The 82,214-nt window shown below is 28.1% G+C and carries 71 protein-coding genes and 1 riboswitch; of the genes, 61 read left to right on the top strand and 10 right to left on the bottom strand.

Annotation, left to right across the window (positions count from 1 at the left end):
- Nucleotides 1-85 precede the first annotated feature (85 nt).
- The 4 genes from ABUA17_RS07970 to ABUA17_RS07985 form a co-directional block, all read right to left on the bottom strand.
- A complete protein-coding gene (locus ABUA17_RS07970; RefSeq protein ID WP_042395254.1) occupies nt 86-400 on the bottom strand; it encodes a hypothetical protein in 315 nt (104 codons plus the stop codon).
- 185 nt (nt 401-585) lie between these two features.
- Nucleotides 586-1,098, bottom strand: a complete 513-nt coding sequence (locus ABUA17_RS07975; protein WP_052330595.1) for a L,D-transpeptidase — start codon at nt 1,096-1,098, stop codon at nt 586-588.
- 96 nt (nt 1,099-1,194) lie between these two features.
- Nucleotides 1,195-2,004 (bottom strand): EcsC family protein, encoded by an 810-nt coding sequence (locus ABUA17_RS07980; RefSeq protein WP_156327407.1) that lies wholly within the window; start codon nt 2,002-2,004, stop codon nt 1,195-1,197.
- 236 nt (nt 2,005-2,240) lie between these two features.
- On the bottom strand, nt 2,241-3,701 hold the full coding sequence (locus ABUA17_RS07985; RefSeq protein ID WP_042395607.1) for a DUF4317 domain-containing protein: 1,461 nt from the start codon (nt 3,699-3,701) through the stop codon (nt 2,241-2,243).
- A 308-nt stretch (nt 3,702-4,009) separates the two neighbouring features.
- On the opposite strand from ABUA17_RS07985, the gene ABUA17_RS07990 reads away from it, so the two are divergent.
- The 6 genes from ABUA17_RS07990 (at nt 4,010) to ABUA17_RS08015 (ending at nt 10,234) form a co-directional block, all read left to right on the top strand.
- The gene (locus tag ABUA17_RS07990; protein ID WP_195951298.1) at nt 4,010-4,258 is read left to right on the top strand and encodes a hypothetical protein; all 249 of its coding nucleotides are present in this window, start codon (nt 4,010-4,012) and stop codon (nt 4,256-4,258) included.
- 16 nt (nt 4,259-4,274) lie between these two features.
- Nucleotides 4,275-5,435 carry an iron-containing alcohol dehydrogenase gene (locus ABUA17_RS07995; RefSeq protein WP_042395261.1) on the top strand — a complete coding sequence of 387 codons (1,161 nt, stop codon included), beginning with the start codon at nt 4,275-4,277 and terminating at the stop codon, nt 5,433-5,435.
- 197 nt (nt 5,436-5,632) lie between these two features.
- Complete coding sequence (locus ABUA17_RS08000; RefSeq protein ID WP_195951299.1) at nt 5,633-6,766, top strand: DUF116 domain-containing protein; 1,134 nt, start codon at nt 5,633-5,635, stop codon at nt 6,764-6,766.
- A gap of 110 nt (nt 6,767-6,876) precedes the next feature.
- Entirely contained in the window at nt 6,877-7,890 is a 1,014-nt protein-coding gene (locus ABUA17_RS08005) for a metallophosphoesterase (protein ID WP_172676158.1), read from the top strand.
- Nucleotides 7,891-7,893: 3 nt separating this feature from the next.
- Complete coding sequence (locus ABUA17_RS08010; protein WP_195951301.1) at nt 7,894-9,234, top strand: hypothetical protein; 1,341 nt, start codon at nt 7,894-7,896, stop codon at nt 9,232-9,234.
- Between the two features lie 19 nt (nt 9,235-9,253).
- Nucleotides 9,254-10,234, top strand: coding sequence for a U32 family peptidase (locus tag ABUA17_RS08015; protein WP_055291447.1), 981 nt, complete (start codon nt 9,254-9,256; stop codon nt 10,232-10,234).
- A gap of 218 nt (nt 10,235-10,452) precedes the next feature.
- On the opposite strand, the gene ABUA17_RS08020 is transcribed toward ABUA17_RS08015, so the two are convergent.
- Nucleotides 10,453-11,406 (bottom strand): alpha/beta hydrolase, encoded by a 954-nt coding sequence (locus ABUA17_RS08020; RefSeq protein WP_195951302.1) that lies wholly within the window; start codon nt 11,404-11,406, stop codon nt 10,453-10,455.
- 197 nt (nt 11,407-11,603) lie between these two features.
- Here ABUA17_RS08020 and ABUA17_RS08025 point away from each other — a divergent pair, with 197 nt between their 5' ends.
- The 21 genes from ABUA17_RS08025 (at nt 11,604) to mnmA (ending at nt 35,324) form a co-directional block, all read left to right on the top strand.
- Nucleotides 11,604-12,569 carry a tRNA dihydrouridine synthase gene (locus tag ABUA17_RS08025; RefSeq protein WP_042395270.1) on the top strand — a complete coding sequence of 322 codons (966 nt, stop codon included), beginning with the start codon at nt 11,604-11,606 and terminating at the stop codon, nt 12,567-12,569.
- A gap of 169 nt (nt 12,570-12,738) precedes the next feature.
- Nucleotides 12,739-14,325, top strand: a complete 1,587-nt coding sequence (locus ABUA17_RS08030) for an amidohydrolase (protein WP_154820597.1) — start codon at nt 12,739-12,741, stop codon at nt 14,323-14,325.
- Nucleotides 14,326-14,555: 230 nt separating this feature from the next.
- Nucleotides 14,556-15,680, top strand: a complete 1,125-nt coding sequence (locus ABUA17_RS08035) for a Rho termination factor N-terminal domain-containing protein (protein ID WP_042395276.1) — start codon at nt 14,556-14,558, stop codon at nt 15,678-15,680.
- A 165-nt stretch (nt 15,681-15,845) separates the two neighbouring features.
- Nucleotides 15,846-16,304, top strand: coding sequence for a MarR family winged helix-turn-helix transcriptional regulator (locus ABUA17_RS08040; RefSeq protein ID WP_042395280.1), 459 nt, complete (start codon nt 15,846-15,848; stop codon nt 16,302-16,304).
- A 157-nt stretch (nt 16,305-16,461) separates the two neighbouring features.
- Entirely contained in the window at nt 16,462-16,896 is a 435-nt protein-coding gene (locus ABUA17_RS08045) for a HutP family protein (protein WP_242833226.1), read from the top strand.
- A gap of 305 nt (nt 16,897-17,201) precedes the next feature.
- Entirely contained in the window at nt 17,202-18,242 is a 1,041-nt protein-coding gene (locus ABUA17_RS08050) for an ABC transporter substrate-binding protein (protein WP_154820596.1), read from the top strand.
- The gene (locus tag ABUA17_RS08055) at nt 18,242-19,162 is read left to right on the top strand and encodes an ABC transporter permease (protein WP_042395287.1); all 921 of its coding nucleotides are present in this window, start codon (nt 18,242-18,244) and stop codon (nt 19,160-19,162) included. Before ABUA17_RS08050 ends, ABUA17_RS08055 begins: the two co-directional genes overlap by 1 nt.
- Nucleotides 19,128-19,931, top strand: a complete 804-nt coding sequence (locus tag ABUA17_RS08060) for an ABC transporter ATP-binding protein (RefSeq protein ID WP_154820595.1) — start codon at nt 19,128-19,130, stop codon at nt 19,929-19,931. The genes ABUA17_RS08055 and ABUA17_RS08060 overlap by 35 nt, the downstream gene beginning before the upstream one ends.
- A gap of 482 nt (nt 19,932-20,413) precedes the next feature.
- Entirely contained in the window at nt 20,414-23,062 is a 2,649-nt protein-coding gene (gene adhE, locus ABUA17_RS08065; RefSeq protein WP_042395293.1) for a bifunctional acetaldehyde-CoA/alcohol dehydrogenase, read from the top strand.
- Between the two features lie 353 nt (nt 23,063-23,415).
- The gene (locus ABUA17_RS08070; protein WP_207743350.1) at nt 23,416-24,102 is read left to right on the top strand and encodes a Crp/Fnr family transcriptional regulator; all 687 of its coding nucleotides are present in this window, start codon (nt 23,416-23,418) and stop codon (nt 24,100-24,102) included.
- A gap of 120 nt (nt 24,103-24,222) precedes the next feature.
- Nucleotides 24,223-25,239, top strand: a complete 1,017-nt coding sequence (gene asrA, locus ABUA17_RS08075) for an anaerobic sulfite reductase subunit AsrA (RefSeq protein WP_042395299.1) — start codon at nt 24,223-24,225, stop codon at nt 25,237-25,239.
- Nucleotides 25,232-26,026 carry an anaerobic sulfite reductase subunit AsrB gene (gene asrB / locus ABUA17_RS08080; RefSeq protein WP_042395302.1) on the top strand — a complete coding sequence of 265 codons (795 nt, stop codon included), beginning with the start codon at nt 25,232-25,234 and terminating at the stop codon, nt 26,024-26,026. The genes asrA and asrB overlap by 8 nt, the downstream gene beginning before the upstream one ends.
- A gap of 13 nt (nt 26,027-26,039) precedes the next feature.
- Nucleotides 26,040-27,011, top strand: coding sequence for a sulfite reductase subunit C (asrC, locus tag ABUA17_RS08085; protein WP_042395305.1), 972 nt, complete (start codon nt 26,040-26,042; stop codon nt 27,009-27,011).
- Between the two features lie 451 nt (nt 27,012-27,462).
- Nucleotides 27,463-27,954 (top strand): hypothetical protein, encoded by a 492-nt coding sequence (locus ABUA17_RS08090; RefSeq protein ID WP_195951305.1) that lies wholly within the window; start codon nt 27,463-27,465, stop codon nt 27,952-27,954.
- Nucleotides 27,955-28,227: 273 nt separating this feature from the next.
- Nucleotides 28,228-29,193, top strand: a complete 966-nt coding sequence (locus tag ABUA17_RS08095) for a CAP domain-containing protein (RefSeq protein WP_195951306.1) — start codon at nt 28,228-28,230, stop codon at nt 29,191-29,193.
- Between the two features lie 170 nt (nt 29,194-29,363).
- Nucleotides 29,364-30,629: a replication-associated recombination protein A gene (locus ABUA17_RS08100; protein WP_042395310.1), complete on the top strand. Its 1,266-nt coding sequence runs from the start codon at nt 29,364-29,366 to the stop codon at nt 30,627-30,629.
- Nucleotides 30,630-30,658: 29 nt separating this feature from the next.
- Nucleotides 30,659-31,936 carry an L-cysteine desulfidase family protein gene (locus tag ABUA17_RS08105; protein WP_042395312.1) on the top strand — a complete coding sequence of 426 codons (1,278 nt, stop codon included), beginning with the start codon at nt 30,659-30,661 and terminating at the stop codon, nt 31,934-31,936.
- A 199-nt stretch (nt 31,937-32,135) separates the two neighbouring features.
- The gene (locus ABUA17_RS08110; protein WP_042395317.1) at nt 32,136-32,588 is read left to right on the top strand and encodes an RrF2 family transcriptional regulator; all 453 of its coding nucleotides are present in this window, start codon (nt 32,136-32,138) and stop codon (nt 32,586-32,588) included.
- Nucleotides 32,588-33,772 carry a cysteine desulfurase NifS gene (gene nifS / locus ABUA17_RS08115; protein WP_042395320.1) on the top strand — a complete coding sequence of 395 codons (1,185 nt, stop codon included), beginning with the start codon at nt 32,588-32,590 and terminating at the stop codon, nt 33,770-33,772. Before ABUA17_RS08110 ends, nifS begins: the two co-directional genes overlap by 1 nt.
- Nucleotides 33,773-33,774: 2 nt before the next feature.
- Nucleotides 33,775-34,218, top strand: a complete 444-nt coding sequence (gene nifU, locus ABUA17_RS08120) for a Fe-S cluster assembly scaffold protein NifU (RefSeq protein WP_042395324.1) — start codon at nt 33,775-33,777, stop codon at nt 34,216-34,218.
- 20 nt (nt 34,219-34,238) lie between these two features.
- Nucleotides 34,239-35,324 (top strand): tRNA 2-thiouridine(34) synthase MnmA, encoded by a 1,086-nt coding sequence (mnmA, locus tag ABUA17_RS08125; protein WP_042395326.1) that lies wholly within the window; start codon nt 34,239-34,241, stop codon nt 35,322-35,324.
- A 223-nt stretch (nt 35,325-35,547) separates the two neighbouring features.
- Here mnmA and asnA read toward each other — a convergent pair whose 3' ends face one another.
- Complete coding sequence (asnA, locus tag ABUA17_RS08130) at nt 35,548-36,573, bottom strand: aspartate--ammonia ligase (protein ID WP_055291444.1); 1,026 nt, start codon at nt 36,571-36,573, stop codon at nt 35,548-35,550.
- Between the two features lie 587 nt (nt 36,574-37,160).
- Between asnA and ABUA17_RS08135 the strand changes: the two genes are divergently transcribed.
- The 3 genes from ABUA17_RS08135 to ABUA17_RS08145 all read left to right on the top strand — a co-directional run bounded on the left by ABUA17_RS08135 (nt 37,161) and on the right by ABUA17_RS08145 (nt 40,017).
- Nucleotides 37,161-37,871 carry a DUF2238 domain-containing protein gene (locus ABUA17_RS08135; protein WP_055291443.1) on the top strand — a complete coding sequence of 237 codons (711 nt, stop codon included), beginning with the start codon at nt 37,161-37,163 and terminating at the stop codon, nt 37,869-37,871.
- A gap of 195 nt (nt 37,872-38,066) precedes the next feature.
- The gene (locus tag ABUA17_RS08140) at nt 38,067-39,845 is read left to right on the top strand and encodes a M3 family oligoendopeptidase (RefSeq protein WP_195949021.1); all 1,779 of its coding nucleotides are present in this window, start codon (nt 38,067-38,069) and stop codon (nt 39,843-39,845) included.
- Nucleotides 39,846-39,864: 19 nt separating this feature from the next.
- Nucleotides 39,865-40,017, top strand: a complete 153-nt coding sequence (locus ABUA17_RS08145) for a hypothetical protein (protein WP_156327405.1) — start codon at nt 39,865-39,867, stop codon at nt 40,015-40,017.
- 89 nt (nt 40,018-40,106) lie between these two features.
- Here ABUA17_RS08145 and ABUA17_RS08150 read toward each other — a convergent pair whose 3' ends face one another.
- Together ABUA17_RS08150 and ABUA17_RS08155 are read right to left on the bottom strand one after the other, a co-directional pair.
- The gene (locus ABUA17_RS08150; RefSeq protein ID WP_042395337.1) at nt 40,107-41,030 is read right to left on the bottom strand and encodes an NERD domain-containing protein; all 924 of its coding nucleotides are present in this window, start codon (nt 41,028-41,030) and stop codon (nt 40,107-40,109) included.
- A gap of 45 nt (nt 41,031-41,075) precedes the next feature.
- Entirely contained in the window at nt 41,076-41,825 is a 750-nt protein-coding gene (locus ABUA17_RS08155) for a 3'-5' exonuclease (RefSeq protein ID WP_042395339.1), read from the bottom strand.
- 306 nt (nt 41,826-42,131) lie between these two features.
- On the opposite strand from ABUA17_RS08155, the gene ABUA17_RS08160 reads away from it, so the two are divergent.
- From ABUA17_RS08160 to ABUA17_RS08185, 6 genes are all read left to right on the top strand, one after another.
- Nucleotides 42,132-43,094 carry a DUF2232 domain-containing protein gene (locus ABUA17_RS08160; RefSeq protein ID WP_055291441.1) on the top strand — a complete coding sequence of 321 codons (963 nt, stop codon included), beginning with the start codon at nt 42,132-42,134 and terminating at the stop codon, nt 43,092-43,094.
- 210 nt (nt 43,095-43,304) lie between these two features.
- The gene (locus tag ABUA17_RS08165) at nt 43,305-44,321 is read left to right on the top strand and encodes a LacI family DNA-binding transcriptional regulator (RefSeq protein WP_042395346.1); all 1,017 of its coding nucleotides are present in this window, start codon (nt 43,305-43,307) and stop codon (nt 44,319-44,321) included.
- A 160-nt stretch (nt 44,322-44,481) separates the two neighbouring features.
- Nucleotides 44,482-45,450, top strand: a complete 969-nt coding sequence (locus ABUA17_RS08170) for an alpha/beta fold hydrolase (protein ID WP_195951581.1) — start codon at nt 44,482-44,484, stop codon at nt 45,448-45,450.
- A 98-nt stretch (nt 45,451-45,548) separates the two neighbouring features.
- Nucleotides 45,549-47,621, top strand: a complete 2,073-nt coding sequence (locus ABUA17_RS08175) for an alpha-galactosidase (RefSeq protein WP_195952343.1) — start codon at nt 45,549-45,551, stop codon at nt 47,619-47,621.
- A gap of 188 nt (nt 47,622-47,809) precedes the next feature.
- Nucleotides 47,810-49,198, top strand: coding sequence for a melibiose:sodium transporter MelB (gene melB / locus ABUA17_RS08180; RefSeq protein WP_207743351.1), 1,389 nt, complete (start codon nt 47,810-47,812; stop codon nt 49,196-49,198).
- 280 nt (nt 49,199-49,478) lie between these two features.
- The gene (locus ABUA17_RS08185; RefSeq protein ID WP_195952344.1) at nt 49,479-51,434 is read left to right on the top strand and encodes a beta-galactosidase; all 1,956 of its coding nucleotides are present in this window, start codon (nt 49,479-49,481) and stop codon (nt 51,432-51,434) included.
- Between the two features lie 52 nt (nt 51,435-51,486).
- Here the strand turns inward: ABUA17_RS08185 and ABUA17_RS08190 are convergent, their stop codons facing one another.
- The gene (locus ABUA17_RS08190) at nt 51,487-52,215 is read right to left on the bottom strand and encodes an HAD family hydrolase (RefSeq protein ID WP_195952345.1); all 729 of its coding nucleotides are present in this window, start codon (nt 52,213-52,215) and stop codon (nt 51,487-51,489) included.
- 514 nt (nt 52,216-52,729) lie between these two features.
- Nucleotides 52,730-52,831, top strand: a riboswitch (TPP riboswitch).
- Nucleotides 52,832-52,991: 160 nt separating this feature from the next.
- Here ABUA17_RS08190 and thiD point away from each other — a divergent pair.
- From thiD to ABUA17_RS08280, 18 genes are all read left to right on the top strand, one after another.
- The gene (thiD, locus tag ABUA17_RS08195; protein ID WP_195952346.1) at nt 52,992-53,789 is read left to right on the top strand and encodes a bifunctional hydroxymethylpyrimidine kinase/phosphomethylpyrimidine kinase; all 798 of its coding nucleotides are present in this window, start codon (nt 52,992-52,994) and stop codon (nt 53,787-53,789) included.
- 23 nt (nt 53,790-53,812) lie between these two features.
- A complete protein-coding gene (thiM, locus tag ABUA17_RS08200; RefSeq protein ID WP_195952347.1) occupies nt 53,813-54,619 on the top strand; it encodes a hydroxyethylthiazole kinase in 807 nt (268 codons plus the stop codon).
- Between the two features lies 1 nt (nt 54,620).
- Entirely contained in the window at nt 54,621-55,274 is a 654-nt protein-coding gene (gene tenA, locus ABUA17_RS08205; protein ID WP_042395366.1) for a thiaminase II, read from the top strand.
- Nucleotides 55,275-55,352: 78 nt separating this feature from the next.
- Nucleotides 55,353-55,958 carry an energy-coupled thiamine transporter ThiT gene (gene thiT / locus ABUA17_RS08210; protein ID WP_042395368.1) on the top strand — a complete coding sequence of 202 codons (606 nt, stop codon included), beginning with the start codon at nt 55,353-55,355 and terminating at the stop codon, nt 55,956-55,958.
- 23 nt (nt 55,959-55,981) lie between these two features.
- Complete coding sequence (thiE, locus tag ABUA17_RS08215) at nt 55,982-56,599, top strand: thiamine phosphate synthase (protein WP_078061286.1); 618 nt, start codon at nt 55,982-55,984, stop codon at nt 56,597-56,599.
- A 35-nt stretch (nt 56,600-56,634) separates the two neighbouring features.
- Nucleotides 56,635-57,138: an energy coupling factor transporter S component ThiW gene (gene thiW / locus ABUA17_RS08220; RefSeq protein ID WP_042395370.1), complete on the top strand. Its 504-nt coding sequence runs from the start codon at nt 56,635-56,637 to the stop codon at nt 57,136-57,138.
- A 150-nt stretch (nt 57,139-57,288) separates the two neighbouring features.
- The gene (locus tag ABUA17_RS08225; RefSeq protein ID WP_055276222.1) at nt 57,289-57,480 is read left to right on the top strand and encodes a hypothetical protein; all 192 of its coding nucleotides are present in this window, start codon (nt 57,289-57,291) and stop codon (nt 57,478-57,480) included.
- Between the two features lie 102 nt (nt 57,481-57,582).
- Entirely contained in the window at nt 57,583-58,803 is a 1,221-nt protein-coding gene (locus ABUA17_RS08230; protein ID WP_042395374.1) for an exonuclease SbcCD subunit D, read from the top strand.
- Entirely contained in the window at nt 58,790-62,281 is a 3,492-nt protein-coding gene (locus ABUA17_RS08235) for an SbcC/MukB-like Walker B domain-containing protein (RefSeq protein ID WP_154820887.1), read from the top strand. Before ABUA17_RS08230 ends, ABUA17_RS08235 begins: the two co-directional genes overlap by 14 nt.
- Nucleotides 62,282-62,508: 227 nt before the next feature.
- On the top strand, nt 62,509-64,011 hold the full coding sequence (gene xylB, locus ABUA17_RS08240; RefSeq protein WP_349817944.1) for a xylulokinase: 1,503 nt from the start codon (nt 62,509-62,511) through the stop codon (nt 64,009-64,011).
- A gap of 35 nt (nt 64,012-64,046) precedes the next feature.
- Nucleotides 64,047-65,189 (top strand): ROK family transcriptional regulator, encoded by a 1,143-nt coding sequence (locus ABUA17_RS08245; RefSeq protein WP_042395382.1) that lies wholly within the window; start codon nt 64,047-64,049, stop codon nt 65,187-65,189.
- A 155-nt stretch (nt 65,190-65,344) separates the two neighbouring features.
- Nucleotides 65,345-65,992, top strand: coding sequence for a fructose-6-phosphate aldolase (gene fsa, locus ABUA17_RS08250; RefSeq protein WP_042395386.1), 648 nt, complete (start codon nt 65,345-65,347; stop codon nt 65,990-65,992).
- Nucleotides 65,993-66,107: 115 nt separating this feature from the next.
- Nucleotides 66,108-68,090 carry a transketolase gene (gene tkt, locus ABUA17_RS08255; protein ID WP_042395391.1) on the top strand — a complete coding sequence of 661 codons (1,983 nt, stop codon included), beginning with the start codon at nt 66,108-66,110 and terminating at the stop codon, nt 68,088-68,090.
- A 236-nt stretch (nt 68,091-68,326) separates the two neighbouring features.
- On the top strand, nt 68,327-68,950 hold the full coding sequence (locus ABUA17_RS08260) for a DUF4867 family protein (protein ID WP_195952350.1): 624 nt from the start codon (nt 68,327-68,329) through the stop codon (nt 68,948-68,950).
- Nucleotides 68,951-69,017: 67 nt separating this feature from the next.
- Nucleotides 69,018-70,505, top strand: a complete 1,488-nt coding sequence (locus ABUA17_RS08265; protein WP_042395398.1) for an L-fucose/L-arabinose isomerase family protein — start codon at nt 69,018-69,020, stop codon at nt 70,503-70,505.
- Between the two features lie 134 nt (nt 70,506-70,639).
- Complete coding sequence (locus tag ABUA17_RS08270) at nt 70,640-71,362, top strand: lysophospholipid acyltransferase family protein (RefSeq protein WP_154820902.1); 723 nt, start codon at nt 70,640-70,642, stop codon at nt 71,360-71,362.
- Nucleotides 71,363-71,380: 18 nt separating this feature from the next.
- Nucleotides 71,381-73,678, top strand: a complete 2,298-nt coding sequence (gene gshAB, locus ABUA17_RS08275; RefSeq protein ID WP_042395403.1) for a bifunctional glutamate--cysteine ligase GshA/glutathione synthetase GshB — start codon at nt 71,381-71,383, stop codon at nt 73,676-73,678.
- Between the two features lie 592 nt (nt 73,679-74,270).
- Nucleotides 74,271-75,935, top strand: coding sequence for a ribonuclease J (locus ABUA17_RS08280; RefSeq protein WP_042395407.1), 1,665 nt, complete (start codon nt 74,271-74,273; stop codon nt 75,933-75,935).
- A 71-nt stretch (nt 75,936-76,006) separates the two neighbouring features.
- On the opposite strand, the gene ABUA17_RS08285 is transcribed toward ABUA17_RS08280, so the two are convergent.
- Nucleotides 76,007-76,468 (bottom strand): YopX family protein, encoded by a 462-nt coding sequence (locus ABUA17_RS08285; protein ID WP_042395410.1) that lies wholly within the window; start codon nt 76,466-76,468, stop codon nt 76,007-76,009.
- A gap of 170 nt (nt 76,469-76,638) precedes the next feature.
- On the opposite strand from ABUA17_RS08285, the gene ABUA17_RS08290 reads away from it, so the two are divergent.
- The 7 genes from ABUA17_RS08290 to ABUA17_RS08320 all read left to right on the top strand — a co-directional run.
- Complete coding sequence (locus tag ABUA17_RS08290) at nt 76,639-77,676, top strand: J domain-containing protein (RefSeq protein ID WP_042395413.1); 1,038 nt, start codon at nt 76,639-76,641, stop codon at nt 77,674-77,676.
- Between the two features lie 135 nt (nt 77,677-77,811).
- Entirely contained in the window at nt 77,812-78,234 is a 423-nt protein-coding gene (locus ABUA17_RS08295; protein WP_042395416.1) for a DUF3783 domain-containing protein, read from the top strand.
- A gap of 161 nt (nt 78,235-78,395) precedes the next feature.
- Entirely contained in the window at nt 78,396-80,405 is a 2,010-nt protein-coding gene (locus tag ABUA17_RS08300) for an amylo-alpha-1,6-glucosidase (protein WP_195951573.1), read from the top strand.
- A 109-nt stretch (nt 80,406-80,514) separates the two neighbouring features.
- The gene (locus ABUA17_RS08305; protein ID WP_055291429.1) at nt 80,515-80,763 is read left to right on the top strand and encodes a hypothetical protein; all 249 of its coding nucleotides are present in this window, start codon (nt 80,515-80,517) and stop codon (nt 80,761-80,763) included.
- A gap of 201 nt (nt 80,764-80,964) precedes the next feature.
- Nucleotides 80,965-81,345 (top strand): NAD(P)H-dependent oxidoreductase, encoded by a 381-nt coding sequence (locus ABUA17_RS08310; RefSeq protein WP_195949475.1) that lies wholly within the window; start codon nt 80,965-80,967, stop codon nt 81,343-81,345.
- A 28-nt stretch (nt 81,346-81,373) separates the two neighbouring features.
- Nucleotides 81,374-81,709 (top strand): hypothetical protein, encoded by a 336-nt coding sequence (locus tag ABUA17_RS08315; protein ID WP_195951572.1) that lies wholly within the window; start codon nt 81,374-81,376, stop codon nt 81,707-81,709.
- An 80-nt stretch (nt 81,710-81,789) separates the two neighbouring features.
- A partial coding sequence (locus ABUA17_RS08320; RefSeq protein WP_347372438.1) for a hypothetical protein occupies nt 81,790-82,214 on the top strand: 425 nt, incomplete at its 3' end.

An 82,214-nucleotide genomic window follows, 5' to 3' on the forward strand; every position in this document is an offset into this window, starting at 1 on the left:
TGTACAATTATTTTTTTGAAAATATAGAAAAAGAGCTATCGCTAGCGGATTTTTTTACCCGCTATTGCGACAGCTCCTTATTTATTTATCCTTCAACATTAGTAATCCATTCTTTAACTTGTGGAGTTAAAGAAGCCATATTTTTAGATTCAACTTTAGAAACAAATAATAAATCTTTGCTACCAACCTTAGGTGAAAGTCTTTCTAAAATTTCATCTGCATTTAGAGAAGTATGTACAAGGTAGCTAGTAGGCATAAAGTGAGCCCATCTACCTAAAGTTTCAATTTCACAAACTAAATCGTAATCAGGATCGCCTCCACAATTACAGTTTTCTCCATGTTCATGGTCATGGTGATGAGAGTTGCTTTGCATATGGTAAGTTATAAAATAAACTGACATATAAAAATCTCCTTAAATATTATTAGTATTATTAACAGTATAGAGTTATTGAAATGTAAAGTCAATTGAAATAAAAAATCAATTAATTACTACAAATCAAAATCTCTCTTTAATTTTATTATTAATCAAAAATACAATAGATATGAATTAAATTTTAAATTATTTTAATAGATAAAAAAGAAGATTTAAGTTATATAAACTGTGGTACCATACGGAATATTATCATAAATCCATTTAGCATTTACTTTAGCAAGCCTAATACAGCCATTACTAATTTTAAAGCCAAGGCGCCCGTCTCTAACAGTATTATCTAAGTTATATATAATTGAGTGGAAGAGATAATTACCTTTAAATTGCGTGTAATAATAACAAACATATCCATGATTTTCCCCAAAAGAATAGCCTTTAGCACCAACTTTAAATGTACCTAAAGGTGTAGGAGTAGAAGGTTTTCCAATAGAACAAATATAATTTTTTACTAGGATCCAGTTATTTTTAGCTCCAGAAAATATATTAACCTGAAAATTTTTAGTATCAACCCAAATAAGATATTTAGTACTGCTAGATAAGTTACTATTATTTACAAATTGAGTAGAAGTATCATTATAATTTGATGGAAGTCTATAATTGTGAGTTAATATATATTTTGAAAAAATTATTTTATTATATAAGTTTTTAAGAGTATTATAAAATGCCATAAAATCTCTCTCTTTTAATTACTAAACATTTTAGTTTATGAATGTTTAACTTATAATGTTCGAATAAAGAGGAGAGTTTTTTATTTGCTATTATTTTTAGAAAGATAATTTTCTTAAATATCTTTTTTTATACTTTAGTTTAGCTATTGTAGTAATATCTTGTAATGTTAGAAAGTTAGTAACTCCACCTACTACTCCTACAATAGGAAGCCCTTGAATAAATTTTGAAGTTAACATATATACGGAAATTTTATTAGAGGTTTCAATTAGCATATCTTCTATATTATAAGTAGGATTTTTATTGTTATCTATTTCATCTGATATTAAATCAATTTTATCGAAGTAATGACTTCTTTCTTTACCAGAAGTAACAGTAGCACAAATTATATTTAAAATAAATGCTTTTTCACTTTCTGTTGAATAATCAAATCCATAACTTAAACTAATTTCATATATTGATTTTAATATTACTCCAATATAAATAGGTATATCAGGTAAGCCTATTCCAAGCAAACCAAGTGCAGAGCCTTCTACAATAGTTAAAGATTTATTGAAAATTGTTTTCTTGTTTGTGGATTTATCTATTTTTCTTAAGTTCTTTCTCGTTGGATATTTATTAACAGCATAAGTATTAATATCATATTCCATATTAATATTTTCTTTATTATAAGTTTTTTCTATAACAGCAGTACCTTTATCAAATACTACCTTGAATCCTTTTTGAAAAGCTAATTCTAAAGTTGATTGTAATTTATCAGGAACCATACCTTCTATTTTATCTTTAATTGGAGATATTTTATTTTTTATATAATTATCATTAGGTTCTTTTAGTAACTTTTCTTCTTTTTTAGTTATTATTTTTAATTGTTTTTGAATTAAATTATTTCTATTTGAATCCTTTTTCATAATAACATCCTTAAAATATATTTATTCATTAAAGTATAGCATAAGTTAATAAAAATTATTAATATTTTGATTTATATTAGTGAAGAAAATTAATTTATATCAATTAAAAGCAAAAAAATCCACAATAAATTTTGTGGATTTTTTATATTAACAGTTATTTACTATCTAGTCGTTGTAACACTTTTACATATTTAGGTTTAAGGTAACAATGACACGTCCCTAGCTTAGAATCTAGTTTATAAAGTTTTTTCAATTCCATTAACATTAGCTTGCTCATTATCATCAATAGGAATAACGATATATTTTTTACCATCAATTATTTTTGTTTCTATTTGTTCAACTTTTTCAGGATTTACTTTAACCACTATATCAGCATTTAAAGAAGAATCAATATCATTTTCAGAAATAGTATCACTATTTATTGATTTTACTTCTTCTTTAATTTCGGAAGTATCATTAAAATCCTCATTAGATTCAAAATTTGTTATTTCTTCTAAATTATTTTCAGTAGATATATTATCATTAGGGTTTTCTTCATTACCTTCATAATTAATTGATTCAATGGCCGCTTCAGATTCAAGCTCTGATGGAATTACATTGTTTTCAAAGTTACTTGAAGCAGTTTGAGTAACCCTTTCAAGTTTATTTTCAAGAATTTTCACTTGTTTTTCTAGCATTTCTTCTTTTTTCTTTTGGGCTTTAGCTGCAAGAGCTTTATTATCTATTAGTATATCCGCTATAGGAGGTGTATCCCCAAAATTTTCTGAATATGACTTTTCAATTTTAGTTGTAATTTCATCAGGTACACCACTTAATGCCAAGATTTCTTGAACTACATCGTTAGTTAATACTATAGGTTCATCAGTATCTTCATAAATACTATTATGTTCTTCAATCTTATTATTTAAGCTTTCTTGGATTTCCATAAAGAAATGATCGGCTTTTTTTTCATCAGGACCAAGAGCATCTCTAACAATATCATTAAAGGCTTCTTTTTGTTCTGTATTAGTTTGTTTTGAAGGACAACCTAAAACATTTTCCATTAACTCAGGATGAGTATCTTTTGCATTTTTAGTATAATACATTACAGAATTAACATCTGTACTACGATTTATAAAAGCAGGGAATACGAAACCATTACTTGGTGCTTCTACAACCCAATCTCTTGTACGTGATTTTATTGAATTTTCTTCTTCAAAGTATCTTAGCCCAGCTTTTGATAGTTCAACGGGACATATTGCACATAAAATATATTCATATACTTCTTCAGATTCATCTAGTTTTGCATTATCTTTAGTTTTTGTAATTACATCATAAGCATCATGGAATAAAAGAATTAAGAAGTTACCAGTATAATCATAATTTTCTATAATTGAATTATAAAATTCATCAAGTAAAGCATCATCTTTTAATCCACTGTTTTTTAGTTTCATAAAAGAAAGTTGTTTTTCATTTATATGTTCTTCATTAAGTTCAAAGTTAAGCTCTAAAATATTATTTCCAATAGTTCCAGATAGAACTTTTTTAGCAATTTCTAAAAATTTAAAATAATCATCTTCTTCTAAATTCAAAAATGTTTCTCTAAATTTTAAAAGTACATTTTTTTCACCATTAACATAGCAACCACACATTTTTGTAAAAGTACAATGGTCTTTTTTAAAACGCTTTTTTAATTCTAATATATCTTTTTTTCTCATAGATATTCCTTTCATCACATTAATTCTTATTAAAACATAGTAAAGAATATGTTACCAATATAAGTATAATATTCATTGAAAGTCTCTGCAAGTAATTAAAATTTGGATTAAGCAATATTTATCTTATGGTTAGCCGGTGTAATATTCTCACCTTTTTAGGTATGAGATAATAACCGCCACACACCATAAGGCAATGAATTCTTAGCTTAATGTGGAGTTAAGACTCCATAGCAAGATTATAATTCAGTTTATAATAATAGAAAAAGTTGGTATAATATTAATAAATAACAAATGATTAAGGGGGAAGTATGAGGGAAAATATAAAGTTAGTAGAGGAATTAATAAAATTATTATTTTCGTTAATAATTTTATTAGTAATGATTATTTATTTAGTTGGATCTATAAAGGAAATTTTTACTGGAAATAATGCTTTAAGTTTTATTCCAAATGAATTAATGATGATAATAAATATTTTAGGAAATATTGCAGTTATAATTAATATAACTAGACTATTAATAGGAATGGTAAAAAAAGAGTTTAATAAAATTTTAAGTTAAATGAGAGGAGTCAGTTATGGAAAATTTTAAATTTAATGCTTATACTGAAATGCTATTTGGAAAAGGTCAAATCGAAAAATTACCAGAAGTAATAAATAGATTTGGTAAAAATGTTTTACTTGCTTATGGTGGAGGAAGTATAAAGAAAAATGGAATATATGATAAAGTAAAAGAGTTACTTAAAGATTGTAATATAGTTGAACTTGATAAGATTGAACCAAATCCTAGAATTGAAACTGTTAGAAGAGGGGTTGACCTGTGTAGAGAAAATAACATTGATGTTATCTTAGCTGTTGGAGGAGGAAGTACTATAGATTGTTCAAAGGTTGTAGCTGCAGGTGCTTTTTATGAAGGAGATGCTTGGGATTTAGTAACGAATTCTGAAAAGATAAATAAAGTTTTACCTATAGTAACTATTTTAACGTTAGCAGCTACAGGATCAGAAATGAATGGAAATGCGGTTATTACTAAAATGGATACAAATGAAAAGCTTGGTACAGGAAGTGATAAATTAAAGCCACAGGTTTCTATTTTAGATCCAGAATATTTATATACATTACCAGCAATTCAAACAGCTGCAGGAACAGCAGATATTATGTCACATATTTTTGAAAGTTATTTTAAAAAGACAAAAGGAGCTTTCGTTCAAGATAAATTTTCAGAGGGGTTATTAGAAACTTGTATTAAGTATTGTCCAATTGCTTTAAAAGATCCTAAAAATTATGAGGCAAGAGCAAATTTAATGTGGGCTAGTTCAATGGCTTTAAATGGCCTTTGTGGATCAGGAAAACCAGGAGCATGGACTTGTCATCCAATAGAGCATGAGTTAAGTGCATTTTATGATATTACGCATGGTGTAGGACTTGCAATTGTAACTCCTAGATGGATGAGATATATATTAAGCGATGAAACTGTAGATAAATTTGTTGATTATGCAGTAAATGTATGGCATTTAGATTCTAATAAGAATAAGTTTGAATTAGCTAACGAAGGAATTGATTTAACAGAAAAATTCTTTAAGGATTGCGGAATTCCAATGACTTTAAAGGAAGTTAATATTGATGAAACTCATTTTGATGAAATGGCAAAAGGTGCCGTTAAGCATGGAGCTTTAGAATATGCATATGTTCCATTAAATGAAGAGGATGTTAAGAAAATTTTAGAAATGTGTTTATAGTAATTTGGGTTATGCCAGGTAGTGAGAGAAAACTACCTGGCATTATTTTATTAATAAAATTATAAATTTCCATAAATTGCTTTATTGTTCTTTTAAATAAGATTAAAATTAATATAATTAAAAAAATATATTATCTTGTGAAAGAAAATGATTATTTTTTTCTTATAAGGTAAAAATCGAGTAATGGGGGAAGTAATATGGATATTTTGACTTATAATTTAAAAGGAAAAAGTGTAAACTCCAATGCATATTATGAAAAACTCAAAGCAGTAAGCAATAGAATAAAAAATTTATTATTTGATTATGGAAAAATACAAATAGAAGAATTTATGATATATGTTGTAAAAAATAATATTGAGGATTTAAGAACAAAAGATGAATATGCTATAGAGTTTTTAATGATAGGGGCTATGTTAAAGGACTATAGAAAATATATTAAAAAAATAAATAAGGGAACTTTACGTTTATTTAAAATATTTAATAAATTAAGAGAAGGCAAAAGTTTAAATAGAAATATAGATAAAATAAGAGGATATTTAATAAGTAATATTTTAATGAAAGAAGTCAGCGAAAATGATAATTATGATATTAATATCCTTATAAATTGGATGGGAGCTAGTGGAGATTTTAAGGAAGAAGTTTACCGAATGAAAGTATGGGGAGATTTTCTTAAAGTTAAGGATGAAGAATATAAGAGAAAGTTTTTTAAGCAGTCTTTAAGCATTGCTGAAAGTATGTGTAATATTTGTGATGGAACAATTGGATTATATATAAAGCAACTTGATATTTTTTTGAAAAAAGCAAAAAATAAATATAAAAATAGAGAAGATTTAATTTATTGCACTAAGGGGAAGGTACAGTATTATTTTAATATGGTATCTTCACAAATAATGAATGAAGTATATAGCGAGCAGTTTTTACAATGTAAAGATAAGAAAATATTTGCTCCAGGATGTATGAGACAGGTAAAAAGTAAATGTAAAGCAGTTGAAGGCGAATATGGATTAAGATGCAAAAGATGTAGTGCAAATTGTAATATTAATAAATTAAATAATTTGATGGAAAATAGATATATAGATGTATGTATAATACCTCATGAAACAATAATAAATAAAATAGATGTAAAAGATAAAAATAAAATAGGAATTATAGGAATAGCATGTATACCTAACTTGATGTCTGGAGGTTGGAAGGCATTACGATTAGGTTTTATTCCACAATGTGTTTTATTAGATTATTCGGGGTGTAGTAAGCATTGGCTTGATAAAGAAAAGATGACAGAAATTAATGAACTTTATCTAGAAAAAGAAATATTAGGTAAGAAGCATTAGATAGAAAGAGGGAGTAAAAGGTGTTTTTCTATATTGTACTACCATTAATATTTATGATTCCTTTAGGAATATATATGTATTTTTTTATTAGAAGAATTTTAGGTTTGCTTATGAAGAGCAAAAAAGTTAAGCAACAAAAAATTATAAGTTTAGTTTTAACCTTAATTATAATGATACCAGCATTAAAAGTTTGGGGAACATGGGCAGTTGTAGTATTTCATATTGTTATAATTGCATGGGCAGTTGAATTAGTTTATTTTATTGTAAAGGAATTTACTAATAATAGTTTCATTAAAGTAATTTATAGAAGTGGAATTATACCATTATCATTAACAGCAATTTTAATTGTTTATGGATATATAAATGTTAATAATATAATTGAAAAAGATTATACTGTGTATACAAATAAAAATATTAGGAGTGAAGGCTATAGAGTGGATTTTATATCAGACCTTCATTTTGGTACTACTATGGATAATGAGACATTGCAAAAATACTGTGATAAAATATCAAAAACTAATGCAGATGTAGTAATATTAGGTGGAGATATTGTAGATGAAAGTACGACTTTAAAACAAATGCAAGATGCATTTAAAATATTATCAACTATTAAAAGTAATTATGGTGTATATTACGTATATGGAAATCATGATAAATCTACATATACAGTAGATCCTAATTATACTGAAGAAGAGTTAGAGGAAGCAATAATAAATTCAGGAATAAAAATACTTGCAGATGATATATATGAAATAAATGATGAACTATGTATAATAGGAAGAAAAGATAGATCTTATGTAGATGAAACTAGAAAATCATCACAAGAGCTATCAAAAGAAGTTAGTGATGATTATTATAAAATAATAGTTGATCATGAGCCTTGTGAATTAAAAGAAAATAGTGAAAATGGATATGATTTAATGCTTTCTGGACATACACATTATGGTCAAATATGGCCACTAGGACGATTAATGGAGTTGTTTAACATTAATGAAATGGAATATGGATATGAAAAAAAAGATGATATGGATATAATAGTATCTTGTGGAATAGCAGGTTGGGGATATCCATTAAGAACAGAAAAACATTGTGAATATGTAGTAATTGATATTGTGAGGAAATAAATTTTGGAAAGAGAAGAAGTAGAATTATTACCATCAGGGTTAATAACCTGTTTATTGAATAGTAAAGAAGTAAGAATAATGAAAATATCTCCTGAAAGGTTAACTATAAGATTAGCACAAGAGGTAAAGGAAATAAATGAATTAAAGGTTATATTTTATGTATTTGATGAAAATAGATATAAAGAAATAACTATAGAAAAATATAATTTGATAAATAAGGGAAAGCATGAGTTTTATGTAACTTATGTTTTTTCTATTAAAGATGAAATTTATTTACAAAATGTGAGAAATGCTTTTAACAATTATACTCGATATATTAGATTGAAGGCATATAGTGATGATAATGATTTTTCTAATGAGATGGTAGGATATCCATCAGAAAAAGATTATGATTTCTATGAAGATTATATAAGTCAAAAGCAAGAGTGGATGGCAAATTTAAATTATGATAGCTTTAATTATAGAATTTTAAATTCAGTAGAATTAGTCATTAATGTAGATAATTATGAGCTATATAATAAATATTTAAATGAAGACATAGAAACATTTATGAGCAATTATTTAAAAGATAATTTTATAGAAAAGCATAAGCTTATGTATAAAAATATATCAAGAATTTATGTTGGAAATGAGTTTTGTCATAATTTATTTCCAAGTAAAAGAATGCTTATAGATATAATAAAAAAGGCAAATAATGAGGGCTTAGAAGTAACAATTTGCTTTACATATGTTAGAGAGTGTTATATTGATAAAATAAAATCTATAATAAATGAAATATATAATTGGTGTAATGAAAATAATAAAAAAATAGAAATAGTAATAAATGATTGGGGAATGTTAAAGGTAGTAGAAAATAAACAAGATTATTTGACTTTATGTTTAGGTGTTTTGTTAAATAAAAGAAAAAAGGATCCTAGATATATTTATAAAAATGGATATAATGAAAACAAGGCATTAATAGGTGATAATAGTCTTAATAGTAAGATATTTAGTGAATTTTTAAAAGATAATAATATAAATAGATTTGAGTATGAAAGCTGTGGGTACAAACTTAATATAGCAAAAGGAAATCATACTTTACATATGCCTTTTTATGTTACTAATACATCACAATATTGTACATTATATGCAAAATGTACAAGGATGAATAGAGGAAGGCAAAAGCTTGTAATGGGATGTCCAATGTATTGTAAGGATTATATATTTTCATATCCAAAGCACTTAAAAATGGTTGGAAAATATAATTCACTATTTTCATTTGACGATACTTTATTACACGATTCAAAAAAATTAGAACAATATATAAATGAAGGAATAGATAGAATTTTATTAAACTTTATTTAAAGTAAAAGAGGAAAATAACATGAAGATAGTAGCTGGAATGGGAAGTATTGATGATTATATTAGATTAGTTAAAGCAGGAGCAGATGAAGTATTTTGTGGATATGTGCCTTATGAGTGGAATAAAAAATATGGTAGCTTATTTCCTTTAAATAGAAGAGAAGTGCTTTATTATAACATTCAAATAAATTCATTAGAAGATATGAAGATATTAAAAAGAATGGTAGATGTTTATAAGGTTCCAGTAAGTATTACATTTAATTATTTATATTATTTAGAAGAACAATATGAAATAATATCTTATATAATGCAAGATTTAATAGAAATTGGATTTGATGAATTTATAATTGCAGATATTGCACTTATATTATATTTAAAAGAAAAAAATATAAAATGTAAAATACATTTAAGTGGTGAAACTGCTGAAATAAATAGTCTTTCTATAGAGTTCTTTAATAAACTTAATATATCTAGGTATGTTTTTCATAGAAAGAATACAATAGAAGATATGAAAGCATGTATAAAAAATAATACAGTAAAAAATTTACAATATGAAGCATTTATATTAAATGAAATGTGTCATTATAGTGGAGCTTTTTGCAGTTCTTTGCATTGTGATGAACTAGCTCATTTATGCAAAATGCCATATGATTTAGTAAAAATAAATAGATTGGTTAATAATTTTCCAGAGGTTGATAAAAAGCTTGAACTTTATTATGACGAATTAGAGAAGGAAATTCTTTATTTTGAAGATGAGAATGAAGAAAGATATACTTTAGGGAGTACAGGGTGTGGAATTTGTAAATTAAAAAAATTAAAAGAAGCAGGGGTTACTCATCTTAAGGTTGTTGGAAGAGGTAAGTATATTGATGATATGGAGAAAGATATTATTGGCTTAAAAAAGGCTATTAGTATGCTTGAAAATATCGATTATGAAGAATTTGAGAAAGATATAAAAGATAAGCTATTTAAGAATGGTTGTAGCGGAGAATGTTATTATTAAAATTATGAAGGAAAAGTATTTATTTTGGAGTATATGAAGAAGTGCTTTTTTTTACTGAAAATAGTAGTATTATAGTTCTAGATGCAATTTAGTTCTCTATGTGTATATAGAAAAAAAGAAATATTATTATTGAAGGAAATATTGAAATTCAAGGTGAGATTTCATAAATTCCAGAAAAGATAATATTTCTTTTTTCGTTATTACACTTTAAAGATAAATTATTGTGTTATATATTTGCTAGTGAAGTTAGAGACTGTTGTCCAATATGTTTCGGGATCAACCTCTGAAGCTTTAGCATGTCCAGCATTTTTTATTGTTAACATTTCCTTTTCAGAGCTTGTAGCATTATATAATTCTTCCATCATATAATAAGGAACAAAATCATCTTCATCACCATGAATAAATAAAATTGGAGTCTTAGATTTTGCAACTTGCTTTAAAGTGGAAGCTTCACCTAAGAAATAACCAGCCCTCACTTTAGCAACTAAAGATGATACATTAAGTATTGGAAATTCAGGTAGAGAAAATAAATCATCTAGTTGATAAGCAAATTCATCCCAAACAGAAGTATATCCACAGTCAGCAACAATTGCTTTTACATTAGAAGGTAAATCTTCACCAGATACCATAGATACAGTAGCTGCACCCATAGAAACACCATGTAATACAATTTCAGCATTAGGATTATATTCTAATATTGTATTTATCCAATCGATAATATCTAATCTATCATCCCATCCCATACCGATATAATCACCTTCACTTAAGCCATGTGATCTTAAATCAGGTATTAAAACATTATAACCCATGTCATAATAATTTTTGGCATAAGAACTCATATTAATACCTTCACTTGTATAACCATGAACAGTAATAACCCATTTGTTTGAGTCATTTTGATTTAAAACCTTATAAGCATGTAAATTTAGGTTATCAAAAGAAGTTAGAGTTTCATCGGTATAATTAGATTCAGTAAGTAGCCATTGAATATCACTATCTAACACTTGTCCACTTGTTGCTTCTGCCTCTTCTGGTGTTCCAAAAACAATATCTTTAGGGGTATCAGGATTTAAAGCCAAATTATAAAAATAATTTCCTACAAAGCTTAATCCTAGAATAAGAATAACTAAAATAGAACTTATAGCTATTCCAATAATTTTCTTTTTCTTCATTGTTAATTCTCCTTTGTATAATAAAATAATTTGATAATCAAATATTAAGTGAATTTATTCTATCATGGTTTAAAAGAATGTACAATACAATAAATTTAATATAGTAATTTAAATTAGCTTTTATTTTCTACTATGGATTATAAAAGCTTTGGCTGATATAATGTGTTTTAGAATATTTACAAACGAGGAGTAATTACATGAAATATTATTTAGCACCAATGGAAGGAATAACAGGGCATATATATAGAAATGCTTACGAAAAATACTTTCACAATATAGATAAATACTTTACACCATTCATTGTACCTAATGAAAGCTTGAGTCTTAAAACTAAAGAGTTAAGAGATATGCTACCAGAAAATAATGAGGGTTTAAATATAGTTCCACAAATATTAACCAATAATGCAGAAGGATTTGTATTAACTGCTAATAAGCTTAAACAATTAGGATACGAAGAAATTAATTTAAACTTAGGTTGCCCTGCAGGGACTGTTGTTTCTAAAAAAAGAGGGTCAGGATTTTTAGCTTATCCAGAAGAATTAGATAGATTTTTAGATGAGATATATAAAATTAATGATATGAAAATATCAATAAAAACTAGATTAGGAAAAGAAAGAGCAGATGAATTTTATAAGTTAATAGAAATTTATAATAAGTATCCTCTTGAAGAATTAATAATTCATCCTAGAACAAGAGAAGATTTTTATGGTAATACACCAAACCTAGAAATTTTCAAAGAATCATTAAAGTTAAGTAAACATTCAATTTGTTATAATGGAGATATTTTTACAGTTGATAATTATAATAAAATAGTAAAAGAATTTCCGCAGGTAGATAAAATAATGATTGGAAGAGGAATATTAGCTAATCCTGGTTTAATCGATGAAATTAAGGAAAATAAATTTATTACTAAAGAAATTTTAAAGCAATTCCATGATGAGATTTTTGAAAATTATACAATTCTTTTAAAAGAAGATAAAAATGCAATGTATAGAATGAAAGAACTATGGGGTTATATGTCTCATATATTTACTAATAATAAAAAATATTATAAGAAAATAAAAAAAGCACAAAAGGCAATAGATTATAAAGTAGCTGTTAATAGCCTATTTGCAGAGCAGGAGATTATAAAAGGTGCTGGATTATTTAGTAATGAAGAATAAAAATATTAATATAATATTATGAGTATAAATTTATGTTTATAAAATAAAAAGTTTAAATATTGTAAAAGTTGATATAAAAGGTTATAATTGTTTTATTGATATGAGCAAGGGTGCTAAAAGAGTTTTCTTTTAGTGCCCTTGCTTATTATTTAATAGGAGGTATAAGTGTATGAAAAAGGTATTTTATAATGGGAGGATAATCACACTTGAAGGAAATGAAAGTGTAGAATCAGTTTTTATAGAAAATGGAAAAATAAATGAAATAGGAAATTATGAAGATATAATAAAAAAGTATTCTGAAGTTGAAAAGATAAATTTGGAGGGTAAAACATTAATACCAGCATTTTTAGATCCGCATAGTCACTTTTCAGGTGCAGCAAGTGCTCTTTTACAAGTACCATTAGAAGAAGCAGTTTCAATAGACGAGGTATTAGAAAAGTTAAGTGATTTTGTTAAAAGTGATAATTTGCAAGAAAATAAATGGGTTATAGGTAAAGGATATGACCATAATAATTTTGTAGAAAAAGCTCATCCAACTTGTGAAGATTTAGATAAAGTAAGTACTAAAGTTCCAATTGTTATTCAACATAAATCAGGCCATGCAGGAGTGTTTAATTCTAAGGCGTTAGAGTTACTAGGTGTAACTGTAGATACTGTATCTCCTGAAGGTGGATTAATAGGTAAAAAGGATAATAAGTTGACTGGATATATGGAAGAAACAGCATTTATGAAATATATGAAAGAAGCTGCAATGCCAGATGCAAATGAATTATTTAATGCATATATTCAAGTACAAGAAAAATATTTATCTCATGGAATAGCAACAGTTCAAGAGGGAATGATGGTTTCTCAAATGATTTCATTATATGAGGCTTTAATAAATAATAATATGTTGAAAGTAGATTTAGTTGGTTATTCAGAAGTTTCTTCAGCGGAAAAATTATTTTCTAAATTTAAAGATTCAATAATGAAATATAACAAAAATTTTAAGTTGGGCGGATATAAGATATTTTTAGATGGATCACCACAAGCACGTACTGCATGGATGCTTACACCTTATTTAGGAGAAGATACATATTATGGTTATGGCACAATGAAATATGAAGATGTTTATAATGCTATAAAAGAAGCAACAAAAAATAATGTACAAATACTAGCGCATTGTAATGGAGATGCAGCTGCTCAACAATTTATAGATGCTATTAAAAAGGTACAAGAAGATGGATATGATGTAAAAAGTTTAAGACCAGTTATGATTCATTCACAATTGCTTAGAATAGAGCAATTAGAAGATGTTAAAAAGTTAGGTATCATACCATCATTCTTTGTGGCACATGTATATCACTGGGGAGATGTTCACATTAATAATTTTGGATTTGAAAGAGCATCAAAAATCAGTCCAACTGCTTCTGCCTTAGAAAATGGTATTACTTTTACATTCCATCAAGATTCACCAGTTATTGAACCAAATATGATGGAAACTATACATTGTGCAGTTAATAGAAAAACAAAAAGTGGAGTTTTATTAGGAGAAAATGAAAGAATAAGTGTAATAGAAGCATTAAAAGCAGTTACTATAAATGCAGCATACCAATATTTTGAAGAAGATAAAAAAGGAAGTATTAAAGTTGGCAAAAATGCTGATTTTGTAATTTTAGATAAAAATCCATTAGAAGTTCCTATTGAGCATTTAAAAGATATAAAAATATTAGAAACCATAAAAGATGGAGTTACAATATATAAGAGAAATAAATAATGTGTTTAGCATAATTAAATTTGGAAATATCTTTATTTATATTTAGTAGCAAATTAACTTTAAAATTACGTGGTAGTTTTAAATATTAATTTGCTACTTTTTATATTTAAAATAAAATATAGTACATAAGTTTGGTATTGGTAAAAAATAATTTTGACTAAAACAAAAAAAAATATATAATAGAATAAGTGATTTTTTTGCAAAAATAGAATACGGGGTGACTTAATTTAATGGAAGATAAAAATAAACTTCAAGAGGAAATAACGAAGGCAGACTTTAAGAATGCCGAAAAAATGTGGAAAAGCCTAGATGAAGATTGCACATTAAATTCATTTTTAGAAAAGATGACTAAAGATGAATTAGTTAAAATAGCTAAAAAATATTCAGTAAGAGGTATTACAACATTAAAAAAAGCAGAAGCTGTTGAAAGAATTAAAGAGGTTGTTTTAAATAAGGTTAGTATTGCATTAGAATTAATGGAAGAAAGCACTTTAAAATTCGTAGAAGAATTACTTAATGTAAGCGGATTAAAAAAATATGAATGTAATGAGTTAATTTATATAAATTACTTAAGAAATAGAGGATTAGCTTTTTCAGGTATTAAGGAAGAAGAAGCCTTTGTAGTAATGCCAGAAGAATTAAAAGAAGTTATTTCTAAGCAAATTAATAAAGAGCTTAAGGAAAAAGTTAGATTAAATGAAGAAGTAACTAAGGCTATTGCAGGAATGGTTTACTATTATGGAGTATGTAGCTTTGATTTAATAAAATCTAATTTAGAGAATATCTTTGGGAAAACTTTTGAAGTTTCATATTTAAACGGATTAATAGCAAATGGTGAAGAATTAGGATATGATTATGTTATAGATGGAGATATGATTTGTCATATAGACGTTGAAGATGTAGATAATATAATGAAGCTTCAAAAAGATGCTAAAAATGATTATTATAAATTTGATAAAAAGTCATTAATTAAAGCTGGTAAAATTGACTTTGTTGAAGAAAATAAGCAAGGAAATAAATTAGAAAAAGTTCTTGGTGAGTTATTTGTAATAGATAAGAATATCTTAAGAGAGGAAATGGATGGATTTATAGTTGCTATAAAGAATGAAGTTGCAAAAGAAGAAGCTATAGATATTTTCCTTCAAGCATATGAAATTCAATCTGATGAGGAAAGAAAGATATTTATATATGAATTAGAGTTATTTGCTAAGAGCATAAGAAGATGGTCATTAAAGGGATACACTGAAGATGAAATAGCAAAACTTCAATCAAGAGTTGTCAATGTTGTTAAGATTGGAAGAAATGACCCTTGTATTTGTGGTAGTGGGAAAAAATATAAAAAGTGTTGTGGATAAACAATATATAATGGATTTTGGGGGAATGCTGTTAAAAAGCATTCTCTTTTTCTATATAATTATATATATTAGTTGATAAATAATTTCAAATAATACTGGCTTAATTTGCATAATCTATTTTATAATAATAGTATATTTTTAATTTTTTTTGGGAGAGTGAAACAAATGATACGAAATGAAGCTGAAGATGTATTAAATAGCCTGTTAGTAGACTTATTTAATGACATATTAAAGATTGAAGGATCTGTTCTTAAGGCTGGAGAGTTTAGTGATTTATCGGTTACAGAAATGCACATAATTGAAGCAATTGGATGTGATAGGGAAATGACAATGACTGAAGTTGCTAGAGATTTAGAGATTACTGTTGGAACATTAACAACAGCAATAAATAGATTAATAAAAAAAGAGTATGTAGAAAGAAGAAGAATAGAAGAAGATAGAAGAGTTGTTTTAATAAAATTAACAGGTAAAGGAGAAGAAGCTTTTAAAAGTCATAAACAATTCCATGATGATATGATAAAGAGCATAATGGAAGAGCTTCCACAAGAAGAAGAAGTAGTACTTATTTCATCACTAAAAAGAATGGTTAATTTCTTTGAAACAAAGTATAATTTACATAAGTAAGCCTCCAAATTTTAATTTGGTCAGGCGAACTTACTCAGCCGACCAAAGAAGGCAGAGTTTCATTAATTAGACATAATTTTAATTTGGTTAGGTAATTTTACGCCTACTAATGATATCAAGTAGTGTATTATATTTATTTATTTGAAGAGTATGGAGTATGGGAGAAGGTATTGGTATGAATTTTAGTTCAAGTATGGAAGTTGCAAAGATTGCTACACAGATGGCAATTTCGACTAGGGAAGAAGAAGAGAAGTTAAAAGAAAAATATAAAAGATTAGGAACTTTAGTAACTGCTGTAAACATTGGTGGGAATATAAATGAATCAACTACAAAGATTTTAGAAAGAACTATAGTTGCAGCCAAAAGAAGTGGAGTAATAAGAGAAGAGCATTTACATGAAGGTGGAGTAATTGGAGCAACTAGAGATGCGTTAATGCAAGTAAAAGAAAGAGCTAGCGGTCAAAATGTTGGAGGTAAGGTTGGTATAGCTAGAAGAGGACAACATTTAAGTGTTTGTATATTTTTAAGTGTTGGTCTGTTGCACTTAGATGAAGTGGTGATTGGAATTGGTCATAGAGCTATACCTGAATAAAAAATAAAGAACTGTATTAAAGCTAATAAATTAGTTTTAATACAGTTTTTTTTTATTGAAGCAATAAGGGATAGAAATAAAAACAACAAATGGAATTAAATAATATTATTTACATTATATTCAAAACATGATAATATAAAAATATCAAATTAATAAAATAACTTAACTTTTAGTAACAAAAGTATAAAAAATTACTATAATGATTGAATAAGAATAAATACATATGGGATTTCATCATTATATGAGGTGGGAAAGTAGGTAAGTAGGACAAGTTAGGTTATTTTAAGTTTTAGGAGGATGGAAAGATGGTAGGAAAGAAAAAGTTAGCTCTAATTTTAAGTGGCCTTTTAGTGATGACAGGATTAATGTCTTGTTCAAACGCTAATACGGAAGAAAAGGAAGGAAGTACAACTGAATCAAGTGAAAATGTTGAAAGTGATGGAAAGACATATACTATTGGAGTTAATCAGTTAGTACAACATGATGCATTAGATGCATCAAGACAAGGGTTCATAGAGGGCTTAAAAGAGAAAGGGTTTGAAGAAGGAAAGAATTTAAAGATTGATTACCAAAATGCGCAAGGGGATATGGCTATTGCAAAAACTATTTCAGATCAATTTGTTACATCTAAAGTAGATATGATATTTGCTATAGCAACATCAAGTTTGCAAGCATCATATAATGCAACAAAGGATATACCTATAGTATTTACAGCAGTTACTGATCCAATTGATGCTGGAGTAGCAAATTCTTGGGAAAGTTCAGGAACTAATGTCACAGGTACATCAGATATGGTTTCAATGGAAGAGCAATTAGATTTATTAACAGAATTAGTTCCAGACATAAAAACATTAGGTGTTATTTATAATTCATCAGAAGCTAATTCTTTAGCACAAGTACAAGAGTTAAAAAAAGAGGCTGAGAAAAGAAATATAGATATTAAAGAAATATCTGTTACTACAGTAAATGAAATAAATCAAAATTTAAGTGCAGCATTAGGTTCAATAGATGCATTATATGCACCAACTGATAATACAGTTGCTTCTGCATATGATTTAGTAGGAAATCTTTGTATAAATAAGAATATACCTATTTTATGTGGAGAAGAAGCGGGAGTATCTAAAGGTGGACTTTGCTCAATTGGTATAGACTATTTTAAATTAGGAAAAGAAGCAGGATATAAAGCAGCCGAAATTTTAAATGGTAAGGCTCCTATTGATATAGAAATATCTACTTTAAGTGATATGAGTATAACAATTAATACTGATGTGGTTGAAAAATTAAATATTACAGTTCCAGATGATATTAATTCTAAGGCTACAAAGGTAACTGGAGGGGTTAACTAGTGGATGTAGTAATTAATGCATTAGAGCAAGGTTTATTATTTGCCTTAGTTGCAATGGGAGTTTATATTACTTATAAGATATTAGATTTCCCAGACCTTTCAGTAGATGGTACATTTCCTTTAGGAGCTTCAATATCGGCAGCTCTTTTGATTAATGGAGTAAATCCATGGATTTCGATATTGATAGCTACAATAGGTGGTGCAATTGCAGGTTCTATAACAGGATTTTTACATGTTAAGCTTAAAATAAGCAATTTAATGTCTGGAATACTTGTTATGATGGGACTTTATTCAGTAAATTTAAGAATAATGGGAAAATCAAATATACCTTTATTTAATACAAATTATATTTTTAAAAGCACAGCCGTAAATTCAATTTTTATTATATTGGCTATAGTTGTTGTAGTTAAAATTATTTTAGATTTATTCTTGAAGACAAAAGCTGGATTTTTATTGACAGCAGTAGGAGATAATGAACAAGTAGTATCTTCATTAGGGGTTAATAAAAACTTAGTTAAGGTTTTAGGACTTGCTATTAGCAATGGATTAGTAGCTTTAGCAGGAGCATTAACAGCTCAACATCAAGGATTTGCAGATGTAACTATGGGAACAGGAATTGTTGTAATGGGATTAGCAGCCGTAATAATAGGTGTATCCATTTTTGGAAAGATATCATTTATAAAAGCTACAACCTTATCTATATTTGGAGCAATCATATATAAATTAGTAATTGCAATTGCTTTATGGATGAAACTAAATCCAAATGATTTAAAAATATTAACAGCAGTGTTAGTTGCTGTAGCATTAGCGGCAAATAATAATGTATTCAAATTTAAGCGTAAAAATAGAGATGTAAAATCAATGAGTAATAAAGGTGGTGATGGTGATGCTAAAGATTCAAGGGTTATGCAAAGTATTTAATCCTAACACCGTAAATGAGAATAAAATTTTTGATAATTTTAGTATTGATATAAATAAGGGTGACTTTATTACTATTATTGGTTCAAATGGAGCAGGAAAATCAACATTGTTAAATTTAATAAGTGGTAATATTAATATTGATTCTGGATTAATAGTATTAGATGGTAAAGATGTTTCTTATAAGGAAGAATTTAAAAGAGCAAAATATATAGGTAGGGTTTATCAAAATCCTTCCTTTGGAGTATCACCAAATATGACTATACTAGAAAATTTAGCTTTAGCTGATAATAAAGGAAAAAAATATGGACTTTCTTTTGGGATAAATAAAAAGAGAATAGAGTATTATAAGGAGTTATTAACTAAGCTTGATTTAGGATTAGAGAATAAGCTTTATAACAAAGTTACACTATTATCAGGAGGTCAAAGACAGGCTTTAACATTAATGATGGCAGTTATGTCTGAACCTAAATTACTATTATTAGATGAGCATACAGCTGCATTAGATCCAAAGACATCAGCAAAAATAATGGAGATTACTAAAAATGTAGTTAAAGAAAAGGAAATTACTACATTGATGGTTACTCATAATATGAAGCATGCTTTAGAGTGTGGTAACAGATTACTAATGATGCATGCTGGTAAAGTGATTGTAGATGTTAGTGGAAAAGAAAAGAAAAACTTAACAACTGAAAAGCTTATGGAGATGTTCGGTAAAGCTAATGCTATAGAAGAATTAAGTGATAGAAGTTTATTAACTTCTTTAGCATAAAAATATATTTGAAGGGACTATATACTTATTTAAGGTATATAGTCCCTTTTTTTGTATATGTATAAATAGAATAAAACAATTAGCAAATACAAATATTAAAAAAGTAAATCAATTAAATAAAGACTTTGTTATTAATATAACGAAACTTAAGGATTATGTTGGAAGTACAAAAAAATATTGCTAAAGTAATATTAAAAAAATATTTATAAAAACAGAGTGAAAAATGTCAAAAAAATTACTGGATAGTTGAAAATGTTATCATTGTTGAAAAATAAGGGGTTTATAGTAGTGCTAATTATACAGTGAAAATAAAATAAAAAAAATATATAAAAAAAGTTTGACAAAAAATAAACAAACGAGTACAATAAGGGTGTGGACAAGTTAAAGAATTAACAATCAAAACAAAAACTTAACAAAGCCCAAAAGATAAGATATCAATTTAAAATTATTATAAATATTGATTATTTAGGAGGATGTAATACATGAAAGTTACAAACGCTCAAGAATTAACAGCAAGAATTAAACAATTAAGAGAAGCACAAAAGAAATTCGCTACTTACACTCAAGAACAAGTAGACGAAATCTTCAGACAAGCAGCTTTAGCAGCTAACCACAACAGAATTAAGTTAGCTAAATTAGCTGTAGAAGAAACTGGAATGGGAATAGTTGAAGATAAAGTTGTAAAGAACAACTTTGCTGCTGAATATATATATAACCAATATAAGGATATGAAAACTTGTGGAGTTTTAGAAGAAGATAAGACAAGTGGAATTACTAAAGTAGCAGAACCAATTGGTGTTATAGCTGCTATCGTTCCTACAACAAATCCAACATCAACAGCAATATTCAAGTGTTTAATAGCTTTAAAGACTAGAAATGCTATAATAATCTCTCCACACCCAAGAGCTAAGAATGCAACAATTGAAGCTGCTAGAATAGTTTTAGAAGCTGCAGTTAAAGCAGGAGCTCCAGAAGGAATAATCGGATGGATAGATCAACCATCAGTTGAATTATCACAAAATGTTATGAGAGAATCAGATATAATCCTAGCTACAGGTGGTCCAGCAATGGTTAAGGCTGCTTACTCATCAGGAAGACCAGCTTTAGGGGTTGGAGCAGGTAATACTCCAGCAATCATTGATGAAACAGCTCACATTAAAATGGCTGTAAACTCAATATTACTTTCTAAGACATTTGATAACGGTGTTATCTGTGCATCAGAACAATCAATCGTTGTTTTAGAACAAGTTTATGATGAAGTTAAGAGAGAATTAGCTGAAAGAGGAGCTTATATCCTTAAAGGTGAAGAAATAGATAAAGTTAGAAATATCATCTTAAATGAAAAAGGTGGATTAAATGCTGACATGGTTGGTCAATCTGCTTATAAGATAGCTAAGATGGCAGGAGTTAACGTTCCAGAAACAGCTAAAGTTTTAGTTGGTGAAGTTACTTCAGTTGAATTAGAAGAACCATTCTCACACGAAAAATTATCTCCAGTATTAGCTATGTACAAAGCTAAATCATTTGAAGAAGCTTTAGATAAAGCTGATAGATTAATAGAATTAGGTGGTATGGGTCATACTTCAGTTTTATATACTGATCAAGTTAAGAATAGAGATAGAGTATTAACATTCGGTGAAAGAATGAAAACTGCAAGAACATTAATAAACATGCCAGCAGCTCAAGGGGCTATCGGAGACTTATTTAACTTCAAATTAGCACCATCATTAACATTAGGTTGTGGATCATGGGGAGGAAACTCAGTTTCAGAAAACGTTGGTCCTAAGCACTTAATTAACGTTAAGAGCATTGCTGAAAGGAGAGAAAATATGCTTTGGTTTAGAGTTCCAGAAAAAACTTACTTCAAATACGGTTGTTTACCAGTAGCTTTAGCTGAATTAGGTGACATGGGTAAAAAGAAAGCATTCATCGTAACAGATAAAGTATTATTCGAAATGGGATACACTAACAAAGTTACAGAAGTTTTAGAATCACAAGGAATCCAATACAAAATATTCTCAGATGTTGAACCAGATCCAACATTAAGATGTGCTAGAGCTGGTGCTGCTGAAATGACTAGCTTCCAACCAGACGTTATAATTTCACTTGGTGGTGGATCAGCTATGGATGCTGCTAAGATTATGTGGGTTATGTACGAACATCCAGAAGTTAACTTCCACGATTTAGCTATGACATTCATGGATATAAGAAAGAGAATATACAGATTCCCAACTATGGGTCAAAAAGCTATGATGGTTTCAATAGCAACTTCAGCTGGTACTGGATCAGAAGTTACTCCATTCGCAGTTATCACTGACGAAGAAACTGGAATTAAGTATCCATTAGCTGACTACGAACTAACTCCAGATATGGCTATCGTTGACGCTGAGTTAATGATGACTTCTCCTAAGGGATTAACAGCTTGTGCTGGTATCGACGTATTAGTTCACTCAATTGAAGCTTATGTTTCAATAATGGCTTCTGAATACACTAACGGATTAGCTTTAGAAGCAATCAGATTAGTATTCAAGTATTTACCAGATGCTTATAATGAAGGTACAACTAACATTAAAGCAAGAGAAAAAATGGCTCATGCATCTTGTATGGCAGGTATGGCATTCAGTAATGCATTCTTAGGAATTAACCACTCAATGGCTCATAAGCTAGGTGCATTCCACCACTTACCACACGGTATGGCTAACTCTTTAGTTATGAAAGAAGTTATTAAGTTCAATGCTACTGATGCTCCAACTAAGCAAGCAGCATTTGCTCAATACAAATATCCAAATGCAGCATGGAGATATGCTAAGATAGCAGATCACTTAGGATTAGGTGGAAACACTGAAGCTGAAAAAGTTGAATTATTATTAAAGGCTATAGACGAGTTACAAAACAAAGTAAATATGCCTAAGACAATTAAAGATGCTGGTGTAAGTGAAGTTAAATTCTTCGAAACATTAGATGAAATGGTTGAGCAAGCATTTGATGACCAATGTACAGGAGCTAACCCAAGATATCCATTAATGTCTGAATTAAAAGAAATGTATATCACTAGCTACTATGGAGAAAATGCTAAAGATGAAGCTAAAGCTGAAGCAGCTCCAACTAAAAAAGAAAAGAAAGCTAAATAATCAATAATAATATATAAGGTCCTAGCGGAAGCTAGGGCTTTTTTTTAGATAATCAGAAAAAGATATCTTAAAATAATTTATGAAATAAGTGTAAAAAATAATATTATCCTAAAAAGAATTTACATATTTGATTTAACTTAGAAATTTGAGCGATAAAATTTATAATACTATATATGGTAATTTTAAAGTTAAAAGATTCATATAATTACATAATTTATATGATAATAGGAGTGTTTATATTAAAATTAATATAAATATATATTTATATATAGAAATATTCTATTGAATTTAAAAATGCTTTTTATAAAAGTTGTGATATAATATTCACAATAATAATACGAGGAGATAAAAGTTTGAGTAAGAATAGTTTAAAATTAAATGAAATTTCATTATTCTCTCATATAAATAATAATACAATACATAAGTTAAATGAAATTTGTTTTGTAAGGCAATTAAAAAAAGGGGAGCATCTTTTTAGAGATAAGGAAATAATAAAGAGTATTTATATAGTTAAAAGTGGCAAGGTTGCATTATATAAACAAAGTGAATCAGCACAAAAAAAAGTTATTTTTATTTTAGGTAAAGATACAGTAATTAATGAAGTAATAATTGATGATTTACCAGCTTCTATTAATTGTGAAGCTTTTGAAAAAGCAGAAATCTTATGTTTTGATAGAATAAAATTTTTAGATATTATGAAAGAGGATTTTGAACTTTCTAAAATAATAATTAATTCATTAGCAATGAAAGTAAGAAGATTATATAGACAAGGAAAAAATTCAATTCCTATAAAGGTTGAAAAGAGAGTTGCAGCAAAGTTATGGAAATTATCGAGAGATTATGGAATAGAAATAGAAGAGGGTACATTGATTGATTTAAACATAACGATTACATATTTAGCTGATATGTTTGGGGCCCCAAGGGAAACAATTTCAAGAGCTTTAAAAATTTTAAATAATGAAGGTTTAATCATAAATAAAAATAAAAGAATTATAGTTCCTGATAGAGAAAAATTAGTTAGATTCTTCAAAGATAATTAAGAAAATTTAAATGATGTGATAAATGTCACATCTTTTTTTTTGTAAAAAAAATATAATTTAAACATCGACTTGTTAATGTATTAACAAGAAAAAGAAAAAATAAGCTAAGAGGTGTTTTACATGGGATATAAACTTAACTTAGAAAATATGAATTTAGCTTTAAAAGAGTTAAAGAAAACATATAGAATCTATGCTCCAAAAGTTTTTGAAGGTGCAGGAACTTTTTCTGATACTGATAGAGTAAGATATGGAGAAGTTTCTACAATAGAAGAAATTGAATTTGATAAAAAATCAAGTTATTCATATAAAGAAACAATTTTACCTACAAGACAAACCTTATTCTTCTTTAATGATGATGAATGTAAAGAAGCAGAAGTAGATGAGAGACCAGCGTTAGTATTCTTAAGAAGTTGTGAAATTCATTCTGTAAAGAGAATAGATGATATATACTTAAGAAATGGCTTTGAAGATATCTACTATAAAAAGATGAGAGAAAATGCAAAGTTTATCTTAATTGGTTGTGAAAACAGTTTTGAAAATTGTTTCTGTGTAAGCATGGGATCTAATAAAACTGATGAATACAATGCTTATATCAAGGTTGATGGACAAGATGTGTACTTAGATGTTAAGGATGAGGAAATTGCAGCTATTTTAGATTATGTAGAAAAAGAAGAAAAGGAAGTTACTCCTGATTTCGTTACAGAAAATCCAGTTAAAGTTAATATTCCAGAAAATTTAGGTTTAGAAGTTATGAAATCTACAATGTGGAATGAATATAATGAAAGATGTATAACTTGTGGTAGATGTAACTTTGTCTGTCCAACATGTACATGCTTCACTATGCAAGATATAACTTATAAAGATAATAAAAATGCTGGTGAAAGAAGAAGAGTATGGGCATCATGTCATGTGGATGGATATACAGATATGGCTGGTGGACATAGCTTTAGAAAAGAAAAAGGTCAAAAGATGAGATTTAAAACTCTTCATAAAGTATATGACTACAAGAAAAAGTGGGGATATCATATGTGTGTTGGATGTGGTAGATGTGATGATATATGTCCAGAATACATCAGTTTCTCTACAATCATTAATAAGTTAGAAGATGCTATGAACGAGGTGAAGAATAATGACTAAGAATGAATACATACCATTTAGATCAGAAATTTTAGAAGTAATTGAACATACTCCAATAGAATATACTTTTAGAATGGCTTTTAACGGAGATGTTAAACCAGGTCAATTCTTTGAAGTATCTCTTCCAAAGTATGGTGAAGCACCAATATCTGTAAGTGGAATTGGTGAAGGATATGTTGACTTAACAATAAGAAGAGTTGGTAAAGTTACTAATGAAATATTTAAAAACTATGTAGGAGATAAGTTATTCTTAAGAGGACCTTATGGAAATGGTTTTGATATAGAAAACTATAAAAACAAAGAAGTAATAGTAGTTGCTGGAGGAACAGGTCTTTCACCAGTAAGAGGAATAGTAGAATACTTCTCTAAAAATACAAATGATTGTACAAGCATGACATTAATTACAGGATTTAAGTCACCAGAAGATGTTTTATTTAAAGAAGACATGAAAGAATGGGAAAAGACTATGAATCTTATTTTAACAGTTGATACTGCTAAAGAAGGTTATGAAGGTAAAGTAGGATTAGTTACTAAATATATTCCTGAATTAGAAATAAAAGATATGGATAATGTACAAGTAGTTGTTGTTGGACCTCCAATGATGATGAAGTTTACTGTTTTAGAATTCTTAAAGCTTGGAATAAAGGAAGAAAATATCTGGATTTCTCAAGAAAGAAAAATGTGCTGTGGAATAGGTAAATGTGGACACTGTAAAATAGATGATACTTATATTTGTTTAGATGGACCAGTATTTAACTATACAGTAGGAAAATCTTTAATTGATTAGGAGGAAGTAATTAATGGATATCAATACTAAAAAGCTAAAAAAGAATGCCTTTAGAGTTACAAAACATAGAGGTCTTACAGCATCAAGAATAAGAGTTCCAGGTGGACACTTAAATGCTAAATATTTAGGTTTAATTCAAGAAATTGCTGAAACATATGGTAATGGAACAGTTCATTTAACTACTAGACAAGGATTTGAAGTTCCAGGAATCGATATGAAAAACATGGATAAGGTTAATGAATTACTTCAACCAATCATTGAAGGATTAGAAATTAATCAATTAGTACCAGGTAAAGGGTATACATCTGCTGGTACAAGAAATGTAAGTGCATGTATAGGAAATAATGTATGTCCATTTGCTAATTACAATACAACTAACTTTGCTAAGAAAATAGAAAAAGCAATATTCCCAAATGACTTACACTTTAAGGTTGCTTTAACAGGATGTCCTAACGATTGTATGAAGGTTAGAATGCATGACTTCGGTATTATTGGGATGACTGAACCACAATTAGATGAAAGTAAATGTATATCTTGTGGTGCATGTGTTAGAGCTTGTACTAAGAAATCAACAGCAGCATTACATGCTGAAAACTATACGCCAGTTAGAGATCATAGCAAATGTATCGGATGTGGTGAATGTGTAATTAACTGTCCAACAGGAGCATGGACTAGAAGTAAAGAAAAATACTATAGACTTGCCATTATGGGTAGAACAGGTAAGAAGAATCCAAGACTTGCTGAAGACTTCTTAATTTGGGCTGATGAAGAAAGTATAATTAAAATAATAGTTAATACTTATAAATATGTTGAACAATATATTGATAAAAATGCACCAGGTGGTAAAGAGCATATTGGATATATTGTAGATAGAACTGGATTTGAAGAGTTTAAGAAATGGGCTTTAGATGGAGTTACATTATCAGATAAAGCTATAATGATAAATAATGTATATTGGAGTGGTATCAAATACCCTAATATATAATGACTAAAAAGAGCACTGATGTGCTCTTTTTTTATGCGATAATTTACTTATATGGAGTAATAACGGAAAATTAAATATTATATTTTGAGGAATAAGTTGAATTTCATCTTTAATTTATATAATTAATTTCGGATAATTTGATAAAGTTTATAAAGTGGTTATCACTTGGGTAAATTACTTTTAAAAAAAGTATGACAAATAGTATTTAAGAATTTTATTTTTAATGGAAACTCGCTCTTCATTATCATTCAGAGGAGTAAGTTCAGCTAACTAAATTAAAATTTAGAGCTTTTAAGGGAGACTCGCTCCTCATTATCATTCAGAGGAGTAAGTTCAGCTAACTAAATTAAAATTTAGAGCTTCACTTAATTTTCACAATGTAAAATTCATATCTTTGGGGAAGGTTACATAAGAATGTATAAATAAAGTTTGTAAAGGTGGTAAGGAAGAGATGAAAAAAATAGTGGTATTTATATTAATGTTATTTTCTATAAGTGTAGTTGGGTGTAGTAGTAATATATCATCTAAAGATATTAATGAAATGAAAGAAATTGTAGATAAAGTGCTGTCATATGAAAATTCATATGATGATGAAGTAAGTAATTATATTGATGAAGACACATTTAATGAATGCAATTACGAAGTTTTTTACAGTTACCTTATTGGAAAAGTTGAATTTACTAAATATGAAAGTGAAGTTAAGGGGGTAACAAAGGAAGATGGAGAATATAAGCTTTGTATGGTTTTAAATATGGAGGCACAAGGGACAACTTTAGAAAGTGATGGGGTAGAGGAAGGATATGATTCAGTAGAGGGAAATAATGTTCCAGTAGAGGTTGTTCTTAAAAAGGAAAAAGGAAATTATGTAATTAAGAGTGTTAAGGAGTATGAAAGTTTAGAAATAGCTGAAAATGAAAATGTAAATTTCCGAAAAAATGAATAATATACGTGGTAATTTATTGTAAGTATAAAATTACCAAATTGTTATAAAGTCAGAAAATATGCAGAAATTTTATTGGTATTTTTATGGTTATTAAGGAATGTGAAATTTAGATTAGTCATTATTGGTATGTAAAGAAGGAATCTACTGTTAGTTCTGTGATAAAAATATGATATAACTGTATCTGGCGGCTTTAGTGAAAGTAAAAAGTACTTTGAACTAATAAGATATTGGACAATATTAAGTTGTTCGAAAAAATAAAAAGGAGTGGTACAGATGAAGAAAAAACTAATTGCCAGTATAGTTACATTAACAGTGCTAGGGGGTGCGGTTACACCAACTTTTGCAGCTGTAAAAGAATGTTCTCAAGGAAAAACAAATTTAATAACAATTAATAAAGTAAGTTCTTCAGAAACAAATTCAAGTGAAAATAATAAATGTAGTATTTCAGGTGGCTTATTACAAGGAGTAATATTCAAAAAAATATGGTGGTCGAATAGTTCATGTGGAAGTATAATTATTGGAGGAACAGTAGACAAGCCTAATAATGGAGGAAACAATAACAATAATAATAACGATAGTATAGTTCCACCAAGTAACAATACTGAAACACCAGAGGATACAATAGTTCCACCAACTGTTGATGAAACACCAAGTACACCAGATACACCAACAGTGGATGAAACGCCAAGTGTTCCAGATACACCGGTAGTGGATGAAACACCAAGTGTTCCGGATACACCAACAGTAGATGAAACACCAAGTGTTCCAAATACACCAGTAGTTGACGAAACACCGGATAACTCTACAGAAAATAATGTAACTAATGCGGATGAAAACTTTATGGCAGCTGTAGAAACAGCTATATATAATAAAGTAAATGAAGAAAGAACAAAAGCAGGAGTTCCAACATTAACATATAATACAGTAATGCAAAAATACGCTAGAATTAAATCGCAAGATATGGGAGATAATAATTACTTTAGTCATGAAGATTTAAATGGAAATCTTATAACAACTCAAATGAAAAAAGACGGCGTATCATATAAGGCATGGGGAGAAAATATAGCCTATATTGGCGGTAATATAAGCGCAGATGCTTTAGCAGAAAGATTTATGACAAACTGGATGAACTCATCAGGTCATAGAGAAAATATATTATCAACTAACTTCTCAAGTATAGGAGTTGGAGTATATAAAATAGGTAATAAAGTATATGCTACTCAAGAATTTTATAGATAATTAAATAGTTAAATAAATATTGAAATGAGAGATTGTAAATAAAAATTGCAATCTCTCATTTTTTTTATATTTAAACGAATTTTATGCTATACTTTAATAATGATTGAAAGAGTTGTAAAAAAGGCTGTAGATTTTATATAATATGATGAAGAAATATTTGAGGTGAAAAAATGAAACCATTAGCAGATTTAATTAGGCCTACACAATTAAGTGAAGTTTGTGGTCAACAACATATATTAGGAGAAAATAAAATTTTAGATAGAATAGTAAAGAGTGGTAGAATTTCAAATATGATATTTTATGGGCCACCAGGAGTAGGAAAGACCACAGTAGCGAATATTATTGCAGAAAAGGCAGGAAAAAGATTTTATAAGCTTAATGCTACAAATGCTTCATTAAAAGATATTCAGGAAATAACAAAAGAGTTAGATACTTTTTTAGGCGTTAATGGTGTGGTTCTTTATTTAGACGAGATTCAAAACTTTAATAAAAAGCAGCAACAATCACTTTTAGAATATATTGAAGATGGAAGAATAACTTTAATTGCATCAACTACAGAAAATCCATATTTTTATATTTTTAAGGCTTTACTTTCAAGATCAACTATATTTGAGTTCAAACCAGTAGAAGAGGATGATATAAAGAAAGCGCTTAATAGAGCTATAGATATTAAAAGTAAAGGATATAATGAAATAAAATTAGATGTTAAAGATGAAGCTATAAATTATTTAGCATCTTATTGTAATGGCGATGTAAGAAAGGCTATTAATGGATTAGAAATTGCATTAAATTCAACTAGGCCTAATAGTGATAAAATTGTAGTAATTGATTTAAATGTTGTTAAGGATTCAACTCAAAGTAAGGTAATTGCTTATGATAATGATGGTGATGCACATTATGATATACTAAGTGCCTTTCAAAAATCAATTCGTGGTAGTGATGCTGACGCTGCTATTCATTATTTAGCTAGACTTATTAAGGCTGGTGATTTGATTTCTATTTGTAGAAGATTACAAGTAATTGCAGCGGAGGATATAGGTCTTGCTTATCCACAGGCAAGTTTAATTGTAAAGTCACTAGTTGATTCTGCTAGGGAATTAGGATTTCCAGAAGCAAGAATTCCACTTGCAGAGGCAACTATCCTTTTAGCAACAAGTCCAAAATCTAATTCAGCATATTTAGCAATAGATGCAGCATTAAATGATTTAGAAAATATGTCTATAGGGGATATACCTACTCATTTAAAGGATGCTCATTATAGTGGAGCGTGTAAAATGGGAAGAGGAATTGAATATAAATATCCACATAGCTATCCTAATCATTATGTAACACAACAATATTTACCTAATAACTTGAAAAATAGAACTTATTATGAGTATGGAGATAATAAGTTTGAAAGAGCTACAAAAGATTATTGGGATAAAATTAAAAAGTAAAATAATAATATAATAAAATGGGGAAACAGATGATGAAACAAGAGAAGTATAATGATTATTTACAAATTTTAAAAGAAGAACTAGTACCAGCAATGGGATGTACTGAACCTATTGCCATAGCATATGCAGCTGCAAAGGCTAGAGAAGTATTAGGGAAAATGCCAGATAAGGTTGTGGCAAAATGTAGCGGTAATATAATAAAAAATGCAATGTGTGTAACTGTTCCTAATACAGGAGATTTAGTAGGAATTAAGGCTAGTTCAATAATTGGAGTTTTAGCTGGTGATTCAAGTAAAGAATTGCAAGTTATTAGTGAAGTAGGAGAAGAGCATATAAATGAAGCTAATAAACTTATGAATGAAGATTATTGCTTTGTTGAAAGATTAGATACAGATATTCAGTTACATATAGTAATGGAAGTATATAGTGAAAATGATAGCGCCATAGTTGAAATAAAATATGCACATAATAATATATCTAAGGTAATAAAAAATGGGGAGATATTATTCGAAGGTAATGAGGATCCAAGTAAATATTTAGGTGTATTTATTGATAGAAGTATTTTAAATGTTAATGATATATATGAATTTGCAAATACTGTTGATATTAAAGATATAAAAGAATTGTTAGATAAACAAATAGAGTATAACATATCAATAGCAGAAGAAGGATTAAAAGGAGAATATGGAGTAGGTATAGGTAAAATGCTTATGAAATGCTATCCAAACTCAATTGTTACTAAGCTAAAAGTTTATGCTGCAGCTGCTTCAGAAGCAAGAATGAGTGGTAGTTCATTACCTGTTATGACTAACTCAGGAAGTGGAAATCAAGGTATGGCAACTTCAATTCCAGTAATAATATATGCAAAAGAAAAGGGATTGTCTGAAGAGTTATTATATAGAGGGTTAGTATTCTCTAATCTAATGACTATACATCAAAAAACAGGTATAGGAAGACTTTCTGCCTTTTGTGGGGCTGTAAGTGCAGGATGTGCTAGTGGAGCTGCAATTACATATTTAGAAGGTGGTACATTAGATCAAATAAATAAGACGGTTACAAATACATTAGCGAATATTTCAGGAATAGTTTGTGATGGAGCAAAGGCATCTTGTGCAGCTAAAATAGCTACCAGTGTTGATGCTAGTATGATGGGGCATTATCTTGCTATGGAAGATCAATGTTATAGTGCTAATACGGGTATATTGAAGGAAAATATTGAAAAAACAATAACTGCAGTAGGTAGATTAGGTAAAGAGGGAATGAAAGAAACTGATAAAGAAATACTAGAAATAATGCTTGAAGTATAATGAATTTTAATAATATAAAAAGTTAAAAATATTTAAATAAAATAAATGATGTAATGAATAAAACTCATTAAAAAAGTTTACATAAAAAATTTGAAGTTAATTCTGAAAGTATGTGTATTTCAGGGTTGACAAAAACAGAGTAAGTTAGTATGATATAAACATAAAGCAGAGCAAAAAAGTCTGAATAAGGGGTGAGAAAATGAAACTATCAACTAAAGGAAGATATGGAGTAAAAGCCATGGTTGAATTAGCAATCCATTATGGAAGTTCTCCCCTATCAATAAAAACTATTTCGCAAAGGCAAGGAATATCTGAGTATTATTTAGAGCAATTATTTTCACCGCTAAGAAGAGCAAAACTTATTAATAGTATAAGGGGGGCTCAAGGTGGATATGTTTTAGGTAGAGAACCTAAAGATATAAAAGTATCTGATATAATGTACGTCCTTGAGGGCCCAATAGAAATTGCTGATTGTATTGAAGGGGTATCATGTGATAATATAGATTGCTGCGCAACTAGACTTTTATGGACAAAAATTAAAAATAGTATAGATGAAGTTATGGAAGGCATAACGTTACAAGATATAGTAGATGACTACAATAAAATTAAAGAAAAGAATGAAGCATTAACATTAAAGAGGAGTGAGCAATAATGAAAACAGTATATATGGACTATGCGGCTACTACTTATGTAAAGCCAGAAGTTTTAGAAGAAATGATGCCGTATTTTACAGAAAAGTTTGGTAATCCATCATCTTTTTATGGAATATCAAGAGAAACTAAGATGGCAATTGATAAAGCTAGAGGTCAAGTTGCTAAAGCTTTAAATTGTGATATGAATGAGGTTTACTTCACAGGGGGTGGATCTGAGTCAGATAACTGGGCAATTAAAGGTATTGCATCAGCACATAGAAAAAAAGGAAATCATATAATAACTACTAAGATAGAACATCATGCAGTTCTTCATACTTGTGAATATCTAGAAAAGAATGGTTTTGAAGTAACTTATTTAGATGTTAATGAAGAAGGATTTATTGATTTAGAAGAATTAAAAAATGCAATAACTGATAAAACTATTTTAGTATCAATTATGTTTGCAAATAATGAAATTGGAACTATTCAACCAATAAAAGAAATTGGTGCAATTTGTAGAGAAAGAAAAGTTCTATTCCATACAGATGCAGTTCAAGCAGTTGGAAATGTTCCAGTTGATGTAAAAGAAATGAATATAGACCTTTTATCTTTAGCAGGACATAAGATTTATGGACCTAAAGGAATAGGTGCTTTATACATAAGAAAAGGTGTAAGAATAGACAACTTAATCCATGGTGGAGGTCAAGAAAGAGCTAGAAGAGCAGGTACAGAAAATATAGCTTCAGTTGTTGGATTAGGTAAAGCTATAGAGTTAGCTACAAATGATATTGAAGCTCATATGGAAAGACTTACAGTGCTTAGAGATAAACTTATAGATGGAATATTAGAAAGAGTTCCATATTCATATTTAAATGGACCAAGAGGTGATAAGAGATTACCTGGTAATGTAAATGTAAGATTTACGTATATAGAAGGTGAATCAATTTTATTATCTTTAGATTTTGAAGGAATATGTGCATCAAGTGGTAGTGCTTGTACATCAGGATCATTAGACCCATCACATGTACTTTTAGCAATAGGATTACCACATGAATTAGCTCATGGATCATTAAGATTAACATTAGGTGATGGATCAACAGAAGAAGATGTTGATTATGTTTTAGAGGTATTACCTGGAATTATTCAAAGAATTAGAAATATGTCACCATTATGGAGTGATTTTGTTAAGAAGGGAGAAAAATAATTATGATATATACAGATAAAGTTATGGACCATTTTAGAAATCCAAGAAATGTAGGAGAAATTGAAGACGCAAATGGTATTGGAGAAGTTGGAAATGCTAAATGCGGAGATATAATGAGAGTTTACTTAAAGGTAGAAGATAACATTATTAAAGATGTTAAATTCCAAACTTTTGGATGTGGATCAGCTATAGCTTCATCTTCAATGGCTACAGAAATGATTAAAGGAAAGACTTTAGAAGAAGCTTGGGAATTATCAAATAAAGCAGTTGCTGAAGCTTTAGATGGACTTCCACCAGTAAAAATGCACTGTTCAGTATTAGCTGAAGAAGCTATACACAAAGCAATTAATGACTACAGAAAAAATGCTGGTTTAAGCACTGAAGGATGGGAATTCGAAGAAACAGATCATGATGAATTACATGATGCAGTACACGGACACGAATAAAAAACTTAAGGTGTGATTTGATGGAAAAGAAGAAAAAAGTAGTTATAGGTATGAGTGGCGGAGTTGATAGCTCCGTTGCTGCTTACCTTTTAAAAGAACAAGGCTATGATGTAATTGGTGTTACAATGCAAATATGGCAAGAAGATAAAGATTATACAGAAAGAGAAGGTGGGTGTTGTTCACTTTCAGCTGTAGATGATGCAAGAAGAGTTGCAAATAAGATTGGTATTCCTTTTTATGTAATGAACTTTAGAGATAGCTTTAAAGAAAAAGTTATTGATTATTTTGTTCAAGAATACATAGATGGAAAAACACCAAATCCATGTATAGCATGTAATAAACATTTAAAATTTGATGAGCTATTAAGAAAAGCTCAAGGTATAGGTGCGGATTATGTTGCAACAGGTCACTATGCTAAAATTGAGCAAGATGAAAATGGAAGATATCTTTTAATTCGTTCAGATGATGATAGAAAAGACCAAACATATGCATTATATAACTTTACTCAAGAACAATTAGCACATACTCTTATGCCTTGTGGTGAATATACTAAGGATAGAATAAGAGAAATTGCTAAAGAAATTGGATTATCAGTATATAATAAGAAAGATAGTGAAGAAATTTGCTTTATACCAGATAATAATCATGGTAGATACATAAGTGAAGCTAGACCGCTAGAAGTTGTACCAGGAAACTTTGTTGATAAAAACGGAAATATATTAGGGCAACATAAAGGGATAGTTTACTATACTATAGGTCAAAGAAAAGGACTTGGAATAGCTCTTGGAAGACCTGTATTTGTAACAGATATTAATCCTAGAACTAATGAAGTAGTATTAGGTCCAGAAGAGGATATATTTAAGACTGACTTAGTTGCTAAGGATGTTAACTTTATTCCATTTGATAAGCTTGAAGAACCAATAACAGTTGAAGCAAAGGTTAGATATTCAGGAAAACCAGCTGAAGCAGTTATTTCACCTTTAAGAGATGGTAAAGTTAAAGTAAGTTTTAAAGAAAAACAAAGAGCAATAACAAAAGGTCAATCAGTTGTTTTCTATCAAGGAAACAAAGTTGTTGGTGGAGGAATTATTGCCGGAATAATATAAAATAAAAGGTCGTAGCATTTGAACTTATAATTATATGATAATGGTTCATTTGCTATGACTTTTATTTAATTAAAAGCTAAGAGTAAAGTTAGTTAAGAGTTAATAGTTAAAATTTAAGGAATGAATTCAGCTTATGCTAAATTTCTAAAAATATATAATATAGAAACTCCAAAAGGAGTTTCTATATTAATTATTAACTAGTAACTAATAACTATCAACTAAACTAAAGTAGCTCTATGCCAGCTTCTTCACATTTTTCGTGAGTATAGTTATCCCAAATAGAAGCTTGAACTTCTCCTATATGTGCTTTTCTTAAGAAGAACATACAAATTCTTGATTGTCCAATTCCTCCGCCCATAGTAAGTGGTAGTTTATCTTCAAATAATGCTTTGTGGAATGGAAGTTCACGTCTATCTTCACAGTTAGCTTTCTTTAATTGATAATCTAAGGCTTCTTTATCAACTCTTATGCCCATAGAAGATAATTCAATTGCTGAATCAAATAATGGATCATAGAATAAAATATCTCCATTTAAGCTCCAGTCATCATAGTCAGGACTTCTTCCATCATGCTTTTCACCAGATTTTAATGTATCACCAATTCCTTGAATAAATACTGCCTTATGTTTTTTGCAAATTGCATTTTCTCTTTCTTTAGCTGTAAGTTCAGGATACATATCTTCTAATTCTTGTGCCGTTACAAAAGTGATATCTTGTGGTAGAATTTTTTCGATTGAAGGATATTGTGTAGATACAAAATCTTCAGTAGCTTTAAAAACAGAAAATATCTTTCTTACTGTGCTTTTTAAAGTATCAGTAGTTCTTTCTTCTTTTGTAATTACCTTTTCCCAATCCCATTGATCTACATAAATAGAGTGTAGATTATCTAATTCTTCATCTCGTCTAATTGCATTCATATCAGTATATAAACCAGATCCAGGTTGAAATTTATATCTGTGAAGCGCAAATCTTTTCCATTTGGCAAGTGAATGAACTATTTCTAAGTTACTATCTTTAATAGCAAGCATATCAAAGCTTACAGGTCTTTCTATTCCATTTAAGTTATCATTTAAACCTGAACCATTTTCAAGGAATAGTGGAGCAGAAACTCTTGTTAGGTTTAAAGTTGCGGCAAGTTTGCTTTCAAAAAAATCCTTGACTTTCTTTATTGCTATTTCAGTTTCAATTAATGATAAGTTTGATTTGTAGTTTTGTGGTATAAATACCTTTGATTTTAATTCTTTTGTCATGTTAATAACCTCCTAAAAATAATATAAAAAAACCTTCCATCCTAAATAAATAGGACGAAAGGTTACTTCCGCGGTACCACCTAATTTGCATCAAGCCTCTTAATCAGTGCTAAATTAATAATAATTTAAGACTGTCCTTTTTTAACGGTAAGGCCCCGTCTAAGTCTACTTAAGTGAGATAAGTGAGATTCCAAATTTTAATTTGGCAAATCGAACTTACATCTTTGACGTAAGGAAAAGGTGTTTCCTTTTCAATCTCAATTGTTCGGTTAGAAGCTCAGGAATGTTTTTCATTAAAACTAATCTTATAAGGCTTACACCATCCCTTACTCGCTTAAAGATATCATTAAAATTACTCTTTCCTTCAATGCTGATTATGTGTTTCAAATTTAAATTAATATTATAATATACTAAAGTTAATAAGATGTAAAGAGTAAAAATGAATAAAATGTAAAATATGTGTAAGCTATTAATTACTATTATTGAAAATAGGGACATATTATTTTACTTTTTACATAATATAATATAGAATAAATAGTTGAAATAATAAATTATTTTAAATATAAATTTTTATGGGGAGATGAAAAATGAAGAAAAAAATTAATTGGCAAAAGTTATTAAGCTACTTTGTGTTAATTACTTTAATTTCGACTACTATATTCTTAATTTTTGAGATAAATGATGCACCAACAGTTGCAGATTCAACTGAATCTTTTGTGCGTTTAAAAAGTGATTATGCATTGATGTTATCTCAATGTATTTTAGGTATAGTAGCAATGTTATTACCAGGGATGTTAGAAAATAAATTTAAAATAGCAATCCCATCTTATATGTTGATTTTATATACAATATTCTTATATGCAGCAATATATTTAGGTGAAGTTAGAAGTTTTTATTATAATGTTCCAAATTGGGATAATATATTACATACTTTTAGTGGAGCAATGATTGGAGCTTTAGGATTTTCAATTGTTACTTTATTGAATAAGACAGAAAAGGTACCAATAGTTTTAAGTCCTCTTTTTGTTGCGTTATTTTCATTTTGTTTTGCAGTAACATTAGGTGTTATTTGGGAGTTTTATGAATTTACCTTTGATGGAATTTTAGGGCTTAATATGCAAAAATTCGCCTTGGAAAATGGTACTCAATTAATAGGAAGAGCTGCATTAACGGATACAATGGTAGATTTATTTGTAGATGCAGTTGGAGCATTTATAATGAGTGTTATTGGTTATATTTCATTAAGGTATAACAAAGGCTGGATTGAAAAACTTCAAGTAAGAAGTACAAGAAAATAATAAATATAAAAAGTAAAATGAATTATAATATTAAAATTCATTTTACTTTTTTTATTATTAAAAAATAAAATTTTTAGTAACTAAATGTAAATATTTTTAATTATAAAGAGGAGAATATAATATTTTGTTGGAAAAATTTTCAGCATAAGTATATAATTAATATAAATAATTTAAATAAAATTTGGAGGTTATAAAGTGGGATTAAATTGGAGTTTAAAAGAGCTATATGAATCATTTGAGAGTGTTGAATTTAAAAATGATATGAATAGCCTAACTGAAGAAATAAATGAAATAAACAATTGGATTGAAGAAGCAGTTAAGGATTATGAAAATGTATTAGAAAAGTTAGAAGAATATTTAAATAAATATATAAAATTAGAGGAACTGATTAGTAAGTTAGGGCAATTTATTGAACTAAGTATTAGTGTAAATACAAAAGATACAGAAGCACTTAAAAATTCAGATATCTTTGAAAAGAAGTTAACTTATTTAGTTAAAGGTTCTACTAAAATTGAAAGGTATATAAGTGAAATAGAGGATATTGACTCTATAATTGAGAAATCATCATTATTAAAAGAACATGCATTTTTATTAAAGAGTATAGTTGAAGATAGTAAATATTTATTAAGTGAAAAAGAAGAAAATATAATTGCAAATATGAGAAATACAGGATCAAATGCATGGAGTAAATTAAAAGATAATTTAATTTCATCATTAACTGTTGAAATGACAGAAGGTGGTAAAGTAAAAGAATACCCATTAACAGTTGTTTTAAATATGGCTTATGATAAAAATGAAAAAGTTAGAAAAAAAGCTTATGAAGCAGAAATAAAGTCATATAAGAAAGTTGAAGAGGGAGTGGCTGCTGCTCTTAATGGAATAAAGGGTGAAGTATTAACTGTTTGTGAATTAAGAGGATATGAATCTCCATTAGAAGAAACACTTTTAAATTCAAGAATGGATGAAGAGTCATTAAATGCAATGATTGAAGCAATGAAAGAAAGTTTACCTGTATTTAGAAAGTACTTAAGAAGAAAAGCAGAAATATTAGGGCATAAAAATGGATTACCATTTTACGATTTATATGCTCCAATTAATAATGCCAATATGAATTTTACTTATGATGAAGCTAGTAAATTTATAGTCAAGAATTTTAGAACTTTTAGTGATGATTTAGCAGATTTCGCACAAAAGGCTATTGATAATAATTGGATAGATGTAGAGCCAAGAGAAGGAAAAGTAGGAGGAGCTTTTTGTCAAGGAATTCATACTTTAGGTGAAAGCAGAATCTTATTAAACTTTGGGGGAAGTTTTGGTGATGTTGTTACTATGGCTCATGAACTTGGACACGGATTCCATGGTGAGTGTCTAAAAAATGAATCTATATTAAATTCAGATTATCCTATGCCAATAGCAGAAACAGCATCAACATTTTGTGAAACTATAATAAAAAAAGCTGCAATTAAAGATGTTAAACATAAAGAAGCTTTAGCTATATTAGAAACAGAAATTTGTGATTGTACACAAGTTATTGTAGATATTTATTCAAGATTTTTATTTGAAAAGTCAGTATTTGAAGCTAGAAAAGAAAGTGCATTAACAGTTGAACAAATAAAGGGACTTATGATAGAAGCGCAGAAAGAAGCTTATGGAGATGGATTAGACGAAAAGTTTTTACATCCATATATGTGGGCTTGGAAACCTCATTATTATGATGCAAATTATAATTACTATAACTTCCCATATGCATTTGGACTTTTATTTGCAAAGGGATTATATGCTGAATACCTTAAAAAAGGTGAAGATTTTGTAAGTGAATATGAAAAACTTTTGTCAATTACAGGTAAAAATAAAATAGCAGATATAACTAAAGAAGTAGGAATTGATATTCATGATAAAGAGTTCTGGAAGAATTCTTTAAAGACTATTGAAGAGGATATAGAAGAGTTTATTAAAATGAGTAAAAAACATTAAGTTAAAGAGGTGAATTACAATGGATATAAATTTAAGCAAAGATGAAATTATTGTTGTTTTAGATGCACTAGTAGAGGGGATAGCATTTGATAAGAATGCTGATGATATTAAAGAAGTATATAATAAAATAGTAAAGCAAGCACATATGGAAGAGTATGAAATGTTAGGCTAATTTATAAGAATAAGAGTAATAAACTATAATATTAGTTTATTACTCTTATTTGTTTATAAAGGACAATAGTTTAGAAAAAATAATTTAATTTATAATGAAACAAATTTAAAAAATATATAAGTTACAAATGTTATATAAATATAATAAGTAATAATGAACAATGATATAAATAAAATTATAAATTTACTATGATTAAGAAAGCTTAGGAGTTTATCTAATAATATATCAAAGCTCCAAGATTTATTTTGAAGTACAGTTTCCTTAATTTTTAGAGGAGAATAAGTACTATCTTTATTTATTTTATTTTTAATAAAATAAGGTAAATCCTCTGCGGTTACTATTGGTGTATCAAGTACTTCATTTTGTTTAATAACAAGGCTTTTTTGAGGAAGAGCAATTATATTGGTTATAGGAATATCAGAAGACAAAATGTCTTGTAGTATGTTATAACAATTGGTACATTCATCGTATATTTTATTAAGTACATTATTATCAAGTATAGTATCATCATTTAAATCTTCATTATCAAATGCAATTTCATTAGAATATTTGTTTTTGGTGAAATCTGTATAAGGATAAGTTAATGTTTTAATTGCAAAAACTCCACTATTTGTTATTACAAGATCATCAATTAAGCAACTATCTTCATCATTATTTTCTAAGTGAATATTATTTAAAATAATACTATCATTTTTTAAAGCTCTTAAATTGTGCGAAACTTTATATGAATTAAATATAGTATCAAATAAATAACTTAAATCTATATATATTTTTTCGTATATCTTGAATTTAATAGCGCATATATTTACTAAATATAAAAAGTATATAGTTGCTAATGTATTAAATTTTATATGAAGAAAAAAGCCAATAGTAAAAAGTAAAAATGGAAACCTTAAAAAAGGTTTAGTTAATATAAAAGTTAGTGTTTTTACAATGGCTTTTATTATAAATTTCAAAAGAGTAAATATAATTCTAAAAGTAAATAAAATAATATCTCCTAAAACAAGCAACATTTACGTAGCCTCCTTTAGTATTAGAATATCTACTTTTATGGAAAATTATTCATCTTTAATTATAAATTGTTTAGTTTTACCCATAAAATATGCTAAACGTATCATTTCAATTTCTTCTTTTGACATTTTTCTGTTATATTTCTTTTCAAATTCATTGATTAGTGCATTTGAATCAAGTTTTTCTTTTTTTACTTTAGGTCGCTTAGTATTGGCTTTATTAATTGGCTTAGATAATAATTGCTTATTATATATTTTTTTAAATACTTCTGCAGTATAATGTGCATCAAAAAATGCATCATGGAAATCACCATCAATAGGTATTTCTAATGCTTCAACAGCTTTTTTTAAGCCAATTTTTTGACCTTTAGGAACATTAAGCAGTTTAGTTGCATAGTGCTGAATATCAATATATTTTTCAGGAATAAAGGTAGTGGGAATATTATAAAATCCCATATTCTTTATTAATTCTGTAATATCAGAATCACCCCATACAACTAAAGTACTCTTATCTTTTCCAATAAAATCAATGAATTGTTTAAAAACATCAATAAAGTTATAAGAAGCATTTAAATCATTAATATTTATTTTTGTTAATTCTTCAACATAAGGATGAAGCCTTTTATGAATATTAGGTTTAATTAAGGAATTAAATGTTCCTATGGTTTCAAAATTTTTATTTAATTTTATTGCTCCAATTTGAATTATTTCAAATAGTAAAGATGGTTTAGGAGCATCTATTACTACATCTTCAGGATGTTGTTGATTAAATTCTAAATCAAAAATTATATAGTTCATTTTACACCTACGATAAAATTTTTATTTTTTAGTCATTTACATAACTTCTATTACATATATTAAAACATAAATAATTAAAAATGTCTTAAAAAGAGGTGTAATAAATGAGTATTTATGTTTTAAAGGAATATGTTGAAGAATGTATTAAGAATGGAATAGAGCCAACATTTGAAGGGTTAAATATTTATTATAAATCAAAAGAAATAAATTACAATAAATAATATTTAAAGAAAATTTACTATTAACTTTATAAGAAAAGCATATAATAAATAAAGATACATTAAGATTAAGTGTGGTGAACATAATTTGAAAACAAAAAAATTAACAGAAGCAGCAATGTTATCAGCTTTATTTGTGGTTTCAAGCATGGTAGCAATTTACACAGGAATAGCATATACATTATATTTGGATATGATAGTGCCACTTTTTATTTGTCTTATATTTATGAGGCTTGATTTTAAGTATACATTATTATCTTCTATTACATCATTGCTTATTGTAACTCTTGCAGTAGGTGACGTAGCATCAGCAATTTGGATGAGCCAAGGAATTATAATGGGATTGATTTGTGGGTATTTTATTAGAAGAAAAGGAACAATATTTGATGATTTATTTTATTCAGCAATTTTAGGAACTTTTGTTATGGTTTTGATTGATATTTATTTTTCTAAATTAACAGGTTATAGTTTTATGAAAGAATTTGATAGTTATACAGAAATGTTTCCTTTAAATGGTGAATATATGGAAGTTGCTTTTAATATTTTTGTTGCAACAATGCCTATAGGTACAATATTAATATCTTATATTGGAGCTTTATTTATAGGTAAAAAGCTTAGAATATTAAATGAAAATTGTAATGAAAAATATATGATAATTAAAAACTTTAAAAGATATGGTTCTTATATATGTTGTAGCAAGAGTACATATTATTTTGGAATTATATATTTAATTTTAATTGAAATATTAAAATTAACAGGTTTTGAATTTAAATTCGTTTATTTTAAAACGGTAGTAATGGCAATTAGAGTAGTAGTAATATATTTTGTTTTAAAAGATTCTTTTACATTTGTAATTAGGGGATTATCTACAAAGGTGAAATCTAATGGTGCATCGCAATTAATTTGGTTGGGGGTGCTTTATATGCTGCTAGTTGACTTTAAAGCTACGTTTATTATTTTGGTAGTAGGAAGTTTAGTAATTAACTATTCAATGAAGCTAAGGGAATCACAAATAAATATGTTAAATAAAGTTGTTTTAAAAAGACAGTAAAAATTACTTTTAAATAATATATCTTTTATTTTAAAGTTATTTATTGATAAAATTAATATTAAGTAATGTAATTTGATTAGCCTTATGGTAATATATAGTATGATATAGAGTTTATAAAAATGTAATTTTTATAAAAGATAAGATAAAAATAACAAGCTAAGGTTTATTATATAATTAACAAAGATGAAAGATATATTGAGGTGAGGGATAATGGCTACGTTGAAAGAAATAGCAGAGAAGGTAGGAGTATCATTAGCTACTGTATCAAGGGTTTTAAACAATGATAGTGGAATTTTAGTTGCTGATGAAACTAAGGCACAAATACTACAAGTAGCAGAGGAATTAAATTATAGAACAGCAAAGCAAAGAAAAGGTAAAAATTTTAGTAAAAATATGTTTATAGTTGGAATTGTTGAAATGTATGATGTAGTTAAACAATTACAAGATCCATATTATTTACTTTTAAGAAATATAGTAGAAAAGAAAGCCTTTGAGAATAATATTAAGCTAGTTAGATTTTTTAAGCAAGATAATGAATTTGAGTTAGCAGAAGAAGTTGAACTACAGGGAATAATTGCAGTTGGTAAGTTTACTTCGGATGAAGTAAATGAATTATCGAAAAGAACACAAAATATAGTTTTTATAGATTCAGCGCCAAATGATGAATTGTATGATAGTGTTAAAGTTAATTATAAATTAGGCGTTAAACAAGCATTAGATTATTTTTTAGAGCTTGGACATAAGAACATAGGATTTATTGGGGAAAAGTACACTTTAGGAGATAATAAAATACCTATGTTCGATGATAGACTAAAGTTCTTTTATGAATATATGAATAATAAACAAATGCTAAAGGAAGAATTTATAATCAATAGTAGTATGACGGCTGAAGGTGGGTATGAAGCAATAAATAAATTTATAAGATCTGAAAGTAAAATGCCAACAGCATTCTTTACAGCTAATGATACAATTGCAAGCGGTGTTATTAAGGGACTTCAAGAAAATGGAGTTAAGGTTCCAAATGATATTAGCATAATAGGATTTAATGATACTATAATATCTCAATATACTAATCCACCATTAACGGCTATAAGAGTTCATATAGAGTATTTAGGAGAAGTTGCAGTTGAACTTATGATGGAGAAATTAAAGGGAAGACAGTACGCTAAAAAAGTAATAATACCAAGTGAGTTTATATTAAGAAATAGTGTTAAGGATGTAAAATAGTTAATTTTAATTAATAAATTAGAGATTAAAATAGTAACAATAATATTTATTATTGTTACTATTTTTTTTTATTATAAATTAATAACTTGATATTTTTAGTAAAATACTATATATTTTTACTGTAAACGTTATTAAGGGGGTTGCTAGGTGGAGGTTAAAAATGGAAACAATTAAAGTTGGGATTTATTCAAATTACAGATATAATGAAGAAGATGTTGAACAGGTAAAGATAAGTATTAATAAAATTAAAAAGGATGGATATTTTAAAGGATGTAATAACTTAAATATTTATTACCAAGTATTTTCTGTAATAAATGAAAAAGGTAGAATTGTAATTTCGCATGGGTTTTCTGAATGTATAGAAAAATATAATGAGTTAATTTACTATTTTACAGAAATGGGCTATTCAGTATATGCAATTGAACATAGGGGACATGGAAGATCAGGTTCATTTGGAAAAAAACATAAAAGTCAAATAAGTATAGATAAGTTTGAATATTATGTAGAAGATTTAAGGATTTTCTTAGATACTATTGTTGTAGGAAAAGACGTTGATTTATATTTATATGCACATTCTATGGGAGGAGCTATCGGTACAATGTTTTTAGAGAAGTACTGTGGATATTTTAAAAAGGCTATATTAAGTGCTCCGATGATGGATATAAATACAGGGGAATACCATAAGGCTATATCTTATTTAATAAGTCAGATATATATTAATATTGGAAAGGGAGAGGAATTTTTATTTGGACAAGGTCCATTTGAAGGGAAATATGATTTAGAGTCATCAGGAACTTCTAATATGTATAGATATAAAAATCATTTAGATTATTTAAACAAAAACGAGGAATTGCAAAGATGTGGTGGAAGTTTTAAATGGCTTAATGAGTCTTTAAAGGCAACTAAGGAAATATTAAAGAAAAGGAATATTGAGAAAATAAATATACCAATATTGTTTTTTCAGGCAGGGAGAGATACCTTTGTAAAAGAAAAAGGGCAGAATAAATTTTGTGAAATAGCAAATATGTGTAAAAAGATAAGATTTGAGAATGGGAAGCATGAACTTTATATGGAAGATGATGAAATTATGATTGAGTATTTAAAAAATATAAGTGAATTTTTAAAATAAAATTTTACTAAAAAACTTGAAAATTTTACTGTAAATATATTATAATACTTATTAAGAAAACGTTATCTAAAATAATATGTGAAAGTAAGGGTGTAATTATGGGAATTGTAATAAATGAATTAAAAAATGTATTTGCATTACAAAGTAAAAATAATAGTTATGTTTTTGGAATAGATAATATGGGGTTGGTAAGACATTTATATTGGGGAAGCAAAATTGAAAATGTTGATGATTTTGATATGCCAACATTAGTTGAAGTATCGACTAATGATCCTGTTTTTGAAATAACTAAAGAAGAATTTCCGGTGTACGGTAGTTTAAGATATAAAGAACATTGTTTAAAGGCTTCATTTATTGATGGATGTAGAGAGTTAGTTTATAGCTATGAAGGTTATGAAGTTGATGGAAATGAACTAGTTATAAAATTAAAGGACATTCATTATGATTTCAATATGAATCTTCATTATAAAGTTTATGAAGAATATGACTTAATTGAAAGATATGTGACTATTAAAAATAATTCGGAAAATGTTATTGAAATTGAAAAAGTGCATAGTGGGCAATTTCATATACCATATGAAGATTTAACTTTTTCAAATGTACATGGTCATTGGGGTGCAGAGCAACAAAGATTTACACAAAAAGTTAGCTATGGAAAGATTGTTATAGAAAATAGAAGAGGGATTTCTACTCATAATCATAATCCATATTTCATTTTAGATAAAAATGCAACAGAAACCACAGGAGAAGTATTCTTTGGTGCTTTAAAACTAAGTGGTAACTTTAGTGGAGTAATTGAACAAACACAATATGGAGAAACATTAGTACAACTAGGTATTAATTCACATGATTTCTTATTAAAGCTTAATCAGGGAGAAGAGTTTATATCTCCGGCTATTATAGCAGGTTATAGTAATAGTGGGTTTGAAACTATGACTCATAATCTCCATAACTTTGCTAAAGATAATGTATTGAGAAGTGGATTAAGACCAGTATTATATAATTCATGGGAAGCAACTGAATTTAAAGTGAGTTGTGATGAGCAAATAAAACTTGCAAAAAAGGCAAAGGAAATTGGAGCTGAGCTGTTTGTTGTAGATGATGGTTGGTTTGGAGAAAGACATGGAATTGACAATGGACTTGGAGATTGGTATGTAAATGAAGAAAAATTTCCAAATGGATTAAACCCATTAATAAATGAAGTAAAGGCTATGGATATGATGTTTGGAATTTGGGTAGAACCTGAAATGGTGAACCCGTTATCTAATCTCTATAAAGAACATCCAGAGTGGATATATCATTTTGATAGTAGAGAAAGTGATACATCTAGAGGGCAATATGTATTAGATGTTACAAAGAAAGAAGTAAAAGATTTTATTTATAATATGTTAGATAATTTATTAACAACTTATGATATTGATTATATTAAATGGGATGCAAATAGACCTATGTCTCAAACTAATTTAGAAAGAGATGTTTGGTACAAGCATATTGAAGCTGTCTATGATATTGTAAAAAATCTTAAGCTTAAGCATCCAAATGTACTATTTGAAGCCTGTGCTTCAGGGGGTGGAAGAATAGATTATGGTATTTTAGGAATATTCGATGATTTTTGGACAAGCGATAATACTGATGCTTATGACAGATTATTTATTCAAGAGAATTATTCATATATATATCCAATAAAAGCTATGAGAGCTTGGGTAACTGATTGTCCGAACTTTTTATCAAGAAGAATTATACCTATGAAGTTTAGATATCATAGTGCTATGATGGGTACTTTAGGTATTGGATGTAATATATTAAAATTTAGTGAAGAAGAAATAGAGTTATCTAAGGGATTAATTGAAGAATATAAGAATATAAGGCATATAGTTCAAGAAGGTGATTTCTACAGATTAGAAAATAATTCCAAAAATAAATATAAGCTTTATCAATACATGAATGGAAAAGAAGGGTTAGTATTTGCATTTTTACCTCAAAGTGAACTTGGACATAGAGGTACAACTATAAAGTTTAGAGCACTTGAAAAAGAAAGAACCTATTTAGTTAAAATTGATAAAAATGTTATTGTGAAAACAGGAAGATATTTAATGAATCATGGATTAGAACTAAAATTATATGGAGATTATGATAGCATTATAATAAAGATAAGTAAAATAGAGGAATAATTCATCCAAAAGATAGCTATTTGGAATAGCTATCTTTTTTATATAAAATCATAAAAAAATTTTAGTAAAAAATAATTAAAATTTTACTATAAAACACTTGTGAAACGTTTACTGATATGGTAATATAAAAATGTAGTAAGTGAAAACTATTACAAAAAAGGGTTAGTATTGAATAAAAATGAGGAAGGATGAGAATTATGGGATTATCTTTTAAAGAAAAGTATTCATTTGGAATTGGAGCATTAGGAAAGGATTTATGTTATGCAATTGTATCTAGTTATTTAATGATTTATTTTACAGATTCAATTGGACTAGCTCCAGCATTTGTTGGAAGTTTATTTTTAGTAGCAAGATTATGGGATGCAGTTAATGACCCAGCAATGGGAATGATAGTTGATAATACAAAAACAAAGTGGGGAAAATTTAGACCATGGATTTTAATAGGAACGTTTATAAATGCAGTTGTTTTAGTATTCTTATTTAAGAGACCAGCAGGATTAGAAGGAAGTTCACTATATGCTTATTATTCAGTTATGTATATATTATGGGGTATGACTTATACAATAATGGATATACCATATTGGTCTATGTTACCTTCTTTATCTAAGACTAATGAAGAAAGAGCTCAAATGTCAGTTATACCAAGAATATTTGCAAGCTGTGCATGGTTAATAATGGGTGCATTTGGACTTTCAATAGTAAATAAGTTAGGAAATGGTGATCAAACTAAGGGATATGGAGCTTTTGCAGTAGTGATTGCAGCAATTTTTATAATTACTTCAATTATAACAGTTATAAATGTTAAAGATAGTAGTTGTAAAGTAACAGAATCAAATAAAAAAGTAGAAAAAACAAGTTTAAAGAAAGCATTTAAACTTATAAAAGAAAATGATCAACTTATGGTATTTATAGGAGTTGTACTTGCATATAACTTAGTTGCTCAATTATCAGGAGGAATGTCAATTTACTATTTTAAGTATGTTGTAGGAAATGAAAATATGTACCAAGTATTTACTGCATTTGCTGGACTTGCTGAAATAGCTGCACTTATGTTATTCCCAATGCTTTCAAAGAGAATGAGTAAAAAGGGTGTATTTAGACTAGCATGTTATTTACCAGCAGTAGGATTAATAATTCTATTATTAGCAGGAATATTTGTTCCAGGTAATGCGGCACTTATAGCTTTATCAGGAATAATAGTTAAGTTAGGTTCAGGATTTACACTAGGAGCTACCACTGTTATGTTAGCAGATGTTATAGATTATGGTGAAGTAAGATTTGGTTCAAGAAATGAAAGTATAGTTGCTTCGTTCCAAACATTATTAGTTAAAACAGCATCAGCTTTATCAGGATGGTTAATAGGTGTTGGATTAACAATAGTAGGATATGTTCCTAATATAACACAAACTGCAGGAACAATATTTGGTATGAGAATACTTATGGTGGCAGTACCTTCAGTAATAACATTATTAGGATTATTCATTTATGTAAAGGGTTATAAACTTCAAGGTGAATATCAAGAAAAGATAATGGAAGAATTAAATAAAAAGAGAGAAGCTGAAATTAACTTTGCATAAAGGTTAGATTGATATTAAACAAGTAAAATAAAATTTAAGTTAATAATTATTTTAATAGGTAAGAAGTTAAGAATAATGATTAGAAGTTATGCAATTATATTTTCAAATAAATTTAATAGTATATTTCTAAAGCTTGTACTTCTTACTTATTAATTATCATCAATAAAAAAATTACATTACAATTTGATTTATTAGATATGTAGTATATAAAACATAAATTTAAATACAAGAATTTTTAGAAAGATAAATTATTTATAAATAGTAGTCAGGAGTTGTTAAAATGTATTTAGGTGTAGATTATTATCCAGAGCACTGGAATGAAGATATGTTAGAAGAAGATTTAAATAATATAGTAGAGCTTGGAAGTAATGTTATAAGAATTGGTGAATTTGCTTGGCATATGATGGAGAAAGAAGAAGGTTTATTTGATTTTTCTTATTTTGATCATGTAATAAATGAAGCAAAGAAAAAAGGATTAAAAATAATATTCGGTACACCAACAGCAACAATGCCTGCATGGCTTGCTAAAAAACATCCAGATGTATTAGGTGAGTTTGAAGATAATACTAAGAGAGTTTTTGGTGGAAGAAGACAATATTGTTTTAATAGTAAAACTTATCATAAATATAGTAAAATTATAATTAAAGAACTTGCAAATCATTTTAAAGATGAAGAAGGAATAGTTGCATGGCAAATAGATAATGAATTTGGTCATGAAGGTAGCGATGTATGTTTCTGTAATGAATGTAAAAATGCATTTAGAGATTATTTAAGAAAAAATTATAATAATGATATAAATAAATTAAATGAAATATGGGGAACAAGATTTTGGTCGCAAACTTACAATGATTTTGATGAAATACCAGTTCCAGCAAAGACAATAACTACTCATAATCCAAGCCTTAGGATGGAATGGGAAAGGTTTAGAAGCGTAAGTGTTGAAAATTATGCAAAATTGCAAATAGATATTTTAAAAGAAATATTAGGCGAAGATTCTGTTATAATTCATGACTTTTCAGGTGGATATTTTGATAAGAGCTTTGATTTTTCAAAAGTTGCAAAATACCTAGATGTAGTTGCATATAATAATTATCCTGTGTGGGGAGGGCAAAGGGAGCCAATTCCTGCACATGAAATTGCTTGTGGCTTAGATTTTATGAGGGGGGCTAAAAGACAAAATTTTTGGATTACAGAAGCTATAATGGGAGCACAAGGACATGATGTTATTGGTTATTTACCAAGACCAAATCAAGCTAAAATGTGGTCTTATCAAGCAATGGCTCATGGATGCAATTCTCTTATGTATTTTAGATATAGAGGCGCAACACAAGGAGCTGAACAATATTGCTATGGAATAATAGATCAGGATAATCAAAAAAGAAGAAAATTTTATGAGGTTCAAGATTTTTTCAATAATATGAAAGAAAATGAAGATGTTATAAATAGTGAAATAAAATCAGAAATAGCAGTAATTTATGATTATGAATCTATGGCATCATTTAGAATTCAAAGACAAAGCTTTTTAATGGATTATAAAAATGAAGTATATAGATTATATAGACCTTTCTATGAAAATAATGTTAATATTGATGTCATTCCATCATATCTAGATTTTAGTGAGTATAAAGTTTTATTAATACCAACAATGATTGTATTTAAATCTGAAGTTCAAGAAAGAATTAGAGAGTTTGTTAAAAATGGTGGTAAAGTAGTATTTAGTTTTAGAACTGCAATTAAAGATTACTATAATAATTTAACATTAGGGCAGTTAAATCCAAGTTTTTACACTGATTTAATAGGTGGCTTTGTTGAAGAAATAGAATCTCTTCAAGAAGGTCAAAAGGTTAATGTTAAGGGGATAAATGAATTTAATGGAGTTGAAGGTAGTGGAACTGTATTTAGAGATATGCTAAAAACTACTACTGCAGAAAGTCTATTTATGTATGATGATGAGTTTTATAATGAATTATCAGCTATAACTTTAAACAAATATAAAAATGGTGAAGCTTATTATATAGGTACTGGTGTAGATAATAATATTATGGACTTAATAGCTAAAAAAATTATAGTAGAAGCTGATATAGAAGCTATAGAATCACCTAAGGGTGTTGAAGTAGTTAAGAGAAAAGTAAATGATGAAGAGCATTACTTCATTATGAACCACACCGCAGAAGGTAAAATTTTTAATAATATTAATTTAAAGGCCTATGAAAGTAAAATAGTAAAAATTAAGTAAATTAAAGGTGGTTAACTTTTTAAATTAACCACCTTTAAATTTTTATATTATGTTAAATAAGAGAAAGACAATTTACATCTAATTTGTAAGTTACATCTTTTCTTTCAACGATTATATTTATTTTCTTTTTAATTTCTTCATCATCCATAATTTTAGAAATAAGTTCACGTGTTGGGTTCATAGCATATGGGATACCTACATTTTTAAACATAGTAAAATCACCAGCAGTATCACCATAAGCATAACTTTGACTTAAATCAATATCATACTTCTTGCATAATTCTTTAATTGCCTTTTCTTTACTTTCTGAATCCCACATAGGAGTAATATAGCCATTATATTTATTATCTTTATCTAATTCATAGATTGTACCTCTATAATCATCCATATGATATTTTAATGACATTTCTCTTACCAATTCTATAGGAGAACCTGAAATAGCAATTACAATATCTCCTTGCTCTTTATGCCATTTAATTCTTTCTCTAGAAAATGTATAAACTCTATCACCTTTTTGTTCAATAACTTTTTTAGCAATATAGTCTATATGATATTTATCTAATCCTTTAATTGCTTCAGTGTAGACATCTACCATTTTTAAAAGATAAGTATCATAATCGCCTTGTCTTTTATCCCAGTTAATATAAGCAGGTTTTACTTCTTTATACCACTTATTTTCATCAACTAGGTCATATTTAATTATTTTTTTAAAGACCTCAGTAATAAGTCCTTCTCTGTAGATTGTGCCGTCAATATCAAAAAATGCTGCTCTTCTTGACATATAAAAAACCTCCTTATGTTTTAAACTTTTATAAAATATCTTTAACTTACTGTCCAATAGGTAAGATGAGCTAAATAAACTTTAAAAGTTTAATTAAGCTGAATTAGATATTACATTATATAATAATAAACCAAAGCGAAAAATGCAAGACTAAGTGAGATTCTAAATTTTAATTTAGTTAATCGAACTTACTCAGCGACTGAAAGGAGTCGAGTTTCCTTAAAGAGGATTCTAAATTTTAATTTAGTTAATCGAACTTGCCTGAAACTCCAAATTTTAATTTAGCAAGTTGAAGGTACACTTTAGTGTACTCAGCGACTGAAAGGAATCCAGTTTCATTTATAACAAAAAATATTAATATTTTTAAGAAAACTTCTTATCTAAACATTAAACTTATTAAGTAGCTTTAGAAAATCTACTTTCTTTAGTTAGTATGACAAAAAATAGAAGAATTTATATTAGAAAATGTTGACAAAAAATTACAATGCTATATAATATGGATATAAAGAACTATATAAAATGCTAGGGGTGCCAATTAAGGCTGAGAGATAAGAAATTATTAACCCTTGTACCTGATCTGGATAGTGCCAGCGTAGGAAAGCTTATTAATGTATACTTTAAATAATCTACAAGGTAATTTTTAAACTTTATCATAGTATAAGTTTAAATAATTTGTAGTAAAAGTAAATATATTATTTGTAATTATAACGCTATATTCCAGTTGGGATATAGCTTTTTTTATTGGGAAAAATTAAAAATTAAAAAGGAGAAGAAATATGAGAAATTACAAAATACCCACATTAACCATTGCAGGATCAGATTCATCAGGAGGAGCAGGTGTACAAGCAGATTTAAAAACGTTTAGTGCAATAGGAACTTATGGAATGAGTGTTATTACGGCAATAACAGCACAAAATACACAAGGAGTTTTTCTTGTTGAAGATTTAAGTAAAGAAATAATAGAAAGTCAAATAAATGTAGTTTTTGAAGATATAGAACCAGCGGCTGTAAAGATAGGAATGGTATCAAGTGCAGAAATTGTTCAAACAATTGTAAATACATTAAAGAAATATAATCCTAAGTATTTAATAGTAGACCCAGTTATGATATCTAAAAGTGGATATTCATTATTAAAACCAGAAGCAAAGAAAAGCTTAATTGAAGAGCTTATACCAATGGCTTATATAATAACTCCAAATACACCAGAAGCAGAAGAAATTACAGGAATGAAAATAAATAACCTTGATGATATGAGAGAGGTAGGAAAAAGGATCTTAGAATTAGGACCTAAGTATGTGTTAATGAAAGGTGGACATCTTGAAGGTGATGCAGTTGATGTATTAATAGGAAATGATACATTTGAAATTTATAAACAAGAAAGACTAGATAGAAAAAATACTCATGGAACAGGATGTACTTTATCATCAGCAATAACGTCGCACTTAGCATTAGGATATGACATAGTGGAGGCTGTTAAGTTAAGCAAAGAGTATATAACAGAAGCAATAAGACATAGCTTTGATATAGGCAAAGGTGTTGGACCTGTAAATCATTTTTATAAATTTGAAGACTAAGACTTAGATAAGGAGAAGAAGTAATGTTTGAATTAATAAATAAAGTTAAAGAAATAAATCCTTTAGTATTACATTATACAAATGAAGTAACAATAAATGATTGTGCAAATATAACATTAGCTTTAGGGGCAAGCCCTTTAATGAGTTATTCTGATGAAGAAGTTGAAGAGATAATTAGTGTTGCTAGTTCAGTAGTAATTAATATTGGAACTATGAATTCAAGTAGATTAGATTTATTTGTTAAAGCAGGAAAAGCAGCTAATAAATTTAATAAGCCTGTTGTATTAGATCCAGTAGGTGTTTTTGCAACAAAGACAAGAACAAACTTTACAAATAAACTATTAAATGAAATTAAATTTGATGTTGTTAAAGGAAATATAGCTGAAATAAAGTTTATAGGTGGACTTGATGTAAGGGGACAAGGCGTTGATTCCTTTGATGATGGTGAAGATATATCTGAAGTAGTAAAAAGAGTGGCTATAAAGCTTGGATGTGTGGTAGTTGCAACTGGAAAAGTTGATTTTATTAGTGATGGAAATAGGGTTATAAAGATATTTAATGGAACACCAAAGTTAAAAAGTGTAACTGGTACAGGGTGTATGACAGGAAGCTTAATAGGAAGCTATTTAGGAGCTTATGATTCTCTTATTAAGTCTGATGAAAAAGTTAGTAAGATAGAAGCTGTTGCAATTGGGGTACTTACAATGGGAGTAAGTGGTGAATTAAGCGATAGAAATAATATTGCAATAGGAAGCTTCAAGGAAGAACTTATGAACAATATTTATGAAATGAATAGTGATAAATTAAAAGAATATGGAAGGGTTGAATAATATGAAATTTTCAGAAGTTTTATTTAGTGAAGTTAAGAAAATTTGGGATGGATATTTAGAGCATCCCTTTGTTAAAGGAATAGGAGAAGGAACTTTAGATAAAGAAAAGTTTAAAAATTATTTAATTCAAGATTATTTATATTTAAAGGACTATGCTAAGGTTTTTGCTATGGGATTAGTTAAAGCAGAAACTATGAAGGAAATGAAGTTTTATCATGAATCCATAAAAGGAGTATTAGATGATGAGACTGCAGTTCATGTTAATTACTTAAAAGACTTTGGATTAAGTACAGAAGAGGTAGAAGCTTATAAAAGTGAATTAACAACTGAAAGTTATACAAATTACATGCTTGGAATTGCATTAAAAGGTGATTCAAAGGATATTGCAATGACTATAATGCCATGTACTTGGAGTTATTATTATATTGGGAAGCACTTATATGAAACATATAAGGAAAACTTAAAAGATAATTTTTATGCTCCATGGATAGAAGGATATGCATCAAATGAGTTTAGGGAATGTGCACAAGAGTGGATTGATTATATAGATGATATATGTAAGGACATATCAGAAGTAAAAAAGGAAAAGCTAAAGGACATATTTATAAAATCTAGTCTTTATGAAATGGAGTTTTGGAATATGGCAAATAAATAAACTGAATTTTTAGTTTTAGGTTGAGTGTTACAATGACCAACCATGAGATAAAATTTATTTTAAGATGAGGTAAGTAATATGGTTATTTTTATAGCGATAATATCAGCAATATTATTTGCATTTTATTTTAGGGATTTAAAAAGAAATCCTATAACAACAAAGAAAATGGTAGTAATTGCAATGATGAGTGGACTATCATTTATGCTTAGTTTAATTCAGTTTGTAAAATATCCTCAAGGTGGTGGAATAACTTTATTTTCTATGTTACCAATAATGATACTTTCATTATTATATGGTAGAACTGCAGGTATAACAGGTGGATTAATATGGGGTTTTTTATCATTATTAAATGGAGCATATGTAATACATCCAGTTCAATTTTTCTTAGATTGTTTGTTTGGGCCAATGGCTTTAGGTTTTACATGTGTTTTTGGTAGTGATAAGAAATATAAGGTGATTTTAGGAGGGTTATTTGCAGTTACTTTAAGTGTATTTTCTTATTTTGTTTCAGGTGTAGTATTTTTTGCAGAGTTTGCACCGGAAGGGATGAATACTTATCTTTATTCATTCTTATATAATTTTACTAGTGCTGGAGTTGAAGGTATTTTATGTATAATGCTTTTATCTATAATTCCTTTAGAGAGATTTAAAAAAATAGCTAATGTTAAAGATATTGCAGCATAAATATTAGAAAAAAGGTGATAAAAATGAAAGATTTAAAACTTTATTTAGTAACAGATTCAGATATTTTAAAAGGAAGAGATTTTTATAATTGTATTGAAGAAGCATTAAAGGGTGGAGTAACGATGCTTCAATTAAGAGAAAAAAATGCTAGTGGTAAGGAATTCTTAGACAAGGCAATGAAGCTTAGAAATTTAACTAAAAAATATAATGTGAAATTTATTATTAATGATAGAGTTGATATTGCAATGCTTTGTGATGCTGATGGCGTTCATGTTGGACAAAGTGATATACCAGTAGATAAAGTTAGAAAGCTTACTGGAAAAGATAAAATTATTGGTGTATCTGCAAGAACAGTAGAAGAAGCTATAAGGGCTAAAGAAAATGGAGCAGATTATCTTGGGGTTGGAGCTATGTTTACAACTACAACAAAATTAGATGCAAAAAGTGTAACAGTTGATAGGTTAAGTGAAATTAAGAAAGAAGTCAATTTACCAATTGTAGCAATTGGAGGTTTAACTTTAGATAATATTGATAAATTAAAGCAATATAATATTGATGGATATGCTGTTGTTTCAGCAATATTAAAAGCTAATGATATAAGATTAGAATGTGAAAAATGGGTAAAGAAAATTAGTGAATAACAAAATTGATAAAAAAGTATTTAGGGGAATTATATATGGAATTAACTAAAAGTAAAGACGCAACGAAAAGATTAGTTATATGCGGAATATTAATAGCTTTAGCGACTATATTAGGATCATTGTCTATTCCAGTATTAGGAGCAAAGGTGGCGCCAATACAACATTTGATAAATGTAATTGCGGCAGTTACATTAGGACCTGCATATGGGATTTCGTGTGCTTTTGTATCATCATTATTAAGAAATATATTAGGAACGGGAAGTATATTAGCTTTTCCAGGAAGTATGGTTGGAGTATTTTTAGCTGCTATATTATATAAAAAGTTTAAAAAAGTAGAGATAGCTGTTGTTGGAGAAGTGATTGGAACTGGAATAATAGGTGCATTGCTAGCATATCCATTGGCAGCCTTTGTTTTAGGAAAGGAAGTTGCTTTATTTGTTTACATTATTCCATTTTCAATAAGCTCTATAGTTGGAAGTATTATTGCTTATATAATATTAAAATTAAATACATTAAGAAGTTTTTTATTGAGTAATTAGAGTAATTATTCTAATTTTTCTGTAAAATGCATAATTGTAAAAAATATGAATAAAATTATTCAGAAATTAGAAAATTACAACTTAGATGGGTATATAAGTAAAAGGGTGTATAATATATTTGTAATAAATAAATATTCGAGGTGACAAACTATGATATTTTGTAAGGATAAGAAATATATTTTTAGTAAGGATGTATACCTATCTAGTGATGAAAGAGTTGAGAAATTAAATAAGGATCAAATCAATAAATATGATGGAAGAGAAGTACAAGTTGGACATAGTTATTTAGGCTATATAGATAATTCAAGAATATCTTCTAGCTGGTGCAAAGAAGTTAAATAGATGAAAGTAAAAAGGGATGATGCAGAAATGTATCATCTTTTTTGTTATAATTAAATAATAGGAATAATTAATAATGAGTTAATTATAAGAGGAGGTTATGTTTTGAGAATACTACATACTGGAGACTGGCACTTAGGAAAGAATTTAGAAGGTGCAAGTAGAATGGATGAACAGGAATTATTTTTAAAGGATTTTATAGATATAGTTGAAGATAATGAAATAGATTTAGTTATTATTGCTGGAGATGTTTATGATAGCAGTAATCCACCAGCAAGAGCCGAAAAAATGTTTTATGACACATTAAAAAAGCTTTCTAAAAATGGAGAAAGAGTAACTTTAATTATTGCAGGTAATCATGATAATCCTGAAAGGTTAGTTGCAGCAGGGCCACTTGCTATGGAGCATGGAATAATAATGGTTGGTACTCCTAAAACTGTTGTGCAATGTGGAGAATATGGTCAACATAAGGTTATTAATTCTGGTGAAGGATTTATTGAAATAGAAATTAATAATGAAAAAGCAGTAATACTAACTGTACCATATCCAAGTGAAAAAAGATTAAATGAGGTTCTTTATGGGGAAATGGATAGTGATGAAGATAGATTAAAGACTTATGGAGAAAGAATAAAATCATTATTTGATTCATTAAAGAAAAATTATAGAGAAGACACTATAAATTTGGCGGTTTCACATTTATTTGCTATGGGAAGTGAAGAAGGTGGTTCAGAAAGAAGTATTCAGCTTGGTGGAAGTTACATTGTTAATGGATCATGTTTACCAGAAGAAGCTCAGTATATAGCATTAGGACATGTACATAAGCCTCAAGTTGTACCAGGTACTAATAAAAGGGCAAGATATTCAGGTTCACCACTTCATTATAATAAAAAAGAAATAAATATTACAAAGAAGTGTTTTATTGTGGATATAAAAGCAAAAGAAGAATGTAAAATAAATGAAGTAGAATTTAAAGTCTACAAGCCTATTGAAGTTTGGAAATGTGAAAGTATCGATGATGCAATTGAGAGATGTGAAAAAAATAAAGATAGAGATTGTTGGGTTTATTTAGAGATTAAGTGCGACAGATATATAAGAGAAGATGAAATAAAGAAAATGAAGGAAATTAAAAAGGATATTTTGGAGATAATACCAAAACTTCAAAATGAAGCTGATGATGAAAGTGCTATTAGTATTCAAGAAAAATCATTTGAAGAAATATTTAGAGAGTTTTATAAGAAAGAAAGAAATGTAGAAGCTGATGAAGAAGTTGTAAGTTTATTATTAAAGTTAATAAATGAAGAGGGGGATGAAAATGAGACCAATTAAGCTTAAGATAAAGGGATTAAATAGCTTTATAGAAGAGCAAACTATAGATTTTGAAAAATTAACTGATCGTGGTTTATTTGGAATATTTGGGCCAACAGGAAGTGGAAAGTCTACAGTTTTAGATGGTATTACATTAGCTTTATATGGAGATGTTTCGAGAAAAAGCTCTAATTATATAAATACAAATTGTGATAGGTTAAATGTTAGTTTTGAGTTTCAAATATCAGGAGCAGAAACTAAAAGGTATTTAGTTAATAGAGAATTTAAAAGAGATAAAAAATCAGGAAATCCTGTATCAGGGAAGTGTAAAATAGTTGATATAACTAATGGAGAAGAGGTTTTAGCTGATAAGGTTAAAACTGTAACTGATAAATGTAAAGAAGTAATTGGTTTAAGTTTAGAGGATTTTACAAGGACTGTTGTTTTGCCACAGGGTAAGTTTTCAGAGTTTTTAAAGCTTGAAGGAAAACCAAGAAGAGAAATGTTAGAAAGACTTTTCAACTTAGGTGAGTATGGGGATAAGCTTTCAAGTAAATTATCTAAACAAATAACAAAAGAAAGAACTGAAAATAGTGTTCTTCTAGGTCAGCTTATGGGATATGAAGATATAAGTGAAGAAAAGAAAAGAGAAAAAGAAGAAGAACTAAATATAAGTATTGGAAATTTAGAAAAGGCTAATGAAGAACTTAAAGCAATAGAAAAAAGTTTCAAAGAAAATACTGAATTATGGAATATGCAACTTGAAGTTAAAGATTATAAGACTAAAGAAAGCAAGCTTATTGAAAAAGCTGATGAAATAAATTTATTTAAGGATAAGGTTAAAGCTGCTGAAGCTGCAAATAAAGTTAATCCATATATAATTTCTTATGAAGAAACATTAAAAAATATTAACTTTACAGAAAAAGAATTAAGTGAACTTAAAGTAAAATGTGAAGAGCTTAAAGAGAAAAAGGCTAAATTTGAAGAAGAATGGAATAAAGCTAGAATAAATAAAGATAGCAAATTGCCAGAATATAAGGTTCAAGAAGAAAAAATAAAGGAAGCAATAAAGGATAAAAAAGCTTTAATTGATTTAGAAAATGAAATTAAAGAAATTAATAAAAGAGCAGATGAATTACTTAAAAAGAAGAAGGAAAATAATGAAAAATTAATTGATTGTGAAAAGAGATTAAAAAAGGGAAATGAGTTATTAAAAGAAAAGGAAGAATACAGGGATACTTTAAATATTGAAAGAGAGTTAAAAGAAAATGTTCAAGAAGGAGTAGTTATCACCCGAGATTATAATAATTTATTTAAGATAGTTAATGAGTATAAAGTTAAGATAGAAGCTAATAGAGGCGAAGTAAAAAAATATTTAGATGAAAAACAATTATTAAAGCTTGAATTAGATAAGAAAGATAATTTATTAGTAGAAAATGAAGAAACTTTAGAAAAATTAATTAAAAATTGCCCGGGAAATCAAAATGATTTATTTGATATGCAAGAAAAATACTCTGAACTTAAAGGGAAGTTAGATATATTTAAAAAGGCAAATGAAGAATTATTAAAAAATAAAAATGCTATTGAATTATTAAGCAAAGATTTAGAACCTAAAAAAGAAGAGTATATTAATTTAGAAAATGAAGTTAAAAAAATAAAAATAGAAATACTTGAAATAGAAAGAGAAAACCTGGCTCATAAATTAAGAGAAGAATTAAAAGATGGAGATATTTGTCCAGTTTGTGGTTCAGTTGAACATCATAAGGAAAAAATTAAGCATGTAGATATTAAGGATGTTACTAATCTAGAAGAAAGCATAGATTTAAAAGAAAAACTATCTCTTGAGTTATTTAATGGCATAAAGGATATAGAAGCTAAGTTAAGTATTGCAAAGGAAAAAATAAAAGAAAATGAAGCAGTAATTAAAGATTTAGGTGAAGATTTTAATGAAGAAGTAGTACTTAATCTTCAAGTGAAAATGAATGATTTAAAAACTAAGATAAATGATTACAATATTAAAAAGGAAGAGCTTGAAAATATAATAAAGAATTTAAAAGAAGAATGTAATAATTTAAAACTTAAGCATACACAATTAGAAACTAAAATTAATAGTAATGAAAATACAATAAATGAATTATTAGAAGATAAAAAAAAGCAAGAAGAAAATTTGCAGCAAGTTGAAGAAAAATTAAGTATTCTTAGAGAAAAAACTAATGTTGAAGATTTTATAACTAAAAATACTGAAATAAATAAAATTGAAAATGAAAGAGAAGAAATAGAAAAAGTTATAAAAAGCTATAGAAATAGAATAGATGAATTAAATATAGAAAAAGAAGAGGCAAGAAATAATTTAAATTATACTGATCAAGAATTAGCTAAAATTAATACAACTTTAGATGAAAAAAATAAAGTTAGAGAAGAAAATTTATTAAAAATAAAAAGTAAAGTTGAAGATATAGATAATATAGAAGAAATATTAAATAAAGTTCAAAAAGAAATGAAAATAATTGAAGACAATTATATCTTTACAGAAAAGGCAAAAGAAGAAGCAGATAAAAATTATGAAGAGTGTAATTCTAAATTAATTAGTATTACTTCAAAAGGAAAAGAACTTTATAAAAGAAAAGAAGAAGAAAAGCAAAAGCTTGATATGGCATTAAAAGAAGAAGGATTTTTAAGTGAAGATGAAGTTAAACAGAATGTTTTAGAGAAAGTTAAAATAGAAGCTTTAAAGGTTGAAATTGATAAGTATAATGATGATTTAGCAAAAATAAAGGGAGCTATTGAAAGCATTTCTAAGAAGATTGGAAATAGAGAGTTAACTGAAGAACAATGGGTTAATATACAAAATGAAAAAGAGGAAAAGGAAATTAAAGTTAAAGAGTATAATGAAATAAAAATTAAACTTCAAGAAGAGCTTAAGGTCATAGAAGAAAAGATGCTAGAATTAAAAGATTTATTAAAGCAAAAAGAAGAATTAGATCACAAGCTTGCGTTGTTAAATGATTTAGATAAATTATTTAAAGGTAAAAAGTTTGTTGAATTTGTTGCAGCTACAAGACTTAAGTATGTTTCACTTGAGGCAAGTAGAAAGCTAAAGGAAATAACTAATGGAAATTATGGTTTAGAAGTTGATGAAGATGGAAGATTTATAATTAGAGATTATAAAAATGGTGGAGCAGAAAGAGATGCATCTACACTTTCAGGAGGTGAGACCTTCTTAGCGTCACTTGCTTTAGCACTTGCGTTATCAGCAGAAATTCAACTTAAGGGTACAGCACCACTTGAATTGTTCTTCTTAGATGAAGGTTTTGGTACTTTAGATGATAATCTTTTAGAAGTTGTTATGAGTTCACTTGAAAGAATTCATAATGATAAATTGAAGGTTGGTATAATAAGCCACGTTGAATCAATTAAAAATAGGGTTCCTGTTAAACTTATAATTACTCCTGCAGAAGCTGGAATGGGTGGAAGCAAGGTTAAGATTGAAAGAAGTTAAATAAAGAAAAAAATATTAATACCTCCTATAGAAGTTATATATATAAACTTTTGTAGGAGGTATATTTTTAAATAATTATGAAAATGTATACAAAAACTTTTTAAAAGTAGTTGCAAAAGTATAAAACTGGTATTATAATAAACTTATCAAAGAACATTTAAAAAGTTATTTAATAATAGTTTTTAAAAGATTAAGATAAAAAAGAGTTATATATTGTGGAGGGGATTATGAGGTATTTATTAGGTTTAGATATTGGCACATCAGGAACGAAAACTGCTTTGTTCGATGAATTAGGAAATACAATTGAAACTGCAACTTATGGTTATGATTTATATCAACCACAAGCAGGGTGGGCAGAACAAAATCCAGAAGATTGGTGGGAAGCTTGTCTTAACGGAATTAAAGATGTAGTTAAAAAGAGCAAAGTTAATAGTTCAGATATAAAAGGTATCGGATTAAGTGGTCAAATGCATGGGCTTGTCTTGGTAGACAAGCATGATAAAGTAATTAGAAATTCAATTATTTGGTGTGACCAAAGAACTGAAAAACAATGTGAATACATGACAGAAGTTTTAGGTAAGGAAAAACTAATAGAAATAACAGGTAATCCGGCACTAACAGGATTTACTCTTTCAAAGCTATTATGGGTTAGAGATAATGAACCAGAAAATTATAAAAATATAAATAAGGTATTATTACCAAAGGATTATATAAGATTTAAATTAACAGGTATATTTGCAACTGAAGTTTCAGATGCAAGTGGTATGCAAATGTTAGATATAAACACAAGAAATTGGAGTAATGAATTACTAGAGGCTTTAGAAATAGATAATAATATATTAGCAGATGTTTATGAATCAGTTGTTGTAAGTGGACATGTTACTGAAGAAGTTGCAAAAGCTACTGGATTAGAAGCAGGTACTGCTGTAGTTGGAGGAGCTGGAGATCAAGCAGCTGGAGCAGTTGGAAGTGGAATAGTTAGTGAAGGTATAATTTCTACAGTTATTGGTTCTTCAGGAGTTGTTTTTGCTTCAACAGATACACCAAGATTTGATAAAGAAGGTAGAGTTCATACCTTATGTCATGCAGTTCCTAATAAGTGGCATGTAATGGGAGTTACTCAAGGTGCAGGATTATCTTTAAAATGGTTTAAAGAAAACTTCTGTAAAAAAGAAATTGAAGAAGCTAAAGAAAAGAATATAGGTATATACGATTATTTATCAGAAGAAGCAGCTACTTCAAAGCCAGGAGCAAATGGAGTAATTTATATGCCATATTTAATGGGAGAAAGAACACCACATATTGATCCTAATGTTAAGGGTGGATTTGTTGGAATATCTTTAATAAATAATCATGCTGACTTTGTTAGAAGTGTACTAGAAGGTGTTAGTTTCAGTTTAAAAAATTGCTTAGATATTATAGAAGATATGAAAGTTGATATAACTGATGTTAGAGTAAGTGGTGGAGGAGCAGAAAGTGAAGTTTGGAGACAAATTTTAGCTGATATATTTAATTATCCACTAAGAACTATAAAAGCATCAGAAGGTCCAGCATTAGGAGTTGCTATTTTAGCAGGAGTAGGTGTTGGAATATATGAATCTGTTGAAGAAGCCTGTGAAAAGATAATAAAAGGTAAGGATTTAGTAAATCCAAATTGTGATAATATAGCCCTTTATGATAAGATATATGAAGTGTATAATTCGCTTTATCCAAGATTAAAGGTTATTTAAGGCAGGATAATTTAACTAAGAGGGGAAGGCATAATTTGATGGAAGTAAATCATAGTAAAATCAAAGAAACAAATAGAAAAAAAATAATTAAGTTATTACTAGAAAAAGATGAAATAACTAAATTAGATATTTCAAGAAGTTTAGACATAAGTATTACAACAGTTTCTACTAATATATCAGAGCTTAAGGATGAAGGGATTGTTAGTGATGTAAGGTCTTTAAAATCTACAGGTGGAAGAAAAGCAATGGCTTTAAAAATCAATGAAAATTGTAGATTTGCTTTAGGAATAGCGCTAACTCCTCGTCATGTAAAGTTATCTTTAATAAATTTAAAAAAAGAAATTATAGAAGATATTAAAATAAGACATAATAATGATGGAATCGAAAGCATAGTTGCCATTGCTAAGGAAAATCTAAGGGAAATATTAAAGAAAAATGATATTTCTATAGATAAGTTATTGGGAATAGGAATTTCAATTCCAGGTACAGTAGATTCAGAAGAAGGAATAATTAAAAATTGTTATTTATTAGGAGTTGAAAATTATAACTTAAAAGAAAGCTTTGAAGAGTTTAATGTTCCTATTTTTATAGATAATGAAGCAAATTTATCAGCTTATTATGAATTCTTAAATAAAAAACATATATTAAGTAATCTTTTATATGTATCAATAACAGATGGATTAGGTTTAGGGATAATAATAGATGGTAAAATTTACAGAGGAAGTAATAATGCAGCTGGTGAAATGGGACATATTAAAATTGCTATTGATGGAAAGCCATGTAAATGTGGTTCTAAGGGATGTCTAGAAGCATATACATCAACTAATGAATTATTAGAAGAATATAATAAAATCAGTAATTATAAAATAGATGATATAGATGAATTTATATCTTTATTTGAAAATGGAGATAAAGCTACACATGAGGCTTTAGAAAAGTATTTTAATATACTTGGTATAGGAATTTCTAATTTAACAATGTTATTAGATCCAAGTTGCGTAGTTTTAGGAGGAGATATAAATATTCTATTAAAAGAAAATATAGAGTATTTAAGAAATATTGTTTATAAGGACAATTTATTCACTAATGAGGAGAATTGTAAGATTGATGTTACAGAATTTAAGGGATCATATTTAGTAGGAGCTGCAATGGTTCCATTAGAAGCATTTTTGAATTAAGATGTTTTCAAAATATATATCTTAGTAATACTGTGTAACATGGATGTTTTACGATAAAGGGCAGATAAATAAAGGCTGCCTTTTTATAAAGAAACTTTTGAAATAAGTTTTAAAAAGTCGTTAAATAATAATTAAAATATAAAGGGGAGTTTTGAATGAAGTTATTTTTAGACACAGCAAATGTAGAACATATTAAAGAAGCAAATGAAATGGGAGTAATTTGTGGAGTAACAACAAATCCATCATTAATAGCTAAAGAAGGTAGAGACTTTAATGAAGTTATAAAGGAAATAACAGAAATAGTTGATGGACCTATAAGTGGAGAAGTTGTAAGTGAAGATGCAGAAGGAATGATAAAAGAAGGTAGAGAAATTGCTGCTATTCATAAAAATATGATTGTTAAAATTCCAATGACAGTTGAAGGCCTTAAAGCTGTTAAGGTATTAGCTAGAGAAGGAATTAAAACTAATGTAACATTAATTTTCTCTGCCAACCAAGCTCTTTTAGCAGCAAATGCTGGAGCAACTTATGTTAGCCCATTCTTAGGAAGAGTAGATGATATATCTATGGATGGTATGGAACTTGTAAGAACAATTGCTGAAATATTTGAAGTGCATGGAATAAATACAGAAATAATTGCTGCAAGTGTTAGACATCCAATTCATGTTATAGAAGCAGCTAGAGCAGGTGCACATATAGCAACAGTACCATATGCCTTAGTAATGCAAATGGTTAAACATCCATTAACAGATGCAGGATTAGAGAAATTTAAGGCAGATTGGGCAGCAGCTTTCGGAAAGTAATATATCACCCTAGAGGTAAAGAAAATAATATAAAAGTTTTAATACTATACCTCTAGGGGATATATAGGTATTTGTTAAATAGAAGTCATTAAGGGCTAATGAGAAGGAGTTAAATATGAGTAAAGAATTAGATAAATTATGCATAAATGCAATAAGAGTACTTTCTGCTGATGCAATAGAAAAATCAAAATCAGGACATCCAGGATTACCACTCGGTGCTGCAACAATGGCTTATACATTATGGAGCAATATGAATCATAATGGTAAGAACCCAAAATGGGATAATAGAGATAGATTTGTATTATCGGCAGGTCATGGTTCAATGCTTGAATATTCTTTATTACATTTATTTGGATATGGAATAACAGTGGAAGACATAAAGAATTTTAGACAAGTAGGAAGTTTAACACCAGGTCATCCGGAATATGGACATACTCAAGGTGTTGAAATAACAACAGGACCTTTAGGGCAAGGTATTTGTAATGCTGTTGGTATGGCAATTGCAGAAGCTCATTTAGCAGAAAAGTTTAATAAACCAGGATATGAAGTTGTTAATCACAATACTTATGCTATTGTTGGCGATGGTTGCTTAATGGAAGGAATTTCAGGAGAAGCATCTTCACTTGCAGGAACTTTAGGATTAGGAAAATTAGTGGTTTTATATGACTCAAATAATATTTCTATTGAAGGTAATACAGATATAGCATTTAGAGAAGATGTAGCAAAGAGATATGAAGCATATAACTGGCAAGTAATTAAAGTGAATGATGGAAATGATATTGAAGCAATTGAAAATGCTTTAGAAGAAGCTAAGAAAGAAACTACTAAACCATCAATGATAATAGTTAAAAATCAAATTGGATTTGGATGTCCTGCAAAGCAAGGAAAAGCATCAGCTCATGGAGAACCTTTAGGAGCTGAAAATGTAAAAGCAATGAAGGAAAACTTAGGATGGAAGCAAGAAGATTTCTATGTTCCAGCGCAAGTATATTCAAATATGGACAAGTATATTAATGCTGGAGTAGAAAAAGAAAATTCTTGGAATAATTTATTTGAAAGATATAAAAATGAATATCAAGAATTAGCAGAAGAATATTCTAAATGGATGTCTGGAGAAATAGATAGTGAATCACTATTAAATAATGAAGAACTTTGGAGCTTTGATAAAGAAATGGCTACAAGAGAATCTTCAGGAATTATGATAAATAGATTAGCAAATTTAATTCCTAATTTAATTGGAGGATCAGCTGATTTAGCGCCATCTAATAAAACTTATATGACTGGAAAAGGTGATTTTTCAGCAGAAGATAGAAGTGGAAGAAATCTTCATTTTGGAGTTAGAGAACATGCAATGGCCGCTATAGCAAATGGTATGTATGCTCATGGTGGATTAAAAGTATTTTGTGCAACATTCTTTGTGTTTAGTGATTATATGAAGGGTGCAATGAGATTATCTTCATTAATGAATTTACCAGTATCTTATGTGTTAACTCACGATAGTATTGGAGTAGGGGAAGATGGGCCAACTCATCAACCAATAGAACAATTAGCAGCACTTAGAAGTATGCCAAATATGACTGTATTTAGACCAGCAGACTCAAAGGAAACATCAGCAGCTTGGTATTATGCAGTAACTAATGGAAGCACTCCAACTTCATTAGTATTAACTAGACAAAAGTTACCACTATATGATGGATGTGCAAAGAGAGCATTAAAGGGTGGATATATCCTTAAAGATTCTAAGAAAGAAATTCCAGATGTAATTTTAATGGCTTCAGGTTCAGAAGTTGAACTTATTTATAAAGCTGCAGATGAATTAGCAGCAAGGGGAATAGATGCAAGGGTAGTAAGTATTCCATCTTTTGAAATATTCAATGCTCAAGATGAAGCATATAAAGAAAGTGTACTTCCAAATAGCGTTAGAAAGAGAGTTGCTGTTGAAGCTTTAACTTCATTTGGATGGTATCAATATGTAGGATTAGATGGAAGAATAATTTCGCTAGATACATTTGGTGCATCAGGAAATGCAGATGCTTTATTTAAACAATTTGGATTTACAGTAGAAAATGTTGTTAATGAAACAATGAAATTATTTTAAGAACAATTTTCCAATTGATGGACTTTTAAGGTTCATAAATAGGAAGGTAATAATTAAATTAATTAGCTAATTAAATTAGCTATTAATTTAATATGTACAAGCCCTAGTAAAACATATTACTTCTTACACACATTAAATTGTAAATTATGTATTTAAAATAAATATTGTTGAATATCAAGGAAAATAAAAGGGTTAAATGGGCTTGTACTCCCATATAAAAGGAGTTGAATTAAATGGTGGTTATAAAAAATGTCAATGACATTGAATTTAAAAAGTATGGTAAGGTACTTAATAATTATGATGTTAAGGAACTTTTAAATAAAATGGAAGAAACTCCATTGCCAGAAGGAGTTATATATGAGCCTTCAATAAAGGAATTAGAAGAGTTAAAAGTAGCTAAAGACTTTAAGAACAGAGAATTTGGAGGATTAGATATTCAAATAGGTTATTGTAATGGAAATAACTATATGCTAAATGCAGTTGAATATCACAGAACTAGTGAAATTAATATAGCTGTTACTGATTTAATTTTACTATTAGGTTTAGAACAAGACATTGAAGACGATTACTCGTATGATACTTCAAATATTGAAGCTATATTTGTTCCAGCGGGAACTGCTATAGAAGTTTATGGAACTACATTACATTATGCACCTTGTAATGCTAATGAAGGTGGATTTAGATGTGTAGTAATATTACCAAAGGATACAAATACAGAATTAGAAGCTACTATAGAAAAACAAGGTGAAGATGCATTATTATTTGCTAAAAATAAATGGTTAATTGGGCATCCAGAAACAGATCTTGGAGCACAAGGAGCATTTATTGGGCTTAAGGGCAAGAATATTTGTTTAAAGTAATTATAACAAGATAAATCAAATAAAGAATTTTAAATAAAATAAAACATAAAAATTGGAGGAATTAATTATGAATTTTAAGAATATACCAGATGTAAAATTAGGAATTGTTGCAGTTAGTAGAGACTGCTTCCCAATGGAATTATCAGCAGGACGTAGACAAGCTGTAGTTGCAGCATATAAAGAAACTTATGGGGAAATTTATGAATGTCCTACAACAGTTGAAAGTGAAGTTCATATGAGAAAAGCTTTAGAAGAAGTTAAAGAAGCAGGAGTAAATGCATTAGTTGTTTACCTTGGAAACTTTGGACCTGAAACGGCAGAAACATTACTTGCAAAAGAATTTGGTGGACCAGTTATGTTTGTAGCTGCTGCTGAGGAAACAGGAAACAACTTAGTTGGAGGAAGAGGAGATGCTTATTGTGGTATGCTTAATGCTAGCTATAACTTATCATTAAGAAACATTAAAGCATATATTCCAGAATATCCAGTAGGAACTTATGAAGAAGTTGCTGATATGATTAAGGAATTTGAACCAGTTGCTACAACACTTTTAGGATTACAAAATTTAAAGATTATATCTTTTGGGCCAAGACCACAAGACTTCTTAGCATGTAATGCACCAATTAAGCAATTATATAACTTAGGTGTTGAAATAGAAGAAAACTCAGAATTAGATTTATTTGCAGCATTTAATGAACATGCAAATGATCCAAGAATTCCAGAAGTTATAGCTGACATGGAAAAAGAACTTGGAGAAGGAAATAAAATGCCAGGTATATTACCTAAGTTAGCTCAATATGAATTAACATTATTAGATTGGATGGAAGCTCATAAAGGATCTAGAGAATACGTAGTATTTGCTAACAAATGTTGGCCTTCATTCCAAACTCAATTTGGATTTGTTCCTTGCTATGTAAATAGTAGATTAGTTTCAAGAGGAATTCCAGTATCATGTGAAGTTGATATTTATGGAGCATTAAGTGAGTATATTGGAACTTGTGTAAGTAAAGATGCTGTTACATTATTAGATATTAACAATAGTGTACCAAGAGATATGTATGATTCTGAAATCAAAGATAAATTTAACTATACATTAAAAGATACATTTATGGGATTCCACTGTGGAAATACTCCAGCATGTAAATTATCGTTCAAGAACATGAAAAATCAAATGATTATGGCTAGAAGCTTAGAACCAAATCAAGAACCAAACATTACTAGAGGTACTTTAGAAGGAGATATTATTCCAGGAGAAATTACATTCTTTAGATTACAAAGTAATGCAGATGCTGAATTAACTGCATATGTTGCGGAAGGTGAAGTATTACCAGTTGCAACAAGATCATTTGGATCAATTGGAATATTTGCAATTCCAGAAATGGGAAGATTCTATAGACATGTATTAATAGAAGGAAGATATCCACATCATGGAGCAGTTGCATTTGGACATTTTGGAAAAGCTATAACAAATGTATTTAACTACTTAGGAGTTAAAGAAGTAGGTTTCAATCAACCTAAAGGAATGCTTTATAAAACAGAAAATCCATTTAAATAATAAATAATTTATTTCAGTATATTGTTAAACAAGCTTTAACAATATACTGTTTTTTTATGTGTGAAAAAGTATGATAATTATGGTAGAATTGACATTAGAATAATTTATAAAACAATAACTAGGAGGAAAATATTGTGTTAATCAAAGGAGTAAAATACTTGTTTTATATGATTTATGCTAGATTAAAAGGATTCAAGTATGAACATATAAAAAGAACACAAGGGTTAGAGAAGGCAACAGAATATGCATCAAGAAGTATATATTTATGGTCTAAGTTCACAATAAATGTTGTAGGGATGGATATAAGAGTAGAAGGAAGAGAAAATATACCTGATAAGACTTGTTTATTTGTAGGGAATCATACAAGTATATTAGATATTCCAGTAATTTTTTATTCCCTTAACAAACCAGTAGGATTTATAGCAAAGAAAGAAGTACTTAAGATTCCAATATTAAGTTATTGGTTATCAAAAGGAAAGTGTATTGCTTTAGATAGGCAAAACCCGAGAGATGCAGTAAGAATGATAAGTGAGGGAGTTAAAAATTTAAAAGAAGGTTATTCTATGATGATTTTTCCAGAGGGAACTAGAAGTTTAGATGGAAAAACATTACCTTTCAAAAAAGGAAGCATGAAGCTTGCAACAAAAGCTAAAGTTCCTATAGTCCCTGTTACTATTGATGCATCATTTACATCCTTTGAAGAGAATAATAAGTTTAAACCTTCAACAATTACAGTTACATTTCATAAAGCAATTGAAACTGTAAATTTAACAAAAGATGAAGAAAAAACTTTAAGTGAAGATGTTAGAAATATTATAATAGGATCTTTAAGAGAGGAATACAAACCATTAAATTAGTAAGGAGATAATAAAGTAATGTTAAATAAAATAAAAGATCTATTTACTGGCAATGAAATTGTAAGTGGGAATTTTGGTATCGAAAGAGAAACGCTAAGATTAGATGCAGAAGGATTTCTAGCAGAAACAGATCATTCGATTATATTTGGAGATAAGGCAAGAAATCCATATATAACAACAGACTTTTCAGAAAGTCAAGTAGAGGTAATTACACCAGCTTTCAAAAAAACAGAAGAAGCATATAACTTTACTAGAGCACTTTATGATATTGTTGCTATGGAAATAGGTGATGAATACTTATGGCCAGAATCTATGCCATGTATTATTCCAGATGATGATAAAATACCTGTTGCAAAATTTGAAAATCATAGTAAAGAAGCTCAAGAGTATAGGGAAAAGTTATTAAAAAAATATGGTGGGAAAAAGCAACTTATATCAGGAATTCATTATAATTTTTCATTTGATGAAAATATAATAAATAAATTATACGAAGTAAGTGGTAAAAAGGAATCATACAAAGAATTTAAAAATAGTGTTTACTTAAAGGTAGCTAGAAATTATCTTAGATATAGATGGCTTATAGTATATCTTTTAGGAGCAGCGCCAATAGTGCATGAAAGTTTTATAGGTGAAATTAAATGTCCATTAATGAAATTAACTAAGCATGGATATAGTAGTAGTGGTGCTATTTCACATAGAAATGGAAAATGTGGTTATAAAAATAAAGTAGATTTATTCCCAAGCTATAGCACTGTAGAAGATCATATTAAAAGTATAAAACAGTATTTAAGTGATGGTCTTATTGAAAGTCATAAAGAAATTTATAGTCAAGTTAGATTAAAACCAAGTGATACAAGCAATTTTATGGAATCACTAATAAATGATGGAATTAAGTATTTAGAGTATAGAACTATTGATATTAATCCATTTGAAAAAGGTGGAATAAGTTTAGAGGATTTAAAATTCCTACAAATATTTAATATATATCTATTGGTTAAAGAGGAAAGCAATTTTGATAAATGGCAAGAAGAAGCATTAGAAAATCAACAATTGATTGCTGTTTCAGGGCTTAAGGATATTGAATTAAAGAAAGATGGAAAAAATATTAATAGAATTCAATATGGATTAGAAATTTTAAATGAAGTTAAAGAAGTTAATAATAAGCTAAATTTAAACTTTGAAGAAATTATAAATAATATGATAGAAAAGGTTAAGGATAGTAATTTAACTTATGCTTATAGAATTTCTGAAATTATAAAGGAAAATGGATATATTAATACATTCTTAAACTTAGCTAAAGAATATAAAAATGATGCTTATAAAAATAGATTTAAGTTAGAAGGATATGAAGATTTAGAGTTATCCACACAAATTTTAATGAAGGAATCTATTAAAAGAGGTATTACTGTAAATATAGTAGATAGAAGTGAAAACTTTATATCTTTAAAGAAAAATGAAAAAATAGAATATGTTAAGCAAGCAACTAAAACATCAAAAGACACCTATGTTTCAGTATTAATAATGGAAAATAAAACTGTAACTAAAAAGGTATTAGCTGAAAAGGGAGTTAAAGTTCCACTTGGTGATGAGTTTAACAGTATTGAAGAAGCAAAAATTAAGGCAGCAAATTATATTAATAAGCCAATAGTAATAAAACCTAAGAGCACAAACTTCGGAATTGGAATTAATATTTTCCCAAATGGAGCTAACTTAGAAGATATTATTCATGCTTTTGAAATAGCATTTAAAAATGATAATACTGTTCTTATTGAGGAGTTTATTAAGGGAAAAGAATATAGATTTTTAGTTATTGATGATGAAGTTGTTGGAATACTTCATAGAGTGCCAGCAAATGTTATTGGTGATGGTAAAAAGACTATAACAGAGCTTGTAGAAATTAAAAATCAAGATCCATTAAGAGGTAAAGGGTATGTTACACCTTTAGAAAAAATAAGACTAGAGGAAAATGCAGAATTATTCTTAAAACAACAAGGAAAGAATTTTGATTATATACCTAAAAAGGATGAAATAGTGTACTTAAGAGAAAATTCTAATATAAGTACTGGTGGAGATAGTGTAGATTATACAGATGATATTCCACAAAAATTTAAAGATATTGCAGTAAATGCAGCAAAAGCAGCAGGTGCTAAAATCTGTGGTGTGGATATGATGCTAGAAGATTATAGTGATGAAAATACTAATTATGCAATCATAGAATTAAATTTCAACCCAGCAATTCATATTCACTCTTATCCATATAAAGGTAAAGAGAGAAATATAGCAACACATGTTTTAAAGTTACTAGAATTAATTTAAGTTTTTATGACCCTAAAGTAAGTATTTAATAAATGCTTACCTTAGGGTCATTTTTATGAAAAAATTTAAATCTAAAAGAAGATAAATACATTAAAGTGAATGAAGAGGAAATTAAGTTTTATTACTACTAAAAATAATGAATATTGCTAATCAAAATAAAATTGGGGTAATGCAGTTCAATATGTAAAAGATAATATTCTTTTTTTGTTCTTACATTTTCAACAAATATAAATTTAGTTGAAAAAAAGTTCCAAATTGGATATAATGACTTATGAAATAAAATAAGTTAAATGAATATATTTAGGAAAACTTAAGTGTATTTATTTAAGTTGTTTTATATAATTAGGACGTGAAAATTATATTTAAATACGGCTTAGCAACATTAAACAAGGAATGAATTAACATAGTCAGATGTTAAGCTTTGTAAATGCAATGTTAAGAAAATAACTTTTAAAGTATTTTTGTTAATTAAGTGAATTGAACGTATTAATTTATAAAAGAATATCAATAAATAATAGAGAGTTGATTTTATACAACTTTTATTTTTGTACAATAAATTAGAGTAGTGATATATAAAGTATGGAGGATTTAGATGGAAAGCAAGAAGAAGATAAAGGTCATACCATTAGGTGGACTTGGTGAAATAGGAAAAAATATAACAGTAATAGAGTATGGGGATGAAATAGTTGTAGTAGATTGTGGTATGACTTTCCCAGATTCAGAAATGTACGGGATAGACGTAGTAATTCCAGATGTAACATATTTAGTTAATAATATAGAAAAAGTAAAGGGATTTTTTATAACACATGGACATGAAGATCATATAGGGGCAATTCCTTATATTTTAAAACAAGTTAATGTTCCTATATTTGCAACTAACTTAACAGTTGGATTAATAGAAAGCAAGCTTGAAGAGCATAAGATGCTTGATATTGTTAATTTAAATGTTGTAAAACCTGGAGATATAATAAAATTAGATAAATTAAAAGTTGAATTTATAAGAACAAATCACAGTATTGCTGATAGTTGTTCATTAGCAATTCATACTCCACTAGGAATAATAGTTCATACTGGGGATTTCAAGGTAGACTTCACTCCAGTTGATGGAAATGTAATTGACTTACAAAGATTTGCAAAGCTTGGAAAGCAAGGAGTACTATTACTTATGGCAGATAGTACAAATGCTTGTCATCCAGGATATACTATGTCAGAAAAGACAGTTGGGGAAAAGTTAGATAATTTATTTTCCAAAGGAAAAGGAAGAATAATTGTTGCGACTTTTGCTTCTAACATTCATAGATTACAACAAATAATTAATTCTTCAATTAAGTATGGAAGAAAAGTTGCATTTAGCGGAAGAAGTATGGAAAAAATATCAGATGTTGCAGTTAAGCTTGGATATTTAGATATGCCAGAAGGGTTATTAGTTGATTTAAAGGATTTAAGACTTTATAACAATGATCAAATAACAATTGTAACTACAGGAAGTCAAGGAGAGCCAATGTCAGCTCTTACTAGAATAGCTTCTTCTACTCATAAAAATATACAAATTGAAAAAGATGATATGATAATTATCTCTGCTAGTCCAATACCAGGAAATGAGAAGGCTGTTTCAAGGGTTATAAATGAATTAACTCATAAGGGAGCAGAAGTTATTTATAAGTCAATTGAAGAAATTCACGTTTCAGGTCATGCTTGTGAGCAAGAACTAAAGCTTATACATTCAATATTAAAACCAAAATATTTTGTACCAGTACATGGGGAATATAAGCATTTAAGAAAACATATTTTAATTGCTGAGGAAGTTGGTTTAGAAAAAGAAAAATCATTTATATTAGAAAATGGTGATGTATTAAGCTTAAGCAGAAAGTCAGCATGTATTGCTAAAAAGGTTCAAGCAGGCAATATATTAGTTGATGGAAGCGGAGTTGGTGATGTAGGAAATATAGTATTAAGGGATAGAAAGAACTTATCTAGAGATGGTATCATTAATGTTATTGTTGCAATTGAAAAAGAAAGCCATGCAATAGTTGGTGGACCAGATATAATTACAAGAGGATTTGTATATGTTAGAGAATCAGAAGAATTAGTAAACGAAATAAAACAAATTTCTTATGAAAGTATTCAAAAATCTATAGATAATAATGTGTTTAAATGGTCTGAGATTAAAAATAATATTAGAAATGATATTGGTTCATTCATATATAGTAAAACAAAGAGAAAACCTATAATAGTACCAATTATAATGGAAGTATAATTAATAAATTAAATGAAGAAGAGTTTGATATTTATATATTCAAACTCTTCTTTATTTGATTTTAAGCAAAATTATAATTTTATAGGTATTTTAATTTTACTGTTATTTTTACTTAGTTTGTAAGTAAATATATTACCGATTACTTTAACAGGTTTGTAAGTAGAAAAGGTTGTTGAAAATAAAAGGTCCTTAAATTGATCAATATACATACCTTCATCTAAAGCTGTTTGTTCTATAGTACCAGATAAAAGTTGTTTTGCTACGAAACAGCCATTTTCATAAACTACTTCTGCAGTCTTTTTATAAGTAAAACTATTTTCTTGATAAATAATAACGTCCCCTTCAAAAATTTCACGACCTAAAGAATCACAAATTCCAGTTGGCATCAGTAAAATACAATCATCTAAGGATATTGTTTCTTCCTCATCTTTATCATAGTAATAAACTTGTTTATCTATATAATCTATTCTGGTTACTTTAAAGCATTTTTTTGAAAGTTTATTATATATTTTAAATTTTAGTTCATTATTCATAATAAAACACTCCAATCCCTCATATATCTAAATTATCCCTAACCTATAGTATATTATAGCAAATTGGAAAATATTTGAAAATAGATTTATAAATAATTACATAATAATTATTTTAAGTTCATAAATATAAACTATGATTTAATTAGAGTGTTCAAATTAAGGAGGGTTAAATGCTTACTATTGAAGAAATAAGAAAAATAAAATATCCTTCTGAATTATTTAGTGAGGATATTGAAACTATGAAAAAACAGTATGTTGAGCTAATGAAGATTTACCATCCAGATTTAAATGAGCAGAAACAAGAATATATTGAAGTTACAGAAAAAATAAACAAGCTTTATAAAGAGGCTGAGTCAAATATAGAAAAGGGAATATGGAATAAGCCGGGTATGATAAAATTAAAAAAAAGTGATGGCAAATATTATATGATGAAATTTAGAATTAGTCATAATTTTGAATTAGGAAAAATGTATATAGGAAATGAAATTGTATTATATTTGTTTAATGAAGAAAATGAAAAATTTGCTTTAAATGCTTTAAAGCAAATAAAAAATTTAAAATATGCAAATGATGATATGGAAAAAGAATTTAGTAAATATATGCCTAGAATTATTACAAGTTTTAGGACAGTAACTGGGAAGATAGGAATAGTATTTGAAAAAGAAGAAGACTTAATTTTATTAAGAGATTTATTAACGTATTATAAAGGAAAGGTGTCAGTTAATACAGCAAGTTGGGTGTTGAGTAATTTATATAATATTAGTTGTTTTTTACATTATAATGAATTGACTCACAATGGAATTACAATTGACAGTTATTTTGTTTCTACCAGGAGACGTTATGGAGTATTAATTGGAGGTTGGTGGTATTCAGTAAGGGAAGGAGAAAGGCTGTTATCAGTAGCAAAATCAATTGAACATTTAATGCCATATGAAATGAAGATAAGTAATAAGGCAAATTCATTATTAGACTTAGAGTCTATAAGACTTTTAGGAAGAAGGCTTCTAGGAGATGAAAGTGGAGATTTGTTATCTGTTGATGGGGATGTTCCTAGTACTCTAAATTCATGGTTAAAAGCAAAAGCAGGAAGTAATCCATTTCAAGAATATAGTACTTGGTCTAATGTTGTTAATAGTATTGGAGAATTAAAAGTTAAAAGAAAAATAATTGATAAAGATGAGTTGTATAAAAAGATAGGTGGAAGGTAAATGTATATTTAATTTTACTGTAATAATAATTAAATAATAGTTATTATTATTTAATTACATAATACATGAATTTTATGTTATAATTAGGATATAATTTATATTGACAGTTGAATTGAAAAAAATGGAGGTTTATTTATGACATTTACAAAATTAGATATGAATGATAATTCACAAGTAGAAGGAAGAGCTTGTGTAGTTATTTATAACATAGGTGGAAAAGAACTTAAATCAATTCAAGGATATGCTTCACTTTTAGGGGTTAGAGACCAAATAGTTTTATATCCTAAAAATGCTGATACAGTTATGAAGGATATACTAGAAAATAATATAAAATCAGATTGTACTGATGGAAGAAAAGAAAGAGCCATAATATTTAATGCATTATCACCTGCAAAAATAAATGTATTTTTAGAAAACTTAAGAAAGCTAAAAATTAATAATGTATTAAAGGCTACAGTAACTGAAACATCAATTAATTGGACTCTTAATGAGATTGTTGCAAATCTTTCTGCAGAACGTATGGCAATTAGTCAAGGAAATTTTGACGCTCATCACTAATAAAAAATGCAAGAGTAGGATTTATATTTATAAATCTTACTCTTTTTGAATGTAATAGCATTTTTAATATAAAAGTAGCATATTTGTTTTATTGTTTGTATATTAAAACTTATGTATAATTTCAATATAGATATGATAACAGTTACAGGAGGGGAATAGAGATGTACAAGTATGGAAGAGGAATGTGGAAGAATATTGAGTCTGGAAATGAGCTATCATGGGTTATAGGTAACGGTATTGGTGGATATGCAAATCATACAGTTGCTGGTGGAGGTGCTCAAGCATTTCATGGATATTTAATTGCATCCTTAAATGCGCCAGTAAATAGAAAATTAATTTTAACAAGAACGCAAGAACAAATTATAATTAATGATAGAGAGTATGATTTAACATCACAACAATATATCGGAACTTCAAAAGATGGACAAGAATATTTGGAGCAGTTTATTTTGGATACGGTACCAGAATATTATTATTCAATTGAAGATGTATCTATTAAAAAAACTATATCGATAGAATATGGACATAATACTGTTGCTGTATGTTATGAAATTGAAAATGGAAGTGAAAGTGCAACATTAAAAGTAGTACCTTTATTTAATTATAGAGAGGCTGGAGAAACTAGTGAAAGAGGGGATTTAAAATTTGATGTAAAGACTAGTGGAAAAATATTAACTTTAATACCTGAGAAAGATAAGAATATAAAAATAGACTTTTATACTTCGGAAGGAGATTTCTATGATAGAAGTTTAATTCCTACAAGTATGGCAACACCAAACTATTTAATGGAAGAAAATCATTTTTATATGATAGATCATAGAACAGGTTTCCTAGGGGTAGATAATCATTATACACCTTATGAAGTTCATATTGAATTAAAGCCTTTTGAAAAGAAAAGATTTTACGTTAAATGTACTATTGAAGGATTAAATGAAAAAAGTGGATTTGAAATAGTGAATGAATATAAAAAGAGAGCTGAAGCTTTAGTTGAAAATGCTAATTTAAATGATGACTTTGCAAATAATTTAGTTAAAGCAGGTGATCATTTCATTGTTAATAGAGAAAGTACAGGACTAAAGACTGTTTTAGCAGGATTACCATGGTTTACAGATTGGGGCAGAGATACAATGATTGCTTTTGAAGGTCTTACTTTAGTTACTAAAAGATTTGATGAAGCAAGAGAAATTTTAGAGTCTTTTGCAAGATATATTAAAAATGGACTAGTTCCTAATGTATTTCCAGATGAGAATACTGAGCCTGGATATAATACAGTAGATGCTTCGCTTTGGTATTTTCAAGCAGTTTATAAGTATTTAAAGTATACTGGTGATGAAAGTGATTATAAATTTGTTAAAGAAAAGCTATATCCAAAGTTAAAGGAAATATATAAGGCTTATTCTACTAAAACAGACTTTTCAATTGGAATGGATAGTGATGGATTAATATTTGCGGGTGGAGGTCTTGATCAAGTAACATGGATGGATGTTAGAGTTGGAGATTTTGTTGTTACACCTAGACATGGAAAACCAGTTGAAATTAATGCTTTATGGTATAATGCGTTGAAAATAATGGAAGAGTTATGTGAGAAATTTGAAGATGATTCTTTAGAATATAGAGAGCTTTCTTGTAGAGTAAAAGAATCATTTAATAATAAATTTTGGAATGAAGAAAAAAATTGTCTTTATGATGTAGTTGATAAAAATGATGATAAAATAAGACCAAATCAAATTTGGGCAGTATCATTGCCATTTGCAGTTTTAGATAGAGAAAAAGAAAAGAAAATAGTTGGTGCAGTATATAAGCATTTATATGCAACTTATGGATTACGTTCTCTTTCATTTATGGACAAGGATTATAAAAAGAAATATATAGGAAAATTAATTGATAGAGATTGTGCATATCATATGGGAACTACTTGGGCTTTCTTAATTGGAGGATTTATAACAGCATATTGTAAAGTTAATGACTATTCTAAAGAGGCTATAGAAAAAGCAAATCATATGTGTAAGGTTTTTGAAGATACTATGAAAGATGGATGTATTAATGGTATTGCTGAAATATTTGATGGTGATTTTGCTTCAACAGGAAGAGGATGTTATTCTCAAGCTTGGAGTGTAGGTGAGGTATTAAGAGCCTATTCTCAAGATGTATTACCTTATTTAAATAAATAATAAAATCTAATTCTATATTTACTTCGGTATATTATTGAATTTATAAACATATAACTAAAATATCGTTAAAATTTTAAGAGAAAAATAATTAATTTAGGAGAGGTTATATATGAAGTTAGATGAAAAGGTATTGTTAGGGGCAGCTTGTTTCTTTGCTGGTGCAGTAGCTGGATTTTTAATAGCACCTATTAAAAAGGGAATTTATTGTGGAAATAATAATGGTAATAATTATGGGGATAGCTCTGAAGAAAATGAGAATGATGAAGATGTTAGTGTAAAAAGTGAAGAAGAAGCAATAGATGAAATTAATAAAGTAATTAATGAAGTTGCAAAAGAAATGCGTAAAGAAGAAAAATAGAAAAATTAAATTTAATATAAATCAGCTATGTGAAAAATAACACGTCTTTATCTTTAATATTAAGGGAATATAAAAAATAAATATTGTCTATAAAACTGAATTAGCTTATTAAGTTAGTTCAGTTTTTTTATATTGTTTATAACTATAAATATAAGTCTAAAAGCATAGTAATTATTAATAAATAAAATGAGAGGTTATTTTATGAAATGTTTAGTTATACATGGTAGTCCAAGAAGGGGAAATACATGGGACGTATTAAAGCTTACTGAAGAAGAAATGAATAAGAATGGAGAATTTGAATTTGAGGAGATTGAATTAGATAAGGAAAACATACCAACGTGCTTAAGGTGTTTTAATTGTATTATTAAAGGTGAAAGCTTATGTTCTCATAAGAATACTATTCAAAGAATAGTTAGTAAAATTGAAGAAGCTGATGCAATTATAATAACATCACCAGTATATTCTATGCAGATAACTGGGGTGTTAAAAAATTTTATCGATCATATGTCTTATAATTTCCATAGAGCAAGATTTTTTATAAAAAGTATTAATTACAACAACTACTGCAGGAGCTGGACATAAAGAAGCTGCAAATTATTTAAAAGAGGTAATGTATTATTGGGATGTAGATTATGTATTAACTATGCCAATTGCGTATAGAGATATACAGTTAAATGATAAAAATAGAGCTATTATAAATAGAAAGGCAGATAAATTTGCATTAGAATTGAATAGTAGAAAAGTTCACGAACCTAGTTTTGAAAGTATATTAATGTATAATGTTTGGCGAGTAATGTCTATAAATGGAAATGGAGTTGGTATTGCAGATTGCAAATATTGGAGTAATGAGAAGTTAAAAGAGACAAATTTTTATCCTGGTATACCAATTGGGTTTGTGAAAAGAACCTTTGGAAAGTTTATATTTTCAAGATTTCATAAAAAGTAATACTTTTGATACCAATACACACTTTGTTTTATTAAATCATATATTATTGTTACGATAAGTATTGCAAAGGAGGATGAAATATGGGTAATAATCAGTTTTATTGCCATAATGAAGAGTGGATATATGATGAAACTTCGAATAGATGGTGTAAGTGTGTTAGAGATTGTAAGGGAAGAATTACTTGCTATCAAATTATTCCAGGCCCTCCAGGTCCTCAAGGACCAACAGGACCAACAGGTCCAACAGGTCCTTCAACGGGAATAACAGGACCAACAGGTCCAACAGGAGCGACTGGTCCAACTGGGGCAACAGGAGTAACAGGAGCAACTGGGGCAACAGGAGTAACAGGAGTAACAGGAGCAACTGGAGTAACAGGAGCGACTGGTCCAACTGGGGCAACAGGAGTAACAGGAGCAACTGGGGTAACCGGACCAACAGGAGTAGGAATCACAGGAGCAACAGGAGTAACCGGACCAACAGGAGTAGGAATCACAGGAGAAACTGG

The organism is Clostridium sp. RTP31139st1_H3_RTP31139_211217 (genome assembly GCF_040227035.1).
In the GTDB taxonomy this organism is placed as follows: domain Bacteria; phylum Bacillota; class Clostridia; order Clostridiales; family Clostridiaceae; genus Clostridium; species Clostridium saudiense.

What these genes read in the sequence shown, in the direction of transcription:
- thiM (WP_195952347.1), top strand. Translation starts at nt 53,813, where the DNA reads ATGTTTGAATTAATAAATAAAGTTAAAGAAATAAATCCTTTAGTATTA.
- ABUA17_RS08135 (WP_055291443.1), top strand. Translation starts at nt 37,161, where the DNA reads ATGAAGAAAAAAATTAATTGGCAAAAGTTATTAAGCTACTTTGTGTTA.
- thiE (WP_078061286.1), top strand. Translation starts at nt 55,982, where the DNA reads ATGAAAGATTTAAAACTTTATTTAGTAACAGATTCAGATATTTTAAAA.
- ABUA17_RS07985 (WP_042395607.1), bottom strand. Translation starts at nt 3,701, where the DNA reads ATGAGAAAAAAAGATATATTAGAATTAAAAAAGCGTTTTAAAAAAGAC.
- ABUA17_RS08145 (WP_156327405.1), top strand. Translation starts at nt 39,865, where the DNA reads ATGGATATAAATTTAAGCAAAGATGAAATTATTGTTGTTTTAGATGCA.
- ABUA17_RS08100 (WP_042395310.1), top strand. Translation starts at nt 29,364, where the DNA reads ATGAAACCATTAGCAGATTTAATTAGGCCTACACAATTAAGTGAAGTT.
- gshAB (WP_042395403.1), top strand. Translation starts at nt 71,381, where the DNA reads ATGTTAAATAAAATAAAAGATCTATTTACTGGCAATGAAATTGTAAGT.
- ABUA17_RS08050 (WP_154820596.1), top strand. Translation starts at nt 17,202, where the DNA reads ATGGTAGGAAAGAAAAAGTTAGCTCTAATTTTAAGTGGCCTTTTAGTG.
- ABUA17_RS08005 (WP_172676158.1), top strand. Translation starts at nt 6,877, where the DNA reads ATGAAGAGCAAAAAAGTTAAGCAACAAAAAATTATAAGTTTAGTTTTA.
- ABUA17_RS08305 (WP_055291429.1), top strand. Translation starts at nt 80,515, where the DNA reads ATGAAGTTAGATGAAAAGGTATTGTTAGGGGCAGCTTGTTTCTTTGCT.
- ABUA17_RS08285 (WP_042395410.1), bottom strand. Translation starts at nt 76,468, where the DNA reads ATGAATAATGAACTAAAATTTAAAATATATAATAAACTTTCAAAAAAA.
- ABUA17_RS08015 (WP_055291447.1), top strand. Translation starts at nt 9,254, where the DNA reads ATGAAGATAGTAGCTGGAATGGGAAGTATTGATGATTATATTAGATTA.
- ABUA17_RS08315 (WP_195951572.1), top strand. Translation starts at nt 81,374, where the DNA reads ATGTATTATTGGGATGTAGATTATGTATTAACTATGCCAATTGCGTAT.
- ABUA17_RS08170 (WP_195951581.1), top strand. Translation starts at nt 44,482, where the DNA reads ATGGAAACAATTAAAGTTGGGATTTATTCAAATTACAGATATAATGAA.
- ABUA17_RS08090 (WP_195951305.1), top strand. Translation starts at nt 27,463, where the DNA reads ATGAAAAAAATAGTGGTATTTATATTAATGTTATTTTCTATAAGTGTA.
- fsa (WP_042395386.1), top strand. Translation starts at nt 65,345, where the DNA reads ATGAAGTTATTTTTAGACACAGCAAATGTAGAACATATTAAAGAAGCA.
- tkt (WP_042395391.1), top strand. Translation starts at nt 66,108, where the DNA reads ATGAGTAAAGAATTAGATAAATTATGCATAAATGCAATAAGAGTACTT.
- tenA (WP_042395366.1), top strand. Translation starts at nt 54,621, where the DNA reads ATGAAATTTTCAGAAGTTTTATTTAGTGAAGTTAAGAAAATTTGGGAT.
- asnA (WP_055291444.1), bottom strand. Translation starts at nt 36,573, where the DNA reads ATGACAAAAGAATTAAAATCAAAGGTATTTATACCACAAAACTACAAA.
- thiW (WP_042395370.1), top strand. Translation starts at nt 56,635, where the DNA reads ATGGAATTAACTAAAAGTAAAGACGCAACGAAAAGATTAGTTATATGC.
- ABUA17_RS08235 (WP_154820887.1), top strand. Translation starts at nt 58,790, where the DNA reads ATGAGACCAATTAAGCTTAAGATAAAGGGATTAAATAGCTTTATAGAA.
- ABUA17_RS08040 (WP_042395280.1), top strand. Translation starts at nt 15,846, where the DNA reads ATGATACGAAATGAAGCTGAAGATGTATTAAATAGCCTGTTAGTAGAC.
- ABUA17_RS08310 (WP_195949475.1), top strand. Translation starts at nt 80,965, where the DNA reads ATGAAATGTTTAGTTATACATGGTAGTCCAAGAAGGGGAAATACATGG.
- ABUA17_RS08105 (WP_042395312.1), top strand. Translation starts at nt 30,659, where the DNA reads ATGATGAAACAAGAGAAGTATAATGATTATTTACAAATTTTAAAAGAA.
- ABUA17_RS08300 (WP_195951573.1), top strand. Translation starts at nt 78,396, where the DNA reads ATGTACAAGTATGGAAGAGGAATGTGGAAGAATATTGAGTCTGGAAAT.
- asrC (WP_042395305.1), top strand. Translation starts at nt 26,040, where the DNA reads ATGGATATCAATACTAAAAAGCTAAAAAAGAATGCCTTTAGAGTTACA.
- ABUA17_RS08030 (WP_154820597.1), top strand. Translation starts at nt 12,739, where the DNA reads ATGAAAAAGGTATTTTATAATGGGAGGATAATCACACTTGAAGGAAAT.
- ABUA17_RS08045 (WP_242833226.1), top strand. Translation starts at nt 16,462, where the DNA reads ATGGGAGAAGGTATTGGTATGAATTTTAGTTCAAGTATGGAAGTTGCA.
- ABUA17_RS08290 (WP_042395413.1), top strand. Translation starts at nt 76,639, where the DNA reads ATGCTTACTATTGAAGAAATAAGAAAAATAAAATATCCTTCTGAATTA.
- ABUA17_RS07990 (WP_195951298.1), top strand. Translation starts at nt 4,010, where the DNA reads ATGAGGGAAAATATAAAGTTAGTAGAGGAATTAATAAAATTATTATTT.
- ABUA17_RS08060 (WP_154820595.1), top strand. Translation starts at nt 19,128, where the DNA reads ATGCTAAAGATTCAAGGGTTATGCAAAGTATTTAATCCTAACACCGTA.
- adhE (WP_042395293.1), top strand. Translation starts at nt 20,414, where the DNA reads ATGAAAGTTACAAACGCTCAAGAATTAACAGCAAGAATTAAACAATTA.
- ABUA17_RS08000 (WP_195951299.1), top strand. Translation starts at nt 5,633, where the DNA reads ATGGATATTTTGACTTATAATTTAAAAGGAAAAAGTGTAAACTCCAAT.
- ABUA17_RS07980 (WP_156327407.1), bottom strand. Translation starts at nt 2,004, where the DNA reads ATGAAAAAGGATTCAAATAGAAATAATTTAATTCAAAAACAATTAAAA.
- thiT (WP_042395368.1), top strand. Translation starts at nt 55,353, where the DNA reads ATGGTTATTTTTATAGCGATAATATCAGCAATATTATTTGCATTTTAT.
- ABUA17_RS08225 (WP_055276222.1), top strand. Translation starts at nt 57,289, where the DNA reads ATGATATTTTGTAAGGATAAGAAATATATTTTTAGTAAGGATGTATAC.
- xylB (WP_349817944.1), top strand. Translation starts at nt 62,509, where the DNA reads ATGAGGTATTTATTAGGTTTAGATATTGGCACATCAGGAACGAAAACT.
- asrB (WP_042395302.1), top strand. Translation starts at nt 25,232, where the DNA reads ATGACTAAGAATGAATACATACCATTTAGATCAGAAATTTTAGAAGTA.
- ABUA17_RS08025 (WP_042395270.1), top strand. Translation starts at nt 11,604, where the DNA reads ATGAAATATTATTTAGCACCAATGGAAGGAATAACAGGGCATATATAT.
- ABUA17_RS08035 (WP_042395276.1), top strand. Translation starts at nt 14,556, where the DNA reads ATGGAAGATAAAAATAAACTTCAAGAGGAAATAACGAAGGCAGACTTT.
- ABUA17_RS08020 (WP_195951302.1), bottom strand. Translation starts at nt 11,406, where the DNA reads ATGAAGAAAAAGAAAATTATTGGAATAGCTATAAGTTCTATTTTAGTT.
- asrA (WP_042395299.1), top strand. Translation starts at nt 24,223, where the DNA reads ATGGGATATAAACTTAACTTAGAAAATATGAATTTAGCTTTAAAAGAG.
- ABUA17_RS07995 (WP_042395261.1), top strand. Translation starts at nt 4,275, where the DNA reads ATGGAAAATTTTAAATTTAATGCTTATACTGAAATGCTATTTGGAAAA.
- ABUA17_RS08155 (WP_042395339.1), bottom strand. Translation starts at nt 41,825, where the DNA reads ATGAACTATATAATTTTTGATTTAGAATTTAATCAACAACATCCTGAA.
- ABUA17_RS08295 (WP_042395416.1), top strand. Translation starts at nt 77,812, where the DNA reads ATGACATTTACAAAATTAGATATGAATGATAATTCACAAGTAGAAGGA.
- ABUA17_RS08095 (WP_195951306.1), top strand. Translation starts at nt 28,228, where the DNA reads ATGAAGAAAAAACTAATTGCCAGTATAGTTACATTAACAGTGCTAGGG.
- ABUA17_RS08110 (WP_042395317.1), top strand. Translation starts at nt 32,136, where the DNA reads ATGAAACTATCAACTAAAGGAAGATATGGAGTAAAAGCCATGGTTGAA.
- ABUA17_RS08280 (WP_042395407.1), top strand. Translation starts at nt 74,271, where the DNA reads ATGGAAAGCAAGAAGAAGATAAAGGTCATACCATTAGGTGGACTTGGT.
- ABUA17_RS08150 (WP_042395337.1), bottom strand. Translation starts at nt 41,030, where the DNA reads ATGTTGCTTGTTTTAGGAGATATTATTTTATTTACTTTTAGAATTATA.
- nifS (WP_042395320.1), top strand. Translation starts at nt 32,588, where the DNA reads ATGAAAACAGTATATATGGACTATGCGGCTACTACTTATGTAAAGCCA.
- mnmA (WP_042395326.1), top strand. Translation starts at nt 34,239, where the DNA reads ATGGAAAAGAAGAAAAAAGTAGTTATAGGTATGAGTGGCGGAGTTGAT.
- ABUA17_RS08265 (WP_042395398.1), top strand. Translation starts at nt 69,018, where the DNA reads ATGAATTTTAAGAATATACCAGATGTAAAATTAGGAATTGTTGCAGTT.
- ABUA17_RS07970 (WP_042395254.1), bottom strand. Translation starts at nt 400, where the DNA reads ATGTCAGTTTATTTTATAACTTACCATATGCAAAGCAACTCTCATCAC.
- ABUA17_RS07975 (WP_052330595.1), bottom strand. Translation starts at nt 1,098, where the DNA reads ATGGCATTTTATAATACTCTTAAAAACTTATATAATAAAATAATTTTT.
- thiD (WP_195952346.1), top strand. Translation starts at nt 52,992, where the DNA reads ATGAGAAATTACAAAATACCCACATTAACCATTGCAGGATCAGATTCA.
- ABUA17_RS08165 (WP_042395346.1), top strand. Translation starts at nt 43,305, where the DNA reads ATGGCTACGTTGAAAGAAATAGCAGAGAAGGTAGGAGTATCATTAGCT.
- ABUA17_RS08190 (WP_195952345.1), bottom strand. Translation starts at nt 52,215, where the DNA reads ATGTCAAGAAGAGCAGCATTTTTTGATATTGACGGCACAATCTACAGA.
- nifU (WP_042395324.1), top strand. Translation starts at nt 33,775, where the DNA reads ATGATATATACAGATAAAGTTATGGACCATTTTAGAAATCCAAGAAAT.
- ABUA17_RS08185 (WP_195952344.1), top strand. Translation starts at nt 49,479, where the DNA reads ATGTATTTAGGTGTAGATTATTATCCAGAGCACTGGAATGAAGATATG.
- melB (WP_207743351.1), top strand. Translation starts at nt 47,810, where the DNA reads ATGAGAATTATGGGATTATCTTTTAAAGAAAAGTATTCATTTGGAATT.
- ABUA17_RS08175 (WP_195952343.1), top strand. Translation starts at nt 45,549, where the DNA reads ATGGGAATTGTAATAAATGAATTAAAAAATGTATTTGCATTACAAAGT.